Source organism: Bradyrhizobium sp. SRS-191 (assembly GCF_024586915.1).
Classification (GTDB): Bacteria; Pseudomonadota; Alphaproteobacteria; order Rhizobiales; family Xanthobacteraceae; genus Bradyrhizobium.
In genome coordinates, this window is the sequence record NZ_JANBVS010000002.1 from 455096 (window position 1) to 568998 (window position 113903).

The 113903-nt window shown below is 65.4% G+C and carries 105 protein-coding genes and 2 tRNA genes; 65 read left to right on the plus strand and 42 right to left on the minus strand.

The window, feature by feature from the left end; translation table 11 throughout:
• The first annotated feature begins 1281 nt into the window (after positions 1 to 1281).
• Positions 1282 to 1548: a hypothetical protein gene (locus NLR35_RS05880; protein ID WP_257165607.1), complete on the plus strand. Its 267-nt coding sequence runs from the start codon at positions 1282 to 1284 to the stop codon at positions 1546 to 1548.
• A 181-nt stretch (positions 1549 to 1729) separates the two neighbouring features.
• Positions 1730 to 2083: a hypothetical protein gene (locus tag NLR35_RS05885; protein WP_257165608.1), complete on the plus strand. Its 354-nt coding sequence runs from the start codon at positions 1730 to 1732 to the stop codon at positions 2081 to 2083.
• A gap of 140 nt (positions 2084 to 2223) precedes the next feature.
• Here NLR35_RS05885 and NLR35_RS05890 read toward each other — a convergent pair.
• A tRNA-Ser gene (locus NLR35_RS05890) sits at positions 2224 to 2316 on the minus strand.
• A gap of 702 nt (positions 2317 to 3018) precedes the next feature.
• On the opposite strand from NLR35_RS05890, the gene NLR35_RS05895 reads away from it, so the two are divergent.
• Together NLR35_RS05895 and NLR35_RS05900 are read left to right on the plus strand one after the other, a co-directional pair.
• Positions 3019 to 4569, plus strand: coding sequence for a porin (locus NLR35_RS05895; RefSeq protein ID WP_257165609.1), 1551 nt, complete (start codon positions 3019 to 3021; stop codon positions 4567 to 4569).
• A gap of 731 nt (positions 4570 to 5300) precedes the next feature.
• Positions 5301 to 6395, plus strand: coding sequence for a S9 family peptidase (locus NLR35_RS05900; protein ID WP_257165610.1), 1095 nt, complete (start codon positions 5301 to 5303; stop codon positions 6393 to 6395).
• Positions 6396 to 6452: 57 nt separating this feature from the next.
• Here NLR35_RS05900 and NLR35_RS05905 read toward each other — a convergent pair whose 3' ends face one another.
• On the minus strand, positions 6453 to 6935 hold the full coding sequence (locus tag NLR35_RS05905) for a MarR family winged helix-turn-helix transcriptional regulator (protein WP_257165611.1): 483 nt from the start codon (positions 6933 to 6935) through the stop codon (positions 6453 to 6455).
• Between the two features lie 439 nt (positions 6936 to 7374).
• On the opposite strand from NLR35_RS05905, the gene NLR35_RS05910 reads away from it, so the two are divergent.
• Positions 7375 to 8925: a porin gene (locus NLR35_RS05910; RefSeq protein ID WP_257165612.1), complete on the plus strand. Its 1551-nt coding sequence runs from the start codon at positions 7375 to 7377 to the stop codon at positions 8923 to 8925.
• A gap of 558 nt (positions 8926 to 9483) precedes the next feature.
• Positions 9484 to 11031, plus strand: coding sequence for a porin (locus NLR35_RS05915; protein ID WP_257165613.1), 1548 nt, complete (start codon positions 9484 to 9486; stop codon positions 11029 to 11031).
• A gap of 142 nt (positions 11032 to 11173) precedes the next feature.
• On the opposite strand, the gene NLR35_RS05920 is transcribed toward NLR35_RS05915, so the two are convergent.
• Entirely contained in the window at positions 11174 to 13447 is a 2274-nt protein-coding gene (locus NLR35_RS05920; RefSeq protein ID WP_257165783.1) for a lytic transglycosylase domain-containing protein, read from the minus strand.
• Between the two features lie 403 nt (positions 13448 to 13850).
• Here NLR35_RS05920 and dapA point away from each other — a divergent pair, with 403 nt between their 5' ends.
• The 4 genes from dapA (at position 13851) to NLR35_RS05940 (ending at position 16317) form a co-directional block, all read left to right on the plus strand.
• Complete coding sequence (dapA, locus tag NLR35_RS05925; RefSeq protein WP_006612722.1) at positions 13851 to 14741, plus strand: 4-hydroxy-tetrahydrodipicolinate synthase; 891 nt, start codon at positions 13851 to 13853, stop codon at positions 14739 to 14741.
• 39 nt (positions 14742 to 14780) lie between these two features.
• Positions 14781 to 15197 carry a large conductance mechanosensitive channel protein MscL gene (gene mscL, locus NLR35_RS05930; protein ID WP_006612723.1) on the plus strand — a complete coding sequence of 139 codons (417 nt, stop codon included), beginning with the start codon at positions 14781 to 14783 and terminating at the stop codon, positions 15195 to 15197.
• Position 15198: 1 nt separating this feature from the next.
• The gene (gene smpB / locus NLR35_RS05935; RefSeq protein WP_006612724.1) at positions 15199 to 15672 is read left to right on the plus strand and encodes an SsrA-binding protein SmpB; all 474 of its coding nucleotides are present in this window, start codon (positions 15199 to 15201) and stop codon (positions 15670 to 15672) included.
• Between the two features lie 63 nt (positions 15673 to 15735).
• Entirely contained in the window at positions 15736 to 16317 is a 582-nt protein-coding gene (locus tag NLR35_RS05940) for a peroxiredoxin (RefSeq protein WP_257165614.1), read from the plus strand.
• A 245-nt stretch (positions 16318 to 16562) separates the two neighbouring features.
• Here the strand turns inward: NLR35_RS05940 and NLR35_RS05945 are convergent, their stop codons facing one another.
• The gene (locus NLR35_RS05945) at positions 16563 to 17267 is read right to left on the minus strand and encodes a uracil-DNA glycosylase (RefSeq protein WP_257165615.1); all 705 of its coding nucleotides are present in this window, start codon (positions 17265 to 17267) and stop codon (positions 16563 to 16565) included.
• Positions 17248 to 17904, minus strand: a complete 657-nt coding sequence (locus tag NLR35_RS05950) for an NYN domain-containing protein (RefSeq protein WP_257165616.1) — start codon at positions 17902 to 17904, stop codon at positions 17248 to 17250. The genes NLR35_RS05945 and NLR35_RS05950 overlap by 20 nt, the downstream gene beginning before the upstream one ends.
• A 361-nt stretch (positions 17905 to 18265) precedes the next feature.
• On the opposite strand from NLR35_RS05950, the gene rpoZ reads away from it, so the two are divergent.
• The 12 genes from rpoZ (at position 18266) to NLR35_RS06010 (ending at position 29506) form a co-directional block, all read left to right on the plus strand.
• Entirely contained in the window at positions 18266 to 18658 is a 393-nt protein-coding gene (gene rpoZ / locus NLR35_RS05955) for a DNA-directed RNA polymerase subunit omega (protein ID WP_006612728.1), read from the plus strand.
• A gap of 165 nt (positions 18659 to 18823) precedes the next feature.
• The gene (locus tag NLR35_RS05960) at positions 18824 to 21130 is read left to right on the plus strand and encodes a bifunctional (p)ppGpp synthetase/guanosine-3',5'-bis(diphosphate) 3'-pyrophosphohydrolase (protein WP_257165617.1); all 2307 of its coding nucleotides are present in this window, start codon (positions 18824 to 18826) and stop codon (positions 21128 to 21130) included.
• An 82-nt stretch (positions 21131 to 21212) separates the two neighbouring features.
• On the plus strand, positions 21213 to 21974 hold the full coding sequence (locus tag NLR35_RS05965) for a pyridoxine 5'-phosphate synthase (protein WP_006612730.1): 762 nt from the start codon (positions 21213 to 21215) through the stop codon (positions 21972 to 21974).
• A 12-nt stretch (positions 21975 to 21986) separates the two neighbouring features.
• A complete protein-coding gene (acpS, locus tag NLR35_RS05970) occupies positions 21987 to 22406 on the plus strand; it encodes a holo-ACP synthase (protein WP_257165618.1) in 420 nt (139 codons plus the stop codon).
• Between the two features lie 299 nt (positions 22407 to 22705).
• Complete coding sequence (lepB, locus tag NLR35_RS05975) at positions 22706 to 23467, plus strand: signal peptidase I (RefSeq protein ID WP_257165619.1); 762 nt, start codon at positions 22706 to 22708, stop codon at positions 23465 to 23467.
• Positions 23464 to 24558, plus strand: coding sequence for a ribonuclease III (rnc, locus tag NLR35_RS05980; protein ID WP_257165620.1), 1095 nt, complete (start codon positions 23464 to 23466; stop codon positions 24556 to 24558). The genes lepB and rnc overlap by 4 nt, the downstream gene beginning before the upstream one ends.
• On the plus strand, positions 24548 to 25474 hold the full coding sequence (gene era, locus NLR35_RS05985; protein WP_257165621.1) for a GTPase Era: 927 nt from the start codon (positions 24548 to 24550) through the stop codon (positions 25472 to 25474). Before rnc ends, era begins: the two co-directional genes overlap by 11 nt.
• A gap of 2 nt (positions 25475 to 25476) precedes the next feature.
• Complete coding sequence (locus NLR35_RS05990; protein WP_257165622.1) at positions 25477 to 25857, plus strand: hypothetical protein; 381 nt, start codon at positions 25477 to 25479, stop codon at positions 25855 to 25857.
• A 141-nt stretch (positions 25858 to 25998) separates the two neighbouring features.
• Complete coding sequence (gene recO / locus NLR35_RS05995; RefSeq protein ID WP_257165623.1) at positions 25999 to 26751, plus strand: DNA repair protein RecO; 753 nt, start codon at positions 25999 to 26001, stop codon at positions 26749 to 26751.
• Positions 26752 to 26902: 151 nt separating this feature from the next.
• Positions 26903 to 27949: a DUF2278 family protein gene (locus tag NLR35_RS06000; protein WP_257165624.1), complete on the plus strand. Its 1047-nt coding sequence runs from the start codon at positions 26903 to 26905 to the stop codon at positions 27947 to 27949.
• 152 nt (positions 27950 to 28101) lie between these two features.
• Positions 28102 to 29088: a glutathione S-transferase family protein gene (locus NLR35_RS06005; RefSeq protein ID WP_257165625.1), complete on the plus strand. Its 987-nt coding sequence runs from the start codon at positions 28102 to 28104 to the stop codon at positions 29086 to 29088.
• 7 nt (positions 29089 to 29095) lie between these two features.
• Positions 29096 to 29506: an ACT domain-containing protein gene (locus NLR35_RS06010; protein ID WP_257165784.1), complete on the plus strand. Its 411-nt coding sequence runs from the start codon at positions 29096 to 29098 to the stop codon at positions 29504 to 29506.
• A gap of 94 nt (positions 29507 to 29600) precedes the next feature.
• Here NLR35_RS06010 and NLR35_RS06015 read toward each other — a convergent pair whose 3' ends face one another.
• Positions 29601 to 30653, minus strand: coding sequence for a LysR family transcriptional regulator (locus NLR35_RS06015; RefSeq protein WP_257165626.1), 1053 nt, complete (start codon positions 30651 to 30653; stop codon positions 29601 to 29603).
• A gap of 152 nt (positions 30654 to 30805) precedes the next feature.
• On the opposite strand from NLR35_RS06015, the gene NLR35_RS06020 reads away from it, so the two are divergent.
• The 3 genes from NLR35_RS06020 (at position 30806) to NLR35_RS06030 (ending at position 34813) form a co-directional block, all read left to right on the plus strand.
• Positions 30806 to 32467, plus strand: coding sequence for an acetolactate synthase large subunit (locus NLR35_RS06020; protein ID WP_257165627.1), 1662 nt, complete (start codon positions 30806 to 30808; stop codon positions 32465 to 32467).
• 1 nt (position 32468) lies between these two features.
• Positions 32469 to 34070, plus strand: coding sequence for an FAD-binding protein (locus NLR35_RS06025; protein ID WP_257165628.1), 1602 nt, complete (start codon positions 32469 to 32471; stop codon positions 34068 to 34070).
• Positions 34071 to 34189: 119 nt separating this feature from the next.
• Positions 34190 to 34813 carry a glutathione S-transferase family protein gene (locus NLR35_RS06030; protein WP_257165629.1) on the plus strand — a complete coding sequence of 208 codons (624 nt, stop codon included), beginning with the start codon at positions 34190 to 34192 and terminating at the stop codon, positions 34811 to 34813.
• Positions 34814 to 34918: 105 nt separating this feature from the next.
• Here the strand turns inward: NLR35_RS06030 and NLR35_RS06035 are convergent, their stop codons facing one another.
• From NLR35_RS06035 to NLR35_RS06055, 5 genes are all read right to left on the minus strand, one after another.
• Complete coding sequence (locus NLR35_RS06035) at positions 34919 to 35707, minus strand: IclR family transcriptional regulator (protein WP_257165630.1); 789 nt, start codon at positions 35705 to 35707, stop codon at positions 34919 to 34921.
• 32 nt (positions 35708 to 35739) lie between these two features.
• Positions 35740 to 36501 carry an SDR family NAD(P)-dependent oxidoreductase gene (locus NLR35_RS06040; protein ID WP_257165631.1) on the minus strand — a complete coding sequence of 254 codons (762 nt, stop codon included), beginning with the start codon at positions 36499 to 36501 and terminating at the stop codon, positions 35740 to 35742.
• Positions 36498 to 38231: an FAD-dependent oxidoreductase gene (locus tag NLR35_RS06045; protein WP_257165632.1), complete on the minus strand. Its 1734-nt coding sequence runs from the start codon at positions 38229 to 38231 to the stop codon at positions 36498 to 36500. The genes NLR35_RS06040 and NLR35_RS06045 overlap by 4 nt, the downstream gene beginning before the upstream one ends.
• An 11-nt stretch (positions 38232 to 38242) precedes the next feature.
• A complete protein-coding gene (locus NLR35_RS06050) occupies positions 38243 to 39454 on the minus strand; it encodes an ABC transporter substrate-binding protein (protein WP_257165633.1) in 1212 nt (403 codons plus the stop codon).
• A 284-nt stretch (positions 39455 to 39738) separates the two neighbouring features.
• Entirely contained in the window at positions 39739 to 39957 is a 219-nt protein-coding gene (locus tag NLR35_RS06055; RefSeq protein WP_257165634.1) for a hypothetical protein, read from the minus strand.
• 683 nt (positions 39958 to 40640) lie between these two features.
• Between NLR35_RS06055 and NLR35_RS06060 the strand changes: the two genes are divergently transcribed.
• The gene (locus NLR35_RS06060; RefSeq protein WP_257165635.1) at positions 40641 to 40829 is read left to right on the plus strand and encodes a hypothetical protein; all 189 of its coding nucleotides are present in this window, start codon (positions 40641 to 40643) and stop codon (positions 40827 to 40829) included.
• On the opposite strand, the gene NLR35_RS06065 is transcribed toward NLR35_RS06060, so the two are convergent.
• Positions 40819 to 41649, minus strand: coding sequence for an alpha/beta fold hydrolase (locus tag NLR35_RS06065; protein ID WP_257165636.1), 831 nt, complete (start codon positions 41647 to 41649; stop codon positions 40819 to 40821). The two genes, NLR35_RS06060 and NLR35_RS06065, sit on opposite strands and share 11 nt — an antisense overlap.
• Positions 41650 to 42043: 394 nt before the next feature.
• Between NLR35_RS06065 and parC the strand changes: the two genes are divergently transcribed.
• Both parC and NLR35_RS06075 read left to right on the plus strand, forming a co-directional pair.
• Positions 42044 to 44296 (plus strand): DNA topoisomerase IV subunit A, encoded by a 2253-nt coding sequence (gene parC / locus NLR35_RS06070; protein WP_257165637.1) that lies wholly within the window; start codon positions 42044 to 42046, stop codon positions 44294 to 44296.
• A gap of 266 nt (positions 44297 to 44562) precedes the next feature.
• The gene (locus tag NLR35_RS06075; RefSeq protein ID WP_257165785.1) at positions 44563 to 45543 is read left to right on the plus strand and encodes a cation diffusion facilitator family transporter; all 981 of its coding nucleotides are present in this window, start codon (positions 44563 to 44565) and stop codon (positions 45541 to 45543) included.
• Between the two features lie 12 nt (positions 45544 to 45555).
• On the opposite strand, the gene chrA is transcribed toward NLR35_RS06075, so the two are convergent.
• The gene (gene chrA / locus NLR35_RS06080; RefSeq protein WP_257165638.1) at positions 45556 to 46947 is read right to left on the minus strand and encodes a chromate efflux transporter; all 1392 of its coding nucleotides are present in this window, start codon (positions 46945 to 46947) and stop codon (positions 45556 to 45558) included.
• Positions 46944 to 47762, minus strand: a complete 819-nt coding sequence (locus NLR35_RS06085) for a sulfurtransferase/chromate resistance protein (RefSeq protein WP_257165639.1) — start codon at positions 47760 to 47762, stop codon at positions 46944 to 46946. The genes chrA and NLR35_RS06085 overlap by 4 nt, the downstream gene beginning before the upstream one ends.
• Before the next feature lie 199 nt (positions 47763 to 47961).
• Between NLR35_RS06085 and dmeF the strand changes: the two genes are divergently transcribed.
• The 4 genes from dmeF (at position 47962) to NLR35_RS06105 (ending at position 51209) form a co-directional block, all read left to right on the plus strand.
• Positions 47962 to 48942, plus strand: a complete 981-nt coding sequence (dmeF, locus tag NLR35_RS06090) for a CDF family Co(II)/Ni(II) efflux transporter DmeF (protein ID WP_257165640.1) — start codon at positions 47962 to 47964, stop codon at positions 48940 to 48942.
• 36 nt (positions 48943 to 48978) lie between these two features.
• Entirely contained in the window at positions 48979 to 49383 is a 405-nt protein-coding gene (arsC, locus tag NLR35_RS06095; RefSeq protein ID WP_257165641.1) for an arsenate reductase (glutaredoxin), read from the plus strand.
• Between the two features lie 41 nt (positions 49384 to 49424).
• Positions 49425 to 50678, plus strand: coding sequence for an adenylate/guanylate cyclase domain-containing protein (locus tag NLR35_RS06100; RefSeq protein WP_257165642.1), 1254 nt, complete (start codon positions 49425 to 49427; stop codon positions 50676 to 50678).
• A 96-nt stretch (positions 50679 to 50774) separates the two neighbouring features.
• Positions 50775 to 51209, plus strand: a complete 435-nt coding sequence (locus NLR35_RS06105; protein ID WP_257165643.1) for a universal stress protein — start codon at positions 50775 to 50777, stop codon at positions 51207 to 51209.
• Here the strand turns inward: NLR35_RS06105 and NLR35_RS06110 are convergent.
• The gene (locus tag NLR35_RS06110) at positions 51206 to 52432 is read right to left on the minus strand and encodes an MFS transporter (RefSeq protein WP_257165644.1); all 1227 of its coding nucleotides are present in this window, start codon (positions 52430 to 52432) and stop codon (positions 51206 to 51208) included. The genes NLR35_RS06105 and NLR35_RS06110 overlap by 4 nt on opposite strands.
• A 90-nt stretch (positions 52433 to 52522) precedes the next feature.
• Entirely contained in the window at positions 52523 to 53314 is a 792-nt protein-coding gene (locus tag NLR35_RS06115) for a class I SAM-dependent methyltransferase (RefSeq protein WP_257165645.1), read from the minus strand.
• Between the two features lie 191 nt (positions 53315 to 53505).
• On the opposite strand from NLR35_RS06115, the gene NLR35_RS06120 reads away from it, so the two are divergent.
• Entirely contained in the window at positions 53506 to 54885 is a 1380-nt protein-coding gene (locus tag NLR35_RS06120; RefSeq protein ID WP_257165646.1) for an Nramp family divalent metal transporter, read from the plus strand.
• A gap of 82 nt (positions 54886 to 54967) precedes the next feature.
• Here the strand turns inward: NLR35_RS06120 and NLR35_RS06125 are convergent, their stop codons facing one another.
• From NLR35_RS06125 to hemB, 3 genes are all read right to left on the minus strand, one after another.
• Positions 54968 to 55744: an arginyltransferase gene (locus NLR35_RS06125; RefSeq protein WP_006612764.1), complete on the minus strand. Its 777-nt coding sequence runs from the start codon at positions 55742 to 55744 to the stop codon at positions 54968 to 54970.
• Between the two features lie 100 nt (positions 55745 to 55844).
• Positions 55845 to 56393, minus strand: a complete 549-nt coding sequence (locus NLR35_RS06130; protein ID WP_257165647.1) for an RDD family protein — start codon at positions 56391 to 56393, stop codon at positions 55845 to 55847.
• Positions 56394 to 56575: 182 nt separating this feature from the next.
• Positions 56576 to 57637, minus strand: coding sequence for a porphobilinogen synthase (hemB, locus tag NLR35_RS06135; protein WP_257165648.1), 1062 nt, complete (start codon positions 57635 to 57637; stop codon positions 56576 to 56578).
• Positions 57638 to 57880: 243 nt separating this feature from the next.
• On the opposite strand from hemB, the gene NLR35_RS06140 reads away from it, so the two are divergent.
• The 13 genes from NLR35_RS06140 to NLR35_RS06200 all read left to right on the plus strand — a co-directional run bounded on the left by NLR35_RS06140 (position 57881) and on the right by NLR35_RS06200 (position 68895).
• A complete protein-coding gene (locus tag NLR35_RS06140; RefSeq protein WP_257165649.1) occupies positions 57881 to 58348 on the plus strand; it encodes a DUF6163 family protein in 468 nt (155 codons plus the stop codon).
• 360 nt (positions 58349 to 58708) lie between these two features.
• The gene (gene ldtR, locus NLR35_RS06145) at positions 58709 to 59221 is read left to right on the plus strand and encodes a transcriptional regulator LdtR (protein ID WP_006612768.1); all 513 of its coding nucleotides are present in this window, start codon (positions 58709 to 58711) and stop codon (positions 59219 to 59221) included.
• 202 nt (positions 59222 to 59423) lie between these two features.
• A complete protein-coding gene (locus NLR35_RS06150; RefSeq protein WP_257165650.1) occupies positions 59424 to 59648 on the plus strand; it encodes a hypothetical protein in 225 nt (74 codons plus the stop codon).
• Positions 59649 to 59666: 18 nt separating this feature from the next.
• On the plus strand, positions 59667 to 59888 hold the full coding sequence (locus NLR35_RS06155; RefSeq protein WP_257165651.1) for a hypothetical protein: 222 nt from the start codon (positions 59667 to 59669) through the stop codon (positions 59886 to 59888).
• A gap of 114 nt (positions 59889 to 60002) precedes the next feature.
• Positions 60003 to 60446: a hypothetical protein gene (locus tag NLR35_RS06160; protein WP_374940791.1), complete on the plus strand. Its 444-nt coding sequence runs from the start codon at positions 60003 to 60005 to the stop codon at positions 60444 to 60446.
• A gap of 192 nt (positions 60447 to 60638) precedes the next feature.
• Positions 60639 to 61943, plus strand: a complete 1305-nt coding sequence (glyA, locus tag NLR35_RS06165; protein ID WP_257165653.1) for a serine hydroxymethyltransferase — start codon at positions 60639 to 60641, stop codon at positions 61941 to 61943.
• Positions 61944 to 61956: 13 nt separating this feature from the next.
• Positions 61957 to 62442, plus strand: a complete 486-nt coding sequence (nrdR, locus tag NLR35_RS06170; RefSeq protein ID WP_257165654.1) for a transcriptional regulator NrdR — start codon at positions 61957 to 61959, stop codon at positions 62440 to 62442.
• Positions 62439 to 63590 (plus strand): bifunctional diaminohydroxyphosphoribosylaminopyrimidine deaminase/5-amino-6-(5-phosphoribosylamino)uracil reductase RibD, encoded by a 1152-nt coding sequence (ribD, locus tag NLR35_RS06175; protein WP_257165655.1) that lies wholly within the window; start codon positions 62439 to 62441, stop codon positions 63588 to 63590. The genes nrdR and ribD overlap by 4 nt, the downstream gene beginning before the upstream one ends.
• Positions 63590 to 64198, plus strand: a complete 609-nt coding sequence (locus NLR35_RS06180; RefSeq protein WP_257165656.1) for a riboflavin synthase — start codon at positions 63590 to 63592, stop codon at positions 64196 to 64198. The genes ribD and NLR35_RS06180 overlap by 1 nt, the downstream gene beginning before the upstream one ends.
• A 185-nt stretch (positions 64199 to 64383) precedes the next feature.
• Positions 64384 to 64875, plus strand: coding sequence for a 6,7-dimethyl-8-ribityllumazine synthase (gene ribH / locus NLR35_RS06185; RefSeq protein WP_257165657.1), 492 nt, complete (start codon positions 64384 to 64386; stop codon positions 64873 to 64875).
• Between the two features lies 1 nt (position 64876).
• Positions 64877 to 65389, plus strand: coding sequence for a transcription antitermination factor NusB (gene nusB, locus NLR35_RS06190; protein WP_257165658.1), 513 nt, complete (start codon positions 64877 to 64879; stop codon positions 65387 to 65389).
• A gap of 188 nt (positions 65390 to 65577) precedes the next feature.
• Entirely contained in the window at positions 65578 to 66570 is a 993-nt protein-coding gene (gene thiL, locus NLR35_RS06195; protein WP_257165659.1) for a thiamine-phosphate kinase, read from the plus strand.
• Between the two features lie 204 nt (positions 66571 to 66774).
• Positions 66775 to 68895, plus strand: a complete 2121-nt coding sequence (locus NLR35_RS06200; protein ID WP_257165660.1) for a sodium-translocating pyrophosphatase — start codon at positions 66775 to 66777, stop codon at positions 68893 to 68895.
• A 73-nt stretch (positions 68896 to 68968) separates the two neighbouring features.
• Here the strand turns inward: NLR35_RS06200 and NLR35_RS06205 are convergent, their stop codons facing one another.
• The 3 genes from NLR35_RS06205 to NLR35_RS06215 form a co-directional block, all read right to left on the minus strand.
• Positions 68969 to 70051, minus strand: a complete 1083-nt coding sequence (locus tag NLR35_RS06205) for a DUF2336 domain-containing protein (protein WP_257165661.1) — start codon at positions 70049 to 70051, stop codon at positions 68969 to 68971.
• A gap of 217 nt (positions 70052 to 70268) precedes the next feature.
• Positions 70269 to 71276 carry a tripartite tricarboxylate transporter substrate binding protein gene (locus NLR35_RS06210; protein WP_257165662.1) on the minus strand — a complete coding sequence of 336 codons (1008 nt, stop codon included), beginning with the start codon at positions 71274 to 71276 and terminating at the stop codon, positions 70269 to 70271.
• A gap of 157 nt (positions 71277 to 71433) precedes the next feature.
• Positions 71434 to 71895: an outer membrane protein assembly factor BamE gene (locus NLR35_RS06215; RefSeq protein WP_006612783.1), complete on the minus strand. Its 462-nt coding sequence runs from the start codon at positions 71893 to 71895 to the stop codon at positions 71434 to 71436.
• Between the two features lie 130 nt (positions 71896 to 72025).
• On the opposite strand from NLR35_RS06215, the gene NLR35_RS06220 reads away from it, so the two are divergent.
• The 10 genes from NLR35_RS06220 to NLR35_RS06265 all read left to right on the plus strand — a co-directional run bounded on the left by NLR35_RS06220 (position 72026) and on the right by NLR35_RS06265 (position 79900).
• Positions 72026 to 72562: a ubiquinol-cytochrome C chaperone family protein gene (locus NLR35_RS06220; RefSeq protein ID WP_257165663.1), complete on the plus strand. Its 537-nt coding sequence runs from the start codon at positions 72026 to 72028 to the stop codon at positions 72560 to 72562.
• 5 nt (positions 72563 to 72567) lie between these two features.
• Entirely contained in the window at positions 72568 to 73203 is a 636-nt protein-coding gene (locus NLR35_RS06225; RefSeq protein WP_257165664.1) for a DUF177 domain-containing protein, read from the plus strand.
• Between the two features lie 315 nt (positions 73204 to 73518).
• The gene (gene plsX / locus NLR35_RS06230; protein ID WP_257165665.1) at positions 73519 to 74580 is read left to right on the plus strand and encodes a phosphate acyltransferase PlsX; all 1062 of its coding nucleotides are present in this window, start codon (positions 73519 to 73521) and stop codon (positions 74578 to 74580) included.
• Entirely contained in the window at positions 74577 to 75551 is a 975-nt protein-coding gene (locus tag NLR35_RS06235) for a beta-ketoacyl-ACP synthase III (protein WP_257165666.1), read from the plus strand. Before plsX ends, NLR35_RS06235 begins: the two co-directional genes overlap by 4 nt.
• Positions 75552 to 75686: 135 nt before the next feature.
• Positions 75687 to 76046, plus strand: a complete 360-nt coding sequence (locus tag NLR35_RS06240; RefSeq protein WP_257165667.1) for an integration host factor subunit alpha — start codon at positions 75687 to 75689, stop codon at positions 76044 to 76046.
• 110 nt (positions 76047 to 76156) lie between these two features.
• Positions 76157 to 76720 (plus strand): MerR family transcriptional regulator, encoded by a 564-nt coding sequence (locus NLR35_RS06245; protein WP_257165668.1) that lies wholly within the window; start codon positions 76157 to 76159, stop codon positions 76718 to 76720.
• 110 nt (positions 76721 to 76830) lie between these two features.
• A tRNA-Pro gene (locus tag NLR35_RS06250) sits at positions 76831 to 76908 on the plus strand.
• Positions 76909 to 77539: 631 nt separating this feature from the next.
• A complete protein-coding gene (locus NLR35_RS06255) occupies positions 77540 to 78415 on the plus strand; it encodes a class I SAM-dependent methyltransferase (RefSeq protein WP_257165669.1) in 876 nt (291 codons plus the stop codon).
• Positions 78416 to 78503: 88 nt separating this feature from the next.
• Positions 78504 to 78923, plus strand: a complete 420-nt coding sequence (locus NLR35_RS06260; protein ID WP_257165670.1) for a hypothetical protein — start codon at positions 78504 to 78506, stop codon at positions 78921 to 78923.
• Between the two features lie 95 nt (positions 78924 to 79018).
• Positions 79019 to 79900 (plus strand): GyrI-like domain-containing protein, encoded by an 882-nt coding sequence (locus NLR35_RS06265; RefSeq protein WP_257165671.1) that lies wholly within the window; start codon positions 79019 to 79021, stop codon positions 79898 to 79900.
• A gap of 518 nt (positions 79901 to 80418) precedes the next feature.
• Here the strand turns inward: NLR35_RS06265 and NLR35_RS06270 are convergent.
• From NLR35_RS06270 to NLR35_RS06310, 9 genes are all read right to left on the minus strand, one after another.
• Positions 80419 to 81978, minus strand: a complete 1560-nt coding sequence (locus tag NLR35_RS06270) for an oleate hydratase (RefSeq protein ID WP_257165672.1) — start codon at positions 81976 to 81978, stop codon at positions 80419 to 80421.
• 118 nt (positions 81979 to 82096) lie between these two features.
• Positions 82097 to 82906, minus strand: coding sequence for a hypothetical protein (locus NLR35_RS06275; protein ID WP_257165673.1), 810 nt, complete (start codon positions 82904 to 82906; stop codon positions 82097 to 82099).
• A gap of 32 nt (positions 82907 to 82938) precedes the next feature.
• Positions 82939 to 84498, minus strand: a complete 1560-nt coding sequence (locus NLR35_RS06280; protein WP_257165674.1) for an oleate hydratase — start codon at positions 84496 to 84498, stop codon at positions 82939 to 82941.
• A gap of 528 nt (positions 84499 to 85026) precedes the next feature.
• Entirely contained in the window at positions 85027 to 86502 is a 1476-nt protein-coding gene (locus NLR35_RS06285) for an ABC transporter ATP-binding protein (protein ID WP_257165786.1), read from the minus strand.
• A gap of 50 nt (positions 86503 to 86552) precedes the next feature.
• On the minus strand, positions 86553 to 87236 hold the full coding sequence (locus NLR35_RS06290; protein WP_257165675.1) for a cysteine hydrolase family protein: 684 nt from the start codon (positions 87234 to 87236) through the stop codon (positions 86553 to 86555).
• A 17-nt stretch (positions 87237 to 87253) separates the two neighbouring features.
• Positions 87254 to 88180 (minus strand): ABC transporter permease, encoded by a 927-nt coding sequence (locus tag NLR35_RS06295; protein ID WP_257165676.1) that lies wholly within the window; start codon positions 88178 to 88180, stop codon positions 87254 to 87256.
• A 3-nt stretch (positions 88181 to 88183) separates the two neighbouring features.
• Positions 88184 to 89293 carry an ABC transporter permease gene (locus tag NLR35_RS06300; protein WP_257165677.1) on the minus strand — a complete coding sequence of 370 codons (1110 nt, stop codon included), beginning with the start codon at positions 89291 to 89293 and terminating at the stop codon, positions 88184 to 88186.
• A complete protein-coding gene (locus NLR35_RS06305) occupies positions 89290 to 90399 on the minus strand; it encodes a BMP family ABC transporter substrate-binding protein (protein WP_257165678.1) in 1110 nt (369 codons plus the stop codon). The genes NLR35_RS06300 and NLR35_RS06305 overlap by 4 nt, the downstream gene beginning before the upstream one ends.
• Positions 90400 to 90932: 533 nt before the next feature.
• Positions 90933 to 91088, minus strand: a complete 156-nt coding sequence (locus tag NLR35_RS06310; RefSeq protein WP_257165679.1) for a hypothetical protein — start codon at positions 91086 to 91088, stop codon at positions 90933 to 90935.
• Between the two features lie 220 nt (positions 91089 to 91308).
• On the opposite strand from NLR35_RS06310, the gene NLR35_RS06315 reads away from it, so the two are divergent.
• Both NLR35_RS06315 and NLR35_RS06320 read left to right on the plus strand, forming a co-directional pair.
• The gene (locus NLR35_RS06315; RefSeq protein ID WP_257165680.1) at positions 91309 to 92277 is read left to right on the plus strand and encodes an SDR family oxidoreductase; all 969 of its coding nucleotides are present in this window, start codon (positions 91309 to 91311) and stop codon (positions 92275 to 92277) included.
• Between the two features lie 124 nt (positions 92278 to 92401).
• Complete coding sequence (locus NLR35_RS06320) at positions 92402 to 92824, plus strand: endonuclease domain-containing protein (protein ID WP_257165681.1); 423 nt, start codon at positions 92402 to 92404, stop codon at positions 92822 to 92824.
• A 58-nt stretch (positions 92825 to 92882) separates the two neighbouring features.
• On the opposite strand, the gene NLR35_RS06325 is transcribed toward NLR35_RS06320, so the two are convergent.
• From NLR35_RS06325 to NLR35_RS06335, 3 genes are all read right to left on the minus strand, one after another.
• On the minus strand, positions 92883 to 93359 hold the full coding sequence (locus NLR35_RS06325) for a GcrA family cell cycle regulator (RefSeq protein ID WP_257165682.1): 477 nt from the start codon (positions 93357 to 93359) through the stop codon (positions 92883 to 92885).
• A gap of 83 nt (positions 93360 to 93442) precedes the next feature.
• Positions 93443 to 93640, minus strand: a complete 198-nt coding sequence (locus tag NLR35_RS06330) for a hypothetical protein (protein ID WP_006614936.1) — start codon at positions 93638 to 93640, stop codon at positions 93443 to 93445.
• Between the two features lie 1068 nt (positions 93641 to 94708).
• The gene (locus NLR35_RS06335; RefSeq protein WP_257165683.1) at positions 94709 to 95650 is read right to left on the minus strand and encodes an acetamidase/formamidase family protein; all 942 of its coding nucleotides are present in this window, start codon (positions 95648 to 95650) and stop codon (positions 94709 to 94711) included.
• Between the two features lie 130 nt (positions 95651 to 95780).
• Between NLR35_RS06335 and NLR35_RS06340 the strand changes: the two genes are divergently transcribed.
• Positions 95781 to 96569: a YdcF family protein gene (locus NLR35_RS06340; protein ID WP_257165684.1), complete on the plus strand. Its 789-nt coding sequence runs from the start codon at positions 95781 to 95783 to the stop codon at positions 96567 to 96569.
• Here NLR35_RS06340 and NLR35_RS06345 read toward each other — a convergent pair.
• Positions 96566 to 98410 (minus strand): tetratricopeptide repeat protein, encoded by a 1845-nt coding sequence (locus NLR35_RS06345; RefSeq protein ID WP_257165685.1) that lies wholly within the window; start codon positions 98408 to 98410, stop codon positions 96566 to 96568. The two genes, NLR35_RS06340 and NLR35_RS06345, sit on opposite strands and share 4 nt — an antisense overlap.
• A 202-nt stretch (positions 98411 to 98612) precedes the next feature.
• Between NLR35_RS06345 and NLR35_RS06350 the strand changes: the two genes are divergently transcribed.
• Positions 98613 to 99398 (plus strand): DUF169 domain-containing protein, encoded by a 786-nt coding sequence (locus NLR35_RS06350; protein ID WP_257165686.1) that lies wholly within the window; start codon positions 98613 to 98615, stop codon positions 99396 to 99398.
• A gap of 55 nt (positions 99399 to 99453) precedes the next feature.
• The gene (locus NLR35_RS06355) at positions 99454 to 100632 is read left to right on the plus strand and encodes a trans-acting enoyl reductase family protein (RefSeq protein WP_257165687.1); all 1179 of its coding nucleotides are present in this window, start codon (positions 99454 to 99456) and stop codon (positions 100630 to 100632) included.
• On the opposite strand, the gene NLR35_RS06360 is transcribed toward NLR35_RS06355, so the two are convergent.
• The 3 genes from NLR35_RS06360 to NLR35_RS06370 form a co-directional block, all read right to left on the minus strand.
• Positions 100629 to 101900, minus strand: a complete 1272-nt coding sequence (locus tag NLR35_RS06360; RefSeq protein ID WP_257165688.1) for an O-antigen ligase — start codon at positions 101898 to 101900, stop codon at positions 100629 to 100631. The two genes, NLR35_RS06355 and NLR35_RS06360, sit on opposite strands and share 4 nt — an antisense overlap.
• A gap of 87 nt (positions 101901 to 101987) precedes the next feature.
• Entirely contained in the window at positions 101988 to 103517 is a 1530-nt protein-coding gene (locus tag NLR35_RS06365; protein ID WP_257165689.1) for an undecaprenyl-phosphate glucose phosphotransferase, read from the minus strand.
• Positions 103518 to 103670: 153 nt separating this feature from the next.
• On the minus strand, positions 103671 to 104804 hold the full coding sequence (locus NLR35_RS06370) for a glycosyltransferase family 4 protein (protein WP_257165690.1): 1134 nt from the start codon (positions 104802 to 104804) through the stop codon (positions 103671 to 103673).
• Positions 104805 to 105155: 351 nt separating this feature from the next.
• Here NLR35_RS06370 and NLR35_RS06375 point away from each other — a divergent pair, with 351 nt between their 5' ends.
• The gene (locus NLR35_RS06375) at positions 105156 to 107468 is read left to right on the plus strand and encodes an exopolysaccharide transport family protein (RefSeq protein WP_257165691.1); all 2313 of its coding nucleotides are present in this window, start codon (positions 105156 to 105158) and stop codon (positions 107466 to 107468) included.
• On the opposite strand, the gene NLR35_RS06380 is transcribed toward NLR35_RS06375, so the two are convergent.
• A complete protein-coding gene (locus NLR35_RS06380; protein WP_257165692.1) occupies positions 107465 to 108685 on the minus strand; it encodes a GNAT family N-acetyltransferase in 1221 nt (406 codons plus the stop codon). The two genes, NLR35_RS06375 and NLR35_RS06380, sit on opposite strands and share 4 nt — an antisense overlap.
• Positions 108686 to 108989: 304 nt before the next feature.
• Between NLR35_RS06380 and NLR35_RS06385 the strand changes: the two genes are divergently transcribed.
• The gene (locus NLR35_RS06385; protein ID WP_257165693.1) at positions 108990 to 110051 is read left to right on the plus strand and encodes a polysaccharide deacetylase family protein; all 1062 of its coding nucleotides are present in this window, start codon (positions 108990 to 108992) and stop codon (positions 110049 to 110051) included.
• A gap of 13 nt (positions 110052 to 110064) precedes the next feature.
• Here NLR35_RS06385 and NLR35_RS06390 read toward each other — a convergent pair whose 3' ends face one another.
• Positions 110065 to 110283 carry a DUF2842 domain-containing protein gene (locus NLR35_RS06390; RefSeq protein ID WP_257165694.1) on the minus strand — a complete coding sequence of 73 codons (219 nt, stop codon included), beginning with the start codon at positions 110281 to 110283 and terminating at the stop codon, positions 110065 to 110067.
• Positions 110284 to 110385: 102 nt separating this feature from the next.
• Here NLR35_RS06390 and NLR35_RS06395 point away from each other — a divergent pair, with 102 nt between their 5' ends.
• A complete protein-coding gene (locus NLR35_RS06395; protein WP_257165695.1) occupies positions 110386 to 111474 on the plus strand; it encodes a COX15/CtaA family protein in 1089 nt (362 codons plus the stop codon).
• Positions 111475 to 112418: 944 nt separating this feature from the next.
• Here the strand turns inward: NLR35_RS06395 and NLR35_RS06400 are convergent.
• Both NLR35_RS06400 and NLR35_RS06405 read right to left on the minus strand, forming a co-directional pair.
• Complete coding sequence (locus NLR35_RS06400) at positions 112419 to 112856, minus strand: hypothetical protein (protein ID WP_257165696.1); 438 nt, start codon at positions 112854 to 112856, stop codon at positions 112419 to 112421.
• A 103-nt stretch (positions 112857 to 112959) separates the two neighbouring features.
• A complete protein-coding gene (locus NLR35_RS06405) occupies positions 112960 to 113298 on the minus strand; it encodes a hypothetical protein (RefSeq protein ID WP_257165697.1) in 339 nt (112 codons plus the stop codon).
• 316 nt (positions 113299 to 113614) lie between these two features.
• On the opposite strand from NLR35_RS06405, the gene NLR35_RS06410 reads away from it, so the two are divergent.
• On the plus strand, positions 113615 to 113809 hold the full coding sequence (locus NLR35_RS06410) for a hypothetical protein (RefSeq protein WP_257165698.1): 195 nt from the start codon (positions 113615 to 113617) through the stop codon (positions 113807 to 113809).
• Positions 113810 to 113903 lie beyond the last annotated feature (94 nt).

Genomic DNA, 113903 nt, shown 5'->3' on the forward strand with positions numbered 1-113903 from the left:
CGCGCGTTTCGTCAGCCGTACACGCGCGCGCGTGTCAACACTTCCTTAAGCCGGAAGCTGTTTTTTTTCACTCGTTGGTGTATCGATATGGAGTGCATCTCGATTCCCGAGTGCACGCATCGACTAAGCCAACTCACATCGGAGGGCAACATGGCCAAGAAAGCGAAGAAGGCGAAGAAGGCAGTGAAGAAGGTCGCGAAGACCGCGGCGAAGAAGACTGCCAAGAAGACCAAGAAGGTCGCCAAGAAGAAGTAACTCTCGCAGTCCGCTGCGAGATGAGTCCGGCAGCTTGAAGCCGGCACGTCGTTGGAACGAAGGGACGCGCAGCTCGTTCAGAGCCGGCGGATAATCTTAGGCTCCAGTCGACGATAGAGGGTGTCGGCGAGACATCAGGTCAACGGTCGGATCGAACTAAGGCAGCTTCGCTGCTGCGGGACGGTCCGGTAGAAGAAACAGGATTTCTTCGTTCGGTGCAGATCGCGCTTTCGGTCTGCAATCTCACGAGCGGCTAACAGCCAGAGTGAGATCTGATCCTGACGTGTTCGCCGACGCCCTCGATCCCCGGCACCGCGCCGATGGCGGCGGGCCTGACGTCCTTTCCATTGTTCAATCTCGATTGCTCATTCAGTCCGGCGCCCGCGCGGCGGCCTCTGCTGTCTGCTGGCTCTTACATACCGGCGCAGGCGACGGCCTGAGATCACGCGGGACTGATGGCTCTGCCGCGATGCCGGAGCATCGCCTGAACGCGAAGGCAGCGTTCGCCCACGAGAGGCTCGACAGGCGTGATCCGCGGAGCCTGGTCCCCGAAGGACTTGCTGAAGCTTCATGCTTGGACGGATCGCGGCAGGGACGTGCCTCCTGCGCGCTGCGGCCCTCGGCGATTGCCGTTGATCGCCACCCACACCGCGGCGCTCTCTCGCTCGATCTCGACCCATAACCTCGGACGACGGGGCGATCGCATCGCGGGCGTCCGTGCCCTCGGTTGCAGCCGCCGAACGATCGCGTTTTGCGGATGGTTAGAGGTTTGCCAAACAGAACGGTAAACCACTGTTTGCCGCTTTGGAGAATCGCATGTGAATCAATCGCTTGCGGACAGGCCCGGACAATCGCGGGTTTCGTGTTCAAGCTTCTTTCAGCAAGATGTTTAAACTGCCCTTCAAACTTGATCCGTCATCCTTCGCGCATAAGCCGTCAAACGGCATGGGGACTAACCAGGCGTTGAACAGTTGGACGGGGGCCGCGCTCCAGGGGAGCCGCCTCCTTGAATGAAGGAGAGCGACGATGTTTCAGGGACAACTCAATTTCGTTGATGTGACCACCGCCGAGCAGGGCGCCAATGGCGACGTGCTGTTCGAGCTCGGCATGCTCTATGCGAGCGGCCGCGACGGCGTGGTCGATCTGATCGCCGCGCATAAGTGGTTCAACCTCGCCGCGCTCAAGGGCCGCGTCGATGCGGTCGCGATGCGTCGCGAGGTCGCCGAGCAGATGTCGGAATCCGAGATCGCGGCTGCGCAGCGTGAGGCGCGCGCCTGGATGACCGCGCGCTGATCATGGTGTGCCGGGGCTCTCCGGCCTCGCGCCTCGTCACGAGGTGAACGCGAGGTCGGCCGCCGGCGGCAGTCGCCGCCTGACACGTCCGTCGCCTCGCGGTGACCTCGGGCAAGCCTCGTCGGACGCCCACAAATCTCCTATCTGTCGTCCCATGCGACGATCGAAGCGGGATGAGGGCATGAGGCAGGCGCAGCGACAGGCGAAACGGCAAGAGCTGATCGACTGCCATGACTGCGGGAACGGCGTGTCGTTCAGCGCGGTGGCGTGTCCGCATTGCGGCTCGACGGAGCCGGCCGGGCCTGCCGTGCAGAGCCGGCGCGAGTTGCAGCGATTGCGGATCGAGGCGAGCAACGACCGGCGGCTCGTCGTGGTGACCGCGCTTTGCGCGAGTCTCGGCATTCTCTACGGTGCGGTGATGGGAGCAGGGGGCACGGCCTCGTTATGGGCCGCGTTGTTCTATGGCTTCATCGGCGCGGTGATCGGCGTGCCCGCCGCGTTCGTGATCAACATCAGCCGCAGCCTGTTCGATTAGGCCCCCGCTCCGGCACATAAGGTGAAATATCCGAGCGGCTCCCGACAACCGGCCTTCAGCCGCGGCTCGGAGGACCCCGGCGGCCTGTCGCGTGTCTTAGCATGGAGAGGAGTGAGTGTGGCTCGGCTTGGCAGAGTGCCTGGCGGAGAGGGAGGGATTCGAACCCTCGATACAGCTTGAGACCGTATGACGCTTTAGCAAAGCGTTGCCTTCAGCCACTCGGCCACCTCTCCGGCTGGGGTCGGTATGCCCCACGACGCGCTGAGCCGCAAGCGGCAGATTGCGCCCCGATCTGAAATCCTCACAGGAGCGCGTGCTCCGCTCCCTCTCTTCCGGTCCGGGTTGGACGGTGCGCCTCCTGGACACCTAATCCTGTTTGGGAGCGTGGCTCCTGCTCAGGGTGCGGGTTTTTGCATTTAACCTCATAAGTTGCCGAAATGCGGGTCTGAGGCAAATCCGCAACAGCTCCGCGGCGCGGCTGCGATTCCTGCCAGCAAGGGCCGAGATTCGAGGCCTGGGACGCCCGAGTTGCGCCCGCTTCTTGCCGGGCGAGTGTGTCCGGGCATAAGCACCCAAGATTGCGTTGTTACAAAACATGAGAAGAAACAGGAACTTAAGCAAGCCCGCAGAACCACGGTTTCGTGCCTTTTGTGCAACACCGCTCCAAAAAGGCGCCCGCCGGCCGCCGCAATGATGGTTCCTTTGTTGCGTGTGCAAAGTCCTTCGGTAATTCTCCCAGCACGACGAAGGGGGGCATCCCGACGTCGTCCCGTTTAGGTCGTTCGCTCAAGTCCCTCGCGTTCATGCGGGTGTGTCCGATAGCGCGAAGCGGCTGAGCGACGGGTCGAAGGGGGACAAGGGCCAAACCTCGAGGGTGTCTCACACCCAGCGGACGCGGAACCTTCCCTGACTGAGCAACTTGGAGGTTTAACACTATGAACACGATCAAGAGCCTCGTCCTGGGCTCGGCGGCAGTTCTCGTCGCCATGTCTGGGGCCCAGGCAGCTGACCTTCCGATCAAGGCCAAGGCGGTCGAGTACGTGAAGGTCTGCTCGCTGTACGGCGCCGGCTTCTACTACATCCCGGGCACCGACACCTGCATCAAGCTGGGCGGCTATCTCCGTGCGGAGACCTCGTTCGCCAGCAACGGGCAGTACAACAACGCTGTGACGGCTCCCTCGGGCCTCAACAACCGCTACAGCAACTACTTCTACACCCGCGCGCGTCAGGACCTGAACATCGACACGCGCACCGCGACCGAGTACGGCGTGGTCCGCACCTTCGCTGACCTGACCTTCACCTGGACCTCCGGCAACTTCGCCGGCACGGGCAACGGCGGCACCTTCTACAGCACCGGCGCTGCCAACACCGCTGGCCTGACCTCGGTCAACGGCCTGAGCAACGACGGCATCGCCGGCGGTTCGCTCGGTGTGTACTACGCCTTCATCCAGTTCGCCGGCTTCACCATGGGTAAGGCCGTGTCGCAGTTCGATACGCCCTGGACCAACTACCCGGGCAACAACTTCGACGGTCTGTGGGGCGGCGGCGGCACCGTCACCGGTGTCAACCAGTTCACCTACACCGCTGACTTCGGCTCCGGCATCACGGCTGCGATCTCGGCTCAGGAGCAGGCGGCGTACTACCAGACCAACATCTGGAACACCTCGGGTGCTCTGCAGTCGGCTTCCAGCGTCCTCGGTGGCGCCTACGGCACCAACTCGATCGGCGGCACGGTTGCTCCTGATATCGTCGGCATGGTTCGCGTCGACCAGGCTTGGGGTCTGTTCCAGGCGTCGTTCGCGGCGCATGACAACCACGCCGGTTACTACGGCGTTGCCGAGACCTCCGGTCATCCGTCGGACAAGTGGGGCTGGGCTGGTCAGCTGGCTCTGTCGATCAAGAACATCCCGACCGGACCTGGCGACACCCTCAGCATCCAGGGCGTCTACACCAACGGTGCGACGCGCTACAACGCGCAGAGCCTCGTTCCGACCACCTACCAGATCTTCGGCAGCGCGAACAACGGCGCCTATCAGAGCGTTGCTTTCGCTGGCGTGTCTGACTCGGTGTACGGCGTCGGCACGGCTCAGGAGCTGACCACCTCCTACGGTTTCCGTGGTGCCTTCACGCACAACTGGAACCCGGCCTGGAACACCGCGGTCTACGGTTCGTGGGCTGCCCTGCGCTACAACGGCAACGCCAAGGCCTTGATCTGCGGCGGCGCTGGCGTGGCTGGTCTCGGCATCACTGCCGCGAACTGCAACCCGGACTTCAACATCTCCACGCTGGGCCTGATCACCCGCTGGACCCCGGTCAAGAACCTGACCTTCTCGGCTGACGTGGCCTGGACCAACCTGGACCAGAAGTACACGGGCAACGCCACGCTGGCTGCTGCCAGCGGTTCGTCGGCCAAGCCGGCTGCCGTGTATCAGCTCAAGGACCAGAACTCGGTCTCGATGCTGCTCCGCGCTCAGCGCAACTTCTGATCCTGATCACCTGATCTCGATCACGGCCCCCGGCAGGCAACTGCCGGGGGTTTTTGTTTGACTAACGCGACCGTCGCGGCATGCACCCGCGCTTCCTCGCGTCGGTTGAGGCCCCAGGGGCCGCTCTGCTGCGCGTCATGGCTGCGCGGGTCAGGAGACAGGGCTTTCACGAAGCGTCATCATCGCCTGCCTCCGTTGCCGGTCACGCGGCCGCCGTGTCGTTTGAGCTGGCGATCTCATAAGATGCGCCACGATGCGATGATCCGACGAGGTGAGACAGGGCGCATTCGCATGTCGTCCCCACCCAGATGCCATTGTTTTTCAAGGCCTTCTCAGAATGTTGGAGATTTCGTAGAAAAGGTGTTGAAAATAGATGAGTTGATAAGATAATTTTTCAGCGCTGCCGATGAAGTCGGACTCTTGATTGTCCGACTGATCCGATCGGATTGATCTGAAGTTAGACCTCCGAAGCCTCCGGCGATGCCCCGCTGGAGGTTTCTTCGTTTTGGCGCATCGCTGATGCGGGTCCGCCAGCTCGCGGCCGAAAGACGCGGGTCCGCCGAAAGGACCATAGGTCCGGCGGCGCGGAACGTCCTGCTGCGACTCTGCAGCACTTCCATTGGTCGAAAAACTTACTCCCCCCGGCTTGACCGGGCATTTCTGCGTCGTCACAGTCTGACAAAGAGATGACGGGTCCTGACACCGTTACGCGAGTGAGGAATCGGTCCAAGATGAGTTTGGAAAGCTCTCTGGGAGTGTTGCGTCCCTGGTCGGAGCAGGACGATCAGGCGGAGGCGATCAGGAGGATGCTCGAAGCACGGCCGGAAGGCTGCGCAGAGCTGGCTGAAATCCTGGCGACCGCCCGGCGGATCGATCCGAGCGACGAGGAGTCCTGGTATCGCGAGTGGATGCAGTGCGCCGACGCGCTAGGCGCTGCCGCCCGTGATGCCGTGCGAAATGGCCGGCCCGAACTGGCCATCCGCAAATGGTCGGGAGCCGTCCATTGCTATGAGGCCGCGGCCTGTCCCTTCAGCGGCTCGCAGCCGCGTCAGGCGGTCGTCCTGTCCCGTATGCGCGACTGTGCCCGCGAATTCCTGCGTTGTGCCGATCCGCAAGGGGAGGTCGTCACGATTCCCTGGCGTGCCGACTATCAGCTCGAAGGCTATTTCCTGCCGGCCCGTGGTGAGCGCGGCAGGGCGCCCACCGTCATATGCATCGGCGAACCCGGTCGTCGGAAGGAGCCCTCGCTGTTCAAGCTCGCGGCTCATGCGGAGCGGCACGGCTTGGCGCTGCTCGTCGTCGACCTCCTGGGAAATGGTCCGGACTGTCGTTTTGAAGAGATCGTCGGCCGCCGCGACCTCGAATCGGCGATCGCAAGCGTGACGGACTACGTGACGGGACGCGACGATGTGGACGAGGACCGGATTGCGATCCTTGCCGATGACTGGAGCTCCTCCTTCGTCGCGCGTGGCATCGCGCTCGACCCGCGTTATGCGGCGGCGGTCTGCGATGCCGGGCTGTGGGACATCCATGAACGCGTCTTCCTGTCGCGTCGTCTGGCCGCGCGGGAGCGGGGCAGGCCGCCGATCGCAAGCGATGGTCTGGCTGCTCGGCAGATCATGTGCCCGCTGCTGGTGAATGTGCCGGAGCGCGGCTGGCTGCGGGCCGACATCGCGACCCGGCTCGTCGCGCAGATCAAGCGCGAGCATCCCGACATCACTCTGAAGATCGTCTCGGGCGCGTGCGCAGACTCGCGCGACGCGGATGTTTTCGTGTTCGACTGGATCGCGAATCGCCTGGCGAGAGCCGCACGGCCTTCCGGCTAGCTTCGTGCTTGCCGGCTCTGTGGCGCGGGAGTCGACCGGCCGTGCCGTCTATCGGCGTCAGAGGCCTACCGACAGCCTGGTGCTGGCCTTTTCGAACCGGTCCTTGAGGCCGGAGAGCTTGTCGGTAAAGGTCGCGAGCTCGCGCGTGTCGAACTCCTCGAAGATGAAGGCGAAGACCTGCGCCTGTTGAGTCTCAAGCTCGGCGAACTGCTCCGAGGTCTTGGCCGTCAAGGACATCAGCACGACGCGGGCGTCGTTGGGCGCCGGCTTGCGCTCCATGAAGCCCTTCTTCTCGAGCAGCTTCGACTGGGTCGTGACGAAGGAGGGGTCGACGTGGAGCCGCTTGGCGGCCGCATTAACGGCGACGCCTTCGCCCCGGTCCAGCTCCGAGATCGCCATCAGGATCATCCATTGCGGACCGCTGATTCCGATTCTCTTGGCCCAGAAATAGCGCAGCTCCTCCAGATGGACGTTGATCGTCGAGATCTCCCTGGCGAAGCGAATGATGGCGTCGCGATTCTTCGGCAGATCTACAGTCATCTGCGGCTGCGCGTCCGTTTCCACAGGTGCGGCAGAGGTATTCTTCAAGGGCGCCATTGCTCAGCAGTTCCAATCCGAGGCGAGACCCTAAAGAAAAAAAATCCGCAACAAAATCACTTATCTAGGAGGTAGTCCGCAGACCCCCTCGCGCCGCACAATCGCCTGCCTTGGTGTTGCCCTGAGGACACATTTCGGCTTCATTCAATTACCTGACTGCATAAACTATTTTGCTTACCGAATGAGCGAAGGCATAGTTCCTGACGACGGTGGGGGGTTACTCGATCGTCCCGTTACAGGTGGTTCGCTTAAGTCCCTCGCGTGACGCGGGTGTGTCCGAGAGCGCGAAGCGGCTGAAGCGGTTTTTCGGGAGCGGAGGAAGCGGATCGTCCTGGGGGATCTTGATCCGGTTCTTTCTCAAAAGAGCAACTTGGAGGTTTAAATGAAGACGGTTAAGAGCCTTGTCCTCGGCTCGGCGGCAGTGCTGCTCGCCATGTCCGCGGCTCAGGCGGCCGACCTTCCGATCAAGGCCAAAGCGGTCGAATATGTGAAGGTTTGCTCCCTGTATGGTGCGGGCTTCTACTACATCCCCGGCACCGACACCTGCATCAAGCTGGGCGGCTATCTCCGTGCGGAGACGGCGGTCATGGCGAACGGTTCGTTCAACAACGCGGTCACGGCTCCGTCGGGCCTGAACAACCGCTACAGCCCGTACTTCTACACCCGCGCGCGTCAGGATCTGAACATCGACACGCGCACCGCGACCGAGTACGGCGTGGTCCGCACCTTCGCTGACCTGACCTTCACCTGGACGTCGGGCAACTATCAGGGCACCGGCAACGGCGGCACCTTCTACAGCACCGGCGCCGCCAACACCGCTGGCCTGACCGCGGTCAACGGCCTGAGCAACGACGGCATCGCCGGCGGTTCGCTCGGTGTGTACTACGCCTTCATCCAGTTCGCCGGCTTCACCATGGGTAAGGCCGTGTCGCAGTTCGATACGCCCTGGACCAACTATCCGGGCAACAACTTCGACGGTCTGTGGGGCGGCGGCGGCACCGTCACCGGTGTCAACCAGTTCAGCTACACCGCTGACTTCGGCTCCGGCATCACGGCGACGATCTCGGCTCAGGAGCAGGCGGCGTACTACCAGACCAACATCTGGAACACCTCGGGTGCTCTGCAGTCGGCGGCTGGCGTGTTCGGTGGCTCCTACGGCACCAACTCGATCGGCGGCACGGTTGCTCCGGATATCGTCGGCATGGTCCGCGTCGACCAGGCTTGGGGTCTGTTCCAGGCGTCGTTCGCGGCGCATGACAACCACGCCGGCTACTATGGCGTTGCCGAGACCTCCGGTCATCCGTCGGACAAGTGGGGCTGGGCTGGTCAGCTGGCTCTGTCGATCAAGAACATCCCGACCGGACCTGGCGACACGATCAACATCCAGGGCGTCTACACCAACGGTGCAACGCGCTACAACGCGCAGAGCCTCGTTCCGACCACCTACCAGATGTTCGGCAGCTCGGGTAACGGCGCTTATCAGAGCGTCGGCTTCGCCGGCGTGTCCGACTCGGTGTACGGCGTCGGCACCGCTCAGGAGCTGACCACCTCCTACGGTTTCCGTGGTGGCTTCACCCACAACTGGAACCCGGCCTGGAACACCGCGATCTACGGTTCGTGGGCTGCTCTGCGCTACAACGGCAACGCCAAGGCCTTGATCTGCGGCGGCGCTGGCGTGGCTGGTCTCGGCATCACTGCCGCGAACTGCAACCCGGACTTCAACATCTCCTCGCTGGGTTTGATCACCCGCTGGACCCCGGTCAAGAACCTGACCTTCTCGGCTGACGTGGCCTGGACCAACCTGGACCAGAAGTTCACGGGCAACGCCGTTCTCCCGGCCGCCAGCGGCGCGACCGCGAAGCCGGCTGCCGTGTACGAGCTGAAGGACCAGAACTCGGTCTCGCTGCTCCTGCGCGCTCAGCGCAACTTCTGATCCTGATCGTCTGATCTCGATCGAAGCCCCCGGCAGGCAACTGCCGGGGGTTTTTCTTTGACGTGTGCGGCAGGATCCGCAGCATGTCCCGAGGGGGAGCTAACCCTGCGAAGGCTCGCGCTCGGTTGAGCCGATCGCCGCGCAAGCTCGATCGTGCAGATCACCAGACCGGGTGAAACGTCAGGCGGGCCAAGAGGCGTCAGGCGGTCCATTGCGGCGACCCGCCGTGTCCGTGATGCGCCGGCCAAATCTGTCCTCTTTGCGGCTTTCGCTGAATTCTGGTCACGTCGACGGCGCCGGCGCGGCGGCGGCCGGCAATTCGGGCGTGCGGATGTCGTGCTTTTGGCGCCGGCTGGCCGTGCCCGGACTTCGCCACAGCTGCGTTTCGCGGCGTCACGAGAATGGTCCGATAAAACACCAAATTCGCCGCGCGATCGTTCCGACTGCAACGCTATGCGCGGGCACGGTGTGAGCCGGCTGGAAATGCGCTGACTCGTCGAGCAGGGGCGATGGACCCTGCTTCGCGACCGGTACGACGTGAGCAATTTGGAGGTTAGTATGAAGACTGTGAGGGGCCTTGTTCTGGGCTCAGCGGCGACGTGGCTCGCCATGAGTGGGGCTCAAGCGGCCGACCTTCCGATCAAGGCCAAGCCGGTCGAGTATGTGAGGGTCTGCTCGATGTACGGCGCGGGATTCTTCTATATCCCGGGCACGGACACCTGCATCAAGCTGGGTGGCTATCTGCGCGCCGAGGTCGGATTCGGCACCAATACGATCTTCCAGAACGCCGTGAACGGGGTCGCGGGCGCGCGGAATCGCTACAGCAACTACTACACGACGCGCTCGCGCGCCGACCTGAACATCGACACCCGGACTTCGACCGAATACGGCGTGGTTCGGACGTTCTTCGATGCGGTGTTCCAGTGGACGTCCGGCACCTATGCGGGGGCTGGAAACGGCGGCACCTTCTATAACACCGGCGCGGCCAACACCGCGGGGCTGACCAACGTGAACGCCTTGTCCAATGACGGCATCGGCGGCGGTACGCTCGGCGTGTTCTACGCCTTCATCCAGTTTGCCGGCTTCACGATGGGTAAGGCGGTGTCGCAGTTCGACGCCCCCTGGAGCAACTATCCCGGCAACAATTTCGACGGTCTCACCGGCGGCGGCGGTTCGATCACCGGCGTCAATCAGCTGACCTACACCGCTGACTTCGGCTCCGGCATCACCGCCGCGATCTCCGCGCAGGAAGCGGCACTGTACGGACAGTCGAACATGTACAATACGTCGCTGCAGACCGCGGCGGGCGTGATCGGCGGCGCCTATGGTGCCAACTCGTTCGGCGGCCAGGTGGCGCCTGATATCGTCGGCATGGTGCGCGTCGATCAGGCCTGGGGTCTGTTCCAGGCGTCGTTCGCCGCTCATGACAATCATGCCGGCTTCTTCGGGCCCGGTCTGGAGACCAACGGCCACCCCGCCGACAAGTGGGGCTATGCCGGTCAGCTCGCGCTCTCGATCAAGAACATCCCGACAGGCGTGGGCGATACGCTGAACGTGCAGGGCGTCTACACCAACGGCGCCAGCCGGTACAACTTCCAGAGCTTGGCGCCGATCAACTATGCGATGTACGGCGGCAGCAACATGGCCGGGGCGTTTCAGAGCCTCGGCTTTGCCGGCGTCACCGATTCGGTCTTCGCCAACGGCACCCAGCAGCAGCTGACCACGACCTACGGCTTCCGCGGCGCCTTCACCCACAATTGGGATCCGGCGTGGAACACGGCGGTCTACGGCTCCTGGAGCGCCGTCCGCTACAATGCGACGGCCAAGGGATTGATCTGCAACGGTGCGGGCATGGTCGCTCTCGGCATCGTCGGCGCGAACTGCAACCCGGACTTCAACGTCTCCACCCTGGGTGTGATCACGCGCTGGACGCCGGTCAAGAATCTGACCTTCTCGGCCGACGTCGCATGGACCCGGCTGGACCAGAAGTTTGCCGGCGTTGCGAATGCGCCGGCGGCGGCAGCCATCGCCAAGCCGGCGACGACCTATCAGCTGAAGGACCAGGATTCGGTCTCGCTGCTGCTCCGCGCTCAGCGCAACTGGTAACGACGAAGAGTGGCGAATGGCGAATTGGGAGTAGCGAATAGCCGTTGACGGACCATCGTGATGTCCGTTTCGCTATTCGCTATTCGCTATTCGCTATTCGCTATTCGCTATTCGCTATTCGCTATTCGCTATTCGCTATTCGCTACTCGATCACCGCGCCGCGGCGCAGGTCGGCCTCGATCTGCAGCCGCGAGCCGCCGCCGAAGCGGGCGCGATAGACCTGCAGATTCTCCATCACCCGCTGCACGTAGTTGCGGGTCTCCGCGAACGGGATCAGCTCCACCCAGTCGACGGCGTCGACCTTGGGATCGCGCGGATCACCATAGCGCTCAATCCATTTTCTCACGCTGCCGCGGCCGGCATTGTAGGCCGCAAACGTCATGATGTACGAGCCGCGATAGTCCTCGAGCAGGCCGCCGAGCTCGGCGGCGCCGAGCTGGGCATTGTAGACGGGATCGGTCTTCATCCGGTTCAGGTCAAAGCTGACACCGGCGCGCTTGCAGACATAGCGGCCCGCATCGGGGGTCACCTGCATCAAGCCGTAGGCTTGCGCCGGCGACACCACCGCCTGGTTGAAGGCGCTCTCCTGGCGCGCGATCGAGAAGATCACGCTCTGCTCGACCTCCGGGCCGATCGAGCGGAAAGCAGGGATGCCGTTGACCGGATAGGCGTAATGATCGAACGGCAGCCCGCGATTGAGGGCAGCCTTGCCGACCAGCAGCGTCGCCCGCGCGTCGCTGTTACGGGCGGCGATTTCAGCCAGGCCCAGCAGCACGTCCGGATCGCCATTGTCGCCCATGTCCGAGAAGATCGGGATGGCGACCTCGCCCTCGTCGAGGTCGTAGAGCAGCTGCACCGCGCGGACCACTTCCAGCCGCTCGACACCGCGGCCGCGCCCGGCCGGCGCGGCATTGAGGCCGAGCTGCGGCAGGCCGAGCTTGGCGCGCGCCAGCTGACCATAATAGCTCGTCGACTGCTCGGCCGCCGACGTGTAGGCCGCACGCGCCTCCTGCATCCGGCCCATCGCCTCGGCGGCGCGGCCCTGCCAATAACCGGCGCGCGCCAGCGTGGTCGGATTGACACTGCCGACGCCGATGCGCGCGAAATGCTGGGCGGCCGTCGCCGGGTCCTTGAGGAAGCGCAGCGCGATCCAGCCGGCGGTGAACTCCTGCTCGGTCTTGTAGATGTCGCGGTTCGGCAGCGCCGCGTCGCGGGCGATCAGATAGGCGCTGCGATACTCGCCGGTGTCGATCATCTTGCGCGCCAGCAGGCGGCGCTCGATCCACCATTCGTCGAGATTGTGCAGCCGGCCCGGATCCTTCGGCGCGCTCAGCATCAGCTGCGCCGCCTCGGTGAAGTTCTCGTCGCGCCTCAGTAACTGAATCCGGCTGAAGATGTAGCCGGCGTCGCCATGCAGTTCGCGCGGCACGGCGTCGAGCAGCGCCTGGCTGTTGGAGGCCTTGCGGTAGGTCGCGATCCGCGCCTTGGCCAGCGCGACGTGACCCGAGCCGAGCCGGCGCGCGGCGCGCAGCGCGGCCTCATGTTCGCTGCCATACAGCAGCGTGTCCATGCGCGCCTTGTGGTCGCCGCCGGAGAGCAGGGCGCCGAACTGGTCGAGGATGATGTTCTCGGTGTCCTCGGACATCGTGTCGCCGCGCCAGGCATCGCGCACCAGGCGCTCGGCATTGGCGCGATCGCCGCGATTGAGCATGACGCGGGCGAGCGCGAACTTGCCCTTGGCCGACAGCGGCGATTCGTTCTCGAACCAGGACCACACGACGGAATCGTCGCGCTTGTCGTCCCACAGCGCCGCTTCCAGCCGGCGGCGCAGGAAGGTCTGCGACGGCCAGCTCGGATTGGCGGCGATGAAGGCGCGGTAGCGCTCGACGGTGGCGTTGTTGTTGTCGCTGCGCAGGATCACCCACTCGGCGAGCTTGCGCGCGACCGGATCGGAGATCGCCTGCTCGACCTGGGTGGCGTCATCCGGCTTGCGCTTGCGGACCAGCTCGATCACGTTTTCGAGCGCATCCTTGTCGGATTGCGAGGTCGAAGACGTCGCCGCGACCGCCGCAGGCATGATCGGCTTGCGGGAAGCGGGCGGGGCGGCGTGCTGGCGCGGCGGCAGGCTCATCGTCGCAGTCGGCGTGATGTCCCGGGGAGCACCGCGCAGCGGCTCGCCAGCCGCCTTGGCGCCACTCCTCACGTCGGCCTTCATGTCCGCCTTCATATCCGCCTTGGCCTCGGCGCGGGCGTCCTGCTTGCTGCGGGACTCGGCTTCTTTGGGGCCGGCTGCCGGGGTCGTGCTGCGCGCGATCGGCCGCGCTTTCGGCAGCGGAACCTTGTCTTTTGCGAGGGCGATGTCGACCAGAGCCCAGCCGACCGTCAGGCTGGCGGCCAGGGACACCGAGAGAGACATCGACAGGGCGGTCGATCGCAATGCGGTGGCGCGGGCAAAAAAGGGCACGGCGTTCCTTTGCGGCGGATGACTTCGATCCCTGACGACCTTGGTCTATCGAAAAGGTGAACAAATACTAAATGTACAGGGATGAGTTGCAACCTGCGCCAACACCGCGGCGAAATCACGACCGAAGGGCGGCGCTGCGGCTCTGCAACGCAGATGGAACTGCCGGTTCCGCCCGAGGTGGGCCGCGACGGTACCTCATGCCGCTGCCGGCAAGGCCTGGAGCCGGGACCGATTCGGGCGGTGCGCGTGCCTGTTGAGAAGGCAGCCGAGATCAGGGCAGGCCTTCCGCCGGATGTCCAGACCCGGTATGAAGTGCGCTTCGCTCTGGGGCAACAAGCGTTTGGGAGGGAGTTTCATGGCGGCCAAGACGAATTTCCGAGGCTCTTTCACGGCCCTCGTGACCCCCTTCAAGAACGGCTCCGTGGACGAGGCGGCGTTCCGCAGCCTCGTGAACTGGCAGATCGACGAGGGCACCAATGGTCTCGTGCCGGTGGGCACGACCGGCGAAAGCCCGACCTTGAGCCATGACGAGCACAAGCGCGTGGTCGAGTGGTGCATCGCCGAGGCCAAGGGCAAGGTCCCGGTGGTGGCCGGCGCCGGCTCCAATTCCACCAAGGAGGCCGTCGAGCTCGCCCAGCACGCCGAGAAGGCGGGCGCGGATGCGGTGCTCGTGGTGACGCCGTACTACAACAAGCCGACGCAGGAAGGCCTGTATCAGCACTTCAAGGCGATCAACGACGCGATCGGCATTCCGATCATCATCTACAACATCCCGCCGCGTTCGGTGATCGACATGTCCGTCGATACGATGAAGCGGCTGTACGACTTGAAGAACATCGCCGGTGTGAAGGACGCCACGGCCAGCATGGTGCGGGTGTCGCAGCAGCGCGCGGTGCTGGGCGAGGATTTCAACCAGCTGTCGGGCGAGGATGCCACCATCATCGGTTACATGGCCCATGGCGGCCACGGCTGCATCTCCGTCACCTCGAACGTCGCGCCGCGGCTGTGTGCCGAGTTCCACAAGGCTTGGCAGAAGGGTGATGTCGCGACCGCGCTGAAGATCCACGACAAGCTGATGCCGTTGCACACCAATCTGTTCATCGAGTCCAATCCGGCGCCGGTGAAGTATGCGCTGTCGCTGCTCGGCAAGATCGAGGAGAAGCTGCGGCTGCCGATGGTGCCGGTCTCGGAGCCGACGCGGGTTGCCGTCCGCGATGCCATGGTTCACGCCGGTCTGATCAACTGATTTGAGCCGCTTCTTTCACGTCTGAGGGGGAGTGCAGACATGCTGAAGGAATTTCGCGAATTCGCCATGAAGGGCAACGTCGTCGATCTCGCGGTCGGCGTCATCATCGGCGCGGCCTTCGGCGCCATCGTCAATTCGCTGGTCGGCGACGTCATCATGCCGATCATCGGCGCCATCACCGGCGGCCTCGACTTCTCGAACTATTTCATTCCGCTCTCCAAAGCGGTCAACGCAACCAACCTGGCCGACGCCAAGAAGCAGGGCGCGGTTCTGGCCTATGGCAGCTTCCTGACGCTGACGCTGAACTTCTTCATCGTGGCCTTCGTGCTGTTCATGATCATCCGCGGCATGAACAAGCTGAAACGCAAGCAAGAGGCGGCGCCCGCGGCCCCGGCCAAGCCCACCGCCGAGGTCGAGCTTCTGACCGAAATCAGGGATCTCCTGAAGAAAGCCTGACGTGGCGAATAACAACGAGCCGAAGATCACCGTCGCCGCCGAGAACCGCAAGGCGCGGTTCAACTACGCGATCGAGGACACCATCGAGGCCGGCATCGCGCTGACCGGCACCGAGGTGAAGTCGGTGCGCAGCGGCAAGTCGACGATCGCGGAATCCTATGCGGATTCGCGCGACGGCGAGATCTGGCTGATCAACGCCAACATTCCCGAATATCTGCAGGCCAACCGCTTCAACCACGAGCCGAAGCGGCCGCGCAAGCTGCTGCTGCATCGCAAGCAGATCAACAAGCTGATGGGCGCGGTCGACCGCGAGGGCATGACGCTCATCCCGCTCAAGCTCTATTTCAACGAGCGCGGCCGTGCCAAGCTGCTGCTCGCCATCGCCAAGGGCAAGAAGCTGCACGACAAGCGCGAGAGCGAGAAGAAGCGCGATTGGGGCCGCGAGAAGGGCCGGCTGCTGCGGGCGCGCGGGTAACGAGGCCTTAACTCGTCGCCCGCCCTCTGCTCGGCGGAACGCCCAGGCCAGGGAAGCAATCCGATGCCTCAGAAGAACCTGCTGAACGTTGATTGGAGCCTCATTCCGGCGCCGACCGATGATGGCGCAGCCGATCATCTCATCGGGATGACGCTTCCGCCGGTGAGCCTGCGCGCGACCGACGATACGCTGGTGACGCTGTCGGATCTCCCGGGCCGGACCGTGGTGTTCGCTTATCCGCGCACCGGCGAGCCCGGCAAGGTGTCTCTCGTCGAGGATTGGGACATGATCCCGGGCGCGCGCGGCTGCACGCCGCAGACCTGCAGCTTCCGCGACCTGTTCGGCGAACTCAGGGCCGCCGGTGCCGCTCACGTGTTCGGCCTGTCGACGCAGAGCAATGCCTATCAGACCGAAATGGCCTCGCGCCTGCATCTGCCGTTTCCGGTGCTGTCCGACGAGAAGCTCGAGCTGACGCAGGCGCTGCGGCTGCCGACGATGGAGATCGCCGGATTGACCCTGATCAAGCGGCTGGCGCTGATCATCGACGAGGCACGCATCACCCAGGTGTTCTATCCGGTGTTCCCGCCGGACCGGAACGCGGGCGATGTGCTGGCGTGGCTGAAGGACAATCGCGTCGTGGCCTGAGATGCGGTGCGCATGAATGCGCCCTCTCCCCTTGCGGGAGAGGGCATGTAGGACAGCGCGGCAAGCTCGGTTGGGTGAGGGGCATCTCTCCACAAGCATCGGTCGCGGAAAGATACCCCTCACCCAACCGCGTGCGCAGATGGGCCGGAGATGCCCTCTCCCGCAAGGGGAGAGGGCGCATTCATGGCCACCGGTTTTTTCGCCAGAGCGCCGCGGTGAATTCAACGGTCGCGGCGAAGCGCGACCTAATCCAGCTCCGCCTTCACGCGCGCGAACACCGCGTGGAACATCTCGGTGGTGAGCACGCCGGTGTTCGTGTTGTAGCGCGAGCAGTGATAGCTGTCGTACAGCCTGATGCCGCCGGCCTGATGCACGGCGCCATGGGCGAACGGGGCGGCGACGGCGCGCAGGCCGAGCAGCTTCAGCATCGTGTCATGCGAGATGCGGCCGAGCGCGACGATGCTGCGCAGGCGGGGCATCGCGGCGATGCTGGCGCCGAGGAAGCTGCGGCACTGGTTGATCTCGGCCGGCAGCGGCTTGTTCTGCGGCGGCACGCAACGCACCGCATTGCTGATGCGGCAGTCGACCAGGGTCAACCCGTCGTCCGGGCGCGCCTCGAAGCGCCCCTTGGCAAAGCCGTAATGCAGCAGCGTCCCATAGAGCAACTCGCCGGCGTAATCGCCGGTGAAGGGGCGGCCGGTGCGATTGGCGCCCTGCAGTCCCGGCGCCAGGCCGACGATCAGGAGGCGCGCGTTCTGATCCCCGAATGACGGAACGGGCGCGTTGAACCATGATGGTTCGCGCGCCCGCTGCGTGTTGCGGAAATCAACCAGACGAGGACACAGCGGACAGTCGCGATCGGGATCGGTCGGATGCGCTGCTGAGGGAGGTGAGGCCGAATCGGTCTTCCGGGCGCCGCGCGCGACCGTTCTAGTCCTCGAAGTCGTCATCGGGCGACGTGGACGTGGTGGTGGGCGTGGGAGTCCGAGCGGCCGGCGCGGTCGAGCGCTGCAGGAATTGCGGCGAATGGTGCCGCGGCTCGCGCGGGGCAGGGCGTTCGGACGGATCGCGGCCGAGCTTCGACTGCAGCTCGACCAGGTCGGTGAAGACGTCGGCCTGGCGGCGCAGCTCATCGGCGATCATCGGCGGCTGGCTCGAGATCGTCGAGATCACGGTGACGCGAACGCCGCGGCGCTGCATCGCTTCGACCAGCGAGCGGAAGTCGCCGTCGCCGGAGAACAGCACCATCTGGTCGATGTGCTCGGCGAGCTCCATGGCGTCGACGGCGAGCTCGATATCCATGTTGCCCTTGACCTTGCGGCGGCCGCTGGCGTCGATGAATTCCTTGGTCGCCTTGGTGACGACGGTGTAGCCGTTGTAGTCGAGCCAGTCGATCAGGGGGCGAATCGACGAGTACTCCTGATCCTCGATGATCGCCGTGTAGTAGAACGCACGCAGCAGCGTGCCGCGGCTCTGAAATTCCTTGAGCAGGCGCTTGTAGTCGATGTCGAAGCCGAGAGTCTTGGCTGTCGCGTATAGGTTGGCGCCGTCAATGAAGAGCGCAATTTTGTTGGTCGAAGATGACATTCAGTGTCTCGCGTTAAGTTAGCTTCTGTTTCTTGGCGCGACTCGAGGCCGGTCGCGCATTCCATTTCAAGATACTGCCAAGGATACAGCCAAGGCTTGCGCGGTTGATCTGGTGTGACGATACCGCAAATAGGAGTGATCGGGGCAACAAAGGCGCACTTGTGACGACGTAATGAAGCGTTTTCTTGTCCAAGGCCCGAATTCTGCGGATCCTTTGGGCATCGCCAGCCAAGGTTGCCGACCCGGTACTCCTTGCCCCTTACCAAGGCCTGACACCAGTTTGGCCTTGCGAAAGCCGGTCAGTCTCTATAACTAGCCGAGCATAATCAGCATATTAAGCACACAAAGGACCGGAGCGACAATGGCGCGCGTCACTGTGGAAGATTGTATCGATAAGGTCGACAACCGGTTCGACCTGGTCCTCCTGGCCGCGCATCGCGCGCGCATGATCTCGTCGGGATCACAACTTACAATTGACAGAGATAATGACAAGAATCCCGTTGTGGCACTCCGGGAGATTGCGGATTCGACCATCTCTCCCGAGGACCTGAAGGAAGAACTGGTGCATTCGCTGCAGAAGTTCGTCGAGGTCGACGAGCCGGAGCCGGACACGGTGCCGCTGATCGGCTCGGCCGGTGCCAGCGTCGATGCCGACGACACCGAGGTCGCGGTCGAGCGCATGACCGAGGAAGAACTGCTGAAGGGCCTCGAGGGCCTCGCTCCGCCGGAGGAGCAGCCGGAAGAGGACGAGTGATCGTATCACCGTCCGCTTCGTCCCGGATTAACTTGTGAGAATGTGAAGGCCCGGACACCGTCCGGGCCTTTGCATTTGAGCGCCGTTTCGTGATTACCATAGCGTTGCGGCGGTCGCCTGCGGCCGGTGGATTCGGTCCCAAAGATAAAGGTTTAGTCATTTTCCATGGTGGTTCCGGGCCACACTCCTCAGCAGATGCAGGCAGCGGCCGATCAGGCCGCGGTGGCGCCTCCGCCGCCGGCTGAACGGCCGCGCCCGCAGAAGCCGCGCTCGCGCATGATGCGCCAGTATGACCTCGTCGAGCGGGTCCGCTCCTACAATCCGGATACTAACGAGGACCTCCTCAACCGCGCGTATGTGTACGCGATGAAGGCGCACGGCTCGCAGACCCGCGCCTCCGGCGATCCGTATTTCACCCATCCGCTCGAGGTCGCGGCCATTTTGACCGACCTGAAGCTGGATGATGCGACCATCGTCGCGGCGCTGCTGCACGACACGATCGAGGACACCGAGGCGACTCGCGCCGAGATCGACCGCTTCTTCGGGCCGGAGATCGGTGCGCTCGTCGAGGGGCTCACCAAGCTGAAGCGCCTCGAGCTCGTCTCGCGCGAGGCCAAGCAGGCGGAGAACCTGCGCAAGCTGTTGCTGGCGATTGCCGATGATGTCCGTGTGCTGCTGGTCAAGCTCGCCGATCGGTTGCATAACATGCGCACGCTCGAATTCGTGCCGGAGGCCTCGCGCCGCCGCATCGCCGAGGAGACGCTCGACATCTATGCGCCCCTTGCCGGGCGCATGGGCATGCAGGAGATGCGCGAGGAGCTCGAGGATCTCTCGTTCCGCACCCTTGATCCGCAGGCCTACAGCGTGGTCATGCAGCGGCTCGATGCGCTGGCGGATCGCAATCGCAACCTGATCGGCGAGATCGAGAGCCAGCTGGCGCGCAAGTTTCGCGATCACGGCCTGACGGCGCGCGTGTTCGGCCGCCGCAAGCGGCCGTTCTCGATCTGGACCAAGATGGAGCGCAAATCCATCGGCTTCGAGCAGCTATCCGATATCTTCGGCTTCCGGGTGATCATGCCCGATCTCGAATCCTGCTACCGGGCGCTCGGCATCGTGCATACGACCTGGCCGGTCGTGCCGGGTCGCTTCAAGGACTACATCTCGACGCCCAAGCAGAACGACTACCGCTCGATACACACAACTGTGATCGGCCCCGGCAAGCAGCGCGTCGAACTGCAGATCCGCACCGAGGACATGGACCAGATCGCCGAGCTCGGCATCGCCGCCCACGCCTTCTACAAGGACGACATCGGCTCGCCCACGGAGCTCTTGAAGCGCGAATCGAACGCATTCGCCTGGCTGCGTCACACCATCGGCATCCTCTCGGAGAGCGCCAATCCGGAGGAATTTCTCGAACACACCAAGCTCGAGCTGTTTCACGATCAGGTGTTCTGCTTCACGCCGAAGGGAAAGCTGATCGCGCTGCCCCGCCACGCAAATGTGATCGACTTCGCCTATGCCGTGCACACCGACGTCGGCAACAGCGCGGTGGGCTGCAAGATCAACGGCAAGTTCGCGGCGCTCTCCTCGGAGCTGCAGAACGGCGACGAGGTCGAGGTGCTGACCTCGGACGCGCAGTCGGCGCCGCCGTCGGCCTGGGAGACGCTCGCGATCACCGGCAAGGCGCGGGCCGCGATTCGCCGGGCCACCCGCACCGCCGTGCGCGATCAATATGCCGGGCTCGGCCGGCGCATCGTCGAACGTCTGTTCGAGCGCACCAAGCTCGAATATGCCGACGACAAGCTGAAGGGCGCGTTGCCGCGTCTGGCCCGCGCCTCGATCGAGGACGTGATGGCCGCGGTCGGCCGCGGCGAGATCAAGGCCTCCGACGTCGCTCGCGCGATGTATCCGGACTACAAGGAAGAGCGCGTCGTGCGCTACGGTGCGAAGAAGATGGCTGCGCCGGCGGGCGCGGCGAAGGCGGCAACGTCGCCGGCCGCCGAGCCGCACCGCGGCCCGTTCGCGATTCCGATCAGCGGTCTCAATTCCGGTCTGCCGGTGAAGTTCGCGCCCAATGGCGGTGCGGTGCCGGGCGACCGCATCGTCGGCATCGTCACGCCGGGCGAGGGGATCACGATCTACCCGATCCAGTCGCCGGCGCTGAAGGATTTCGAGGAGGAGCCGGAGCGCTGGCTCGACGTGCGCTGGGACGTCGACGAGACCACGCCGCAGCGCTTTCCCGCGCGCATCCGCGTCGAGAACGTCAACGAGCCCGGCAGCCTCGCCCAGGTCGCGACCGTCATCGCCGAGCATGACGGCAACATCGACAACATCAGCATGAGCCGGCGCTCGCCTGATTTCACCGAGCTGACGATCGATCTCGAGGTCTACGACCTCAAGCATCTCTCGGCGATCATCAACCAGCTGCGCGCCAAGACCATCGTGGCGCGGGTCGACCGGGTGAATGGCTAATCTGCGGGTTTGACGGCAGCGTTTCCCCCGGCGATGCGTTAAACCAGCAATCTCCGTTTCGAGAACTCTGCGAGCCCCGCCGATGTCCCATCCCCCGAAGCTGCGCCTCGGCGTCAATGTCGACCACATCGCCACCTTGCGGAATGCGAGGGGCGGCCGCTTGCCGGATCCGGTGCGGGCGGCGCTGTTGGCGATCGAGGCCGGCGCGGACGGCATCACCGCGCATCTGCGCGAGGATCGCCGGCACATCCGCGATGACGACATGGCCAGACTGAAGGCCGAGATCTCCAAGCCGCTGAACTTCGAGATGGCGGCCACCGAGGAGATGGTACGCATCGCGCTCGCGACGCGGCCGCATGCCTGCTGCCTGGTGCCGGAGCGGCGCGAGGAATTGACCACCGAAGGCGGCCTCGACGTCGTCGGTCAGCACAACGCGCTGGCGCCTGCGATCGCGAGGCTCAGCGAGGCCGGCATCCGGGTCTCGCTGTTCATCGCCGCCGATCCGGCGCAGATCGAGATGGCGGCGCGGCTGCGCGCGCCTGTCATCGAGATCCATACCGGCGGCTGGTGCGACGCCATCACCGACGGCCATCACGACAAGGCGGAAGCCGAGTGGCAGCGCATCGTGGCCGGCGCCCGGCAGGCCTATGCTGCCGGGCTCGAGGTCCATGCCGGCCACGGTCTCGATTATGCGACCGCCGAGCAGATCGCGACCTTGCCGGAAATTCGCGAGCTCAACATCGGCTACTTCATGATGGGCGAGGCGCTGTTCGTGGGCCTTGCCGAGACGGTGCGGAGCATGCGCGCGGCGATGGATCGGGGCCGCGCCCGGGCCGGCGTGTAGGAGCACGCCGGCATGATCATCGGCATCGGCTCCGACCTGATCGACATCCGCCGCGTCGGCGAGGTGATCGAGCGCCATGGCGAGCGCTTCCTGAACCGGATCTTCACTCCGGCCGAGCGCGCCAAGGCCGAGCGGCGCGCCAAGAACGAGAAGATGGTGATCGCCACCTACGCCAAGCGTTTCGCCGCCAAGGAGGCCTGCTCCAAGGCGCTGGGAACGGGCATCCGGCAGGGCGTCTGGTGGCGTGACATGGGGGTGGTCAATCTGCCGGGTGGCCGGCCCACGATGCAACTCACGGGAGGTGCCGCCGAAAGGCTGAAGGCGCTGGTCCCCGAGGGGCACGAGGCCCGGATCGACCTGTCGATCACCGACGACTGGCCGCTCGCTCAGGCCTTCGTCATCATCTCGGCGGTGCGAAGCGAGCCGGCCTGACCCCCGTTCGCCATCGGGCGCTAAAACAAAAAAACAATCAATTCCAGAGGGTTATGCAGTTTTGATGCGGCCCTTGATTGCGCCGCTCCGCGCAGTCGTCTAAAAGCCGAAAGCGAACGAGCCGGCATCACCGGGCGGATTCTGGGTCAAACCGGAGTTGGCCTTAACCACCAGAATCAGGACAGACTCCTTTAAACCGCGGAACAGTACGTTGTTCGCGGACGGAGGGGTGTTATGCAACGGCTGGCGAATCCTCGGACCATTCGCCAGAGACTTCGCCAAGGGACAGTGAAAGAGCGATGAGCGTGACCTCCGGAACCAAGACTGAGAGCGGCCTCGGTGAAACCGTTCGTGTCGTCGTTCATGCCCTCCTGATCGCGCTGGTGATCCGCACCTTCCTGTTCCAGCCCTTCAACATCCCCTCGGGCTCGATGAAGGCGACGCTGCTGGTCGGCGACTATCTGTTCGTCTCGAAATATTCGTACGGCTACAGCCATTTCTCGATCCCGCAGTCGCCCAACATCTTCTCGGGGCGCATCTTCGGCTCGGAGCCGCGGCGCGGCGACATCGTGGTGTTCCGGCTGCCGAAGGACACCGAGATCGACTACATCAAGCGCGTGATCGGCCTGCCGGGCGACCGCATCCAGATGCGTGACGGCCTGCTTTACATCAACGACACGCCGGTCCAGCGCGAACGGCTGTCCGACTTCGTCGGCGAGGACCCCTGCGGCACGGCCGACTCGATCGCCCGCGTGAAGCGCTGGAAGGAGACGCTGCCGAACGGCGTCAGCTACGAGAGCTTGGATTGCTTCGACCACGGGCCTTACGATAATACGGACGTGTACACCGTGCCGCCCGGCAACTTCTTCATGATGGGCGACAACCGGGACAACTCGACTGACAGCCGGGTGCAGACGGCGGTCGGCTACGTGCCGTTCGAAAACATCATCGGCCGCGCTCAGATGATCTTCTTCTCGATTCGAGAGAACGAGCATGCCTGGGCGTTTTGGCGCTGGCCGATGTCCATCCGTTGGGAACGTCTGTTCAAAATCGTGCGATGATCGACGACTCACACGATATCCGGACCACGCAGGCCGCCGCGGCGAGCCCGCAAGCCGGTGCGAGCGCCCTCGAAGCCGCGCCGAAGGCGGCGTCGCGCCCGAAGCCTGCCGAGGTGAAGGCGGAGTCCAAGCCCGAGATTAAGACCGAGACCAAGCCCGAAGCCAAAGCAGACGCCAAGCTCGAAGCCAAGATCGACATCAAGATCGAGGCGAAGCCGGACCCCAAGCCGAGCGGTGTCGACGCCAGCGGGACGGTCGTGGAGCAGGGACCGGAGATCGCCGCGCCCGACGCCGGCGCCGATTCCCATGAGAAGCCGGGCAAGGCCAAGGGCAGCCGTCGCACCAAGAGCGCCGGCAGCGGCGTCACGAAGAGCGCCAAGGCCGCTGAGAAGGCGGCCAATGCCGCCATCGAGGCCCGCATCGGCCATCGCTTTGCCGATCCGTCGCTGCTCAGCACCGCCTTCACCCATGTCTCGGCACTGAAATCCTCCAAGAAGCGCGGCGACAGCTATCAGCGCCTCGAATTCCTCGGCGACCACGTGCTCGGCCTGATCGTCTCCGACATGCTGTATCGGTCGTTTCCGAGTGCCGACGAGGGCGAATTGTCGAAGCGCCTGGCCGACCTCGTGCGCAAGGAGAGCTGCGCCGACGTCGCCAAGTCACTCGGCCTGCTCGACGACATCAAGCTCGGCGCGGTCGGCGCCGGTGCCGGCGCGCGGCTGCGCAAATCGGTGCTGGGCGATGTCTGCGAAGCGGTGATCGGCGCGATCTTCCTCGATGGCGGCTACACCGCCGCCGCAGGCTTCGTCGAGCGCAACTGGACCGAGCGCATGCACAAGCCGCGGCGTCCGCTGCGCGATCCCAAAACCGTGTTGCAGGAATGGGCGCAGGGCAAGGGCCTGCCGACGCCTGTCTATCGCGAGGTCGAGCGCACCGGTCCGCATCACGATCCGCAATTCCGCGTCGCAGTCGATCTGCCCGGCCTGGAGCCGGCCGAAGGTGTCGGCGGCTCCAAGCGCGCGGCAGAGAAGGTGGCAGCATCGGTCATGATCGAACGCGAAGGCGTCAGCGGCGGCAGCAATGACGGCTGAACAACAGGCCGGGCAGGCGGCCGCGACCCGCTGCGGTTTCGTCGCGCTGATCGGCGCGCCCAATGTCGGCAAGTCGACCCTCGTCAATGCGCTGGTCGGCTCCAAGGTCACCATCGTCTCGCGCAAGGTGCAGACGACGCGCGCCCTGATCCGCGGCATCGTGATCGAAGGCCAATCGCAGATCATCCTGGTCGACACGCCCGGCATCTTCTCGCCGAAGCGAAGGCTCGACCGCGCGATGGTCACGACCGCCTGGAGCGGCGCGCATGACGCCGATCTCGTCTGCGTGCTGCTCGACGCCAAGAAGGGCATCGACGACGAGGCGCAGGCGATCATCGACAAGGCGGCTTCGGTCGCTCACGAGAAGATCCTGGTCGTCAACAAGGTCGACCTGGTGCCGCGCGAAAAGCTGCTGGCGCTGGTCGCGGCCGCCAACGAGAAGCTGTCCTTCGCGCGCACCTTCATGATCTCGGCCATCTCCGGCGACGGCGTCGACGATCTCAGGCGTGCGCTGGCCGAGATGGTGCCGCCGGGCCCCTTCCACTATCCCGAAGACCAGATGTCCGACGCGCCGATGCGTCACCTCGCGGCCGAGATCACCCGCGAGAAGATCTACTCGCATCTGCATCAGGAGCTGCCGTACCAGTCCACGGTCGAGACCGATAGCTGGACCGAGCGCAAGGACGGTTCGATCCGGATCGAGCAGACGATTTTCGTGGAGCGCGACAGCCAGCGCAAGATCGTGCTCGGCAAGGGTGGCGCGACGATCAAGTCGATCGGCGCCCAGTCGCGCAAGGAAATCGCCGAGATCACCGGCGTTCCGGTGCACCTGTTCCTGTTCGTGAAGGTGCGTGAGAACTGGGGCGACGATCCCGACCGCTACCGGGAAATGGGGCTCGAGTTCCCCAGGGAATGACGATGAGCGTGCCGCGCAACGTGTTGTGGTTCGAAGTGCTGCTCTACATCTCCTTGATGCTGGATGCGCTGTCGGTTGCCGTCTCGGACCGCACGCCGACCTTCGAGATGACCGAATCCATGATCGCGCAGCAGACGATCTTCAGCGGGGTCATGATCCTGCTGCTGTTCTATTTCGTCTATCTGGCGGCGCAGCGGCGCAAGAACTGGCCGCGCTGGGTGCTGCTCGGCGCGCTGGTCCTGTCCGACATCGGGCTGATCGAGGTCATCAGCCAGAAGGGCATGACGCTCGACGCCGGCATCGAGGTCATCTCCTGCGCGCTGACCACGATCGGTCTGTACTACTCATTCACCGGCGACGCGCGCGGCTGGTTCGACGCGTGATGGTTGGCGGGTAGGCGCTTAGGGTGGGCGAAGCGCAGCGTGCCCACCGCGACATTCGCGTTGCTGCTGACGGTGGGCACGCTGCGCTTTGCCCACCCTACGTTCGGTTGCTGTTGCGCGAGCCATGGAGACCGTCTGCCGATGGAATGGACCGATGACGGCATCGTGCTCGGCATCCGGCGTCACGGCGAATCCTCCGCCGTGGTCGAGCTGCTGACGCGCGAGCATGGCCGGCATCTCGGCCTCGTCCGCGGGGCCAGTGGCAAGCGGATGCGGCCGGTGTTGCAGCCGGGCAATACGGTGCGTGCGATCTGGCGGGCGCGGCTCGACGAGCATCTCGGCATGTATGCGATTGACGGGCTGACGTTGCGCGCGGCCGATTTGATGTCGGCCTCGCATGGGGCTTACGGGGTCACGCATCTGGCGTCGCTGGCGCGGCTGTTGCCCGAACGCGATCCGCACGACGACATGTATTTCAGGCTCGAACATGCGCTCGATGATTTCGCCGACGCCGGCGTCGCCGCCGCCCATATCGTGCGCTTCGAGCTCGCAATCCTCACCGAACTCGGTTTCGGCCTTGATCTCGAATCCTGTGCCGCGACAGGCGAGACCACCGATCTGATCTATGTCTCGCCGAAATCCGGTGGCGCGGTGTCACGCGCCGCCGGTGCGCCCTGGGCCGACCGGCTGTTGCCGTTGCCGCAATTCCTGCGCGAGAGCGACGAGGACCATGGCTGGTCCGACCAGGATCTCCTCGACGGTTTCCGCCTGACCGGCCTGTTCCTGCTGCGCCACGTCCTGGAGCCGCGCGGGCAGAGCCACTCCGATGCGCGCGAGGGCTTCATCAACGCGATGACGCGCGCCCGGGCCCGCCTGGCACGTCCGGCCGAGTGAGCCGCCGCATCGCGGAAAGCACGCAGCACGCGTGATGTCTTTCACAGTCTCGTCTGGAGAGTGGTTGTAATCTGGAGCGCCGGGACAGACATCCCGGCCGGCGTCCACGCGCCGTGATCGCAACCGCCCACGGGCACACGGGGAGGCGACCATGCCTTTGAAGGACTATTCGCTTTTGAAGGGAAGGCCCATCGGCAACCGTCTCGCGACGGGGAGCAGCCCGCACTATCAGGTGCAGGTGTCAGCTGATGGCGAGCTTTATCGCATCGCGATCAACGTCCGTTCTCAGGACGGCAGCGAAGTCGAATTCCTGGTCCGCTCGCGTTTCGAGCACCCGATCGTCGACGGCCTGAAGGATTTTTCGGAAGGGCTGCATCCGCTGCCGAGCAAGCCCGGCGGCGTGGCGCTCGACTTCATCCGCGGCAACCTGATGCAGCCCTGGGAGCTGAAGCCGCTGCCGCTGTCGGCGGCCGGTCCGGACAACGATCTCAACGAGAAGATCGACTCTTACGTGCAGCGCGCGATGTCGGACGAGAATGCGTTCATCTACGCCTTCGGCATCGCATGGGGCCCGGAGGACAAGGCCGATCGTTATTTCGGTTTCAAGCCCGGCCGCGGCATCCATGACATCCACTTCAACCAGGGCAATCCGCCCGGCAAATTCGCCGGGGACAACGGGCCATGGCAGGATGGCGGGCTGATCTTCGAGTTTCCCGATCAGCAGCAATGGGTCGCGATCTTCCTGAAATTCCAGACCCAGGCCTGGCATTCCGACGATGCCAGCGGCGGGGTCATTCTGCCTGTTGATCCCGATCATCCGGAAGCGCCGCATACGCCGCCCGACCGCGACCACATTCCGCCGCTCGACGTGCCCGACGGGCTGGTGCGCATCATCGCGGCCTATGTCAACGATGTGCGCACGCCGGAGCACGAGACGGTGACGCTGCTCAACACCGCCGATGTCGATATCGATCTCGACGGCTGGCAGATCAAGGACAAGCAGAAGAACGCGATGCGGCTGACCGGCACGATCGCGCGGGGCGCGACCATGGTGGTTCCGATCGTCGCGCCGGTGGCCCTGTCCAACAAGGGCGGCATCATCACGCTGTTGAACGCGGCGGGCGTCAAGGTACACGGCGTGTCCTATACGCGAGAGCAAGCCGCCCAGCCGGGCCGCACCATTCCGTTCCAGTCCTGAGCCGCGTCTCGCCACCCGTGTCCTGCTGACAGGACACGGGTCGGCGCACTGGCGCCCAGGCTGGCCGGCGTGTACTCCTCTGATGCAGTTCGCCGATCCGCGAGGGAGCTCAGTGCGGCTTCCAGCGCGGCGCCGATGCCGGGGAGAGCGGAATGGGACTTCTGGTCGACGGCCAATGGCATGACGTCTGGTACGACACGGCAGCGTCCGGCGGCCGCTTCATCCGCAAGGACTCGGCATTCCGCAGCTTCGTGACATCGGATGGCAGTCCAGGGCCGACCGGCAGCGGCGGCTTCAAGGCGGAGGCCGGGCGCTATCATCTCTATGTCAGCCTCGCCTGTCCCTGGGCCCACCGCACCCTGATCATGCGCGCGCTGAAGGGGCTCGAAGGGATGATCTCGGTATCCGTCGTGCACTGGCTGATGCGGGAGCAGGGATGGACCTTTGCCGGGGGGCCGGGCGTCGTCGCCGATGAGATCAATCATGCCGAGGTCCTGCACCAGGTCTACACTGCGGCCGATCCGCATCATTCCGGCCGCGTCACCGTGCCGGTGCTGTGGGACAAGGCGCAGCGGACAATCGTGAACAATGAGTCCTCCGAGATCATCCGGATGCTGAATTCGGCCTTCGACGGTGTCGGAGCCAGGCCCGGCGACTACTATCCGGAAGCCTTGCGCGCCGAGATCGACGCGGTCAATGCGCGCATCTACGACACGCTCAACAACGGCGTCTACAAATGCGGCTTCGCCACCACGCAAGCCGCCTATGAGGAGGCGATCGCGCCGCTGTTCGCGACGCTGGATTGGCTCGAGGAGCGGCTGGCGACGCGCCGATTCCTGCTTGGTGACGCCATGACCGAGGCCGATATCCGGCTGTTCACGACGCTGATCCGCTTCGATGCCGTCTATGTCGGCCACTTCAAGTGCAACATCCGCCGCATCGCCGATTATCCGTATCTCGCGGCCTACACGCGTGACCTCTATCAGTGGCCCGGGATCGCCGCGACGGTGAATTTCCAGCACATCAAGGGGCACTACTACGAGAGCCACCTCACCATCAACCCGACTGGCATCGTCCCGGTCGGTCCGCTGCTGGACTTTGCCGCGCCGCATGGTCGTGAACGCCTGGCGAAGTCCTGACTGCGCCATGGCAGCGGAGCGCAACCTCGACGCGTTGCTGCGCAGGATGAGTCCCGAGTTGCAGGACGGGGTCTTCGTGTTTTGCAGCCTCGCTCCCGCCGACGAGCCTCCCCTCGCGCTGACGCCGCTGATGCTGTTTCGCGAGCGTGAAGGCATCACGCTGATCGTCCGGCGTGAAGAGGCCGAGCAGGCCGGGCTGATCCATCAGTTCGCCGCCCGCCTGATCACGCTCTCGGTGCATTCCGCGCTCGACGCGGTCGGCTTCCTCGCTGCCGTGACCACGGCGCTGGCGGCCGCCGGCATCAGCGTCAATGCGGTCTCGGCCTTTCACCACGATCATTTGTTCGTACCGGAAGGGCAGGGAGAGCAGGCGATCCGGCTTTTGCGGGAGATGTCTCGCGGTGCGGGCGGCGACTGACCGCGCAACGCCGGCGATGGAGTCAGGTCTTCCCTCTAAAGCGCGATGAGCTCAGGCATGATCTTTTCGGAGAACCGCTGCGCACTTCTCCGGATCATGCTTTCGTGTGATGACGCGACGGGTTGCGCCGGGCTGCGCTCGGCTTCTTGCGCGGGGCAGGCCCTGATCGGCGCGCGTTGCGCGCATTGCGAGGAGCGGGCGGCCGGCGTGGTCCGGTCAGCGTTCGCGCAGCCTGCGCGCGCACCAGATCCATCAGCATCATCGCCGCGGGCGACAGGGTCCGCCCCTTCAGGCGCAGAATCCCGAACTGCGCCAGCAGCAGGTCTGACGCGCGGGGCTCTCTCAGTTCGGCGATGTTGAGCCGGACCAACTGGCCGGAGGCGAGCTCCTGGGTGAGAACCGCATCTCCAGCGACGAGAATGACGTCCGAGCGTAGCGCCATCTGCACCAGCAGGCCGGCATTCTCGGATTCCAGCGCGACGTCGAAGCCGCGCCCCGCCGGCGAAGCGATCAGCTCATCCAGCCGGCGGCTGAATTCCGGCGGCAGCGCGACGGAAGCGAAGTGCTGGCCGGCGAGATCGCGGGCCGAGAGTTCTCGCCGGCCGGCCAAGGGATGGCTTGGCCGGCAGTAGAAATGTCCGGGCAGGCTTCCGAGCGGCTCGATCTCCAGGCTGTCATCGGCGCGGATCTCGGTGGTGTGCGCCAGGAAGAAATCGAGCTTGCCTTGTTGCAGCACGTCCATGAGGGCGCGCCAATTGTCCTGCACCACCGTGATGCGCACCGACGGATGGTCCGAATACAGCTGCGCGATCGGGTCCGGCAGCAGCGTCAGGCCGGTGAACGCGCCGACGCCCACCGCCACCTGGCCGGCGTCTCCCGAGCGCAGCAGCCGCATCTCGCGGTCGAGATCGTCGGCGCCCGACAGCAGCGCGCGCGCCCGTGCCACCAGCCGCTCGCCGACCGCGGTGATCTCGACCGAGCGCGAGCTGCGGTCGAACAGCCGCATCCCCGCGCCGTCCTCCAGGGTCTGCAAGCTGCGGCTCAGCGCGGACTGCGTGACGTGCGCGCGCTTGGCGGCCCGGGCGAAATGCCGCTCCTCCGCCAGGTAGACCAGCTGCTGCAACTGCCGCAGGGTGGGCGTGTGCATCGATGATCCCAGCTCATTGATCCCGCCATAACAATTCATTGGATTTCTGAGCCGGTCAATCCCACAATGGCAGAAACAAATTGCGGGGAACGCCGGAGCGAAGCCGATCAGCCCGCTCTCGAGACAAGGCGTCGCCCTATAAGAGGCTTTTCATGCCCAATGGCGCACAAGCTCTGATACGGACCCTCGTCAATTCCGGCATTCGGGTCTGCTTCACCAATCCCGGCACCTCTGAGATGCATTTCGTCGCGGCGCTGGATTCGGTGCCGGAGATGCGCGCGGTGCTGTGCCTGTTCGAAGGCGTCGCGACAGGGGCGGCGGATGGCTACGCCCGCATGACCGGCATGCCCGCGGCGACGCTGCTGCATCTCGGCTGCGGCCTCGGCAACGGCCTCGCCAACCTGCACAATGCGCGCAAAGGCAAGGTTCCGGTCGTCAACATCGTCGGCGATCACGCCACCTATCACGTTCCCTATGACGCGCAGCTGCAGTCCGACATCGAGACCGTCGCGCGCAACGTCTCGCCGAATTTCGTCTGGACCTCGCAGGTCACCTCCGAGCTCTGCCGCGACGCCGTGGCGGCGGTGAAGGCGGCGTGCTCCTGGCCGGGCCAGGTCGCGACCTTGATCCTGCCCGCGGACGTGTCCTGGGGCGAAGGCGGCGTTCCCGAGCCGGCGCCGGTGGTCGAGCCGCCCGCGGTCGCCGACGATGCGACCGTGCAGGCGGTCGCCGACGCGATCAAAGCGGGCGGCCGCAGCGCCATCCTGCTCGGTGGAACGGCGCTGCATGAAGAGTCGCTGCTGCCTGCCGCGCGCATTGCCGCGACCTGCGGCGTGCAGGTGTTCGCCGAGACGTTTCCAACCCGCATGCAGCGCGGCGCCGGGCTGCCGCAGGTGGAGCGCATCGCCTATCTCGCCGAGATGGCGCAGCTCCAGCTCAAGGAGATCGACACGCTGATCCTGGTCGACGCCAAGGCCCCGGTGTCATTCTTCGCCTATCCCGGCAAGCGGAGCTACCTGCCGCATGACGGCTGCAAGGTGCTGACCTTGTCGACGCCCGCGCAATGCGCACCGGGCAGTCTGGTCAAGCTTGCGGCCATGCTGGACGCCGACAGCGCCACGCCGGTGTTGTCAAAACCCTCCCGGCCTGGACGCCCGCGCGGCAAGAAGCTCACCGCGGAGAAGGTCTGCAAGGCCGTCGGTCATCTGCTGCCGGAGAACGCCATCATCGTCGACGAGGCGATCAGCTCGGGCCTGATGCTGCCGAAGTTCACCGCCGGCTCGCCGCGGCATGACCTGATCACCTTGACCGGCGGAGCCATCGGGCAGGGGCTGCCGAATGCAATCGGCGCCGCGATCGCCTGTCCGGACCGGCCCGTCATTGCGCTGATCGGCGACGGCAGCTCGATGTACACGATCCAGTCGCTGTGGACGATCGCACGCGAGCGGCTCAACGTCACCGCCATCATCTTCAACAACGCGTCCTATTCGGTCCTGAATGTCGAACTGGAGCGCGTCGGCGCCGAGGAGATCGGGCCGAAGGCGAAGGCCCAGCTCGACCTGCATGGTCCGGTGCTGAAGCTCGCGCAGATCGCCGACGGCATGGGCGTGCGCGCGACCCGCGTCAGCACGCCGGACGAATTCACCTGCGCGCTGAAGGGCGCGCTGGAACGGCCGGGGCCGCATCTGATCGAGGCGATGGTGCCGCCGGCGCTGAGCGGCCTCAAGCTGAAGCTGCTGCCGCATCTCCTGGGGTCGCTCGATCGCATGCCGCTGCCGATGGCGCGCATGCTCAAGCGCAAGCTGGCGCCCTGAGATGAGCGCGATGCTGCAATCCGATGTCGTCATCGCCGGCGGCGGCCTCGCCGGCATCGTCACCGCGCTCGAGGCGCTGCGCGCCGGCAAGTCGGTCGTGATCGTCGATCGCGACACGCCGGAACGCTTCGGCGGCTTGGCGCTGTGGGCGTTCGGCGGCATGGCGCTGGTCGGCACGCCGTTGCAGGCGCGCATGAGAATTCCGGATACACCGGAGATCGCGCTGCGCGACTGGATCAGGTTCGGTGAGCTCGACGCAAGCGAGCACTGGCCGCTGCAATGGGCGCGCTACTACGTCGAGCATTCGCGCAGCGAGGTCTACGACTGGCTCTCGTCGCATGGCGTGACCTTCATGCCCGCGGTGAACTGGGTCGAGCGCGGCCTCGATGGCGACGGCAATGCTCTGCCGCGCTATCACATCGTCTGGGGTACCTCGCAGCGGCTCACGCGGGTGATGATCGGCGCGATGCGCGCGGCTGACAGCGGCGGCCGGCTGACGGTGCTGCACCGTCATCGCGTCGTCAGCCTGGATCGCGCAGGCGGCGCCGTGTCGGGCGTGGTGGCCGTCAATGAGGAGACCAGCGCCGATGTCCGTATCGCCGCGCCGCTGACGGTGCTCGCGATGGGCGGCATCAATGGCAGCCACGCGGAAGCCCGCGCGAACTGGGTGAAGGGACGGCCGCTCCCCGCATCCATGCTCAACGGCGCGCATCCGTTCGCCGACGGCAAGCTGCATCATCATGCGGCCGAGACGCTCGGGGCCGAGATCACCCACGCGGGCGAGATGTGGAACTACGCCGCGGGTATCCCGCATCCATTTCCGCATTTCGAGGGCCATGGCTTGTCGCTGGTGCCGTGCAAATCAGCGCTGTGGCTCAACCATCGCGGCGAGCGCATCGGGCCGCAGCCGCTGGTCACAGGGTTCGACACCCACGATCTCTGCCAGCGCGTCGCCGCGCAGGAGAAGCCGTATACGTGGCATCTTCTGAACTGGCGCATCGCTGCCAAGGAGTTTGCCATCTCCGGCGCCGAGCACAACCCCCGCATCCGCGAGCGGCAGATGCCGATGTTCCTCAAGGAGACGCTGCTCGGCAATCATCGCCTGGTGAGGCAGATGCAGCGCGAGAGCCGGCATTTCCTCGTCGAGGAGACGCTGGCCGGCCTCGCGGCAAAAATGAACGCGCTCACAGGCACTGACGACGTCAAGCCCGAGGTGCTGCAAGCGACGGCCGATGCCTTCGATGCCAACTTCGCAAACGGAGACAAGCTCCACAATGATGATCAGATCCGCCGCATCCTGCACGCGCGGCAGTGGGGACCGGACAAGCTCCGCACCTGCAAACCGGCGCCGCTGCAGATGAGCGGGGCAGGGCCTTACATCGCCATCCACATGCAGCTCATCACCCGCAAGAGCCTCGGCGGTCTCAAGACCGATCTGCAGAGCCGGGTGCTGGATGCCGCGGGCACGCCGATCAGCGGCCTCTACGCCGTCGGCGAAGCCGCCGGCTTCGGCGGCGGCGGCGCCTCCGGCAAGCGCTCGCTGGAAGGCACGTTCCTGCCAGGCTGCATCCTGACCGCACGGGCGGCGGTAAAAGCGATGTGATCTCCAAGGCAGCGAAAGCGACGGGACATTCGCGGAACCGCTGCAAATTTTCCCGCGCGCGGCTGTCGATCCGCTCCCCGCGCGTTCGTCTTCAAGGCATCAGCCATGGAGACCCCCTGATGAAGATCTACTGGATCAAGGCCCAGGCCCCGCGCCGCGTGCTGGCGCTGGTCAAGCATCTCGGCGTGCCCGCCGAGTTCATCGACATCACGCGTGGCCTGAAGACCCCTGAGTTCGCCGCGCTCAATCCCAACATGAAGGCGCCGGTGCTGGTCGACGGCGACACCGTGCTGTGGGAGTCCACCGCGATCATGGCGCATCTGTGCATCCGTGAGAGCTGCGATATGTGGCCGGCGCGCGATCCGCGGGAGCAGGTCGAGGTGCTGCGCTGGCTGGCCTGGACCGACAGCCATTGGAACCCGGCCGTCGCACCGTTCTATTTCGAGCACATCGTGCGCAAGAACTTCAGCCTCGGGACGCCGAACCGCGCCGCGCTGGTCGACAAGGTCCCGCCGCTGAAGACCTACGCGTCCGTGCTCGATGCCCATCTGCGCTCGCACAGCCACATCGCGTGCGATCGACTGACGATCGCAGACTTCGCGGCCGCTTCGATGGCCACCGACTGGCGGGAGGCGGAGATGCCGCTAGAGTCGTTTCCGAACATCGTGCGCTGGCTCGACGGCCTGATGCGGCTACCGGCCTGGGCCGAGCCGTGGCCGGAGCAGCAGTCGGCCGCCGCGTAGAGCATGATCCGGAAAAAGTGGAAACCGGTTTTCCGAAAAGATCATGCTCAAACAAAGAGATAAGATTATGATGCGCTTCCGTAGAAGCGCATCATAATCTGGGCTTTACGGCTGCACCGTGCCGTGGCCGAGCTGCTTGGAGATCTCGGCCGCGCAGGCGCGCAGCCGGTTGGCGAGCGGCGATTGCCAGCCGGCATCGAAGGTGCCGGCGGGTCCCATCGCGGTGATGACCAGCGCGACATGGCCTGCGTGATCGAACACGGGTGCTGCGAAGGCATTGACGCCGGGCAGGGGATCGCCGACGGCGCGGGCCAGGCCCTGCGCGCGCACCTCGGCCAGCATCTCCGTGACCTTGGGACTCTTCGGCGCGCGCTTCGGATTGTAGCCGACGCCGAGACGATCGAGCCCGGCGTCGAGCGCGGCCTTGATTGTCTTCGGCGGCAGGAACGCGGCGAAGGCGCGCCCCGTCGCGGTCTCCAGGATCGCCATGATCGAGCCGACGCGCATCACGATGTGCACGGCATGGCTCGGCTCCTCCAGCCGCACCACCGTCGGGCCATTGGTGCCCCACACCGCGAGCGACACCGCGTGGTCGATCGCGCCGGCGAGCGCCGCGATCTTCGGCGTCGCGATCCGCACAGCCGACAGCCGCCGCAGGCTGATCAGGCCGAGCTCGAGCGCCAGCGGGCCGATCTCGTAGCGGCCGGTGGTCGCGTCCTGCTCGATCAGGCCGATGCGCGAGAAGCTGACGAGATAGGGATGCGCCTTGGCCGGCGGCAGCCCGGCCTCGCGCGCGAGGTCGCGCAGCATCATCGGCTCGCCGCTGCGCGCCAGGGCCTGCAGCAACGCGCCGCCGACCTCGATCGACTGGATGCCGCGGCTCTCTCGTCCCATGCCGTGATGTGTCCCCTGGTCCGGCGCCGTGCCTACACCGCCAGGAAGCCGCCGTCGACCGGCAAGGTCACGCCATTGACGTAGGACGCCATGTCCGAGACCAGGAACGCCACCGGGCCTACGAGCTCCTCCGGCTGGCCGACGCGGCCGAGCGGCGTGCGGCTCATGAAGCCGGCGAGCCGCTGTGGATCGTTGCGGGTGGATTCCGTCATCGCGGTCGCGATCACGCCGGGCGCGATGGCGTTGACGCGGATGCCGTCGGCCGCGAGCTCGCGCGCCAGCGCCTGGGTCAGCGACTTCACGCCCCCCTTGGACGGCGAATAGCCGAGCGTGTTACTGATGCCGATGAAGGACGCCACCGAGGCAATGTTGACGATCGTGCCGCGCGTCTCGCGCAGGGCGGCGAGAAACGCGTAGGTGACGTTGAACACCCCGTTGAGATTGACGTCGATCACGCGCTGCCAGTTCTGCGCTGCGCGGGGGGAGTCGATGTTTTCCCGAATGATGATGCCGGCATTGTTGACGAGAATGGAGACGGCGCCGACCTCGGCGCGGAGCTGTGCCGCCAGTGCCGCGCAGCCCGGGGCATCGGTGACGTCGAGCGTGTAGGCCCAGGCCTTGCGGCCGTGGCCGCGGATCTCGGCGGTGGTGCGCTCGGCGCCATCAATGTCGATGTCAGTGATGACGACATCGGCGCCGCGGCCCGCGAGCCCGAGCGCAATCGCGCGGCCATTGCCGTTCGCCGCGCCGGTGACCAGCGCCAGCTTCCCTGCCAACATCTGATGGTCGCTCATGCGGCGCTCCTCTTGGCGGCACGTTCGGCGAGATGCCGGCCGGCAATGTAGCCGAAGGTCAGCGCCGGTCCCAGCGTGATGCCGGCGCCGGGATAGTTGCCGCCCATGATACTCGCCATGTCGTTGCCGGCGGCATACAGCCCCTCGATCGGCTGGCCCTGCGCGTCGAGCGCGCGGGCATGTTCGTCGGTGCGGATGCCGGCATAGGTGCCGAGATCACCGATCACCATCTTGATCGCGTAGAACGGCCCGTCCTTGATCGGCGCCACGCACGGGTTCGGCCCATGCAGCGCATCGCCCTGGTAGCGATTATAGGCGCGCGAGCCCTTGCCGAAGCTCGGGTCCTGGCCGAGCGCCGCGTCGGCGTTGAACGCGGCCACCGTGGCTTCAAGCGACATCGCATCGATCCCGGTCACGCGGGCGAGCTCGGCCAGCGTCGCGCCGCGCTTCAGATAGCCCGTGCTGAGATGATGCCCGAGCGGCATCGGGAACGGCGGCACGCAGCCGAGGCCATAGCGACGCAAGGAGCGGTGATCGGTGACCAGCCAAGCCGCGATCTCGCGCCCCGGCTTGGCCGTCTTGACCATGGCCTGCACGAAGTCGTGGTAGGAGTTGCCCTCGTTGGCAAAGCGCACGCCATCGGCGGTCACTGCGATCACGCCCGGCTTGGCGCGGTCGATGAAGTGCGGCATCACGCCCTTGCTGCCGTCCTCACGCGTGGTGACGGAGACCGGCACCCACGCCGCCGCATGCGGCAGGCCATCCTCGACACGGCCGCCGACGGCTTCCGCCAGCCGCAGGCCGTCGCCGGTGTTGCCTTTGGGGCCTGGCGAAACATGCTCCTGGCCGGTCGGCGCATGCGGAAACATCGCCCGGCGACGTTCGACATCATGCGGAAAGCCGCCGCAGGCGAGCACCACGCCGAGCCGCGCATTGACTCGGACACGCTTGCCGTGCCGCGTGACGACCGCGCCGCGCACGGCCTCGCCGTCGCGGATCAGCTCGGCCACGGGTGACGACAGCCACAAGGGAATGCCGAGGTCGAACGCGGACTTCGCGAGCCGTCCCGCCAGCGCATTGCCGTTGGTGAGCGTCATGCCGCGGCCATGGCGCAGCACGTCGCGCGCATGCTTCGACAGCCGCTTGGCGACATAGAACGCCGAGGCCAGCGACTTGGTCGCGCGCATGAAGTGGATGATCTCCTTGCCGGAGCCGAGCATCATGCCGAACACGGTGAGCTCGGGCAGGGGCTGTCCGAGATCCTTGATGTGGTCACCGAGCTCGCGGCCGTCGAACGGCCGCGTCACCATCGAGCGGCCGCCTTGCGTGCCGCCCGGCGCCTCTGCGTGATAGTCCGGAAAGGTCAGCGGCATGTCGAACTTCAGCGCGGTCTTCCCGGTGAAGAAGTCGACCGCCTCCGGCCCCCTGGTCAGAAACGCGTCGACGCGCGCGGCGTCGAAAGCGTTGCCGGCCTCGTGGCGCATGTAGGTGCGCGCCAGCTCCGGCGGCTCGTCGATGCCCCAGGCCTTCGCAAGCGACGTGCCGGGAATCCACAGCCAGCCGCCGGAGCGCGCCGTGGTGCCGCCGAATCGCGGCTCCTTCTCGGTGACGACGACCTTCAGCCCGGCATGGGCGGCGGTGACCGCCGCCGACAGCCCGGCACAGCCGGAGCCGACCACCAGCACGTCGCAATCATAGGTGTCGCCGTTGTTGGGACCAGCTCCGCTCATGCCTCGCGCTCCTACTTCTTCAACAGCGGGCACTTGGATTCGGAGACCGGCCGGAACGCATCCTCGCCCTTCACGGTCTTGACGATCTCCAGATAGTCCCACGGCTCCTTCGACTCCGACGGCTTCTTGACGCGGGCGAGATACATGTCGCGGATCACGCGGCCGTCCTCGCGCAACTTGCCGCCGTGGACGAAGGTGTCCTCGATCGGCAGCTCGCGCATCTTCGCCATGACAGCCTTGGGTTCATCGGTGCCGGCCGCCTTGATGGCCTTGAGATAATGCAGCACCGAGCCATAGACGCCGGTCTGGATCATCGTCGGCATCACCTTGGTGCGGGCGTAGAACTTCTTCGACCAGGCGCGGGTGGCCTCGTCCATGTTCCAGTACGACGCCGTGGTCATGTAGGTGCCCTGCGCGGCGTCGAGCCCGATCGCGTGCACGTCGGTGTCGAACATCAAGAGGCCGACCAGCTTCTGGCCGCCCTTGACGAGGCCGAACTCGCCGGACTGCTTGATCGCGTTGTCGGTGTCCTGGCCGGCATTGGCGAAGGCGACGACATCGGCCTTCGAGCTCTGCGCCTGCAAGGCGAACGACGAGAAGTCCGCGGTGTTGGTCGGATGCCTGACGCCGCCCAGGATCGTGCCGCCGAGCTCCTTGATGAAGCGCGTCGCGTCCTTCTCCAGCTGCTGGCCGAACGCGTAGTCCGCCGTGATGAAGTACCAGGACTTGCCGCCCTGGCCGATCACCGCCGAGGTCGTCACCTTCGACAGGGCGTAGGTGTCGTAGGTGAAGTGCACGGTGTTGGGGCTGCACAGCTCGTCGGTCAGCGAGCTCGCGCCGGGGCCGGACAGCAGCGCGATCTTGTTGCGCTCGCGCACCATGTTGTGCACGGCGATGGCAATGCCGGAATTGGGGATGTCGACCACCGCGTCGACCTTGCCGTTGTCGAACCAGTCACGCACCACCGTGGTGCCGACGTCGGTCTTCATCTGGTGATCGGCGCTGATGATCTCGATCGGCTTGCCGAGCACGGTGGGACCGAACTCCTCGAGCGCCATCTTGGCGGCTTCGACGGACCCTGGGCCGCTGTTGTCGCGTCCCCAACTGGAGAGGTCGGTCAGCACGCCGATGCGGACTACGTCGTCCGAGACCTGGGCCGATGCGGTGGTCGCGATGAATGATGTCGTTGCCAGAAACGCGCAGGCGAGCAGCTGCCGTCGCATGAGGATCCTCCCGGTTCGTCCGCTCTGTCGGCGGTCATGCCAGGAAGTTAGGCAATGGCAAATAGATTTGTCAATGACGAATGAACGAGGTGCGGCGCACAAGGGGACGGTAGCGACTCATCGGAGTAGGTGTCGGATGCTGCTCGGCGCTGTCGACGCAGCGGGCGCGTCGCCGTCGCCTCTCGGGGGTGGACAAAGACTGCAAGACAAGTTCGGGATTCCGGGTTCAAGGCCTGCGGCCTTGCCCCGGAATGACGGCGTGGGGCGCGGTAAGCGAGTCGGTCCTACACCCGCGGCATGAGCTGCAATTCAAGCAGTGCCAGCCGTTGCATCACCGTCGGGTCCCGCTCGCCGGTCTTGGCGGTGCGGAGCACCGACTCGGCGAGCCAGGTGACGTGCGTCGAGCTCACAGGCTCCGGCAGGGCGGCAACCGCGCCGTCGAGCGCCTGGGTCATCAATGCGATCACGTCCGGCGAAAAGGCAGCGTCTGAAAAGTCCTTCATAACAGGCTGTCCGCAGCAGGAGATTCGACTGACAATCACGCATTACGCTGCGAGGCTCGACAATTTCAGCTAAACTAACGCGCCTCGCCGCAGCCCGGTTCCGTCCGGCCGCTGCTTCGGATGCGCAGAAACGCGGATCTCCCATGCGCAAACTGCCCGTCGAGCCAATCTGCCGCAGGGGCCTCTGCTTGTGTCGTCGGGCAAATCAGGACGATCTTTCCGCGCATCCCGCCTCACATCGGAGGGCGTTGCGCGCGATCGTCACGACACGCGAGGCGGGGAGCGGTGGCCTGTCGGATCGCAGCGTGCTGTTTGCGCGTGGACGAACGAGTCCGGCAGGACGATGAAATCGCAGCGTCCTGGCGCCCCGATGCTGGCGTCAAGTTCGCGAGGGATGCCCATGGGGAGTCCTTGGGGCATCGCGCGGGCGATGGTGGCTACAAGCCCGGACACCAGGGAGACTGCGTATAAGTCGGAAGCCCATCGCGCAGGGAGGGCCGGGTCGTCCGGCTGACCCGTGGTACCTGCCGCCTGCATTTCTTTCGCAGGCGGGCCACGGACCTCAGTCGAGGTCCGGCCTTCCCTGCGCCCTCCTGTTCGAGAGGGTGATCTAATTTGATAGCTCGGGCGCTGACCGCGTCGCGAGAAGTTTTGACCATGTCTCCAGCAAACGGATTGAAGCGATGGTGGACGGCAGCAGCCCCGGGTTCGTCATGGCCGGGCTTGTCCCGGCCATCCACGTCGCACCGCGTACGCCGAACGACGTGGATGCCCGGGACAAGCCCGGGCATGACGAGCAAGAGGTGGTGGTCTCCCGCCTCATCAGCACCGAATGCTGTTTCAGCGACACCGAGCTTGCAGCTACCCCTTGATGAACGCCAGCAGGTCGGCGTTGATCACGTCGGCATGTGTCGTGGCCATGCCATGCGGGAAGCCCGGATAGGTCTTGAGCGTCCCATGCTTCAACAGCTTGATGCCGATGCGCGCGGAATCGTCGATCGGCACGATCTGGTCATCCTCGCCATGCATCAGCAGCACCGGCACGTCGATTGCCTTCAGATCCTCGGTGAAGTCGGTCTCCGAGAACGCCTTGATGCAGTCATAGTGCGCCTTGGCGCCGCCCATCATGCCCTGGCGCCACCAGTTGCGGATCACGCCTTCGGAGATCTTGGCGCCGTCGCGGTTGAAGCCGTAGAACGGGCCGGTCGGGATATCCAGGAAGAACTGCGCGCGGTTGGCGGCGAGCGCCGTGCGGAAGCCGTCGAACACCTCGATCGGCAATCCGCCCGGATTGCTCTCGGTCTTCAACATGATCGGTGGCACCGCGCCGAGCAGCGCTGCCTTGGCGACGCGGCCCTTGCCGTGCTTCGCCACGTAGCGCGCGACCTCGCCGCCGCCGGTGGAATGGCCGACGTGAACGGCGTCCTTCAGGTCGAGCTTGGCGGCGAGTGCCGCGACGTCGGCCGCATAGGTGTCCATCTCGTTGCCGTTCTCGGTCTGGCTCGAGCGGCCATGGCCGCGGCGGTCATGCGCGATGACGCGAAAGCCCTTGTCGAGGAAGAACAGCATCTGCGCGTCCCAGTCGTCGGACGACAGCGGCCAGCCGTGATGGAAGACGATGGGCCGCCCCGAGCCCCAATCCTTGTAGAAGATCTGCGTGCCGTCCGATGTCGTCACGAATCCTGAGCTCATGGGTGTGCCTTTCTGATGGGAAGAGAGCGGCTGCGGTCAAGGCGCAGCCCGCCTGCTGTCCGCGTCACCAGACGATGTCGGGGATGCGACGCCCGCGCAGCATAACGGTAGCCGGTGACATTCTCAGCAATACTCAGGTCGATGCGACATTGTTGCGCTCCACGAGACTGCGCGCCGGCTGCTCAATCGATGAGCTGACCGCCGCAATGGGCGGTGAACTGAGACTGCTCACTTTCGCAGCCCCCGCCCGGTTCCGCGGCAGATCCCCGCGAATCGCGCCGCGGAACCGTTCGAGCCCATCGTTGCGCCGCGGCCCGCGATCGCATAAAGCCTGTTCCCAAATCGTTCACGTTGGCTCAAGCTCATGGGCTAACCCACTGAAAGCTCGACGCTTATGGGAAAAACACTGATTCCGCCGGAGCCGGCGGAGATTCACGAGGTCGCGCTGCGCGAGGCGCTGGAAGAGCGCTATCTGGCCTACGCGCTCTCCACCATCATGCACCGCGCGCTGCCCGACGCCCGCGACGGCCTCAAACCCGTGCACCGGCGCATCCTCTACGGGATGCGGCTGCTGCGGCTCGATCCCGGCACGGCGTTCAAGAAGTCGGCCAAGATCGTCGGCGACGTGATGGGTTCGTTCCATCCGCATGGCGACCAGGCGATCTACGACGCGATGGTGCGTCTCGCCCAGGATTTCTCCTCGCGTTATCCGCTGGTCGACGGCCAGGGCAATTTCGGCAATATCGACGGCGATAACCCGGCTGCCTACCGCTACACCGAAGCGCGCATGACCGATGTCGCGCGGCTGCTGCTCGAAGGCATCGACGAGGACGGCGTCGAGTTCCGGCCGAACTATGACGGCCAGTCGAAGGAGCCGGTGGTGCTGCCCGGCGGCTTCCCGAACCTGCTCGCCAACGGTGCGCAGGGCATCGCGGTGGGCATGGCAACCTCGATCCCGCCGCACAACGCCGCCGAGCTGTGCGACGCCGCGCTGCATCTGATCGAGAAGCCCGATGCGAAGTCGCGCGCGCTGCTGCGCTGGGTGAAGGGCCCGGACTTTCCGACCGGCGGCACCGTGATCGACTCCAAGGAGCAGATCATCGAGGCCTACACCACCGGCCGCGGCGCGTTCCGCGTCCGCGCCAAGTGGAAGCAGGAGGAGGGTAACCGCGGCACCTGGATCGTGGTCATCACCGAGATCCCGTATCTCGTGCAGAAGTCGCGTCTGGTCGAGAAGATCGCCGAACTGCTCAACGAGAAGAAGCTGCCGCTGGTCGGCGACGTCCGCGACGAATCCGCCGAGGACGTGCGGCTCGTGATCGAGCCGAAGTCGAAGAACGTCGATCCCGCGCTGATGATGGAATCGCTGTTCCGGCTCACGGATCTCGAGAGCAAGATTCCGCTGAACCTCAACGTGCTGATCAAGGGCAAGATTCCGAAGGTGGTCGGGCTGGCCGAGTGCCTGCGCGAATGGCTCGACCATCTGCGCGACGTACTGCTGCGGCGCTCGAACTACCGCAAGAAGCAGATCGAGAACCGGCTGGAGATTCTCGGCGGCTATCTGATCGCCTATCTCAACATCGACGAGGTGATCCGGATCATCCGCACCGAGGACGAGCCGAAGCCGGTTCTGATGAAGACCTTCAAGCTCACCGAGGTGCAGGCCGAGGCGATCCTCAACATGCGCCTGCGTTCTTTGCGCAAGCTCGAGGAGATGGAGATCCGCACCGAGGACAAGAACCTGCGCGGCGAGCTCAAGGGCATCAACGAGCTGCTCGCCTCCGAGCCGTTGCAGTGGGCCAAGGTCGGCGATCAGGTCAAGACCGTGCGCGACCTGTTCGGGCCGAAGACGCCGCTCGGCAAGCGCCGCACGAATTTTGCCGACGCGCCGGAGCATGATCTGGCTGCGATCGAAGAGGCCTTCATCGAGCGCGAGCCGGTCACGGTGGTGGTCTCCGAGAAGGGCTGGGTGCGCACGCTGAAAGGTCACGTCGCCGATCTGTCGAACCTGCAGTTCAAGACCGACGACCAGCTCGGCCAATCCTTCTTCGCCGAGAACACCTCCAAGGTATTGCTGTTCGCGACCAACGGCAAGTTCTACTCGCTCGATGTCGGCAAGCTGCCCGGCGGCCGCGGCCATGGCGAGCCGATCCGCATGTTCATCGATCTCGACCAGGACGCCTCGATCGTCTCGATGTTCGTCACCAAGGGGGAGCGCAAGTTCCTGGTGGCCGCGTCCGACGGCCAGGGTTTTGTCGTCAAGGAAGAGGATTGCGTCAGCAACACCCGCAAGGGCAAGCAGGTGCTGAACGTCACGGCGCCGGCCGAGGCGCGCGCGATCACCACCGTCACGGGCGATCAGGTCGCGGTCATCGGCACCAACCACAAGATGGTGGTGTTCGGCCTCGACCAGGTGCCGGAGATGGCGCGCGGCCGCGGCGTCCGTCTGCAGAAATACACCAGCGCGCAGCTGTCCGACGTCACCACGTTCGAGCAGAAGCAGGGCCTGGCCTGGAAGGATTCCGCGGGACGCGACCAGGGCCTGAGCTGGAAGGACCTCGCCGACTACCGCGGCAACCGCGCCGACGCCGGCCGCATCGCGCAGGGCCTGCCGAAGTCGAACAAGTTCAACCGGCCGATCGAGTGAGGCGGGCAGGCGTGAGATGAGCGAAGCTTCGACATCGTACGCCTGTTCGGCAAGCCATCGGCTGGTGCAACACATGAGGTCGTCGTCCCGGGCAAGCCCCGCGCGCACAGCGCGGGGGGCGCCGACCCGGGACCCATAACCACAGGACGCGGGATGGGGCAGGCTGGAACGACGCGCGCACCAACCGATTGCCGCCGGTGGTCATGGGTCCCGGCGTTCGCCGAGACGACATCGAGAGCAATCATCAGCAGCGAATGTTAGGTCGCATGGCGCAGTCGCATTCCCATCACGACGACCATGACCACGACGACCATGATCATCATGGCCATGCTCACTCCTCGTCACATTCTCACTCCCACGCCGGCCACAGCCACGCCCCCACCAGCTTCGGCGCGGCGTTCGCAATCGGCGTCTCGCTCAACACAATCTTCGTCATCGCCGAGCTCGTGTTCGGCTATGCCGCGAACTCGCTGGCGCTGATCTCCGACGCCATTCACAATCTCTCCGACGTGATGTCGCTGCTGCTGGCCTGGGGTGCGCTGTGGCTCTCCGGCCGCCGGCCGACCGACCGCCACACCTACGGCTATCGCCGCGCCTCCATTCTCGCCGCGCTGATCAATGCCGGCCTGCTGCTGCTCGTGGTCGGCGGCATCGGCGTCGAGGCGTTCGACCGCCTGCGCAATCTGGGCGAGGTGGCCGGCGTCACCGTGCTGTGGGTCGCAGCGCTCGGCATCGTCATCAACGGCGCAACCGCGCTGCTGTTCATGCGCGGCCGCGACACCGACCTCAACATCCGCGGCGCCTATCTGCACATGGCGGCCGATGCAGCCGTTTCGTTCGGCGTCGTCGTCGCGGCTGTCATCACGATCTGGACCGGCTGGCTGTGGGTCGATCCGATCGTCAGCATCGTCATCGCCCTCGTCGTTCTGCTCAGCGGCTGGGATCTCGCCCGCGACAGCGTCAATCTCGCGCTCGACGCCGTGCCGCGCGACATCGCGTTGCCGGCGGTGCGCGACTATCTCGCTTCGCTCGACGGCGTCAGCGAGGTCCACGACCTCCACGTCTGGGCGATGAGCACCAACGAGACCGCGTTGACCGCGCATCTCGTGTGCCCCGGCGGCACCGACGACGCCTTCCTGCACCGGGCGTGCGCCGAGCTGTCGCGCCGCTTCAACATCCAGCATCCGACCCTGCAGATCGAGGTCGACGGCAAGCCATGCAAACTCGCGCCAGCCGACGTGGTGTGAGGAGACGATGCGTCAGCTCCATCCCGCCAGCCTGATCAGCACACCGGCGGCGCAGGCGGCGGCGAGCACCGTGAGCATGCCGAGCTTGAAACGGAGGATGGCGAGCGCCGCGGCCAGCGACAGCAGCAGCGCGGCGCCGTCGACGCTGGACAGCACCGGCGCATCAAAGTCGAGCCCGAAGCCGCTGACCGGTACGGTCTGGCGGAACAACGTATGCAGCGCGAACCAGATCGAGAGGTTGAGGATCACGCCGACCACGGCCGCAGTGATCGCGCCGAGCGCGCCTGCCAGCCCCTTGTTGCCGCGCAGGCGCTCGATATACGGCGCGCCGACGAAGATCCACAGGAAGCATGGCGCGAACGTCACCCAGGTCGCGAGCAGGCCGCCCAGCGTGCCCGCGATCAGCGGCGAGAACGACCCGGGATCGCGCGACGCGGCGACGAAGCCGACGAATTGCAGCACCATGATCAAGGGGCCCGGCGTGGTCTCGGCCATGCCGAGCCCGTCCAGCATCTCCGCAGGCTTCAGCCAGTGATAGTGCTCGACCGCCTGCTGCCCGACATAGGCGAGCACCGCATAGGCGCCGCCGAACGTCACCATGGCCATCTTGCTGAAGAACAGCGCGATCTGGCTGAACGTGCTGCCGCTGCCCGTGGTCGTGACGATCGCGGCGACCGGAACCAGCCACAGCGCGAGCCAGACCAGCGCGGTGACCAATGTGCGGCGCGCATTCGGCTTGGCATGCTCCGGCATGATCTCACCGAGCGCGCTGTCGCCATCGCCGTTGCCGCTGGAGCCATGACCCGCGGCGGCGAATTCCGGCCGGCCGGCGCGCGCGCCGAGATAGCCGATCAGGCCGGCGGCGACGATGATCAGCGGGAAGGGCACAGCGAAGAAGAAGATCGCGATGAAGGCCGCTGCCGCCAGCCCGATCATGACGTTGTTGCGCAATGCGCGGCTGCCGACGCGCACCACGGCCTGGATCACGATCGCGAGTACCGCCGCCTTCAGGCCGAAGAACAGCGCCTCGACGAACCAGACATGGCCGAACGCGACGTAGATCCAGCTCAACGCCATGATCGCGACGATGCCGGGCAGGATGAACAGGCCGCCGGCCATCAGGCCGCCGGCGGTCCGGTGCATCAGCCAGCCGATATAGGTCGCGAGCTGCTGCGCCTCCGGGCCGGGCAACAGCATGCAGTAGTTCAGCGCATGCAGGAATCGGCTCTCCGACACCCACCGCTTCTCGTCGACGATGATCCGGTGCATCACCGCGATCTGTCCGGCCGGGCCGCCGAACGACAGCGACGCCACGCGCAGCCAGACCTTGAATGCCTCGGCGAAGCTGACGCCATGGCCGGCGTCAGCCTCAGAGGGGGCAGTCGATGAGACCAGCTCGGTCATGGCTTCACCTTGTTGGTCGGCCAGTTGTGCGATTCGCTCGTGGCATCCCGGCACCAGCGATAGAACGCATCATAGAGGCCAAGGCCAGCCTCGAGTTGGGTGAGATCGTCATCGTACATGCGGGACAGGCCGAGCGACGCGGCGAGCAGGCCCGGCGCCTCCTGGCTGAGATCGAGCCGGGCGGTATCTGCCGCGCGCACGATGGTAGCGAGCCGCTGCAGGGCAGGGGTCGTCAGCCCGAATTCTTCGACCATCACGTCGAAGGTGCAGAGCTCACCGCGATGACTCCAGAAGGTGTTCTCGACATCGAACGGCGCGGCCTGGAAGCGTTCGGCGACCGCCATGACCTCGGATGGCGCGACGTACAGAAACACGGCCTGCGGGTCGACGAAGCGACGGATCAGCCAGGGACAGGCGATGCGGTCGATCTTCGGGCGGGCGCGCGTCACCCAGACGGTTCGCCCGTCGGCATCGCGCGGCGGCAGCCTGGCGACCGGAACGAGCGGCAAGCCCGCCGCCGTCCAGGCCTCGAAACCACCCTCGAGATTTTCGGCCGAGGCCTTGGCAACCCGCAGCCAGGCCGCCGCACCATGGGACAGCTTGGCGCCACGCTGGCAGATGACGATCACCGATCGGCCGGCGAATTCAGTGCTCCACTGCGCGGCCTGCAGCGCGGGGCGCCGGACCGCGCCGGGAATGAGCCGGGGATCGGCGGCGAAATCCTCGTCGGTACGAACGTCGATCAGGACCGGGCCCTGCGGGGTTCCGATCAGACGGCTGAGCTTGTCTGGAGATATCGATGCGAAGGATGACATGATGCGTCCTCGTGCGAGAATGACGGGACGCGATACTTGGGCATGTCGCCTCGTGGGGAGATCGCGATGTCCCCATATGGAACATTACAGCGGAACCGGTTTGCGCTGTCAATCGTGGTGCAGGGCGGCTACGTCCCCTTGTGGTAACGTGGGGACCGCGCCCCGCGGGGCGTGCCGAGACCGATGAGGAGAATGGCCGATGCCATCACAAGCCGATCATTGGGCGCATGATCACATCTTCCTCGGCGCCCAGCACGAGCGAAACGAGCGTCGCACCTGGTTCGTGGTCGGCCTGACGCTGGTGATGATGGTCGGCGAGATCGCGGCCGGCTCGCTGTTCGGCTCGATGGCGCTGCTCGCCGATGGCTGGCACATGGGCACGCATGCGGCGGCGCTCGGGATTGCAGGGCTCGCTTATCTCTTTGCCCGCCGGCACGCCCGCAATCCCTCCTTCAGCTTCGGCACCGGCAAGTTCGGCGAGCTCGCGGCGTTCTCCAGCGCGCTTATCCTGCTGATCATCGCCGTCCAGGTCGCCTATGAGAGCGCGGTCCGGTTGTTCAACCCCGAGCCGATCGCCTATGGCGAGGCGATCGCGGTGGCCGTTCTCGGTCTGCTCGTCAATCTCGTCAGCGCGTGGCTGCTGGCCGGCGAGCACCAGCACCACCATCATGGTCACCACGATCACGAGGGTCATCATCACGACGATCACGGCGACCACGATGATCACCATCACGACCACCATCATCATGGTCACCACGACAACAATCTGCGTGCGGCCTATCTGCACGTGCTGGCGGACGCGGCGACCTCGCTGCTGGCGATCGGCGCACTCCTGATCGGCATGTATCTGGGCTGGAGCTGGGCCGATGCGGCCGTGGGTCTGATCGGCAGCGTCGTGATCGCAAGCTGGGCCTATGGGCTGATCCGCGATGCCGGCGCGGTGCTGCTCGATGTCAATGGCGACCGGCGCCTGGAGGCAACGATCAGGGCGCGGCTGGAGGCGGGCGGCGACCGCGTCACCGACCTGCATCTGTGGCAGGTCGGGCCCGGCCATCGCGCCGTCGTCGTTTCGATCGTCTCTCATTCCCCTCTGGCGCCTGCCATGTACAAGCAACGCCTGAGGGACCTGCACGGCCTGAGCCACGTCACCGTCGAGGTGGAGCACGGCCTGCACGCCTGAGACCTGGTTATTGATTGAAGTTGGGGATCTGTTTGAATGACTGTCACGATCTTTCACAATCCTGCCTGCGGCACGTCGCGCAACACGCTGGCGATGATCCGTGCCTCGGGAGAGGAGCCGGATGTGATCGAATATCTGAAGACACCGCCGAGCCGCGAGCAACTGATCGCGCTGATCAACGCGATGGGGATCAAGGTGCGCGACGTGCTGCGCGAGAAGGGCACGCCCTTCGCCGAACTCGGTCTCGGCGATCCCAAATGGACCGACGACCAGCTGATCGAGGCGATGCTCGCGCATCCGATCCTGATCAACCGGCCGATCGTGGTGACGGGCAAGGGGGCGCGGCTGTGCCGCCCGTCCGAGCTCGTGCTCGACCTGCTCGACCATCCCGTCGCCTCGTTCACCAAGGAGGATGGCGAGGTGGTCAGCCGGCCTGCCTGACGCTTTGCCGCACGTGTTGCGAGAAACTGGTGAGTTGAACCATGGATACGGCGACCCGTCTCGAAGTGATCAATTGGCTCACGGCGCAGGGACTGACCGGCGTGCCGGAAAACGAAATCCTGCGCGGCTTCTGCGAGCGTTGCTGCGCGGCCGGCCTCGAACTGTCGCGCAGCCTCGCGATCATCGATACGCTGCATCCGATTTTCGAAGGACGTGGCTTCCGCTGGAACGACTGTGACACGAACGAACCCGACAGTTTCGAATATGGCTCCAGCAATGAGGGGGAGGCGGCGCAGAACTGGCGTCGCTCCGTTTTCCATCACATGCTGCAGACCGGTGACGATGAGTTCCGCATCGACCTGATGAACTCGGCGCATCTCGATTTTCCTGTCATCGAGGAGCTCTCGGCCCAGGGCCATCGTCACTACCTCGCCTTCGTGCACCGCTTCGGCGAAGCCGGCACGCTCGGGCAGATGGACTGCTTCTATTCGAACTGGCTGACGCGCCGCCATGACGGTTTTACCGAGGATCAGATCAGCGCCTTGCGCGACCTGCTCCCGCTGCTGGCATTCACGATCAAATCGGCGCAGCAGGTCGACATCGTGCGCACGCTCGGCCGGGTCTATCTCGGCCGCGATGCCTCGGAGCAGGTGCTGCGCGGCCGGATCTCCCGTGGTGTCACCGAGCGCATCAACGCCGTGCTGTGGTTCTCCGACCTGCGCAGCTCCACCGCGATCTCCGAAAGCATCTCGCCGGACGAGATCATCCCGCTGCTGAACGACTATGCCGAGGCCTCCATCGACGCGATCTATGAAGCCGGCGGCGACGTGCTGAAGCTGATCGGCGACGGCGTGCTGGCGATCTTCACCGGCGACATGGCCACGGCCCGGCAGGCGGCGCTGCGCGCCGAGCATCGCTTCCGCCTCAACATCAACGAGCTCAATGCGCGGCGAAATGGGGAGGGCAGGCCCGTGACCACGGCCTATGTCGGGCTGCATGTCGGCGAGGTGTTCTATGGCAACATCGGCAGCGAGGACCGGCTCGATTTCACCGTGGTGGGACCTGCGGTCAACGAGGTCAGCCGCATCGCCTCGATGTGCCGCTCGGTCGATCGCGAGCTCTTGGCCTCATCGGAATTCTGCGCCGGGCTCGACGACGAGGGGCGCCGCTATCTCGTGTCGACCGGCCGCTACGCGCTGCGCGGCATTGGCCGCGCGCAGGATCTCTACACGCTCGATCCGGAGATCGCGGCGAGCCAGCCTGCGACGCGCGCCTACGAGAACTACCTGACGTAGGAATGACCTGGCGGACGAGATGTCGCACCCTTGACCCACGTCAATGCTCGGGAGAGCCTGATCTGCCCAGCATCATCTGCCGGGGAGATGACGCTCATGTACTCACATATTCTGCTGCCGACCGATGGTTCCGACCTGTCCAAGGCCGCCATCAAGCACGGCGTCGCGCTGGCCAAGGCGACCGGCGCCAGGGTCACCGCGCTGGTGGTGTCGACGCCGCTGCATTCCCTCGTTGTCGATCCGCACGCCGCGACCAAGGCGCTCGCGCAATACAAGTCGCTGGTGGCCGACCAGACCGCGAAATATCTCGATCATGTCAAGGATGATGCGGAGCAGGCGGGGGTCAGCTGCGCCACGCTGTGCGTCGAGCACGACAAGCCGTATGAGGCGATCGTCGAGACCGCGCGCAAACAAGACTGCGATCTCGTGCTGATGGCCTCGCATGGGCTGCGCGGCGTCTCCGCGATTCTCGGCAGCGAGACCTTGAAGGTGTTGACGCATTCGACGGTGCCGATCCTGGTCTATCGCTAGGCCGGCTGCGGCGCCGGCTGCTGCGCGATCGTGACGGCGGGGGAGCTGACGATGACGAGCGCCTGCAGGCCGAAGATGGCTGCGGCGAGATAGAGGCAGGCGTCGGCGCCGTAGCGGCCGCCGACAATGGCGCCGAGCAGCGAGCCGAGCGGGCGGGCACCGTAGCTCAGGATGTTGATGGCCGAGACGCGCCCGAGCAGTCCGGCCGGCGTCACGGATTGCCGCAAGGTGGTGGTCGAGATCACCCAGAGGATCGGGCCGGCGCCGAGCAGGAAGAAGCTCAGCGCTACCAGGAGCGGAGATGGGACGAGTGTCGTGACCGCCATCACCAGTGCCGCGACGAAGCCGGTGACGGGACCGAGCCCGATGACGGTGCCGAACGGCACGCGCCGCATGATGCGTGTCGCCAGAAGCGCACCGCATACCATGCCGGCGCCGAACATCGACAACACCGTGCCCACGCCGCCTGCCGACAGGCCGAGCCGGTGCACCGCATAGGGTACGAACACCGCGAGCAGCAGGAAATGCGCGGTATTGAAGATGAATTGCGTCACGAACACCGGTCGCAGCAGCGGATGATGCAGGACGAAGGCGGCCCCCTCGCGGATATCGGCGAACGGATGCCGGCGTGGCGCGGGCGCGCGGGCAGGCTCGGCGATCCCGGCGAGGCACAGCGCAGCGCTCAGCGACAGCGCCGCCGCGACACCGAAGGCTGGCGCGCCGCCGATCCATCCGACCAGCATGCCGCCGACAGCGGGCCCGGCGGCGAAGGCGACGGTGCGGGCCAGCTCGATCCGCGCATTGGCAGTGGCCAACTGCGTCGGGGAGACGAGGCTCGGCACCAGAGCCGGCGCGGCGACGCTGAACACGACGGTGCCGCACACCGCGGCGAAGCCCAGCGTGGCGAGCAGCGGCAAGGTCAGAGAACCGGTCGCGAGAGCCACGAGGATCGCAAGCAGCGCCAATGCGCGCAGCGCTTCGGCGGCTGCCATCAATCGCCGCCGCGGCATGCGGTCGGCGAGCAGGCCGGCCGGAATGGCGAACAGCACGAACGGCGCGGTCAGCGCCGTCTGCAGCAAGCCGGTCTCGCCCTCTCCGACGCCGAGCGCAAGCACGGCGACGATCGGTGCGGCGGCGAGCGCAATCTGCTCGGCCGATTGCGCCGTGAGGTTGGACCAGGCGAGACGGTGGAAGGCGGCGGGCAGGGCAGAGGACGGCAGCATGTCGGGCGACCCAATGTGATGATGCTGCCATCATCAGCTGCGGGGCGCGCCGCGCCCACCCGCTTTCCGTTCACCGCGACCGCGCGCCGCTCAGCCCGCGCCCGACGCTTCGGCAAGGCCCCACTGCTCGGGCAATGTGCGGAACGCCAGATGCGTGCCGGCATTCAGCGGCGCGGTCTTGAAGCCGAACTTGTGCCAGGCCAGCGCCAGCGCATGCTTGGTGTAGATCGAGATGTGGCCGTTGCGCGGGCCGATGTACCACCAGGACATGCCCTGGCTGTCGAAATCGTCCGGCTGGGTCAGTGTCGAATAGAACACCGCGCCGGGCTCGGCGACGCAGGCCGCCATCGCGCCGATCGCCGCCAGTGGATCGGGCACGTGCTCGAGCGTCTCGAAGCAGGTCACGAGATCGTACTTGCCTTCAGGAACCCTCGCGTGCTCCGGCACCATCGGGTCGTAGGTGAGAGCTTCGGCGAAGCCATGGGCGCGCAGGCTGGTGCAGAACACGTCATTGCCGCCGCCGAAGTCGAGCACGCGCATGCCGCCCTTATGCGGCGCCCAGAAGCGGGCTACGGCGGCCGCATTGTCGGTCGGGCGCTTGATCCGATACTCTGGATCCACGGCCTCATAGCCGTCGTTGTAGATGTGGGTCCTGAACTGCTCGATGCTCCAGTCGTCGAATGCGTCCGTGAACAGGAAGCCGCAGTCGGCGCAGCGGCGGTAATAGATCGGTACGCCGGACAGTGCGGCCTGGTGCACCTGCGCGCTCTGGCATGGACGGTTCATGTCGACCACGCCGTAGAGTTTGGCGGGACCGTCACAGATCTTGCAAGGCATGGGCGCGTTCGACACGGGCCGGAGACCAAGTTGGGCAGACAGCATGTTGAATTCCGTCAGTGGGGCAAGGAAGGCCGATGCTGCCGCTGCGCCAGATCAGCCCCGAATCGGCACGAGCGTCCTGTTCCGATGATGGAGCGGTATGGGAATATTTCCAGCGTCCGCACTGCAAGGGTGGCGTTGGCTGCTCTTGCAAATAAGTTGCATTAAAGGTCGGTTTCGTTCAGGATGATACAATGGACGCAAAATCGACTGATCTTTCGCAGCTGCATGCCATGGTTCCGCCGAGCGACCGCCGGATGAGCGGGTGGCGCAACGAGCGTGGCGAGCCGTCGCTGGGCGACATGTTCGGCTCGGTGCGAACCTCCGCCAAGGGATCCCTGTGGCGAAAGCTGATCGCGTTTCTCGGCCCCGGCTATCTGGTCGCCGTGGGCTACATGGACCCCGGCAATTGGGCGACCTCGCTCGCCGGCGGAGCCAAGTTCGGCTACGTGCTCCTCTCCGTCGCGCTGCTCTCCAATCTGATGGCCATCGTGCTGCAGTCGCTGTGCACGCGGCTCGGTGTCGCCACGGGACGTGACCTGGCGCAGGCCTGCCGCGACTCGACCCCGCGCTGGGTCTCGGTGCCGTTGTGGCTGTCGGCCGAGATCGCGATTACCGCGACCGATCTCGCCGAGGTCATCGGCACGGCGATCGGTCTCAGCCTGTTGTTCGGACTGCCGCTGTCGATCGGCGTCTGCGTCACCGCGCTCGACGTCTTCCTGATCCTGGCTTTGCAGGCGTTCGGCTTCCGCTGGATCGAAGCCTTCGTGGTCGCGCTGCTCGGCGTGATCGCGCTGTGCTTTGCGATTCAGATCGCGATGGCGCAGCCGGACTGGGCTCAGGTGATCAAGGGCTTCGTGCCGAGCGGCCAGCTCATCGCCAATCCCGAAATGCTCTATCTGGCGCTCGGCATTCTCGGCGCCACCGTGATGCCGCACAACCTGTATCTCCATTCCGGGCTGGTGCAGACCCGCGGCTATGGCGACAGTCCGGAGGAGAAGCGCGAGGCGATCACGCTCTCGACCCTCGATTCCACCATCGCGCTGTGCCTGGCGCTGACCATCAACGCCTCCATCCTGATCCTGGCCGCGGCGACCTTCCACAAGACCGGCCAGCATGACGTCGCCGAGCTCGACCAGGCGCATTCCTTCCTGGCGCCGCTGTTGGGATCGACGCTGGCCCCGACATTGTTTGCGATCGCGCTGCTGTGCTGCGGCCTGAACTCGACGATCACCGCGACGCTATCCGGGCAGATCGTGATGGAAGGTTTCCTGCAGTGGCGGATCGCGCCATGGCTGCGCCGCCTGATCACCCGCATGATCGCCATCGTGCCGGCTGTCGTCGTGACGATCTGGGCCGGCGAGAAGGCGACCGGGCAGCTCCTGATCCTCAGTCAGGTCGTGCTCAGCCTGCAGCTCCCGTTCGCGGTGGTGCCGCTGGTACTGATCACCGCGAGCCGGGCCAAGATGGGGCAGTTCGTGGCGCCGCGCTGGTTGACGGCGCTGGCCGGACTCATCGCCGTCGTGATCATCGCGCTCAATGCCAAGCTGGTGTGGGACCTGGCGACGGGATGAGAACAGGCGAGTGGCTAATAGGGAGTGGCGAACAGGAATCAAGAACTCTATTCGCTACTCCCCATTCGCTATTCGCCCTCTGTCACTCCTGCGGCTCGGGTGCCGTCTCGCCCTCGGCGTCGACGCGCAGCCAGCCGGCCGCCGCCAGCCGCTGTTGCGGCAGATAGCGGCTCTTGTAGTCCATCTTCTTCGAGCCCTCGATCCAATAGCCCAGATACACGTAAGGCAACCCCTGGCGCCGCGCCCGCGCGATGTGGTCGAGGATCATGAAGGTGCCGAGGGAGCGCGTAGTCTCCGAGGGGTCGAAGAATGAATATACCATCGACAGTCCGTCGCTGAGCACGTCCGTCAGGGCGACGGCGATCAGCTCGCCGCCGCGTGCGTTAGGACCATTGCTCAGGTTGCGCTTGCGATACTCGATGATTCGCGTCTCGACGTGGCTGTCCTCCACCATCATCGCGTAGTCCAGCACCGTCATGTCGGCCATGCCGCCGTGGCGGTGACGCTGGTCGAGATAGCCGCGGAAGATCGAATATTGCTCCGAGGTTGGCACTGCGCTGCGCTGCTCGCCGACGAGGTCGGAGTTGCGCGCCAGCACCTTGCGGAAGTTGCGCGAGGGGCGGAATTCGTTGGCGATCACACGCACCGAGACGCAGGCCCGGCACTGGTCGCAGGCGGGACGGTAGGCGATCGACTGGCTGCGGCGGAAGCCGCCATGGGTGAGGAGGTCGTTGAGATCGGTCGCCTTGTCACCGACCAGATGCGTGAACACCTTGCGCTCCTGCCGCCCGGGCAGATACGGGCAAGGCGAGGGGGCGGTCAGGTAGAATTGCGGGGTGTCACGCGAATGCTGGGTCAAGGAACGTCGTGAGCCTCCGAGAAACGTGAAACGGCGATCGTGAACAGAATTGCGCTCCGGAGGCGGCCGGTCAATCGCTTTTGATGCGTCACCTCGGGTCTCACCACGTGCGAGCGGGTTCGCCGAGCTGCGCCCTGACCGACGTGTTGATCACGACGGTGCCGAGCACGTAGTCGTGCAGCAGCCGGCGGCGTCCGTTGAAGAGCCCGATCAGCAGAACGAACGGCGACAGCACCGAGACCGAGATCCAGAAGCAGACCGCATGCACGGCACCGAGCACAAAATAGCCGGGCGCGCCGTACCAGGTCCGCAACTCCAGATCCATCATCCGCATGCCGATCGTGGCCGAGTTCGGGCCGCCGATGGTGGCGCCGTAATAGACAATGGCCCAGATCACCGAGGCAGGCGACACCAGCCAGAACAGCGCCCAGCCGAGGCCGAGCGTGACCACGCCGAACAGCGCGATGAAGATCACGGCCAGGATCACCGGCACCGACAGCACCAGGAGATCGATCAGGAACGCAATCATCCGCCGCGTCAGCACGCCGCGAAACAGCTCCGGCTGCTGAGTGGGATCATAGGCATGTGGCCGTACGCCGGGTCCGCCGCTGGACCAGCCGCCGCCATTGCCCGAGCCCATAGATGCCATCGATATACCCTCCCGAACTGGCAAACAGGACATGGGAACAGCGCGGGCGCTTGCAAGAGGCGATCCTTGCACGCGCGCGGCAAAATTCCGGCGATTTCACGAATTCACGCGGTCGGACGCAGCCACCCGCAGGGTCCGGGCGTTGTCAGCGCCAAAGGCCAGCGTAGCGACATGCAGGCGGCTCACCCCTGGCGGCGAAGGCGCTCGGCGGCTTGCGGCGCGAAATAGGTGAGCACGCCATCCGCGCCGGCGCGCTTGAAGGCGAGCAGGCTCTCCATCATCGCCCGGTCGCCGTCGATCCAGCCGTTATTGGCGGCGGCCGCGATCATCGCGTATTCGCCGGACACCTGATAGGCGAAGGTCGGCATGCTGAAGGTGTCCTTCACGCGCCTGACCACGTCGAGATAGGGCATGCCCGGCTTGACCATCACCATGTCGGCGCCCTCGGCAATGTCGAGCTCGACCTCGCGCAGCGCTTCGTCGGTGTTGGCGCTGTCCATCTGATAGGTGCGCTTGTCGCCGCTCAGCGTCTTGGCCGAGCCGATCGCATCGCGGAACGGGCCGTAGAAGGCGGAGGCATATTTGGCCGCGTAGGCCATGATCTGCACGTCGAGGAAGCCCGACTGGTCGAGCGCCTGGCGGATGGCGCCGACGCGGCCGTCCATCATGTCCGAGGGCGCGATGATGTCGCAGCCGGCTTCGGCCTGGACCAGCGCCTGGCGGACCAGCACCGCGACGGTCTCGTCGTTGAGGATGCGGCCGTCCTTGATCAGCCCGTCATGCCCGTGACTGGTGAACGGATCCAGCGCCACGTCGCAGAGCACGCCGATATCCGGGAATTCCTTCTTGATCGCGCGTACCGCCTGGCAGACCAGATTGTCCGGGTTGCAGGCCTCGGAGCCGTGTTCGTCGCGCAGCGACGGCTCGGTATAGGGGAACAGGGCGATGCAGGGGATGTCGAGCTTGGCGGCGCGCTCGGCGTCGCGGACGATCTCGTCGACGCTGAGCCGCTCCACGCCGGGCATGGACGCGACCGTGCTGCGGGTCCGGTCGCCTTGCACGACGAACAGCGGCCAGATCAGATCGTCCGTCGTCAGCACGTTCTCCCGGACCAGACGGCGCGCCCATTCCGCCTTGCGGTTGCGGCGCGGGCGGATGGTGAGATCGAGCACCGGCGGGGTTCCCGTGGCGGGGTTACGCGCGACGTCGCGCACATCGATCGGGCGCCCGAATTTGATCGCCATGGGGTGCTGGCTCCTTGAGATGGCCGGCGAGCCGGAAATTTTGATTTGTTGGTATTCCAACAATCTGTAGCACTTTGCCCGTCGTCCGTCACTTGACCTGACGCAAGCGGCCCGGGTTGATTTCCGCTCCGGTTGGTTTCACGGTGCGGCCCGGCCAACAACCCCGGCCCAGAATCGCCATCCTCCTGGTCTTGAGAGCCTAGATGTTCCCGACGATGACGTGCCAGACCCGCGCGAGCTGCCATGCCTGAGATTCCCTCGGCGCGGGATCTGGCGCGCGACAACGCCGCGATGTCGATTGCCGCCATGTCCTCCGACCGGCGGGAGGGGGACGACAATGTCTGGACGCGCCGGCTGGTGCTGTTCCTGCGCGTCATGGCGATGCTGTCGATCGCCAAGGGGCTTTATCATTGGGCCCAGGTCACCGGTTTCATCGGCGGCGAGGATGACGCGTTCGAGAACCAGGCGATGGCCTGGCAGGCTGCCACGGTCTATTTCGCCGTGATCGAGCTCGTGGCCGCCGTGGGCCTGTGGCTGGCGACGCCGTGGGGCGCGGTGGTGTGGCTGACCACGGTCGTGTCGATGGCGGTGATCGAGCTGATGTTCCCGGGCATCTATGGCGGCAACCTCGCGGTGGTCGCCGGCGAGGCGGTCATGCTGGCCGCCTACCTCGTGTTGGCCTGGATGTCGGCGCGAGAGCGGCCACCGTAGGTGGTGCCGAAAATTCGTTGCACGCCGTCAATCTTTTCCACGCGATGCAAGTAATGTTTCGAACACCTTAAGAGCGGTTGCCACAGCTGTTACAGAGACCTTAGCAGCGCTACCCAAGCGTGTTTTGGAATGCGACAGGTGGGTGAAACGAAGCGCGAACATCGTGCCTCCACCGTCAACGGACTCTTGCGAAACCCTCTGTAATTACTGAATTAAAAGACGATTCACTCTCCGCGATTCATTCTCTCTTTATGCTCTTATTTAAGGCGATCTTCAAAGCACGCCCCTTAAGTTCGCTCTATCAGACGGGACAAAAGTTTCGTCGAATAAGTCGACAAAAACGACGACAGGGGAAGTGTCATGATGAAAGCCGTTGCGACGGCCGTGGAGACTGCTGCGCCGGGCCAGGGCGGCACCGTCCAGTCGCTCTATCTGGAAGCCCTGACTCTGGTGGAGCGGCTGCACCGCCGTCTGCTCGACGTCATCAAGGACGAGTTCGACCGCCGTGGTCGTTCCGACATCAACTCGGTCCAGGCGCTGCTGCTCTATAATATCGGCGACAAGGAGCTGACCGCGGGCGAGCTGCGCACGCGCGGTTACTATCTCGGCTCCAACGTCTCCTACAACCTGAAGAAGCTGGTCGAGCTCGGCTTCCTCGATCACCAGCGCTCGCGCGTCGATCGCCGCTCGGTCCGTATCCGCCTGACGCCGCAGGGCCAGGAGATCCGCCGCATCGTCGATGCGCTGTACCAGAAGCACGTCAAGACCGTGGAGCAGGTCGGCGGCATTTCGAGCGAGGAGTTCTCCACGCTGAACAAGTCGCTGCATCGCCTCGAGCGGTTCTGGACCGACCAGATCCTGTATCGGCTTTGATCGCGCTCACATCCTCTCAGCTGAACCGGCCTCCGCTTGCGGAGATGTAAGACCGGACGGCCAAATGGTTTCATCTCGCGCCGGCTCCACTGGGGCCGGCGCTTTTCTTTTGTTCGCGCTTGTCTTCGCTGTTGCGAGAAACTTTTGATGCGAACTGGAACCAATCTCGTCTTCAAGGCTTATCTCGGCCGGAGGTCGGACCATGCTGCACGATCGCGGAATGCAGGTCATGAACGTGGAGTTGGTGGCCGACGCCTACGCGATCGCCGCCAACTATCTGCGTTTGTCGGGGGCCCTGCCGGAGACGATCACGCCGGATGAACGGCTGGTCGACGTCATCGTGCAGCTGATCCACCGCGGAGAATTCAACAAGCTCAGGCTGGCAAACAAGGCGATCTCGATGTTCGAGATGGCCTACGCGGCCTGACCATCAAGAGGGGATGATATGGAAGCTGCCATCGATCGCATCATGCATACGTATGACCTGCTGGCCAACCGCACCGCTGCCGCCAGCGCGGAGGCGCGTCAGAAGGTCAGCGCCTACATTCAGACCCTCTTCGAAGCCGGCGAGCGCGATCCGCATCGTCTCACGGTCTGCGGCCTCACTTATCTGCGCCAGCTCGACGGCCGCGTCGATCCAGTGAAGGCGGGTTACACCGGCCTCTGATATCGTCCGCGCAAGTTGCTCGCCGCGCGCTTGCCTCATGATACCGACAACCTGTATGAGACCGTCTGGTTTCATTCAGGTTGTTTTGTTTTTGGGCGGGGCGAGATGTTCTGGATGTCGCGCGCGATCGTCGTGCCGCTCTTGATGATGGCGACCTGCTCCCAGAACGAGACGCCGGCGACAGACGCCGCAACGCCCGTTGCCGCGGCTGCGCCGGTCATGGTGGCCAACCCGACCAAGATCGGGGAGTGCGCGGAGAGGACCATCGCATCCATTTCGACGCGCATGAACGACAGGCTGCCGTCCAAGCAGCCCAAGCCCGGCAAGGACGGCGGCAGCTTCGTGGCGTACACTAACAAGGATACGCAAGTGTTGTACGACTGGAGCGCGGCGCTCGCGCGCTCCAAGGTCGGCGATCGCGTCCGGATGTGCCTCGTCTCGATTCCAAAGGATTGTCCGCCGGGCGACGAGCGCGGCCGCGTCTACGAGTCCACCAATCTGAGGACCAACGAGGCCTGGACCATGCCGGACGATCCTCATACCTGCGGCGGAGCCTAGCGCCCGGACGGGGTCTTTTGTCCGCTGTGCATCCACCATATCTGGCACAAAAGCGCAGGACGACCCGCAACGGCTTGGCTGTCCCTTGGCCTGCCGCTGCCCGTATGGTAAGGGCAGGGGTCTTTTCCGACCGCCTTCACTGAACCGACCGCAGACCGCTTAAGGTCTTGCGGACGTGGAGATATTCCGCCGATGACCGCTTCCAGCGCCAAGCCCGCCTCGTCCGTCGATTCCTTCTTTTCCGCCCCCCTGGCCGAGGCCGATCCCGAGATCGCCGCCGCCATCAAGGGTGAGCTCGGTCGGCAACGGCACGAAATCGAGCTGATCGCCTCGGAAAACATCGTCAGCCGGGCGGTCCTGGAGGCACAGGGCTCGGTGATGACCAACAAATATGCCGAGGGTTATCCGGGCGCGCGCTATTATGGCGGCTGCGAATGGGTCGATGTCGCCGAGAACCTCGCGATCGACCGCGCCAAGAAACTGTTCGGCGCCAATTTCGCCAACGTCCAGCCGAACTCCGGCAGCCAGATGAACCAGGCAGTGTTCCTGGCGCTGCTGCAGCCCGGCGACACCTTCATGGGCCTAGACCTCGCCGCCGGTGGCCATCTGACCCACGGCTCGCCGGTCAACATGTCCGGCAAGTGGTTCAAGGCCGCGCACTACACCGTCCGCCGTGACGACCACCTGATCGACATGGATGCGGTGGCCAAGCAGGCCGAGGAAGTGAAGCCGAAGCTGATCATCGCCGGCGGCAGCGCCTATTCGCGCCCGTGGGACTTCAAGCGCTTCCGCGAGATTGCCGACAGCGTCGGGGCCTATCTGCTGGTCGACATGGCGCACTTCGCCGGCCTCGTCGCCGGTGGCGCGCATGCCTCGCCGGTGCCGTATGCCCACATCACCACGACCACGACCCACAAGTCGCTGCGCGGCCCGCGCGGCGGCCTGATGCTGTGGAATGACGAGCAGTTCACCAAGAAGATGAACTCGGCGATCTTCCCGGGCCTGCAGGGCGGCCCGCTGATGCACGTCATCGCCGCCAAGGCGGTGGCGTTCGCCGAGGCGCTGCGGCCGGAGTTCAAGGTCTACGCGAAGAACATCGTCGAGAATGCGAAGGCGCTGGCGGAATCGCTGCGCGCGCAGGGTTTCGACATCGTCTCCGGCGGCACCGACAACCACCTCATGCTGGTCGACCTCCGGCCGAAGGGGCTGAAGGGCAACGTCTCCGAGAAGGCGCTGGTCCGCGCCGGCATCACCTGCAACAAGAACGGAATCCCGTTCGACCCCGAGAAGCCGTTCGTCACCTCGGGCCTGCGCCTCGGCACGCCCGCCGCGACCACCCGCGGCTTCGGCGTCGCGGAATTCCAGCAGGTCGGCAGCCTGATCGCCGAGGTGCTGAACGCGATCGCGCAGTCTTCGGAAGGTAGCGCGCCGCTGGTGGAAGCCGCGGTGAAGGAGAAGGTGAAGGCGCTGACCGACCGGTTCCCGATCTATCAGTAAGGCTTAAGGCGACATGCGCTGCCCGAGCTGCAACAGCCTCGATACGCAGGTGAAGGACTCCCGCCCCACCGAGGATTCCTCGGTGATCCGGCGGCGGCGGGTCTGCGTCACCTGCAATTTCCGCTTCACGACCTTCGAGCGGGTGCAGCTGCGCGAACTGACCGTCATCAAGCGCAACGGCCGCCGCGTTCCGTTCGACCGCGACAAGCTGATGCGCTCGGTGCAGATCTCGCTGCGCAAGCGCTCGGTCGATCCAGAGCGCGTCGAGAAGATGGTGTCGGCGATCGTGCGCGAGCTCGAGAGCGGCGGCGAATCGGAGGTGTCGTCGGAGGCGATCGGCGAGATCGTGATGGAGCATCTGCGCGATCTCGACGACGTCGCCTATGTCCGCTTCGCCTCGGTCTATCGCAATTTCCGCGAGGCCAAGGACTTTGAGGCGGTGCTTGGCGAGCTGTCCTCGGAGGACGAGGCTCCGCGGCTGGCGCCGGTCCGCAAATGATCTTCCGGGTCCTGGTCGATCAGGTCGGCGAGAAGCTGCGTGCGCAGAAGGATGCCGATCGCCGCTACATGCAGCTGGCCTTGTCGCTCGGTCGGCGCGGGCAGGGCCGCACCTGGCCGAACCCCGCCGTCGGCGCCGTCGTGGTCAAGGATGGCGTGATCGTCGGCCGCGGCTGGACGCAGCCGGGCGGCCGGCCGCATGCCGAGCCCGAGGCGCTCCGGCGCGCCGGCGAGGCGGCCAAGGGCGCCACGCTCTATGTGACGCTGGAGCCGTGCTCCCATTTCGGCAAGTCGCCGCCTTGCGCCGATGCGGTGATCGCCGCCGGCATCAGCCGCGTCGTCTCGGCCATCGAGGATCCCAATCCCGAGGTGTCCGGGCAGGGCCATGCGAAGCTCCGCAGGGCCGGCATCCAGGTCGAAGTCGGCCTGTGCTCGGCGGACGCCAAGCGCGACCACGCCGGGTTCTTCCGCCGCATTCGCGAGGGCCGGCCGCACGTCGTTCTGAAGCTCGCCGTGTCGGCCGACGACAGGATCGCCGCGGCCGGCAACAAGCCGGTCGCCATCACCGGCGAGGCGGCACGGACGCGCGTACATCTGTTGCGTGCCCAGAGCGACGCCATCCTGATCGGCGTGCGCACTGCGATCGCCGATGATCCGCTCCTGACCTGCCGGTTGCCGGGCATGGAGACCCGTTCGCCGGTCCGTGTCGTGCTCGATCCGATGCTGCGACTCCCGATGACCAGCCGTTTGGTGCAATCGGCGCGAACCACCCCGCTCTGGATGGTTGCGTCCGCGCTTGCGGAGCCCGCGGCGGCGACCAAGCTCGGGGCTGCCGGTGCCCAGGTGATCCGGGTGCCGCCGCAGGCCGAGCCCTCCGCGCTGGAGCCGCCGGCGGTGGTCAAGGCCCTCGCCGAGAAAGGCATCACCCGGCTGATGATCGAAGGCGGCAGCCGCGTCGCATCGTCTTTCATGCAGAGCGGCCTGGTCGATGAAATCTGGCTCCTGCGCGGTCCCGGCGAGATCGGCGCCGACGGCATCGCTGCGCTGGACGCATTGCCGCTGACCGCAATCACGCAGTCGCCGGACTATCGCGTCCGTGCTAGCGAGACGCTCGATCCTGACACCCTTACGATTTACGAGCGCGCGTAATGTTCACCGGCATCGTCACCGACATCGGCGAGATCGTCAGCCTGACGCCGCGGACTGAGGGCAAGCTGCACCGGCTGCGCATCGCCTGTGCCTACGACCAGGCCACGATCGCCGATGGCGCATCGATCGCCAACAACGGCGTCTGCCTCACGGTTGTGCAGTCGGGTGTCGCCGACGGGAAGGCTTGGTTCGAGGTCGACGCCGCCGCGGAGACGCTGGCTCTGACCACAGCCAAGCACTGGCGCGTCGGTACCAAGCTCAACCTGGAGCGGGCGCTGAAGATCGGCGACGAGCTCGGCGGCCACATCGTCTCCGGCCATGTCGACGGCATCGCCACCATCGTCAGCCGCGAGAACCTGCCGGATATGGCGCGGTTCGTCTTCAAGACGAGCCGCGAGCTGGCACGCTTCATCGCCACCAAGGGCTCGATCACCCTCGACGGCGTCTCGTTGACGGTCAACACCGTGGACGAGCTGACCTTCTCAGTCCTCATCATCCCGCATACTCTGAGCGTCACCACGCTGTCGTCCTGGCAGACCGGCAGCGAGGTCAATATCGAGGTCGACCTGATGGCGCGCTACGCGGCGCGCCTCACGGAAATGAAGTAGCCTCGAAAGCGAGGCTTTCTGTCTTGGCTTTGCCGGCGCTCGCGCCTACAAGGCCAGCCCTCATGGCGAGGCGGCGCTGATGCGCCGGCTCGCGGCATGAGTTGATTTCATCTTGCCCTTCGCGACGCGGCCGAGTGGCCGCTCCCTTGTGGGGTGAGGCAGCTGAAGACAATGGAAACCGAACCATGGCAGACGCACGGCGCGCGCCGCTGAAAGACCAGACCGATATCACCGGCGCCCGGGCGCTGATCGTCGAGGCGCGCTTCTATGACGATATCCAGGACGCGATGCTGGAGGGCGCCACCGCCGAGCTGAAGGCGGCCGGCGTCAGCTACGACGTCCTCACCGTCACCGGCTCGCTGGAAATCCCGGCCACGATCGCGATCGCGCTCGATGCAGCCGTCAAGACCGGCAAGCCGTATGATCTCGCGATCGCGCTCGGCTGCGTGATCCGCGGCGACACCATTCATTTCGAGATCGTCTCGCAGGAATCCTCCCGGGCGCTGATGGACCTCTCGGTCGCGCGCGGCCTGCCGCTCGGCAATGGCATTCTGACGGTCAACAATGAGGACCAGGCCTGGGCGCGCGCCCGCGTTTCCGAGATGAACAAGGGCGGCGATGCCGCCCGCGCCGCGCTCGCGGTGCTGCGCATCAAACGCCGTCTGGCGCGAGGCTGAGATGGCCGAGAACAGCAACAGACCGTTCAAGGGCCCGATCCGCGCCAACAACGACCGCAAGGCCAACCGTCGCGGCGCCGCGCGCCTCGCCGCCGTCCAGGCGCTGTACCAGATGGACATCGCCGGCGCCGGCATCAACGACGTCCTCGCCGAATTCGAGAGCCATTGGCTCGGCAACGAGGTCGAGGGTGAGCAGTATCTGCCGGCCGAGGCCGCGTTCTTCCGCGACATCGTCTCCGGTGTGGTGCGCGACCAGACCAAGATCGATCCGGTGCTGGACACCGCGCTGGAGCGCGGCTGGCCGCTGCAGCGGATCGAGGCCATCCTGCGCGCCGTTCTGCGCGCCGGCGCCTATGAGCTGGAGCGGCGCAAGGACGTGCCGGCCAAGGTCGTCGTGTCCGAATATGTCGACATCGCCCACGCCTTCGTCGAGCGCGACGAGACCGGCATGGTCAACGCCGTGCTGGAGCAGCTCGCCCGGCAGTATCGCGGCGACGAGCTGGGGCCGAAATAGGTGATGCGCCGGACCGCAGCAGGGTCGTTGCGAACCGGCGCGGTGCCAGCCTGCTTGCTCAACTGTCATCACCCGCGAAAGCGGGTGATCCAGTATTCCAGAGACGTTCGAGGAATACGGAGGGGCCGCGGCGTACTGGATCGCCCGGTGGAGCCGGGCGATGACAGCGGAGTGCGGGGAGGGCGCCCATGACCCAAGCGCCCTCCGGCGAGGACTCCCTCATCGCCCGCTACTTCAAGCCCCTGGCGACCGATCCCGGCGCTTTCGGCCTCGTTGACGACGCCGCCACCATCCAGGCCGGCGCTGACGACCTCGTTGTCAACACCGACGCCATCGTCGAAGGCGTCCATTATCTCCCCGACGACCCGCCCGACACCATCGCGCGCAAGGCGCTGCGGGTGAACCTGTCCGATCTCGCCGCCAAGGGCGCGATCCCCGCCGGCTTCCTGCTGACGCTCGCTTTGCGGCAGAAGGACGAGGACTGGCTCGCCGCCTTCGCCCGCGGCCTCGGCGAGGACGCGACAAGCTTCGGCTGCTCGCTGCTCGGCGGCGACACCGTGTCGACGCCGGGGCCCGTGATGATCTCGGTCACCGCGTGGGGCCGGGTGCCCCGGGGCCGCATGGTGCACCGCTTCGGTGCCCGGCCGGGCGACAGGGTCATGGTCACCGGCGCGATCGGCGATGCCGCGCTCGGCTTGAGCATCCTGACGAGCAAAGCGGAAGCAGACTTGCTGGCTGATGATGCCGCCGCACGGGACATGCTGATCGGCCGCTACCGTGTGCCGCAGCCGCGCAATGCGCTGGCCATGGCCGTCCGGGATTACGCGACGGCGTCGATGGACGTCTCCGACGGTCTTGCCGGCGACCTGACCAAGCTTTGTGCTGCCTCTTCCGTGAGCGCCGACATCGTCCTGTCACACGTTCCGATCTCATCAGCAGCAAGCAAGCTCGTTGCTGCGGGAGCGATCCAGCTGGAAACTCTGATCTCCGGCGGCGACGACTACGAGATTCTCTGCACTGTTCCCGCAGCGCAATGCGACGCATTCCGCACTGCAGCTGACGCAGCAGGCATTGCTGTTGCCGACGTCGGCGCCATCGTCGCAGGATCGCATGCGCCGCGATTCCTTGACGGGCAGGGCCGTCCAATCAGCTTGAAACGGTTGTCCTACAGCCACTTCTGACACCCATTCGCAGCCGCACAATGCGACCAAAGAAGCGTCTGAATTTGGAGCGGTTCAGGTGTCGCGGCGTTGCGTCATCATGGCGATTTTGGCAAGGTTCATGATGTTCGAGGCGGCTCCGCCCGGAGCGGCCTGACAAGGGGGCGTGCGTCGCACCATCGCGGCGTGACGTAGTTAGAAAAAGCAAAGAGCCGAGGAAACTAAATGTCAGCTTTATGGGTGATCGTGCTCTGCGGAGCGCTGTCGATCGTCTATGCGATCTGGGCCACACAATCGGTGCTCAGCGCGGACGCCGGCAATGCGCGGATGCAGGAAATCGCGGCGGCCGTGCGTGAAGGCGCGCAGGCCTATCTTCGCCGCCAATATACGACGATCGGAATCGTCGGCGTCGTGATCTTCGTGCTCCTTGCGTATTTCCTCGGCATGCTCGTCGCGGTCGGCTTTGCGATCGGCGCGATCCTCTCCGGCGCGGCCGGCTTCATCGGCATGAACGTCTCTGTGCGCGCCAACGTGCGCACCGCGCAGGCCGCGACCACCTCGCTCGCGGGCGGCCTCGAGCTCGCCTTCAAGGCGGGCGCGATCACCGGACTGCTGGTCGCCGGTCTCGCGCTGCTCGGCGTCACCATCTACTTCGGCATCCTCACCGGCTTCATGAAGCTCGCGCCCGACAGCCGCACCGTCATCGACGCGCTGGTCGCGCTCGGTTTCGGCGCCTCGCTGATCTCGATCTTCGCCCGCCTCGGCGGCGGCATCTTCACCAAGGGCGCCGACGTCGGCGGTGACCTCGTCGGCAAGGTCGAAGCCGGCATCCCCGAGGACGATCCGCGCAACCCCGCGACCATCGCCGACAACGTCGGCGACAATGTCGGTGACTGCGCCGGCATGGCCGCCGACCTGTTCGAGACCTACGCCGTGACCGCGGTCGCCACCATGGTGCTGGCTGCGATCTTCTTCGCCAAGTCGTCGCTGCTGACCAACATGATGACCTTGCCGCTCGCCATCGGCGGCATCTGCATCATCACCTCGATCGCCGGCACCTTCTTCGTCAAGCTCGGCGCCAGCCAGTCGATCATGGGCGCGCTCTACAAGGGCCTGATCGCGACCGGCGTGCTGTCGCTCGCCGGCGTTGCGCTGGCGATCGGGTGGCTGATCGGCTTCGGCAAGCTCGACGGCGTCGACTACACCGGCACTGCGTTGTTCGTCTGCGGCGTTGTCGGCCTCATCGTCACCGGCCTGATTATCTGGATCACCGAATACTACACCGGCACCGACTTCCGCCCGGTCAAGTCGATCGCTTCGGCCTCGGTCACCGGCCACGGCACCAACGTGATCCAGGGCCTCGCCATCTCGATGGAGTCGACCGCGCTGCCGGCCATCGTGATCATCGCCGGCATCCTGGTCACCTACAGCCTCGCCGGCCTGTTCGGCATTGCGATCGCGACCACGACGATGCTGGCGCTGGCCGGCATGATCGTCGCGCTCGACGCCTTCGGCCCGGTCACCGACAACGCCGGCGGCATTGCCGAAATGGCCGGTCTGCCCAAGGAGGTCCGCAAGTCCACCGACGCGCTCGACGCCGTCGGCAACACCACCAAGGCGGTCACCAAGGGCTACGCGATCGGCTCCGCCGGTCTCGGCGCACTGGTGCTGTTCGCGGCCTATAACCAGGACCTGCAGTTCTTCATCGCCGACTCCGCCAAGCATCCGTACTTCGCGGGGATCAAGCCGGACTTCTCGCTGAACAATCCCTACGTCGTGGTCGGCCTGCTGTTCGGCGGCCTGCTGCCGTATCTGTTCGGCGCGATGGGCATGACCGCGGTCGGTCGCGCCGCGGGCGCGATCGTCGAGGAGGTGCGGCGTCAGTTCCGCGAGAAGCCGGGCATCATGCAGGGCACCGACAAGCCGGATTACGGCAAAGCGGTCGACCTGCTGACCAAGGCGGCGATCAAGGAGATGATCATCCCCTCGCTGCTGCCGGTGCTGTCGCCGATCGTTGTCTACTTCCTGATCTACGCGATCGCGGGCGGTGGCGCGGCCGGCAAGTCGGCGGCGTTCTCGGCCGTCGGCGCCATGCTGCTCGGCGTCATCGTCACCGGCCTGTTCGTCGCCATCTCGATGACCTCGGGCGGCGGCGCCTGGGACAACGCCAAGAAGTACATCGAGGACGGCCATTTCGGCGGCAAGGGCTCCGATGCGCACAAGGCGGCGGTGACGGGTGACACCGTCGGCGACCCCTACAAGGACACGGCGGGCCCCGCGGTGAACCCGATGATCAAGATCACCAACATCGTGGCCCTGCTGCTGCTGGCGATCCTGGCGCACTGAAAGTAGAACTGTCGCGACAAAAAAGACCCCGCGGTGCGAGCCGCGGGGTTTTTCGTTCGTCTTGGGAGTCTTGCTACTCCGCCGCGCGCTGCTGCGTCCGGTAGCTCTGGAGGGTGCTCTGCGCCATGCGCGGCTGCATCTGTGTGAAGTTCGCCAGATGCTGATCGAGCTGCGGGCGGGCGCTGCCGCTGGCGCTGGCCTGCATGAACAGCAGCGTCGTGGTGGTGACCCAGGAGAGGTCGAGCGCCTTGGCCAGCACCAGGAGCTGATCCGGCTGCTTGCGCACGAAGGAGCGCTCGACGACGTCGAGCGGCAGCTTGCACATCAGGGCCAGCGCCAGGGTGACCTTGTCGAAGCTGCCTTCCTTGGCAAAGCCGTGCAGCTGGGCTTCGTGGAGCTGGCCGGTCGCGTGCAGCATCTCGACATAGCCCTTCGCGTCGGCGAAATCCGCCGAGCGCATGCGCGCCGCCGCCTGAAGCCGATCGGACGCCTGCGCAACGGCGAGCTCGACGATCTCCTTGCGCGAGGCATCGGCCGACGCGAGCTGACCGCGCACGGCGTCCGAAGCTTCCACGAACAGCCGGACCAGCACCTCGCGCGGACTGTCAGGACGGCTCCACAGCTTCATCGCGAGGCCGGGATCGCCGGACGCCTTGGTGACGAGACCTGAAAATCCGTGCTCGGAAAAGCGTGCGCCGTCATTGTTGGCGGTGTTTGCGACGACGGCCTGATCGCCGCGATCGACCAGTACGTCGGTGATGGCCTCGGTCAGGGTCTTGCGGCCGGAGATCGCCAGGAGATGCTCCTGGCTACGCGCCTGCGCGGTGGCGACCAGCGTATGCTCGTCGAGCCGGTCGCTCTGGCGCAGGACGGGACCCGCAACCGCGATCGTCTCGTCACTGGCCAGCAGCTTGATCAGGCGCGGCGGCGCATCCGGCAGCACTGCGAGACGGCTGCCGAGCTGCGCCCGGGCCGCGACGGCGACGTTGTCGAGCAGCTTGAACAGCACGTGATCGAACAGGTCGACATGCTCTTCGTTGAACTTGCCGGAGCCGACGACGAACAGGTCGGTGACACGATCCAGGATTTCCGACTGTCGCGAGACGTAACGGCTGGCGAGGATGTCTTCGAGCTGATGCAGGACTTTGTTGGGCAAGGCGCGGCTCATGCGATGGTCGACGCCGCTGCCTGCCCTTCGGACGGTGATCAGGGGGAGGTCCTCTCGGAGGGCTTCGCCCCGGCATCCGCTGACGGTATCTTGCAACCAGATCAAAGACACGCGGCAGTCATCTATCGCACCATTCGGCTTAAGGTGCCGTTACACCGGACGCCGAAGGCCGGTACTCCGGTGTCGCCCGGACGGCTGGCGCCATTCACTGCACATCCATCTGCAGCCCTTCCTTCTGGATGATGGCGGCGAATTTGGTGGTCTCGGCCTGGACGAAATCGCCGAACTGCTGCGGCGTGCCGTAATCGGCCCGGGCGCCCATCGCGGCGATGTTCTTTCGGATGTCCTCGCGCTCCAGCAGCGCCTTGACCTGCAAATTGAGGGCATTGACGATCTCGGGCGGGCAGGCCTTGGGCAGGAACACGCCGAACCAGGACGACACGTCGAACTTGGCAAGCTCCGGCGCGCTCTCGCGCATGGTCGGCATGTCCGGCGCATTGGCGCTGCGCTCGGGGGTCGTCACGCACAGGCCGGTCAGCTTGCCGTCCTGGATCTGCGGCAGCGACGGAAACAGGTTGTCGAACAGGATCTGGATGTCACCGGCGAGCGCGGCCTGCAACGCCGGGCCGGCGCCGCGGAACGGGATGTGCGTCATCTTCAGGCCCGTGAGCTGCAGGAACCAGGCGCCGGTGAGGTGCGGGCTCTGGCCGACGCCGGATGAGCCGTAATTCAGCTTGTCGGGATTGGCCTTCAGGTAGGCGATCAGCTCGGGGATCGATTTGATCCCGGTCGACGGATGCGCCGAGACGATGTTCGGGATGCGGATCATGTTCGACACCGCCTGCAGCTGATCCGGCTTGTAGGCGAGGTTGCGGAAGATCGAATAGGCGATCGCGTTGGGGCCGGGATTGCCGATCAGGATGGTATAGCCGTCGCCCTTGGTGTTGCGCGCCACTTCGGCGGTGCCGATCGTGCCGCCACCGCCGGACCGGTTCTCGACCACGGCGGATTGTCCCCACGCCGTCTGCAGATGTGCGGCCAATAGCCGGCCCATCACGTCGGTGCTGCCGCCTGGCGCTGCCGGCACGATCAGCTTCACCGTTTCGGTCGGACGCCAGTCGGCGAAGCTCGTGCGCGGCAGAATGGCGGCGGTGGACAGCGCCGCGGCGCCGGATAGCAGCTTGCGGCGCGACAGCGCGATGCGATGAGCCAATGATTCCTCCCAGCTTTTGTTGGGTGGGAGGGTAGGGACGATTGCGCCGCCAGAGCAAGCACGGGAAACGCACGCAAGCTGCGCCAATCAGCGCAGCTGACATCGTTCCTGCCGTGACCCGGAATCAATATTCCGGACGACGGCCATCAGCTGCGGATCAGTTGAAGCTGAGCAGCTTGAACAGCGGCGTCAGGTAGCTGAGCTCCTGGCCCGAGGTCGGCGTGGTGCGGCTGACGAAGTCGAAGATCTTGCCGTCCTTCATGCCGTAATTGGCAAGCCGCCGGACCTGGCGGTTCTTGTCGAAATAGATCGCGACGACGCGCTGGTCCACGACCTTCTGGTTCATGAAGGCCACCGTGCGCTCGGCGCGCTGGGAGATGTAATAGAACACCTCGCCGTCGAGCGTCGCGACCGTGGAGGGAGTCCCCATCACGATCAGCACCTGGTCCTGGCTGGCGCCGATCGGGATCTGCTCCAGCGCGCCGGGCGGCATGATGTAGCCCTTCTGGAACTGCTCGCCGGTGCAGGCGGCCAGCGCGAGGCAGGTCAGCGCGATGGCGCCGGCGGTGCGCAGACGGGTGCTGAGGCCATGGTTGAGCAGGCGGGCGGTCATTCGCATTGTGTGGGTCATCTTCTTCAGATCGGATCCCGTCCCCTTGCGTCGGGCAGGGCGTTGACGTACCGGGCAAAGCAGCGGATTGCAACATGCCCCCGCACCGGGTCACGGAAACTCAAGCCGCGGAACCTTCATGCTCTGGCCATTCAACCATCTCAGGAAGTTGCGACCGTCCCCGCGCGGGACCATCGAGCCGATCTATGGCATGATCGTGGCGCAAACCAGAGAACCGTTGTTTTATAGACACTTAAATGTCCCTGACACGGTCGAGGGACGGTTCGATCTGTTGATTCTGCACCTCTGGCTGGTGCTGCGCCGGCTGCGCGGGGTGGGGGCGGAGTTGTCGCAGGCGTTGTTCGACCGGTTCTGCGACGACATGGACGACAATCTGCGCGAGATGGGGGTGGGCGATCTCACGGTGCCCAAGCGGATGCAGAAATTCGGCGAGGCGTTCTACGGCCGCACCGCGGCCTATGACCTCGCCTGGTCGGAGAGCGAGGCCCAACTGGCGGACGCGCTGCGGAAGAATATCTTGAACGGAGAGCATCCGGACAGCGCGGCCGGACTTGCCGCCTATGCGGGACGGGTGGCCGCGCAACTTGCCGCCATCGACGACAACAAGCTGCTCGGCGCGACCTGGAGCTTCCCGCGCCCGGTGCAGCAGGACTGAGCGACATGAGCAGAGACAGAGAACACTCCCGCGAGACGCCGCGCGAGCCCGGCAAGGACCAACCGAGAGATCCTTGGCGAGCGGCGCCGGTGATCGTGGCGCAGATCCCCGAGGCCGGGCTGCATCGCGAGATCGAGGCGGATGCGGCCGCGCGCGCCGCGCTGGCCGAGATCGGCGAGCTGCGCGAGGTGCTCTCCGCCCATGCCTCCTTCGACGTGGTGGAGAAGCGCGACGGCAAGGTGCATGTCGAGGGCCGGGTGCGCGCCCGGATCGGCCAGACCTGCGTCCTCACCCTCGATCCGATCGAAACCGAGATCGATGAGCCGATCGATCAAATGTTCGCCCCGCCGGAGCAGATTCCGGAGCTGGCCGACTTCGTCGAGGACGATCCGAACAGCGAGGTCGACACCGCAGATCCGCCGGAGCCGATCATCAACGGCCAGATCGATCTCGGCCGTCTCGCCGCCGACGCGCTGTTCCTGGCCATCGATCCCTATCCGCGCAAGCCGGGCGCCGTGTTCGAGCAGCCGGCGGAGGCGGCCTCCGCGGAGGACCACCCCTTTGCCGCGCTGAAGTCGCTCAAAGCCGGTGCGGACGCGCCACCGCGTAACGGCCGGCCGAAGAAGCCCACCAAGGATTGAGACGTTACTCCCGACAATGGGATGCCGGCTGATCTTGGTCGGAAAGCTTCGAAAATGAGCGCAAGTGACTGTTCTTGAACGTCAATCTGCGCTTTTCCGGAAGTGCCGGGACGGCAACGGTTGCAAAATGGCATCGGGCCGGGAGGTTGTTTCGACACGGAGAGACGCTATTGTCGCGGCCGTGTCGGGGGCGACCAAGCCGCTCAGCCGGCCCTGGGACTGCCCCTTTGGCAGTGCAGGGCCTCTCACGACCACAACAAGACGGCCAAGCACGACACGGCCGAGACGAGATCAGGATCAGGTTTCCGGGACGTCATGCCTCAAAAGGTTCGAATCGCGCTGGACGCCATGGGCGGGGATTTCGGCGCGTCCGTCGTCATTCCCGGTGCCGCGATCGCGCTCAGCCGCCATCCCGATGCGGAATTCCTGCTGTTCGGCGACAGCGGCAAAATCGCTGCCCAGCTCGACCAGCACCCAAGGTTGAAGGCGGTCTCGCGCGTCATCCACACCGATGTTGCCGTCGGCAACGACGAAAAGCCGAGCCAGGCGCTGCGGCGCGGCCGCAAGACCTCGTCGATGTGGCTCGCCATCGAAGCCGTGAAGAAGGGGGAGGCTGACGTCGCGGTGTCCGCCGGCAACACCGGCGCGCTGGTCGCAATGGCCCGTTTCTGCCTGCGCACGCTGGATGGCATCGACCGGCCGGCGCTGGCCGCGATCTGGCCCACCACGCGCGGCGAATCGGTGGTGCTCGATCTCGGCGCCACCATCGGCGGCGATGCGCATCATCTCGTAGCGCTGTCGGTGATGGGCAGCGCGCTGGCGAGCGTGCTGTTCGACAAGCCCAAGCCGACCGTCGGACTCCTCAACATCGGCGTCGAGGAGATGAAGGGCCACGAGGAGATTCGCGAGGCGGCCGAGCAGCTGCGCGCGATGAACCTGCCTCAGCTCGATTATATCGGCTTCGTCGAGGGCGACGGCATCGGCAAGGGCGCCGCTGACGTGGTCGTGACCGAAGGCTTCAGCGGCAATATCGCGCTGAAGGCAGCCGAGGGCACGGCGCGCCAGGTCACTGAATTCCTGCGCGGCGCGATCCAGGCGAGCGTCATGGCCCGGATCGGCTACCTGTTTGCCCGCGGCGCCTTCGCGGCGCTGCGCGCCCGGCTCGACCCACGCCGGTCCAACGGCAGCGTGGTGCTCGGGCTCAAGGGCATTGTGGTCAAGAGCCATGGCGGAACCGATGCCGAGGGCTTTGCCTCCGCCGTCAGGGTTGGCTATGAGATGGCCCGCTGCGATCTCCTGACCAAGATCACTCAAACACTCAATCGCGACGGCGGCGCATTGGCGTCCGAACCGGTCGCCCAGGAGGCTGTCTCGTGACAATTCGTTCGGTCGTGCTCGGCTGTGGCTCCTATCTTCCGCAGCGGGTCGTGACCAATGCCGAGCTGGCAAGCCGCATCGAGACATCTGACGATTGGATCGTCCAGCGTACCGGCATCCGGGAGCGCCATGTTGCGGCTGACGGCGAGTTCACCTCTCACCTTGCGATCAATGCCGCCCGTGCGGCGCTTGCGGCAGCCGACGTCGATCCGCAGTCGATCGATCTGATCGTGTTGGGCACGTCGACGCCTGACAATACCTTCCCGGCGACCGCAGTCGCCGTCCAGAACGGGCTCGGCATCCATCATGGTGCGGCGTTCGACCTGCAGGCGGTGTGCTCCGGCTTCGTCTTTGCGCTCGCGACCGCCGACAATTTTCTGCGCAGCGGCTCGTTCAAGCGCGCGCTGGTGATCGGCGCCGAAACTTTCTCGCGCATCCTCGACTGGAATGACCGCACCACCTGCGTGCTGTTCGGCGACGGCGCCGGCGCCCTGGTGCTGGATGCCCAGAAGCAGGACGGGACCTCCGCCGATCGCGGCGTGCTGACCACGCATCTGCGCTCCGACGGCCGGCACAAGTCCAAGCTCTATGTCGACGGCGGCCCGTCCTCGACCCAGACCGTCGGTCATCTCCGCATGGAGGGCCGCGAGGTGTTCAAGCACGCGGTCGGCATGATCACCGACGTGATCGTCGACGCTTTCGAGGCGACCGGCCAGTCGGCCGAGACCATCGACTGGTTCGTGCCCCACCAGGCCAACAAGCGAATCATCGACGCCTCCGCCCACAAGCTGCACATCGCGCCGGAAAAGGTGGTGCTGACGGTCGATCGGCACGGCAATACCTCGGCCGCGTCGATCCCGCTGGCGCTCGATGTCGCCGTCAAGGACGGCCGGATCAAGAAGGGCGACGTGGTTCTGTTGGAGGCGATGGGCGGCGGATTTACCTGGGGCTCGGCGCTGGTGCGCTGGTGAGCCATTCCGTCCCACGAGATTTAGCTGGGGCGATTGACGCTTAGCCCTGCAGTTCCGTTCACGCTGCTGTTGACCATCGCCGCTTAACCTCTTAATTTCCGGAGCGAATTATTCGCCGTGAGTTTGGGGCAGGCGATGGCGGGAACCGGAAAAACAGTTACACGGGTTGATCTGTGCGAGGCAGTCTACCAGAAGGTGGGCCTGTCGCGGACGGAGTCGTCCGCCTTCGTCGAGCTGGTCTTGAAGGAGATCACCGACTGCCTCGAACGTGGCGAGACGGTCAAGCTGTCGTCGTTCGGCTCGTTCATGGTGCGCAAGAAGGGTCAGCGCATCGGACGTAACCCGAAGACCGGCACGGAAGTGCCGATCTCGCCGCGGCGGGTGATGGTGTTCAAGCCGTCCGCGATCCTCAAGCAGCGCATCAACGGCCAGCAGTCCAACGGCAAGATGAACGGCGACGCGGCTGCCTCCGAGTTCAGCGCCGAGACCGAGTAGCCTCGGGTCCGGCCCAGAGCGAGCCCGGCCCGCCGGGCCGGCCCAAAAGTGTCATTGTCAGCGTAGCCTAGCGTCACATCTTGTCAGCACGATCGAAGGGGAACGGGCATTTGGACAAGGCGCCGGATGCGTTTCGGACGATCAGCGAGGTCGCGCAGGAGCTCGACATTCCGCAGCACGTGCTGCGGTTTTGGGAGACGCGGTTCGCCCAGATCAAGCCGATGAAGCGAAGCGGGGGCCGGCGCTATTACCGGCCCGACGACGTCGATCTGCTCAAGGGCATCCGCCGTCTGCTCTACAGCGAAGGCTACACGATCAAAGGCGTGCAGCGGATCCTGAAGGAGCACGGCGTCAAGTCCGTGCAGGGGCTGGCCGACAGCTCCGCCGCAGTCTCCTTTGGCGCGCTCGAGGAAACCCTCGGCCAGGCCATGATGGAAGAGGAGCCGATCGGCGAGGCCGAGGTCGAATCGGAGGATGAAGAGGAGGAGGCCTCCGAGGAGGAAGGCATCGATTTCCGCTTCGTCGACACCGAGGACGACATCCTCGACACCTTCCGTGTCGGCCCACCCACCCGCGCCGGCATGAAACCGGAGGAGCGCGACAAGCTCGAAGGCGTGCTCAAGGAGCTGCTGGACTGCCGCGCGCTGCTGGATCGGGCGATGAAAGAGGTCTGACGCGCCGGGTGAGAGGGGGGACTATAACCCTCCGCCCATCCCTCCGCCCCCACGAAACCCGCCCGCCCGACCTTGCATCCCATCCCAATCGCGGCTACAGGATCGGCCATCGGAGCGTGGCGCAGCCCGGTTAGCGCACTAGTCTGGGGGACTAGGGGTCGTGGGTTCGAATCCCGCCGCTCCGACCATTTTACATCGCTGTGATAGCGACCCGGATCGCCCGGATCGGGTGCAAGCTTGGCGCAGACAGATGTTGCGGTCGCCGGCACCGTTTCCCTTTGGAACCAGCCCATATCCGCGCTATTGTCCCTCATCCCCGGCTGAGGCTCTGCCCGTAGGCGCTGGGGGCTGAGAGACCGATTGCGCTCCCGCCTGCATGGTCAGGGAGCGCGCCGCAATGCGGAAGCACGTCTATTTTCCATTGAAGATCGATCGGATACGTTTCTGGGCCGAAAAAGCTATGAGCCGTTCCCGACCGAGGCGACGCCGAGCGACGCCGGGGGCGACAATGGGGGCGGCGGCACCCCTCCGGCTTGAGCATGGTCGATGATGGATCCTCTGTTCACCCGTGCCCAACGCGTGATCGACGAAAGCATCACGACCCGGCGGGAGCGCAGGCTCCATGCCGCGGTCGGAGGTCCTGCCTCATCGGCAGAACCATGACCGTGAGAACACGCGTGAGCGCGACGTGACCCCGTGAGCGCGTCGCGCCGGCTTTTCAACCCGCCGGTCGCCGCCTAAACTCCTGGCTTGGGGCTCCCGGTGCCCGTTCGGCGCCGGAGCTCGCTTTTGTTTTTGGATAATGCTCCGAGTTCCCGCATGGATGCCGCCGTCGTCGACACCTCCTTTGGTCATTTCGAGAACGCCGAGCAGATCGCCTTCTGGAACGGAGCGGGCGGGGCGCGCTGGCTGGCGCGGCGCTCGGAGATCGACGCGATGCTGGCGCCAGTGCAGGAGGCGCTGCTGGAGCGGGCCGCGATCCAGCCGGGCGAACAAGTGCTCGACATCGGCTGTGGTTGCGGCGCGACCCTGATCGCGGCGGCGGAGAAGGTCGGCCCCGGCGGCAGCGTGCTCGGGCTCGACGTTTCCGCGTCGATGCTGACATCAGCGCATGAGCTCGCGCCGGCCGAGGCGCCGGTCAGCTTCGTGCAGGGCGATGCCATGGTGCATCACTTCAAGGCCGCGAGCGCTGACCTCGTGATCTCGCGACTCGGCGTGATGTACTTCGCCGATCCGGTCCGCGCCGTGCTCAACATCCGCAATGCGCTGCGCTCGGAAGGCCGCGTCGCGTTCGCCTGCTGGGGCGAACTGCGTGACAATCCCTGGGCGCTCGAGCCGTTGCAGGCGGCCTATGACCACGTGCCCAAGCTGCCGGGCTTGCGGCCGCATGCGCCGGACGATTTCGCCTTCGGCGCCGCCGACTGGGCGGAGAAGGTGATGACCGATGCAGGCTTGCGCCGGGTCCGGCTGGAGCGTTGCGATGTCGCGCTCGATCTTGGCGCCGGCAGCGGCCTCGATGCCGCCGTGCAGACGGCGCTCGCGGTCGGCCCTGCCGGCCGCGCCGTCGCCGGTCAGCCGGCCGAGCCGCTGCAAGCTGCGACAGCGGCCGTGAGGAAGGCGCTCGCGCGCTACGCCAAGGGGCAGGGCGTCATGGTGCCCGCCTCGTTCTGGATCGTGACCGCCGTCGATCCGTAGTTCGCCGCGACGGATTCGTCGCGCGGCGGCATTCCGGACCGGCGCGGGCCGACCAGCACGTCTTCCGACAAAGAGAGAGCGTTTCACGATGCGCAAGATGACGAGCCTGCTCTCAACCATTGTCCTGGTGATCGCTTGTCCCGGGGTCTCGAGCGCCGACGTTCAAATCAACATGCAAGCGGGATCGCAGTGTTGGTCTTACCAAGGGCTGGATACGCGCTTCTACGGCAACTTTGCCGGCGGGCAGGCTCTGACCGTCGCGGTCGTGGAGCAGCAGTTGAACGAGAAGGGCGGGATGGAGGCCGTTGCTCATAACGGCGAGCAGGTCTGGGTGAACGGGCCCGATGGCTTTCTCAAGAGCGGCTACCGTGAGGAGCGCGACCGGATCGTCTACACCGACAAGCCCGGCCGCTACATTTTCAATTTGTATGAGCACGGAACGGGGGGCGCCTATCCTGTCTTCGTGAAGATCTGCGCGAGCAAGAAAGATCAGACCAATAAGAAGTGACACGATCCTTTTGTGCCGCCTGACCGAACCGCAAGATCGGTCGAGCGCATCCGCTGCGGGCGCGCTTAGTTGCGGCTGCCACGGAGCAGGGAACGATGACAGCGGCGCTGCGAAACTACCACGCCCGGATGCAACGGGTGATGGATCATATCGACCGGCATCTGGACGATGATCTGGATCTGGACGCCCTGAGCAGCATCGCGGCCTATTCGAAGTATCATTTCCACCGGCAGTTCACGGCGACCTTCGGTCTCTCGGTGTATCGCTACATCCAGCTCGCCCGCATGAAGCGCGCATCCTACCAGCTGGCCTATAGCGATGCTCAGAGCGTCACCGATGTGGCAATGGACGCCGGCTATGATGCGCCGGACGCTTTTGCCCGTGCCTTTCGACAGAGGTTCGGGCAGTCACCGTCATCGTTCCGGAAGTCTCCCGATTGGGAGCCGTGGCTTGCGGCCTTCGGGCCTCTCGACGACGCGAGGAGCAAGCTGATGCGGACGACCTTTACCCCTGACGACGTGACGATTCGCGATGTGCCGACCACGCCGGTCGCGATCATGGAGCATCGTGGCGATCCGGCGACGCTCGGCGCCACCATCCAGCGCTTCATCGCCTGGCGAAGGGCCGCGGGTCTCCATCCCCAGACGAACCCGACCTTCACGGTCTGGCGCTCCGAGCGCCGTCCGGAGTCGCCGGCCGACTATAGCGTGGACCTGTGCGTCGGGACCGATCAGCCGATCGCCGACCACGGCGAGCAGATCAAGGCCGGCGAGATTCCAGCCGGCCGCTGTGCCGTGCTCCGCGTGGTCGGCAATACGCACAATCTGGAGCCCGCCGCGATCTATCTCTACCGCGATTGGCTCCCCGCCAGCGGCGAGGAGGCGCGGGACTTCCCGATCTACTGCCAGCGGCTGAGGTTGTTCCCGGAGGTGCCGGAGCATGAAACGGTGGCGGATCTCTTTCTGCCATTGAAATAGGTCGGCGATGGCGACCTGTCGAAGGCGCGGCAGGTCGCCTTCTTCGAAGTCCCAAGCTGCACGGAACGCAGCTTGTTTTGAGAGGTTCTAGTTCCCGGTCGGAACCGCAACGCCAGCATCCGCGTTGTCCCCCGCAATGGCCGGGGTGTGGCGATACACCCTGACATTGAACCTTTGCGCGTACGCGCCAACCAACCTGTATTCGGCTCGATGCGGAGCCGGGTTTCAGGAAATTTCAGACTGACGTCGGGGTTTACCTCGATGTGCTGTTCATTGTCGTCGTAGGAGGCGCGTATGGTCCTCAGGACTTTGAAGCTTTCGCTGTCGGTTTTTGCCGCTGCAACGTCGGTGTTGTCGCTGTTTGCCGTGAGCTGGGTCGGTCTTGCGCTGCTGGGCTATTGATCAATTCACCTCATGATGCATAGAGATCGATTGCATCTCGCCTGACGGAAAAACGCCCGGATCGATGACGATCCGGGCGTTTTCGTTTCGACAGAGGCCAAGCCGGCAGCTCGATGTCAGGCAAGCGCCTTCTCCACGGTCTCGATCAGCACACGCAACGATTTGTCGTGACGCGTAATCGGCGGAATGGCCCGGGTAATGTCGAGCAGCTGATAGACCGCCATCTGCGCCGCGCGCACCGAATATTCCACCGTGAACACGACATCATCGGGGATCTCGACGAACTGGCTGATGAAGGCGAGGTTCCTGGAGGTCGCCGGCACCGGCAGCGGCCGGTCGCTCTTATGGCGCGGCATGAACATGCTGGTGATGTAGGGCAGGCGGCAGGGCACGCAGCTCGCATTGTCGAACACCGCGAGCTCGAAGTTGAGATGGCCGCACAGCTCCTTCAAGATTTCGGCGCCGCTGCAATCCGCCATCGCCTTCGGCACGAAATTGCCGATGCGATCGGGGTGCAGCGCATAGCCCCAGAACACCTGCACATCCCGGGGCTGACCGACGAAATGCGGCTGGTGATACAGCACGATCGACATGAGCCAGTTGGACTCGGTGAAGGTGACGAGGCCGCCGGTGCCGGCCTTGTTGCCGCTGAAGGCTTCCATCGCGTCGAAGAAGCGCGGATTCCGGCAGGTGACGGTGAAGGACTCCCAGCAGGATTCCGGAATCGAGGAGTTGAACGCGTCGGGATTGCCGAACTCCGGACGACCCTGCGCGATCTTCTCCCACAACGCCCAGCCCTTGCTCTCGCGCTTGGTCAGCCGTGGCGGCGGCGCGTATTGCGAGCCGAGGCTGGTGGCGTCGGTCATCGAGCCGTTCTGGAAGAACACGAGATCGTCGGCCGCGACAGTTAGCGCCTCGGTCTTGCCATTGCGATCCAGCGTCAGCTGCGTCACCACATGCTTGCCGGCCTCGGTCGTGATCGCCATGTCCGTGACGTCGACACCGCCCTCGAAGTTCACGCCATGGCCTTCCAGCCATTTCATCAGCGGCACGACGATCGCATCGTACTGATTGAACACGGTGCGCTTGACGCCGGCGAGCGTCTCGATGCGCGGAAACTCGTTCATGAAGCGATGCAGATAGCGCTTGAACTCGACCGCGCTGTGCCAGGGCTGGAACGCGAAGGTCGTCTGCCACATGAACCAGAACTTCGTGGTGAAGAACGGCGGTGACAGCCAGTCGGTGATGCGGGAGTTGCCGAGCTTCTCCTCGGAGGCTTCCGTCAGCCTGACGAGCTCGAGCCGGTCCTGCATCGAGAAGCCCATCGTCGAGACGTCGACCTTGTGGCGGTTGCGATCGACCAGGCGCGCCTGCGAATGCGCGACATGGTCCTTGTTAAAGGCGAGCGTCTCGTCGCGCACCGTGCGGTTCGGATCGCTGCCGCCTGGGATGGTCGAGAGCAGATCCCACGTGCATTCGTAGTGATCGGTGGTCAGCATGCGGCCGCCGCGCAGCGAGAACGAACCGTCGGGCAATTGCGTGCCGTCGAGACTGCCGCCGAACGGGAGGTTCTTCTCAAAGATGCTGATGTTGCTGCCCGCGACGCCGCCGTCGCGGATCAGAAATGCCGCTCCAGCAAGGGCGCCGATGCCACTGCCGATGAAGTACGCTTTCATGATGTCACCTGGATCGTCTGTTACGATCCGGGGCTTAGCGGCTGACAGCAGTGGCGGAACTGATCCAGGTCAACTCGCCTGGGGCGCAGCGATCACGATCTCGCGCGGCGCGCAGACCTCAGCGCACATTGTCGCGACGCCATTTTTCCAGATCCTTCTGGGCCTCGGCGGGCCATTTCGCATCCGCCGGCACGATCAGGAGTGGCTTGTCGTTGTAGCGCATCGCCACCGCGACCCGCTTGGTCGCGGCATCCATCACCACCAGCGCCGCGGTGGTGCTGCAGTTATGCAATTGGCAGGCTTCGCCGATGAAGATCTTGCCGTCGTAGCGGACCTTCCCCAGCCCGCTCAGGGTCCATTGGAGATCAGGATATCGGGCGCTCGACACTGCCGCCTTGAGCGCCTTGGCCAGCTCGGCGTATCCCAGGAGCTCCTCCGTATTGTAGATGGCACCGCGGCCCAGCGCGTCCCATCCCTTGGCGGCGGTCTGGAATTTCAAGTCCTCGACCGGACCGAATCCGTTCGCCGTCCATGTCCAACGGTGCCCGCGGAGTGTCGACCTGGGCGCCGTCTCGAACACGATCCGATCGGGCTCGATCGTCTGTTTCACGATCGCGCAGTTATTGAGCGGCCCGTCCAGGCGAACGGGCTGGTTCGCCGTGAACCGGAGCACGAAGGGCGATTCGTCGCACGCGTTGCCGCCGTCGCTGCTCGAGCCGATCACGAAATCGGTGGCACCGATCCGGCCGTTGTTGTCGAGATCGATGATGTGCTTCGTCAGGAGCAGCTTGCCGTCGACGAACAGCTGGTCGTCATCGTCGGGCGGGACTTCCTTGATCTCGATGGTGTGACCGAACAGCTCGGTCTTGACAGGTTTTGCGAATGCAATTCCGGGAACCAGGCAGAGAACAATCAGCAGGGCACGCATGTCCAATCGGGCCTTCACTGTGAGACAGTGGTTCAAGCGAATGATTTCACCGCTGCCTGCAATAGCACCTTCAACGATTTGTCGTAAGGCGTCACCGGCGGAATGGCGCGGTCGATGTTCATGAGCTGATAGACCGCGTGCATGGCCCCGCGCACCGAATATTCGATGGTGAACACGGCATCCTCCGGCAGCTCGACGAACTGGCCGAGGAAAGCGAGGTTTTGCGAGGTCGGCGGCACCGGCAATGGCCGGTCGCCCGGGTTGCGCGGCATGAACTCGCTCATGATGTAGGGCATCCAGCACGGCACGCAGGTGGCGTCGTCGAACACCGTGAGCGGGAAGCGCAGGTGCCCGCACAGCTCCTTCAGGATCTCCGCGCCGCTGCATTCGGACATCGGCTTGGGCACGAAATTGCCGACGCGATCGGGATAGAGACCATAGCCCCAGAAGATCTGGATGGCTTCGGGCTGGTCCGGAAAATACGGCTGGGCGTACAGCACGATCGAGAGAAGCCAGTTCGAATCCTTGAAGGACACGAGGGCGCCGGTGCCGGCGACGTTGCCGCTGAAGGCCTGCATCGTATCGAAGAAGCGCGCGTTCCGGCAGGTCACCGTGAACGACTCGAAGCTCGACTCCGGGATGTTCGAATTGAAGATCGCGGGATTGCCGAATTCGGGCCGGCCGGCGGCGAGCTTCTCCCACAGCGCCCAGCCATGGCTGTCGTGCTTGGTGAGCTGCTTCGGTGGGCTGTCATGGCTGCCGAGGCTGGTCGCATCGGTCATCGAGCCGGCCGTGTAGAACACGAGGTCGTCGGCGGCGAGATCGATGCTGCGGCTCGCGCCGTTCTGCTCGAGGTCGAGGCGCGTGGCGCGATGCCTGCCGTTCTCCGTCGAGAGCGCGATGTCGGTCACATCGGCACCGCCGACGAAGTTAACGCCGCGGTCCTCGAGCCAGCGCATCAGCGGCTTCACGATCGAGTCGTTCTGATTGTAGACCGTGCGCTTGACGCCGCCGAGCGTATTCATCGTCGGGAATTCGTTCATGAAGCGGCGCATGTAGCGCCTGAACTCGACCGCGCTGTGCCAGGGCTGGAAGGCGAACGCCGTCTGCCACATCAGCCAGAAATTCGTGGTGAAGAACGGCGGCGACAGCCAGTCCGAGATCAGCGAATTGCCGAGCTTGTCCTCGGAGGTCTCGGTCAGCCTGGTCATCTCGATGCGGTCCTGCATCGAGAAGCCCATCGTGGAGACGTCGACCTTGTGCCGGTTGCGGTCGACGAGGCGCGCCTGCGCATGCGTGACATGCAGCTTGTTGAACATCTCGGTTTCGCTGAGGATGTTCTCGGACGGCTGGGAGGCGCTCGGGATCGTCGACAGCAGATCCCAGGTGCATTCATATTGCGTGGTGGTGAGCATCCGCCCGCCGCGCATCGAGTACGAGCCGTCCGGCAACCGGGCGCCATCCAGACTGCCGCCATAGGGCAGGCGCTTCTCGAAGATGGTGATGTTCTGCCCGGGCACGCCGCCGTCCCGGACCATGAATGCTGCGCCTGAGAGCGAACCGATGCCGCCGCCGATGAAATAGGCCTTCATGATGCCGACCTGCGATTTAAAGGTTTGAAACAAAATAGGAAAAATGCCGGCAGGCGCGGCGAATCACTGGCCGTAACAAAGCCTGCCAAGCGTCATGTTACCGCAGCGGGATAAATTAGTCGTCAACAGCTTGAGGTCGTTTGTCCGGGTGCGGCGCAATGTCCCGGGGCGCGCGGTCTCTCCATCGTCATTGCGAGCGCAGCGAAGCAATCCAGAGTGGTGTGCGGGACTCTGGATCGCTTCGCTACGCTCGCGATGACGGGGAGGAGTGCGGTAGGGTGGGCAAAGGCGCGCCCGCGATGTTGTTGATAGGACCTTCTCCATCGCGCGCCGTGCCCACCGCGGTCCCTCGGTCGACAATGGTGGGCACGGCGCCGCAGCAGCGTCGCGCGTCGATGCAGCGGAGCAGGGCGCCTTTGCCCACCCTATGCACTGCGCTCGCAATGACGAGGCAGCTCATATCGAGCTACGTCATTAGCAACCTGAAACGATTAGTACATCGATTTTCGCGAGGTACGGACCCCGTCCTCAATGCCCCGCCATGTGCCGTCCGATCTCCGTCAGGTCGGCCTCGCCGGCGCGGGTCTCGTAGACCAGCTGGCCGTGGAACATCACGACCAGCCGGTCGGACAACTCCAGCAATTCGTCGAGATCCTCGCTGACCAGCAGCACGGCGGCGCCGCGGTTGCGGGCGGCCATGATCTCGGCGTGGATTTGGGCGACGGCCGCGAAGTCGAGGCCGAAGCAGGGATTGGCGGCGATCAGCACCTCGACGTCATGGCCGAGCTCGCGGGCCAGCACCGCGCGCTGCACGTTGCCGCCTGACAGCGCCGAGATCGGCGTATCCGGCGTGCGCGTCTTGATCTTGTAGCGGTTGATCTTGCTGGTGGCGTCCTTGCGGAACGCCGATTTGTTGAGCCACCAGCCGCCGCTTGCGAACGGCGCGCGATCGAACTCGCGGAGCGCTATGTTGTCGGCGACGCTCATGCCGCCGACGCAGGCGTTCTTCAACGGCTCCTCGGGCAGCAGCGACATCTTGTGCCGGCGCATCTCCTCGCGGCTCGCAGAGTAGGGCGCGCCGGAGACCCGGACAGCGCCGCTCTCGGCCTCGCGCTGGCCAGCGAGCACCTCGACCAGCTGGCGCTGGCCGTTGCCGGAGACGCCGGCGATGCCGACGATCTCGCCGGCGCGGACGGTCAGCGACAGATCCTGCACGGCGAGGCCGCCGGCATCGTCGCGCGCGACCAGTTTCTCGACCTCAAGCCTGATCTTGCCGGCTTCGCCGGTGCGGGACGGCTGCACCGTGAGCTGCTCGGCGCCGATCATCATCCGCGCCATGTCGTCGGGCGTCAGCTCGCTGACCTTGCCGCGCCCGGCGAGCTTGCCGCGGCGGAGGATGGTCACCTCGTCGGCGAACGCCATCACCTCGCGGAATTTATGGGTGATCATCAGAATGGTCAGCTCGCCGGCCTCGACCATCTTGCGCAGCATGCCCAGCACCTCGTCGGCCTCGGCGGGCGTCAGCACCGAGGTCGGCTCGTCCAGGATCAGGAAGCGGCGCTTGAGATAGAGCTGCTTGAGGATCTCGCATTTCTGCCGCTCGCCGGCGGAGATGTCGGAGACTTTTGCGTCGAGCGGCACGCGGAACGGCATGCGCGACAGGAACGCCTCCAGCTCCTGTTTCTCCTTCGCCCAGTTGACCACCGCCGGCACGTCGTCGCGCGCCAGCACCAGGTTCTCGGCCACCGTCATCGCCGGAACCAGGGTGAAGTGCTGATAGACCATGCCGAGGCCGAATGCGTGCGCGTCCTTCGGATTGCTGATGGCGCGCTCGCGCTCGGCGATCAGCACGTCGCCCTCGGTCGGGCGGTAGTAGCCCATGATGCATTTGACCAGCGTGGACTTGCCGGCGCCGTTCTCGCCGAGCAGCGCGTGAAACGAGCCGGGCCTCACCTTCAGCTCGACATTGTCGAGCGCGGTGAACGCGCCGAAGCGCATCGTCATCGCGATGGCCTCGACGCCGAATGCGCCCGCGGGCGTCGGATCCTCGCCGATCACGACAGCGCCTCGATCAGCGCCGAGGAGGTTGCGACGGCGCCAAAGACGCCACCTTGCATCTTGATCATCTTCAGCGCGTGGTCGTGGTTGCCCTTGTCGGTGGCGCCGCAGCAGTCCGACAGCAGCACGCATTCGAAGCCGCGGTCGTTGCCCTCGCGCATCGTGGTGTGGACGCAGACGTCGGTGGTGATGCCGGTGAGCACGATGTTCTGGATGCCCTTGAGGCGCAGGATCAGCTCGAGGTCGGTGGCGCAGAACGAGCCCTTGCCGGGCTTGTCGATGACGATCTCGCCGGGCAGCGGCGCCAGCTCGGAGATGATCTCCCAGCCCGGCTCGCCGCGCACCAGGATGCGGCCGCACGGGCCGGGATCGCCGATGCCGGCGCCGATCTGCTGCGAGCGCCAGCGCTTGTTGGCGGGAAGGTCGGAGAGGTCGGTGCGATGGCCCTCGCGGGTGTGGATGATCAGGAAGCCCTGCGCGCGCATCACCGCGAGCAGCTTCTTGATCGGCTCGATCGGGGCGCGGGTCAGCGAGAGGTCATAACCCATCTTGTCGACATAGCCGCCGACGCCGCAGAAATCGGTCTGCATGTCGATCACGATCAGCGCCGTGTTCTCTGGGCGGAGATCGCCGTTGTACGGCCACGCATAGGGCTCGGACCGGATGGTGCGCTGGGTCATGTGCAATCTCCCGGAGATCAGCGGGTAATGGACAGCTCGGCCGGCGCGCCGCTGAGGGTGCGCTTCGGCGAGCAGGTGATGATCATGATGAGCAGCGTCAGGATGTACGGCGCGGCGTTGAACAGATGATAGCCGGAGGTGACGCCGACCGATTGCAGCGCCGGGCCGAGCGCGGCGGCGCCGCCGAAGGCGAGCGAGGCCCACAGGCACAGCATCGGGTCCCAGCGCGCGAAGATGACGAGCGCGACGGCGGTGATGCCCTGGCCGGAGGACAGGCCCTCGTTCCAGCTGCCGGGATAGAACAGCGACAAAAACGAGCCGCCGATGCCGGCGAGGAAGCCGCCGGCCATGGTCGCGCGCAGCCGGATCGCCAGCACCGAATGGCCCATCGCGCGCGCCGCGTCGGCGCTCTCGCCGGCGGTGCGGATGAGGAGGCCCCAGCGCGTGGTCTTGAACGCCCAGAACAGGATCGGCGCGAGCGCTACTCCGATCAGGAACAGCACGTTGATGCGCAGCGCGGCGCGGACCTGCGGCACGTCGCTCCACCAGCCGAAATCGATCGCCGGCAAGCGCGCCGCCGTGGGCTCGATCAGCGGCTTGCCGAGGAAGAAGGCGAGCCCGGTGCCGAACAGCATCAGGGAGATTCCGACCGCGACGTCGTTGACGCGCGGCAGCGAGCAGATGCCGGCGTGCAATGCGCCTAGCAGCGCACCGGTGAGCCCGGCCGCCAACACGCCCAGCCACGGCGAGCCCGAGAGATAGGAGATGCCATAGGCGCTCATCGCGCCCATCACCAGCGTGCCCTCGAGGCCGAGATTGATGCGGCCGGAGCGCTCGGTGATGCATTCCCCTAAGCTGACGAACAGAAAGGGTGTGGAGACGCGGATGGCGCCGCCGAGCACCGCGAGCGGCACGGTCCAGAGTCCGATGTTGCCGTCAGCCATGTCTCACGACTTTCCCTTGAGCAAGCCGATGCGCCCGTAGAGCGCGTCGCTCGCCAGCACCGAGATGAAGATGATGCCCTGCAGCACCAGCACCGAGGCATCGGGCAGGCCGAGCCGGCGCTGCAGCAGGCCGCCGGAGGCATTGATGCCGCCGAGCAGGATCGCCACCGGAATGATCGCCAGCGGATTCTGCCGCGCCAGGAACGCCACCAGGATGCCGGTGAAGCCGTAGCCGACCGCGAGATTGGCGTTGGTGCGGCCCTGCACGGCGGCGACTTCGACCATGCCGGCGAGGCCGGCGCAGGCGCCCGCCAGAAAGCACACGGTGAGGATCAATTTGCCGACAGAGAGACCGACGATCTTGGCCGCGCGGATGTTGCCGCCGGCAACGCGCGCGGCGAAGCCGAACGTCGTATGATAGATCAGCACATAGGATGCGACCGCCAGGATCAGCCCGAACACCAGGCCCCAATGCACGTCGGTTCCGGGGATGCTGCCGATCATGTTGGCGGCGCCGATCTCGCGCGTCGACGGCTTGTTGAGGCTCGCCGGATCGCGCATCACGCCCTCGACGAGATGGTTGAGGATCGCGAGCGCGATATAGACGAGCAGCAGGCTTGAGATGGTCTCGTTGACGCCGCGATACTGCCTGAGGCCACCCGACAGCAGGATCCACAATCCGCCGCCGGTCATGCCGGCGATCACCATCGCGACCTGGACCACCAGCGGCGGCATGCCCTGCAGCGCCAGTGCGGCCGACGTCGCCGCGAGCGCGCCGATCAGCAGCGCGCCTTCGCCGCCGATGATCACCATGCCCAACTGCGCGGGCAGGGCGGTGCACAGCGCCGTCAGGATCAAGGGCGCCGCGCGGCTCAGCGTGTTCTGCCACGAGAACCAGGTGCCGAACGCGCCGTAATACATGTACCAATAGAGATCGAGCGGGTTCTTGCCGAACAGCGCGACGAAGATGCCGAACACGACGAGCGCGGCGACCAGCGCCGCGCCCGGAATCAAAATGTATTCAATGCTCGCGCCATGGCGTTGCAGAAAGCCTGCATCAGCGGCCGGCGCGATGGCGGCCGCATCAACCGGATCGGCCGCCTCCGTGGTCACGACGTCGCTCCGATCACGCCCTCGACCAGATAGTCCATCTTCTCCAGCTCCGGATCCTTCTGGCCGCGCTCGGTGCCGGCGGTGATCACGGTGTTGCCCTTGTTGTCCTTCAGCGGGCCCTTGAAGATGGTGTAGCCGTCGCCGAGGAATTTGGCCTTGATCTCGTCGGCATGCTTGCGCGCCTGCTCCGACACGGCCTCGCCGTAGGGCGAGATCTTGACCACTTCCTCCTTGAGGCCGCCGCGATAGAAGTTCGGGATGCTCTCGCCGGCCGCGAGCATCTTGACGAACTTCGGATACAGCGCCTCCCAGTTCCACTCGGCGCCGGTGAGATACGCCTTCGGCGCAAGCGGCGACTGGTTGACGTGATAGCCGGTGACGAAGGCGCCGCGGCGCGCGGCGTTCTCGACCATCGTCTTCGGACCGTCGACATGGCAGGTCAGCACGTCCACGCCCTGGTCGATCAGGCTGTTCGTCGCCTCGGCTTCCTTGACCGGCATCGACCAGTCGCCGGTGAAGATCACCTGCGTGGTGGCCTTGGGATTGGCGAGTTGCGCGCCGAGCGTGAAGGCGTTGATGTTGCGCAGCACCTGCGGGATCGGCTTGGCCGCGACGAAGCCGAGCTTGCCGCTCTTGGAGGTGTAGCCCGCGACGATGCCGGCGATGTACTGCGCCTCGTCGATATAGCCGAAATAGGAGCCGGCGTTCTTCGGATCCTTCTCGCTCCACAAGCCGCCGCAGTGCTCGAAGCGCAGCTTCGGATACTTCGCCGCCATCTTGATCATGTGCGGGTTGTAGTAGCCGAACGAGGTTGGGAACAGCAGCGTGGCGCCGTCGAGATTGATCATCGACTCGATCGTCTTCTCGACCGCGTCGGTCTCCGGCACCTTCTCCTCTTCGATGACCTTCAGCCCGGGCAGCTTCTTCAGCGCCGCGGCACCTTGCGCATGCGCCTGGTTGTAACCGTAGTCGTCCCGCGAGCCGACATAGATGAAGCCGATCGTCGTATCGCCAGCGAAGGCCGGCCGCAGGCCCGCGGCTGCGCCGAGCGTCAGCGCCGCGCCACCCTGCAACAGATGCCGTCGTGAAATCCTGCCAAAGTCCATTGGTGTGCTCCCTCGGCGAGCCCCGAAGCCCGCGCTTGTCATCGAGGCATCGCCGGCACGGCGGAGCCTCGTGAGGGAGCTCTTCAAGCTTTGTGCCAGGGCCTGCGGTGCCAACGGAAGAGGTAAGCCACTGAAATACCTACGACTTGCGGCTGACTGCGTTATGGGCAGTGAAGCGCGTCGGCGAGATTGAGCTTATTTTTTCATCAATCGACTTCAATTGTATGCAACGAGTTCAGCGTATCGAGACCCTCAGACCGTCACCCGGCATGTTCGCGCACTGAGGTTTTGAGAACTTGTTTCGAGGCGCCAAGCTCTCCCCCAGGCGGTCGGCTCTCCCCACGTCATTGCGAGCCACCCGGTCCGCGCGAAGCACGGCCGGATGACAGGCTCCGCGAAGCAATCCACGGGCTCTGGGCGGAACTCTGGATTGCTTCGCTGCGCTCGCAATGACCGAGGAAAGAGCGGCGCACACGACGCTGCGGCCACGCTTGGCGCGGCCTGTCATGTCAGGATGATGCGCCTCGGACCAGTCAGATCCCGAGCAGCCACACGGCGACGATGGTGCCGATCACGGCAATTCCTGAGATCGTCCAGCCTGTGACATAGGCGCCGTTATCGGCGACGACCTGGTCGACCATCGTGTCGCGCCAGCTCTCGTCCTGCCAGTGCCCCTGTTGGTACGCCATGCGAACCTCCTCGAGCCTGCCTCCCCATGGAATATGTCGGGGACGATCGCGCGCGGTTCAACCGGTGGATGAATCTTTTCGGTGGTGCGCCGCAACGCCGAGCCGCGACATCTGCTCTGGTCTTGTCCGGCCAACGCCCTAAGCTCAGTACGCGTTCCGCGAAGAGAACGAGCAAGTCGCCGGCGCCAGTCGCGCCGGCCGCAGGGAAGGACAGACCTCGATGAAGGATTTTGCCGGCAGGACCGCCGTGATCACCGGAGGCGGCACGGGCATGGGCCGCGAGCTCGCCCGCCAGCTCGTTGCCGAGGGCTGCAACGTCGCGATGTGCGACGTCTCGACCGAGGCGATGGCCGAGACCAAGCGGCTCTGCGAGTCCGACGGGTTGCCGCAGGGCCTGCGCGTCACCACCCACGTCGCCGACGTCTCGATCGAGGCGCAGCTGCAGCGCTTCCGCGACGAGCTCGCCGAGCAGCAGGAGACCGACAAGATCCATCTCTTGTTCAACAATGCCGGCATCGGCGGCGGCGGCAGCCTGTTCAGCAACAGCCGCGAGCAATGGGAGCGCACCTTCAACATCTGCTGGGGCGGCGTCTATCTCGGCGTCCGCACCTTCCTGCCGATGCTGCTGAAGGCCGACGAAGCGCACATCGTCAACACCTCGAGCGTCAACGGCTTCTGGGCCTCGGTCGGCATGGGCGTCTCGCACACCGCCTACAGCGCCGCGAAATTCGCCGTGAAGGGTTTTACCGAAGCGCTGATCAACGACCTCCGCCTCAACGCGCCGCACATCAAATGCTCGGTCGTGATGCCCGGCCATATCGGCACCTCGATCGTGTCTAACTCGCGCAAGGTCCAGAGCGGCGGCGCCTCCGACGAGCTCAGCGACACCGAGATCGCCCAGGCCCGCCAGCGCATGAAGGGCATGGGGATCGATGTCTCGGCGATGAGCGATCAGGACATCCAGAACGCCGCCCGCGAACGCGCCCGCAGCTTTCTCGAGGACGCGCCGACCACGGCCGCGCAGGCCGCGAAGATCATCCTCGGCGGCGTGAAGGCCGAGCAGTGGCGCATCCTGGTGGGCGAGGACGCCAAGCTGCTGGATATGCGCGTGCGGCAATCCCCGGAGCAGGCCTATGAGCCGGAGTTCTATCAGCGCTTCGCGCAGGAGGCGGGGTGGAAGCTGGGGTAGGGGGGCTGCTGTTAGTTGGAACGCGAGCTCTGGCCGCGGAGACGGTGTGCTCCCCTCCCCCTTGCGGGGAGGGGTCGGGGGTGGGGGTCTCCGAGTCCCGCTGCTTATGATGAGATTAGATCTCATGGACGATAGCAGACGATCATTTGCTCACCGCATGCGCGCCGAGCCCACCGAAGCCGAACGCATCCTCTGGCAGCATCTTCGCCACGATCTCAAGCTTGCCGGCTCTCACTTCCGTCGTCAGGCGCAGATCGGACCCTTCATCGTCGACTTCGTCAGCCGCAAAGGCAAGTTAGTGATCGAAGTCGATGGCGGTCAGCACGATTGGCAGCAAGAAGAAGACGCTGCCCGCACGCGACAGATCGAAGCGCTGGGCTATCGCGTTCTTCGCTTTTGGAACAATGATGTGCTGGGAAATATCGAGGGTGTGCTTCATGAAATTCAGCGCCTGGGGACCCCCACCCCCGACCCCTCCCCGCAAGGGGGAGGGGAGACGAGACTGCCGCGCCGTCCCCGCAGAACGCGGCGACCGAGCAAAGCGTAACGCTGCGAAGCGTCGAGGCGGATAGGGCTGTAGGATCTTTGCTACGTCGCCTCCTTCACTACCTCGACGACGCCACCCGATACGCCATCCGCGTATGGCTCGGGCAGTACGGCAAGCCCTCGATCGGCTTCGAGCCGCAGAAGCAGAAATCATCTGCGCCCGGCGTCGAGATTGGCCAGCGGCAGCGTTCCTTGGAGAGTTCGAACAGCGAGCAGCCGTTCTCGACAGGGCCGGCCGGCGGCTCTTCGATCATGATCGGCGGCGGATCGTTGGGCACCGCGCGCAGGATGCGGCGGCGCAGTTTCGGCACGGGGCGGCGGGCGCCGTCGCGGGCGTTGTCCCGGACCATGCGCCTGGTGTCGCCGCCATTGTCGCGCGTCAGCGCGAGGCGGGAGATCTTGCCGATCACGGCATTGCGGCTGACGCCGAGCTCGGCGGCAATCTCTCGGCAGGTCAGCCCGGCCTCAAAGTGCTGCTTCAGGGCCTGGAGCCGTTCCTCGGTCCAGGTGGGTTGTGTCTGTCGTTCGGCGGGCATTGTGTCGCTTCCAAGTTTGATCCGTCCTGGATCGTCCTGGCCGACGGCTGCACCCGAAACTGTCTCCGCTTGACGTGTCCCTGTTACGCCCGTCCGTTGTCGCGAATCGACAGCAGCCCGTCCTTGATGGCGAGCCGGATGCCTTCTTCGATCAACGTTCTGCAGACACCCGGAACGCTGGTGCCGTGGGTGCCCTGTTTCACGAGCTTTTCGAGATAGCCAATGGTTGCCAGGGCCAGGGTTACGGGGATGCGGTCAGTTTCGGCTTTTTCCGTCGCCATGCCTAAAAGCTAGTCCGTAACCGGTGTACAGAAAAGTAACTTTTTAGACTCTATTAGGAATCCAATAGGTTGTACAGCCACTTGGGGATAAGTGGTTAAGGCATTGAATTTTAAAGAAATGTGACGAATCCGGCGGGGCGCGGCGGTGACTCTCCGCGCGCTCGGCGAGTCCCGGTCCGGAATGGTACGGGCAACAGGCCGACGGGAGGATTCGCGGGGCCACGTCTGGCGGGTTGCAACCTCGGTCGGCGGACCGCTTAGGCCTCCTGAACCCGCTCTCGGTTCCCGCGGCGCACTTGCTCGACGGCGCCTCTCATCCAGCCGCGTCGCCCAAAGCCAGCCTGCTTCGCCAATTCAGAAAATAACACTTTCGCTTTTCCGAAAATCATGCTCTACTGCCGGCATCCCGCCTCACTCGGAAGGGGCGTAGCGCGCGATCGTCACGACACGCGAGGCGGGGATGCGATGGCCGCGATGGAGCCGCAGCGTGTTCTCAACGGATGCGCGGACGAACGGCGAGGCCGCGGACGTGAAAGCGTGTGGTCCTGGCGCCCCGAAGCTGGCGCCAAGTTGGCGGGATGACCCCCGCCGACGACGGTGGCTATCAAGCCGGACACCGGGGAGAGCGCGCCATAAGCGTGAAGACCGTCGCGCAGGGAAGGCCGGGTCGTCTCGGCTGCACCTGTGGTACCTGCCGCCTGCATTTTTTCTCGCAGGCGGGCCGCAGGCGTCAGCCGACGCCTGGCCTTCCCTGCGCCCTCCGATGGATGAGGGTGAGACGCTGCAGCATGACTCGGGCAGATTCTGCCGCGGGGCAGCGGACGTATGCGCGTGTGCCGATGAGTTTGCTCCGTTCGCGCCTCATTCTCCGCTGTCGTCCCGGGCAAGCCGCGACGCCGCGTCAGCGGCGGTGTGGCGCCGACCCGGGACCCATAACCCCAGGGAGTAGTTGGCTTGCGCAAGTCCGGCCACCTCGTGTCACCACGTCGGCCGGTGGTTATGGGTCCCGGGTCAAGCCCGGGACGACAACTGTGCTCATGGCGCCGGCATGCGCTCCTGACGCAAAGCTCACCCGTGCACGACGGCCTTCGCGATCATGCAGTGAATGCCCTTCGAGCCGTTGACGGTCTGCGTCACCCTGAGATCCGCCGCGAGGCTGCACAGCGTATACGCGTCCTCGCGCGACAGATTGCGCTTCTCGCCGAGCAGCACGATCATGTCGCGCAGCGCCTTGACCACGCACTGGTCGAGGTCCGGGTCCATCGCCATCGTCATGTAATGCGTGGGCGTTTCGGCGCGCGGATAATCGAATTTGAGATCCTTGCGCACGGTGAGGCGGAAGCGGCCCTGGAGGGCGGTCTCGATCGCGGTGACGCAGACCTCGCCGTCGCCCTGCACGCCGTGGCCGTCGCCGCAGGAGAACAGCGCGCCCGGCACGAACACCGGCAGATAAAGTTTCGCGCCGGCGCCCAGCTCCTTGTTGTCGAGATTGCCGCCCATCGCGCGCGGGATCAGCGAGGTGATACGGCCCCAGGCCGGCGGCGGCGCCGTGCCCATCACGCCGAAGAACGGCGCCAGCGGCAGCTCGAGCCCCCACGGCATCTTGCCGATCATGCGCTCGCGATCGAGCGGGATGTTCATCAGCCGGCTCTCGTGAAAATCGTCGGGCAGGGTGCCAGCCAACGGGCGGATGAAATTGTAGCCCCAGTCCTGGCGCAGCTGCACGTCGAGAATGTCGACCTCCAGCACGTCGCCGACCTCGGCGCCGCGCACCGCCACCGGGCCGGTCAGGATGTGGCCCGGCACCATGCGCTCGCTGCGGGCGTGCACGTCGAACAGCTCCGGCGGCACATGGAATTTGCTGGTATCCGGCACCACGTCGGGTCCGCCGCTGATCGAATCGATCGTGACCTCGTCACCGCTGTCGACCGTCAGCACCGGCTTCAGCCGGGATTCGAAGAAGCCCCAATGGCAGGTCTCGGGGCTGGCGTGCAGATGATGATGAGCCATGATCCTCTCATTCGTGCCGGTTCGGCCGGAAGCATAGCCCATCACATCGCGTTCGCAGAGAGATGGCAACGCATGGCGGCTGTCGTGTATGAGGGCAGCCGTGGCATCTCACCTCGCGCCGGAGCCTGGAATGTTCTTTGTGCTGTCGAAGACGCTCGGCCTGCTGGCGCTGCCGACCAATTTCATGATCGCGCTCGGCCTTCTCGGCGCGCTCCTGATGCTGACGCGGTTTGCCGTGGCGGGACGCAGGCTCGTGGTCACGGCGATGCTGCTGCTGGCGATCGTCGGACTGACGCCGCTCGGCAGCCTGATGCTCCATCCCCTCGAGAGCCGCTTCCCGAAGTGGGACCCGGCCAAGGGCGCGCCGGACGGCATCATCGTGCTTGGCGGTCCCGTCGATTCCGATCTCTCCGTGATGTACGGCATGCCGGTGACGGTCGCGGGCGCCGACCGGGTGATCCAGGCCGCGGTGCTGGCGCGGCGCTATCCGAACGCGCGAATCCTGTTCACGGGCGGCAGCGCCAACCTGATCGCGACCGAGGCCAAGGAGGCCGATGTCGGTGCGGAGATCCTGGAGAGCCTGGGCGTGCCCAAGGAGCGGCTGCTGCTCGAGCGGCAATCGCGCAACACCTACGAGAACGCGATCTTCTCGAAGGCGATGATCGCGCCAAAGCCGGGCGAGCGCTGGCTGTTGGTGACGTCGGCCTACCACATGCCGCGTTCGGTCGGACTGTTCCGGAAGGCGGGCTTCCCGGTCGAACCCTATCCGGTGGATTGGCGCGTTGGCCGTGTGCTCGATGTCGACGGCATCTCGCTGCTCGGCCTGCGCCGCGCCGACATTGCCGTGCGCGAATGGGTCGGCCTCGTGGCCTACCGCCTGCGCGGCCGCACCGACGATCTGTTTCCCGGCCCGACTTAAGGCGTCGGTTTGAAGGCCGCCGCCTTCGCCGCCAGCTCGCCCCGCACGCGCGCGACCACCGGCTCGAAGCGACAGCCGGCATCCTGCCGGAACAGCCGCGCGCTCGGATACCACGGGCTATCCTCTCGGTCGCGCAGCCAGCGCCAGTCGGCGACGTGAGGCAGCATGATCCAGGTCGGCCGCCCCAACGTCGCGGCGAGATGCGCAGTGCTGGTGCAAACGGTCACGACCACGTCGAGGCAGGACATGAGCGCCGCCGTCTCGGCGAAGTCGGTCAGTTCGGCAGTGAAGTCGCGGATGCCGCTCTGCTGCGCGAGCAGCGCCTTGTCCGCGAGCCGCAGCTCTTTCTGCAGGCTGATGAAGTCCGCCTCGACATCGAGCAGCGGCAGCAGGGTCGACAGCGGCATCGAGCGGTTGCCGTCATTGGCCTGGTGCGGGTTGCCGGACCAGACGAGGCCGACGCGCAGCCGGTCGTGCGGTCCGAGCCGCTGCTCCCAGGCCGCGATGCGATCGGCCGGCGGAGGCGGCAGATAGCTGGCGGGCGGAATGGTGGCGAGCGTCGTGCCGAAAGCGAGCGGCAGGCTCATGATCGGGCAATGCCTATCGAAGGCCGGCCGCTGCAGGTCCGGCGTGAAGGCGAGGCACTGCGAGACGCCGTCGATGCCGGCCATCAGCCGCCGCAGCGGCTCGCGCACCACCAGGATCACCTTGGCGCCGCGCGCCGCGACCAGGGGCAGATAGCGCGCGAACTGGATGTTGTCGCCGAAGCCCTCGTCCTCCTCGATCAGGATGGTCTTGCCGGCGATGTCCTCCTTCCCGAGCCATTTAGGCTGAGCGAAGCGCGGATAGTCCGGCGAGAAATCCGGCATCCTCCAGCGCGCCTCGCGGTGTGCCCAGCCGGCTTCGTAGTCGCCGCATTGCAGCTCGACATGGGCGAGCTGCCACTCAGCCTTGGCGTTGTCGGGGTCGATCGCGAGGATCTCGCGGTAGACCGCGGCAGCCGCCTCGAAGCGCGGCAGCTGCAGCAGCGCAAAGCCCTTGTTGTGCAGCACGTCGACGAAGCCCGGCCGCAGCGCCAAGGCCTTGTCGAACCAGACCAGCGCCTCTTCGTTGCGGCGCAGGCGGACGAGGGCATCGCCGAGATTGTTGCAGACGAGCGGATCCGTCGGCGCAAGCGCTTGCGCGCGCTGGCAATCGGCCAGATAGTCGTCGTAACGCTTCATCTCGCGGGCGCAGCGGGCGCGCATCTGCAGCGATTGGAGGTCGTCAGGCTGCTGTGTCAGGCAGACCGTGAAAGCCTGAATGGCTTCCTCATAACGCTGCTGCCCATGCAGCAGCAGGCCGCTCTGGAACGCGGCCTCCCGGTGAACGGGATTGATGGCCAGCGCATGCTGATAGCTCAGCAGTGCTTCCGCGCCGCGATCCTGCGCCAGCAGAACCGCGCCCATGTGCTTCCACAATTCGGCATCGTCGGGCTTGAGCTGGATCGCCTTGTCGAACACGGCGAGCGCATCGTTGAGCCGGCCCATCTGTTTCAGCGTGAAGCCGAGGCTGGTGAGATAGTCGATCTTCGGATTTTGCCGGATCGCCCGCGAGAACCATGCCACGGCGTGGTCGTGCTGCCCCGTCTGCAGTGCGATGATGCCCATCAGCGCCAGGCTGTCGGCGTGGTTCGGGTCGGCCGCCAACGCCTGCTCGCAGCACATCTGCGCGTCGAGCGGGCGGCCGCCGCCGAGATGGAGCATGGCGGCCTCGTACAATGCCGCCGGCGACAGCGGCGGCGCCTTGCCGGGGCCGGGCGTTGCGCTCCTGGCGCCTTTGTTCCGGTCGCTGCGGCTCATCGCTGGATCCTGTCTCGGGATCGAAAATTCATAAGTGATTCCCGTGATATCGAGAAGGATCATGGTAGGGCGGGTGAGCATGGGCGGCGGAGGGGCTGGCCTCCCGCGTCGCGAGCGTCTAACAAGCGCCCCGAAGTCGAACCAGGCCTTTGCAATGACACGCACCGCGGGCTCAGACCGCGCGGCAGGGAGGGAGCGCCATATGCAACAGCCGAACGCCTCCGAACGGCTCGATCTGGCGGCGATGGTCGCCGATCTCAACGCCCTGTTGCGGCTGAAGACGACGGTGATCGGCATCAAGATGTTCGCCCGCGTCGCGGACATGGAGGCGGTCGAGAAGATCCGCCGTCCCACGGCCGTGCACACCACCGACCAGATCGTCAGCATGGCCGCGCGGCTCGGCTGGACCGTCGGCATCACCGGCGACGATCTCGTCGGCGCGCAGTGCCGCGCCGTGATCGGGCTCGGCCCGCAGGACGAGACCTGGTTGAAGGGCGAGGGCTATGTCGGCGTCTGGCACGGCACCGCCGAGGATGCCCGCAAGCGCCAGGAGGCGCTCGACGTCGTGCCGGTCGGCCGCTATCAGGCGATGGTTGTCAGCCCGCTGGCGAGCGGCCGGCTCGATCCGCCGGACATCTGCCTCGTCTATGCGACGCCGGGACAGATGATCATCCTGATCAACGGCCTCCAATATGTCGGCTACAAGAAGTTCGAATGGGGCGTTGTCGGCGAGACCGCCTGCGCCGATTCCTGGGGCCGTGCGCTGAAGACCGGCGAGCCGAGTTTGTCGCTGCCATGCTTTGCCGAGCGCCGCTATGGCGGCGTTCCGGACGAGGAGATGCTGATGGCGTTGAAGCCGTCCGATCTCGCCAAGGCGATCGCCGGCATGAAGCAGCTCGCCAAGAACGGCCTGCGCTATCCCATCGCGCCCTACGGCATCCAGAACGACGTCCGCGCCGGGATGGGCGTGTCGTATGGGAAGAAATGAAACCAAATCCGCCGTCACGGCTGAACTGATCCGCATCGACTTCCAGGAAACGAGAATGACGTCATCCAAATTCGACCTCGTCGTCTACGGCGCAACCGGCTTCACGGGGAAGCTCGTCGCCGAATATCTCGCCACGCAGTATCGCGGCGACACCTCGCTGCGCTGGGCGATGGCCGGCCGCAGCCTGGACAAGCTCGCCGCCGTTCGCGACGAGATCGGCGCGCCGGCCGATACACCGCTGATCGCAGCCGATGCGTCCGATCCGGAGTCGCTGAAGGCGATGGTGGCGCAGACCAGGCTGGTACTCACGACCGTCGGTCCGTATCAGCTCTACGGCAACGAGCTCGTCGCCCTCTGCGCCGAAACCGGTACCGACTATGTCGATCTCTGCGGCGAGCCGGTGTGGATGCGGCAGATGATCGACAGGCATCAGGCTGCCGCCGAAAAGAGCGGGGCGCGCATCGTATTCTCCTGCGGCTTCGATTCCGTCCCGTTCGAGCTCGGCGTCTACTTCGTGCAGCAGCAGGCCAAGAAGGCGCTCGGCGCGCCTGCCGCCCGCGTCAAGGGCCGCGTCCGCGGCATGAGCGGCACGCTGTCGGGCGGCACGGCCGCGAGCGCCAAGGCAACGTTCGATGCGGTCGCCAAGGATCTCAGCCTCGTGTCGATCCTGAAGGATTTCTTCGCGCTGACGCCGGGCTTCAAGGGCCCGAAGCAGCCGGCCGGCAACAAGCCTCTCTATGAGGAGGACCTGCAGTCCTGGACGGCGCCGTTCATGATGGCGCTGATCAACACCCGCAACGTCCACCGCTCCAACATGCTGATGGGTTTCCCGTACGGCCAGGACTTCGTCTACGACGAGATGGTGCTGACCGGACAGGGCGAGAAGGGCGAGGCCAACGCCAAGAAGGTGATGGCGGCGAACGCCGAGAAGACCGGTCCGAACGCGCCGAAGCCGGGCGAGGGCCCCTCCAAGGAGGAGCGCGACAACGGCTACTACAACCTGCTCTTTGTCGCGATCGGCCCCGACGGCCGCCAGGTCCGCGCCACCGTCAAGGGCGACCGCGATCCCGGCTACGGCTCGACCTCGAAGATGATCTCCGAATGCGCCGTCGGCCTGCTGCGCGACGGTGCCAGCGTGAAGGGCGGCTTCTGGACCCCAGGCGCGGCGCTCCAGGACAGCCTGATCAAGCGGCTGGTCGACAATGCCGGGCTGACGTTCACGGTGGAGGATTAAGATGTGGCGTGCGGGCCGGTCGACAATGATCGGCTCGTCTCGGCCTGATGCGCGCGGGTGGCGGCGATCATGCCCCACATCGTGCCAAGCATCAGGAAGAAGTGCCGCCAGTGGTCGGTGTCGATGATGAAGCTTTCGCCGACGGTGCCGAGGAAGGCGGAAAAGACTGCGATGTATGTGCGCTGCCACGGCACGCGCACGAACAGATAGCGGAAGCCGAGAAGGACGGTCGTGAAGACGAGCGCGGGATAGCAGATGCCGGACAGCCAGCCGCCCGACATGAAGGCGTTCAGATAGGAGTTGTGGGTGTCCTCGGGGAAGTAGTTGTGGAACTGCAGCGGTCCGATCCCGAACGGCAGATCGAGCGCCATGTCCGCGCCGAGGATGTGGCGGCCGAACCGGCCGAAACGGCCCTCGTCGTAGCTCTGGTCGAAGCTCGCCCGCTGCTTGAACATGTCGGCGATGGAGTCGATCGAGAGCAGGACGCCGATCAGGAGGATGCCCGCCACGGCGGCCGCGAGCGTCATGACGATGATGCGGGAGCGTTCGCTCCGCGTCTGGCTGGTCAGCACCATCAGCACCAGCATGAAGGCGGCGGTGAGCACGAGGCCGCCCCAGGCCGCGCGGGAGAAGGCGAGCAGGATGGCGAGCGCCATGATGCTGAGCGCGAAGCTCGCGCGCAGGGTTGCGGCGAGGCGGGCGGTGACGACGTTCTGCAGCGCGAGCAGCGCCGGCAGGATCAGGAATGCGCCGAGCACGTTCGGGTCCTTGAACGTGCCGCGCGCGCGGCCATACAGCGTGAGGAGATCATAGCCGCCGGGTACGAGATGAAAATATCCGGCGACGCCCGCGAGGCCGGCAATCGCGCCGCCCATGACGAGGCCGCGCCGGAGCATGTCGAGCCGCGCAGCGGTGTCTTCCGCGGTCACCATGGCCAGCAGCATGGCGGTGACCGCCATGTACCAGGAGGTCGCGATCCAGCTCGCGATCTTGGAATCGCCCAGCAGCGGAACGGCGCTGATCGTGTAGCCGAGATTGACCAGGAAGAGGAGCAGAAGGAGGGGCAGAAAGACGGCGCGCAGCCTGATCCCCGTCGCGATGAAAACCGCGGCGGATGCGAGCGTGGCGAGCTCGTACGGGCTGGGTTCGATGAAGACGATGGCGCCGGACGCACCGATCATCCAGACCAGCGCGCGCTGAAGGGCCGTCACGCCTGGAGGGGCGATCGGCCTCGACGCGAACTCTCCGGCAGCCGCCGTGTACGCCATCACCAACTCACACTCATACGCAACATCAGGCGGGACCGGCCGTACAAACACACGAAGCGGATATGCGTCCGCTCCGGATCCCGGAAATCAGTAAGCGTTCTCGTTCTTGGTCATCAGCGCCAGCGGCGTCTTCAACAGGATGTAGAGATCGAACAGCACGGACCAGTTCTCGATGTAATAGAGGTCGAACTCGACGCGCTTCTGGATCTTCTCCTGGTTGTCGATCTCGCCGCGCCAGCCATTGATCTGCGCCCAGCCGGTGATCCCCGGCTTGACGCGGTGGCGGGCGAAGTAGCCGTCGACGGCCTCGTCGAACATCCGGTTCTGCAGCTTGCCCTGCACCGCATGCGGCCGGGGGCCGACGAGGGAGAGGTTGCCCTTGAACACCACGTTGAACAGCTGAGGCAGCTCGTCGAGGCTGGTCTTGCGGATGAAGCGGCCGACGCGGGTCACGCGCGGATCGTTCTTGGTGACGACCTTGGACGCCGTCGGATCGGCCTGATGATGGTACAACGAGCGGAACTTGAAGACGTCGATGCGCTCGTTGTTGAAGCCGAACCGCTTCTGCCGGAACAGCACCGGTCCCGGGCTGTCGAGCTTGATCGCGAGCGTAACCAGCGCCATCACCGGCAGCGCGAACAGCAGGATGAGGCCGCCGACCAGCCGGTCGAACAGCAGTTTCATCACGAGGTCCCAATCCGTGATCGGCGCCTCGAAGACATCGAGCGTCGGAACGGCCCCGAGATAGGAATAGGAGCGGGGGCGGAAGCGGAGCTTGTTGGTATGGGCCGAGAGGCGGATGTCGACCGGCAGCACCCACAGCTTCTTCAGCATGTCGAGGATGCGCGTCTCCGCCGAGATCGGCAACGCGAACAGCACGAGATCGACGCGGGTGCGGCGGGCGAACTCGACGATGTCGTCGACCTTGCCGAGCTTGGGCGCGCCGGCGCAGGTATCGAGCGCACGGGAGTCGTTGCGGTCATCGAACACGCCAAGAATTTCGATCTCGGAATCATCCTGCGCCTTCAGCGCGCGCACCAGGTCTTCGCCGCTTTGGTCGGCGCCGACGATGATGGTGCGCCGATCGAGCCGACCTTGCCGGGCCCAACTACGGATCATGTTGCGCAGCACGACGCGGCTCGCGACCAGCGCGCCCAGCCCGATGAAGAAGAACGCCGCCAGCCACAGCCGGGAGACTTCGCTGCCGATCTTGGCGAAGAAGGACAGGCCGATGAACAGCAGGAACACGAAGCAGTAGGAGGAGATCATCCGGGTCATCTGCCGCACCTGGGCGCGGAAGACCTGGATTTGGTAGATGTCGGCGGCTTGGAAGCAGACCACCGCGCTCACGGCCAGGCCAAGAATGGCAACGAGATACTCCCAATGGAAGCCGCTGAGCGGAACGACGTAGCCGAAGTAAACGAGGCTGCCGACGATGCTCAGCAGCATGAAGTCCGTGATGCGCACGACTCCGGCGAGAACGATTGGAGAGTAGGCGCGGTGAACCTTCTGATTGGCCACAGCGAGGGCGGCCGGCGACAGGCGGCGGCGCCGTTCAATGGCCGGCTGTCCGGCCGCGGCAGTCGATGCGGCCGTGGCGGCGGCAGCATCCAACATCGAGCGAGCGTTGATCGGTTCCACAGTCGTACAAGCCCGGATTATGTTTGTTAGTATTTTTGGTCATGTAAGCGCTGAAAGCGCCGGGGGGAATTCCCCACCGGCGGGATTAATTGGTAAATCGGAAGAAACGGTTAGCGATGGTAAATGACGTCAGGTCTTGGTAAATGCTTCGCGGTAGCTGTCGAGCACGCCCTCGACCATCGCCTTCTGCGAAAAATGCTGGAAGACCCGTTCGCGCAGCGCCTTGGCGCGCAGCTGCGCAGTGGCGGGATCGTCGAGCGTGGCTGCGATGGCATCCGCCATGGCGACGGCGTTGCCCGGCATGAACAGCGCCTCGCTGTGCGGCCCGAATATCTCCGGGATGCCACCAATCCTCGCCGCGATCATCGGAACGCCGGCAGCGCCGGCTTCGATCACCACATAGGGCATGGAGTCGCCGCGTGAGGGCACGACGAGCAGGCGGCCCTTGGAAAATCCGTCACGGGCTTTCACATGTCCGATGAAGCGCACCGCAGCCGTCAAACCCAGACGCTCGACCTGGGCTTTCAGCCGGGGCAGCTCTTCGCCATCGCCGCCCAGCGTGAGCGTCAGCGCCCGGCCGCGACCGCGCAGTTGGGCCACGGCATCGATCAGAAGATCGGCGCCCTTGATGTGTCGGAACTCGCCGACATAAGCGAGATCGGTCTGATCCGCGGCCGCCGTGACGGGATCGAATTCGCCGGCGGTGACGCCGTTGAAGACGCAGTGAACGAGGCCCTGGGGGTGGCCGATCATGCGCTCATAGGTGTCGCGGGCGAACACGCTCTCGAACAGGAAAAGGTCGGTGCGGTTCATCAGCGCCCGTTCGAGCCGTCCGTAGAGTGCGCCCTTCAGCGTGTTGCGCGGATAGTGCAGGGAGCCGCCGTGAGGCGTATAGATGCGGATTGTGCCGGGCCGATGCGGAAGCAGGCGGACGAACGCGCCGGCTTTGGCGCCATGACCGTGCAGCACGTCCGGATCGATGTTGCGCGCCAGCCGAGAAAACCGGCTCAGGGCCACGACGTCCGTTGGCCAGGGCTCGCGATGAATGGCGATGCGATGAACGCCGAGCCTCAGGCGCGGCGCGATCTGCGCCAGCGCGGCATCCGCGCGCTCCCCGCCGGTCAGGCTGTCCGCGACGATGCCGACATCGTGCCCACGATCGACCTGACCGTTCGCAAGGTCGAGAATGTGACGGAAGATGCCGCCGACCGGAGCCCGGACGGCATGAAGGATCTTCAACGGCTTGTCAGGAGATGGGACCATGTCGCGCTCGTCAGCGCCGTCGGCTGTGACCTGCCAGGCGCCGCTGCGGGAGCTGATCTGACGACTGGCGGATAGAGGAAGCACGGGCGCCTCTCGTCTCATTCCTGTTATAACCTCCACTCGATAGATGATTGATGATTAACAAAGTCTCACCCGCCGCACTTCGATCCTTCGCTCGGTGCGAAATTGTGACGATCTGGCGCAAGCCGAGCTCAACTCCAAAGTCAGGATCTCCCATGTTTGCTGCAAGGATCGCTGGATGGTTTTTCGGTTAACCCGTCAGCAACCTTAATGGAGTGTAATTGTACCACGTATGGTGGCGGCGTGGCGTAGATCCCGCGGGAGTGGATGATGCAGTTGGCGTTCTGGCGTGCCGGCAGGAAGAAGAAGGGGGCTGATGAGGCTTCCATTCCGCCTGTTAGAAGCTCGTCGTCTTCGGCCGAGCCCGTCGCGTCCGGCGATCTCGACATCCGGCTGATCGGTCGCGCTTTGGCGCGAAAACGCGGTTTCATTCTGCTGCCGACGCTGCTTGCATTGGGCCTTGCGGTCACGGCGGTCAACATGATCACGCCGCGCTACAAGTCCGAAGCGCGCATCCTGATCGACGGCCGCGAGAACGTGTTTCTGCGTCCGAACAGCGAGCGTGTCGAAGAACGCCAGGCGCTCGACGCCGAGGCCGTGACGAGCCAGGTGCAACTGGTGCTGTCGCGCGACTTGGCTCGCGACATCATCAGGAAGAACAAGCTCAACGAGCTGCCGGAGTTCGATTCCGTCTTGCGCGGCATCTCGCCGCTGAAGTCGATTGCCGCGATGCTCGGGCTGGTCAGGGATCCCTTGGCCATGACGCCGGACGAGCGTGTCATGGACGCCTATTATGAGCGGCTGACCGTTTACGCCGTAGACAAGTCGCGCGTTCTCGTCGTCGAATTCCAGTCGCAGGACCCGGATCTCGCTGCCCAGGTCGCCAACTCCATTGCCGACGGCTACCTCGTCGTTCAGCAGAATGCGCGCCAGGCTCAGGCGAGGTCGGCAAGCCAGTGGCTGGCCGGGGAGATTCAGAGCCTGCGCAAGAAGGTCGAAGAGGCTGAGTCCCGGGTCGAGGAGTTCCGTGCCAAGTCGAATTCGTTCATGGGCACCAACAACACCTCGCTCTCCAACCAGCAGATGGGCGAGACCAGCACCCAGCTCAACAATGCACGGGCATTGAAGTCGGACGCCGAGACCAAGGCGCGACTGATCCGCGAGATGCTGCAGAGCGGCCAGCCGATCGAAGCCTCCGAGGTCCTCAACTCCGAGCTGATGCGGCGACTGTCCGAGCAGCGCGTGAATCTGCGCGCGCAGCTGGCCGAGCAGTCGTCGACGCTGCTCGACAACCATCCCCGCATCAAGGAGCTGAAGGCCCAGCTGGCCGACCTCGACCGGCAGATCCGCGACGAGGCCGGCAAGATCTCGCGCTCGCTCGACAGCGACGCGCGCATCGCCGAGGGGCGGGTGCAGATGCTGACCCAGAATCTGGAGCAGGCCAAGAAGCAGGCCTCTTCCACCAATGGCGAGGACGTCAAGCTGCGGGCGCTGGAGCGTGAGGCGAAGGCGCAGCGCGACCTGCTCGAGTCGTATCTTGCCAAATATCGCGAAGCCAATACCCGCGAGTCGCTCGACACGCCGCCGGCGGAAGGGCGGATCATTTCGCGGGCCGTGGTGTCGAACACGCCGGCCTATCCGAAGAAGCTGCCGATCGTGTTGATCGCGACGCTGGCCACGCTGATGCTCACCTCGGGCGTCGTCATCACCGGAGAGCTGCTGCGCCTCACCGCGCCGCGCGCGGCCTCGGTCGCGCCGGGCGTCGCCGAAGCTGCGCCAGCAGCGCGGATCGAGCCGGTGATGGCTGCGCCGACGCCGGCGGCCGCGGCCGCCCCGGCTGTCCCCGAACCCGTTGCAATGGTCTCTCCTGTCGCCGCCCAGATCGTTCCCCCGACACCGGGGCCCGTCGCTCTGCCACCTGCCGGCGCTTCGCCGCCGGCTGCCCCAGCCGCAGAGCCGGCCAAGCCAGCGCCGCCGCCGTTGGGCGAGCTGGACCAGCTCGCTGCCAGCCTGCTCGCCGCGGGAGAGGGCGCCCGCAAGATCACCGTGCTCGGTACGGCGGGCAGCGAGGCGGTCACTGCGACTGCCTTGTCGATCGCCCGCAGCATGGCCCGCGACGCCCGGGTGGTGCTCGTCGATCTCGCCGGGCGTCCGCAACTGCTCGCCAGCCTCTCGGTCGATCCGGCCGCGCCCGGGCTGATCGAGCTCATGCTGGGCGAGGCGACGTTCGCGTCCATCATCACCAAGGACCAGGCCTCGCGGCTGCATCTCGTCAATGCCGGCCGTCCCGGTGCCGATCGCAACCAGCTGCAGTCGCCGCGGCTCGCGCTTGCGATCGACGCGCTGCTGCGGGTCTATGACCACGTGCTGCTCGACGCCGGCAACGCCTCCGACCTGCCGGCCGAGTTGCTGACGACGGCAGCGCGCGCCATCGTCGTGCCCGATCCCGCCATGCCTGCCGAAGCGCGCGGCCAGATGAGCGAGCAGCTGCGCGAGGTCGGCTTCGGCGCCGTCGCCATGCTGAAGGCGCCGGTCGGCAGTGCCAACCACAACCAGCCGGGCCCGCGCGGCGTCGCCGCCTAATCCTCGTCCTTCGCGGCGCCCGTCCGCGGCTGCAGCGCGCCGCGGAGACGCTGCGCGAGGCGGAACAGGGCGGGGCTGTGCTTGACGGCGTGCTTCGCCCGCCCGACCGCAGCCATGGCGCTCGCGGCGACCCGGCCACGTGCGGTGAGTGGGATGAAGCTGTCGAAGATCGGCTCGTCGTCCTTGCAGAACACCCGCTTGTAGTCGTCCAAGCCGATGCCGAGATCGAGCGCGCGAAAATCCCGTTGCGCATAGTGATCGATGATGGAGCGCATCAGGATCAGCCCGGGGCTCCAGCGCGCATTCTCCGACAGCGTGTAGGTGTTGAACATCATCGAGAAGCGCGCCCCGTCCGCGACGCCGGCGAACAGCGCGATGATCTCGGCGTCGCAACGCAATGCATGAATCTCGATGGCGCGACGACCGCAGCCGAGCCTGGCCATGCAGGCGTGCCGCACGAAGGCTTCGACGCCCGGCTCGGCGAACACGTTCGGCAGCTTCTGCTCGGCCATGCGGATCGGCTTGGTGCGGAAGAACCAGTCCAGCATCTCGCCGACCTCGGCGTCGCTGTCGGCGATCATGTAGCGATAGCCGGGCAGCGCCTGCAGCTTCTTCTCCTTGCTCTTCAGCCGCTTGCGAAACGAGTTCGACAGCAGCGCCGTCGGTGCGGCGCCCGGCGGCATCAGCAGCACCGGGCAGTCGTTCACCGATGGCTGGTGCGGCCACTGCGCCAGGGGATTGGCGAGGTCGCGCCAGCGCATCGGCTGCTGCGACAGCGCAAGCACGTCGACACCGCCGTGATCGCGCAAACCCGCGAGCACAACGTCGAGATCGCCGGCGTCCGCGCGCGCGGCGAAGTCGCGGTCCATCAGCGGCATGTTGAAGGTCGTGTGCTTGCCGCCCATGAAGGAGGCGACGCGGACGCCGAAGGCGTTGCGCAGCGCCAGCGGCAGCAGCATCAGGGGACGCTGCTCGGCATCGCGCCCGACGACGATGAACGGCAACGCATGCTCGCTCGCGCCGACGGCGCGTTGCCAGGCGCCGAGCAGATCGATGCGCTGATAGGGCGTCGAGACATGCTCGGGAGATTCGAGCGCGCGCCAGACCGGATCTGCGGCGGCGAGGTCGGAGATGATGTCGACGTCAGCGATTTCCGACATCAGCTTTTGCACGGGCGCCTGCGCCGTCCGGCTCTCGATCACGGCGGCCATGGTCATCGCGCTGCTCGCGTTGTCGTGGAGGATGTCTTGGAGTGGAGGATGTCTTGGAATTTTGTTGCTTGGCGTCGAGGGACCCTCGCAAAGAAGTCTCAACAAAAGGTAATGGCAATGATCTCGTCCCAAATCGGGAAAGGCTGACGAAAAGACCTGTTCAAACCGGCATCTGCCACCCGATCTTAAGAGGAAATGTTCTTAAAGATCATGCGACCTCGACGATGACGCGATCGCGCCATGGTCTGTCAGCATCAGGTGGGCGCGGTCGGTTTGGTTTCAAGTGGGCTTTGCGGAAGGGACCCGGGATTTGTCGGCGGACAACAGGTGGCTGCGCAGTGCCCGGCTCGAACTGGCTCATTTCAGCGGCCGCGCGTTGCTGGCCTCGCGCGCGACGCGGGGCGCCGGCGCCATCCTTCGGTTCGAGCGCGTGCGCCCGCGCCGCAAGGGCGCATTTCAGCCGCTGAAGCATGCCGAGATCACGCCTGCATTTCTCGACAAGGTGATCCGCGCGCTCAAGCGCTGGGGCTATGACATCGTCTCGCTCGACGAGGCCTGTGAGCGCTCGGTGCGGCTACCCGAAAGCCGCCGGTTCGCCTGCCTGACCTTCGATGGCGGGGCGAAGGACCTGATCACGCATGCCTATCCCGTGCTGGCCAGCCACGGCGTGCCGTTCACGGCCTATGTGCCCACAGCGTTTCCTGACGGGCTCGGTGAGGCCTGGTGGCTGGCGCTCGAGGCCGTCATCGCGCGGGAAGCCCGCATCAATCTCGTCATCGATCATCGCGAGCAGCGCTTCTCCGTGTTCAAGCCGGCCGAGAAGGCCGAGCTGTTCGCCTATCTCTTCGCCTGGCTGCGCAGATTGCCACCCGCGGAGCTGTCGGTTGCGATCCGCGATCTGTGTTCGCGCCACTCGGTCGATATCGTCGCGTTGAGCCGCGAGGCGTCGATCGACTGGGCCGACATCGCGCTGCTCGCTGCTGATCCCAACGTCACGATCGGCAGTGCCACCGTGCATTATCCTGTGCTGGCGCATCTCAAGGACGTCGATGCCCAGCGCGAGATCGCGATGGGCAAGGCGGTGCTGGAGACAGCGCTGCGGCGCCCGGTCCGGCACATGGCGTATCCGTTCGGCGACGCCCAGTCCTTCCGCCGCAGCGACGCCGTGCTGGCGGAGCAGGCTGGCTTCGTCAGCGCCGCCACCACGATCGGCGGCGTGGTACAGAGCGAGGGCCGGACCGACCTCCACATGCTGCCGCGCATCGCCTGGGACGGCCGCTCGCGCTCGCTCCGGGCGCTGAAGGTTCTGATGGTCGGCGTGACCCTGCCGCGACAAAAATTCGCGCCGCGACCCGGGCTCGACCTCGGCTGATCAGATCGGCCGCTCAGCTTTCCTGCGCCGGATCTGGGCGCAGCATCCAGCTAACGATCGGCATGGCCAGCAGCACCCAGCCCATGCCGACGACGACGTAATACACCGCCTGCATCCAGCCGGAATTGGCGATCAGGGGGAATTGCGCCAGCACCATGCCCATCATCGACCAGGCGAAGGCGAGCAGCAGCAGGGCTATGGCGCCGATCAGTTTGCGGGTGCGGATCGTCATGACGGGAATGTCAGCCTGGGTTGGGACCGGCGCGGCTTGCGCGCGAATTCACTGGGATTATAAGGGCCTGACAGCTTAGGTTCAATCGAGCGTTCAACCTCCATGACCACGGTTCCCCACACCCGAGACACCGCCGCGATCCGCGTCTGGCTCACCATCGTCGCCGGTCTGATCGCCCTGATGGTGCTGGTCGGCGGCGCCACCCGGCTGACCGAATCCGGGTTGTCGATCGTCGAGTGGAAGCCGGTCACCGGCACCCTGCCGCCGCTCTCGGAGCAGGCCTGGAGCGACGCCTTCGAAGCCTACAAGCAGATTCCGCAATATCGGCAGATGAACGCCGGCATGACCTTGCACGAGTTCAAGACCATCTTCTGGTGGGAGTGGGGCCACCGGCTGCTCGGCCGCGTCATCGGCATGGTCTATCTGCTGCCGTTCCTGTGGTTCCTGTGGCGCGGCGCCGTCTCCGGCCCGCTCGGCCGCCGGCTGTGGCTGATCTTCGGCCTCGGCGCGCTGCAGGGCGCGGTCGGCTGGTGGATGGTGGCCTCGGGCCTCACCGAGCGCACCGAGGTGGCGCCGGTCCGGCTGGCGACGCATCTGTCGCTGGCGCTGCTGATCTTCGCGTCGATCGTCTGGACCTTGCGCCGGCTCGAGCCGCGCGACGAGGCCGAGGTGCCGGCGCGGCTGCGGCTGACGGCATGGGTGCTGGTCGGTGTCACCTTCGTGCAGCTCTATCTCGGCGCGCTGGTCGCGGGCCTGCGCGCCGGCCTCGTCTACAACACCTGGCCCGACATCGACGGCGGGCTGATCCCGAAGGCGGCCAGCCTGTGGGTCCATTCGCCGTGGTGGATCAACCTGTTCGAGAACGATCTGACAGTGCAGTTCATGCACCGCATGACGGCCTACACGCTGCTGGTGCTGGCGGCGTGGCATGCGTTCGACGTGATGCGCACGGGTGCCGGCCGCTCGGCCGTGCGCGGTGCGCACCGGCTGCTGGCGGCGATCCTGGTGCAGGCCGTGCTGGGCATCGCGACGCTGCTGATGGTGGTGCCGATCTCGCTGGCGCTGTTGCATCAGGGCACGGCCATCATCGTGCTGACCTTTGCCGTGCTGCAGGCGGAGCGACTGTCGCCGCGGCGGGTGGCGAGCGTTGCCGTGCCGCAGACGGCGGTGGTCGCGGAGCGGGCGGGGTAGGGGCTCGGTCTCTCCTTCGTCATTGCGAGGAGCCGAAGGCGACGAAGCAATCCAGAGTCCCGCCCACGACTCTGGATTGCTTCGTCGCTTCGCTCGTCGGTGCGCTTCGTCGCCTGTCATCGTGCTGCGCTTGAACCACACAATCCGCTGTCATCGCCCGGCCTTGACCGGGCGATCCAGTATCCCAGAGACGGTTGTGAGTCCTCGATGGGCCGCGGCGTACTGGATCCCCCGCCTGCGCGGGGATGACGACCGATGGTGAGGAGACCTCATCGTCCACATCGAAGACACGCCTCTTCATCCTCGCGCGCGTTCACGCCGAGTCATGCCGATCGTTTCACCCTCGAAAACGCGAGGGCGCAGGGAAGGCCGGATGCCTGGCCGGCACCCATGGCCCGCGTGCAAAGAAAAAAGCACGCGGCGGTCACCACAGGTACGGCCTGGAAACACCCGGCCTTCCCTGCGCGATGGTTTTAACGCTTATACGCGATCTCCCCGGGGACCGGCTGTCTTGCCCCCGTCACCTCGCGCGATGCGTGAGCACCAACACGAGACTTGGCGCCAGCCTCGGGGCGCCAGGACCACGCGATTTCGCCGTCCGTCACAAGCCGCTCGTCCGCGCCAGCATACGCCCGCGCACGGCCCGCCACGTCCACCGCGGTCCCATCCCACGCAACTGGACGATCCGGAAGCGCCCCTCGGCTGGATAGGAATAAACGCAGAATATGCTGATTTGCCGAAGTTGGCAAGCCCGTTCGTTCTCGCGACTGTTCAGTGGCCGACGACGATCTCGGGGGCGAGCGCAGGATCGTCAAGACCCCTGCCTCCCACGCGTTGGCAGATGGTGTGGACGCTCGATCCAGCTGGCTACGTCGTTACAGCGAAGGACGACCCTGCGAACCTTAGGGAGGGCCGGTCTTGAAAGCTCGCACGATCGATCAGGATCAGAGCTTTGGCAACGAGTCGATCGCCTCTTGATGAGAGGTCGCGGCGTCGATCCGGCTGATGACTTCCATGGCCAGCGTCTGGTCGGAGTCGTATCGAAAGCGGCTTTTGACCGCCTCGGCCAATTTTTGTTTGTAGTCGGACAGGGAGAGCTCTCGCTCGTTCGTTAAGACCGGAATGGCAAATATCGATCCTAGCAGGCGGAGCCCGAACCCTCTCACGCCCCCAAGCGGGCGGGTTTGTGTCCAGTCGGCAACATCGAAGCTTCGCCCTTGAGAATCAAGCAGCTGCCATTCGCGTGCGCGAGTTCGTTGAAGTGTGCTTTCGAACATCGACCGCGGGTGAGCACAAAGTTCGGTGGGAGTGTTCGCCAGGTAGATATAACCCTGGCGCCACAGCAGTGCAGGATATGAAATCGGCGGCAGGTCTGTAGCCATTTGCGGCATGCCTAACCTTCTGAGAGCGTCGCATCACTCCTCCGCAGCGCGACTTGCGATAGAGCCACCCAGCCAGCCCGGAAGTCGCAGTCCGTGCAAACCCTCAGCAATACCCCGTCACACCACAAGCATAAGGCAGGCGGAACATGTAGTTCGTATAGCCTTCGCCGCCGTAATACGGGCCCTGGTAGTCGTAGGAGAACGCGCGGCCGTAGTAGCCGGGGAGTTCCTGGCGGCCGAGCAGCAGCGGGGTCGAGGGCATCATCGGCGAGATCAGCGAGTCCTGGTCCTTGACGACGACGACCACGGGCGGCGCGGCCTTCACGGCGCGGCGGGCCTTGGTGTGGACGACCTTGTCGTGGATGCCGGGCAGGTCGGCGGCGAGAACGACGCCGTTTGCCGCGGTGGCCGCCAGCAGCATCATGATCACTAGGGTACGCATTCTGCTCTCCTGCCTTGTCACATCGGTCGCGGGCCGGATGTCGAGACCGGCGCCAGCGCGGCGGCGTCAGGCACCGCGCGATTCCATGGACGGCAGGATGGGCCGTTTATGGTTAACGAAAACTTTCTCGCAGGGCCGCGTCGGCTGCAATCGCCCGTAGAAGGACGGGCTTTTTCAGCTTCCGTTAAGATCTGCTGGTGCAAGTTTACGGCCGTCGGCGATTTTGAAGGTCGGCGGAACGAAGGGCCGGCGGCCCGCGTTCGGGACAGAATCTCTGCTGCATTTCATCAGAGTCTCAGACCAGAAGGTTTCGAGCATGTCGGTGATTCCGTTTTGCGCGTCGGCGCGCCACCATCTGCAATCACGGACAGGCTCATTCCAGACCGATCTCGCTGCCTATGACGAGGACGCGGCTTGTTTGCGGGCTCTGGCGGTGAGCCGGCTGATTGCGGTGACGGCACTGCCGCTGGCCGGCCAGACGCATGCGCGGATGCTGCACCCGATGACGTGACACGATGAGTTAACGAGGGCGCGGTTCGAGAAGCCGGCAACGGCCCGACCGTGGGACGAAGGAGAGCGCGGAAGCCCAGGGGGGCCGGCCGCGC

Bases quoted from the DNA above. Each gene is read 5' to 3' on its own strand.
- plsX (WP_257165665.1), top strand. From the start codon at position 73,519: ATGCCTCAAAAGGTTCGAATCGCGCTGGACGCCATGGGCGGGGATTTC.
- NLR35_RS06360 (WP_257165688.1), bottom strand. From the start codon at position 101,900: ATGGCGTACACGGCGGCTGCCGGAGAGTTCGCGTCGAGGCCGATCGCC.
- NLR35_RS06180 (WP_257165656.1), top strand. From the start codon at position 63,590: ATGTTCACCGGCATCGTCACCGACATCGGCGAGATCGTCAGCCTGACG.
- rnc (WP_257165620.1), top strand. From the start codon at position 23,464: ATGATCGACGACTCACACGATATCCGGACCACGCAGGCCGCCGCGGCG.
- NLR35_RS06410 (WP_257165698.1), top strand. From the start codon at position 113,615: ATGTCGGTGATTCCGTTTTGCGCGTCGGCGCGCCACCATCTGCAATCA.
- dmeF (WP_257165640.1), top strand. From the start codon at position 47,962: ATGCCATCACAAGCCGATCATTGGGCGCATGATCACATCTTCCTCGGC.
- NLR35_RS06160 (WP_374940791.1), top strand. From the start codon at position 60,003: ATGTCGCGCGCGATCGTCGTGCCGCTCTTGATGATGGCGACCTGCTCC.
- NLR35_RS06025 (WP_257165628.1), top strand. From the start codon at position 32,469: ATGAGCGCGATGCTGCAATCCGATGTCGTCATCGCCGGCGGCGGCCTC.
- NLR35_RS06150 (WP_257165650.1), top strand. From the start codon at position 59,424: ATGCTGCACGATCGCGGAATGCAGGTCATGAACGTGGAGTTGGTGGCC.
- NLR35_RS05945 (WP_257165615.1), bottom strand. From the start codon at position 17,267: ATGACGACTTCGAGGACTAGAACGGTCGCGCGCGGCGCCCGGAAGACC.
- NLR35_RS05915 (WP_257165613.1), top strand. From the start codon at position 9,484: ATGAAGACTGTGAGGGGCCTTGTTCTGGGCTCAGCGGCGACGTGGCTC.
- arsC (WP_257165641.1), top strand. From the start codon at position 48,979: ATGACTGTCACGATCTTTCACAATCCTGCCTGCGGCACGTCGCGCAAC.
- NLR35_RS06285 (WP_257165786.1), bottom strand. From the start codon at position 86,502: ATGACGATGCGCTTCGGCGCGTTCACCGCGCTCGACAATGTCGAGCTG.
- NLR35_RS06290 (WP_257165675.1), bottom strand. From the start codon at position 87,236: ATGACCCAGCGCACCATCCGGTCCGAGCCCTATGCGTGGCCGTACAAC.
- NLR35_RS06305 (WP_257165678.1), bottom strand. From the start codon at position 90,399: ATGGACTTTGGCAGGATTTCACGACGGCATCTGTTGCAGGGTGGCGCG.
- NLR35_RS05880 (WP_257165607.1), top strand. From the start codon at position 1,282: ATGTTTCAGGGACAACTCAATTTCGTTGATGTGACCACCGCCGAGCAG.
- NLR35_RS06065 (WP_257165636.1), bottom strand. From the start codon at position 41,649: ATGAGCTCAGGATTCGTGACGACATCGGACGGCACGCAGATCTTCTAC.
- NLR35_RS06325 (WP_257165682.1), bottom strand. From the start codon at position 93,359: ATGCCCGCCGAACGACAGACACAACCCACCTGGACCGAGGAACGGCTC.
- NLR35_RS06215 (WP_006612783.1), bottom strand. From the start codon at position 71,895: ATGCGAATGACCGCCCGCCTGCTCAACCATGGCCTCAGCACCCGTCTG.
- parC (WP_257165637.1), top strand. From the start codon at position 42,044: ATGGGAAAAACACTGATTCCGCCGGAGCCGGCGGAGATTCACGAGGTC.
- NLR35_RS05920 (WP_257165783.1), bottom strand. From the start codon at position 13,447: ATGTCTCTCTCGGTGTCCCTGGCCGCCAGCCTGACGGTCGGCTGGGCT.
- NLR35_RS05900 (WP_257165610.1), top strand. From the start codon at position 5,301: ATGAGTTTGGAAAGCTCTCTGGGAGTGTTGCGTCCCTGGTCGGAGCAG.
- NLR35_RS05905 (WP_257165611.1), bottom strand. From the start codon at position 6,935: ATGACTGTAGATCTGCCGAAGAATCGCGACGCCATCATTCGCTTCGCC.
- NLR35_RS06030 (WP_257165629.1), top strand. From the start codon at position 34,190: ATGAAGATCTACTGGATCAAGGCCCAGGCCCCGCGCCGCGTGCTGGCG.
- NLR35_RS05960 (WP_257165617.1), top strand. From the start codon at position 18,824: ATGGTGGTTCCGGGCCACACTCCTCAGCAGATGCAGGCAGCGGCCGAT.
- NLR35_RS06110 (WP_257165644.1), bottom strand. From the start codon at position 52,432: ATGCTGCCGTCCTCTGCCCTGCCCGCCGCCTTCCACCGTCTCGCCTGG.
- rpoZ (WP_006612728.1), top strand. From the start codon at position 18,266: ATGGCGCGCGTCACTGTGGAAGATTGTATCGATAAGGTCGACAACCGG.
- era (WP_257165621.1), top strand. From the start codon at position 24,548: ATGACGGCTGAACAACAGGCCGGGCAGGCGGCCGCGACCCGCTGCGGT.
- NLR35_RS06365 (WP_257165689.1), bottom strand. From the start codon at position 103,517: ATGTTGGATGCTGCCGCCGCCACGGCCGCATCGACTGCCGCGGCCGGA.
- nrdR (WP_257165654.1), top strand. From the start codon at position 61,957: ATGCGCTGCCCGAGCTGCAACAGCCTCGATACGCAGGTGAAGGACTCC.
- NLR35_RS06140 (WP_257165649.1), top strand. From the start codon at position 57,881: ATGCCTGAGATTCCCTCGGCGCGGGATCTGGCGCGCGACAACGCCGCG.
- NLR35_RS06100 (WP_257165642.1), top strand. From the start codon at position 49,425: ATGGATACGGCGACCCGTCTCGAAGTGATCAATTGGCTCACGGCGCAG.
- chrA (WP_257165638.1), bottom strand. From the start codon at position 46,947: ATGACCGAGCTGGTCTCATCGACTGCCCCCTCTGAGGCTGACGCCGGC.
- NLR35_RS06390 (WP_257165694.1), bottom strand. From the start codon at position 110,283: ATGACGATCCGCACCCGCAAACTGATCGGCGCCATAGCCCTGCTGCTG.
- NLR35_RS06240 (WP_257165667.1), top strand. From the start codon at position 75,687: ATGGCGGGAACCGGAAAAACAGTTACACGGGTTGATCTGTGCGAGGCA.
- NLR35_RS06050 (WP_257165633.1), bottom strand. From the start codon at position 39,454: ATGCGACGGCAGCTGCTCGCCTGCGCGTTTCTGGCAACGACATCATTC.
- NLR35_RS06265 (WP_257165671.1), top strand. From the start codon at position 79,019: ATGACAGCGGCGCTGCGAAACTACCACGCCCGGATGCAACGGGTGATG.
- NLR35_RS06275 (WP_257165673.1), bottom strand. From the start codon at position 82,906: ATGCGTGCCCTGCTGATTGTTCTCTGCCTGGTTCCCGGAATTGCATTC.
- NLR35_RS05895 (WP_257165609.1), top strand. From the start codon at position 3,019: ATGAACACGATCAAGAGCCTCGTCCTGGGCTCGGCGGCAGTTCTCGTC.
- NLR35_RS05965 (WP_006612730.1), top strand. From the start codon at position 21,213: ATGTCCCATCCCCCGAAGCTGCGCCTCGGCGTCAATGTCGACCACATC.
- NLR35_RS05910 (WP_257165612.1), top strand. From the start codon at position 7,375: ATGAAGACGGTTAAGAGCCTTGTCCTCGGCTCGGCGGCAGTGCTGCTC.
- NLR35_RS06000 (WP_257165624.1), top strand. From the start codon at position 26,903: ATGCCTTTGAAGGACTATTCGCTTTTGAAGGGAAGGCCCATCGGCAAC.
- NLR35_RS06220 (WP_257165663.1), top strand. From the start codon at position 72,026: ATGCTCTGGCCATTCAACCATCTCAGGAAGTTGCGACCGTCCCCGCGC.
- acpS (WP_257165618.1), top strand. From the start codon at position 21,987: ATGATCATCGGCATCGGCTCCGACCTGATCGACATCCGCCGCGTCGGC.
- NLR35_RS05885 (WP_257165608.1), top strand. From the start codon at position 1,730: ATGAGGCAGGCGCAGCGACAGGCGAAACGGCAAGAGCTGATCGACTGC.
- NLR35_RS06015 (WP_257165626.1), bottom strand. From the start codon at position 30,653: ATGCACACGCCCACCCTGCGGCAGTTGCAGCAGCTGGTCTACCTGGCG.
- thiL (WP_257165659.1), top strand. From the start codon at position 65,578: ATGACCCAAGCGCCCTCCGGCGAGGACTCCCTCATCGCCCGCTACTTC.
- mscL (WP_006612723.1), top strand. From the start codon at position 14,781: ATGCTGAAGGAATTTCGCGAATTCGCCATGAAGGGCAACGTCGTCGAT.
- NLR35_RS05990 (WP_257165622.1), top strand. From the start codon at position 25,477: ATGAGCGTGCCGCGCAACGTGTTGTGGTTCGAAGTGCTGCTCTACATC.
- NLR35_RS05950 (WP_257165616.1), bottom strand. From the start codon at position 17,904: ATGTCATCTTCGACCAACAAAATTGCGCTCTTCATTGACGGCGCCAAC.
- recO (WP_257165623.1), top strand. From the start codon at position 25,999: ATGGAATGGACCGATGACGGCATCGTGCTCGGCATCCGGCGTCACGGC.
- NLR35_RS06020 (WP_257165627.1), top strand. From the start codon at position 30,806: ATGCCCAATGGCGCACAAGCTCTGATACGGACCCTCGTCAATTCCGGC.
- NLR35_RS06105 (WP_257165643.1), top strand. From the start codon at position 50,775: ATGTACTCACATATTCTGCTGCCGACCGATGGTTCCGACCTGTCCAAG.
- NLR35_RS06330 (WP_006614936.1), bottom strand. From the start codon at position 93,640: ATGGCGACGGAAAAAGCCGAAACTGACCGCATCCCCGTAACCCTGGCC.
- NLR35_RS06225 (WP_257165664.1), top strand. From the start codon at position 72,568: ATGAGCAGAGACAGAGAACACTCCCGCGAGACGCCGCGCGAGCCCGGC.
- NLR35_RS06075 (WP_257165785.1), top strand. From the start codon at position 44,563: ATGGCGCAGTCGCATTCCCATCACGACGACCATGACCACGACGACCAT.
- NLR35_RS06400 (WP_257165696.1), bottom strand. From the start codon at position 112,856: ATGGCTACAGACCTGCCGCCGATTTCATATCCTGCACTGCTGTGGCGC.
- hemB (WP_257165648.1), bottom strand. From the start codon at position 57,637: ATGGCGATCAAATTCGGGCGCCCGATCGATGTGCGCGACGTCGCGCGT.
- NLR35_RS06295 (WP_257165676.1), bottom strand. From the start codon at position 88,180: ATGGCTGACGGCAACATCGGACTCTGGACCGTGCCGCTCGCGGTGCTC.
- NLR35_RS06035 (WP_257165630.1), bottom strand. From the start codon at position 35,707: ATGGGACGAGAGAGCCGCGGCATCCAGTCGATCGAGGTCGGCGGCGCG.
- NLR35_RS06040 (WP_257165631.1), bottom strand. From the start codon at position 36,501: ATGAGCGACCATCAGATGTTGGCAGGGAAGCTGGCGCTGGTCACCGGC.
- NLR35_RS06120 (WP_257165646.1), top strand. From the start codon at position 53,506: ATGGACGCAAAATCGACTGATCTTTCGCAGCTGCATGCCATGGTTCCG.
- NLR35_RS06200 (WP_257165660.1), top strand. From the start codon at position 66,775: ATGTCAGCTTTATGGGTGATCGTGCTCTGCGGAGCGCTGTCGATCGTC.
- NLR35_RS06055 (WP_257165634.1), bottom strand. From the start codon at position 39,957: ATGAAGGACTTTTCAGACGCTGCCTTTTCGCCGGACGTGATCGCATTG.
- NLR35_RS06155 (WP_257165651.1), top strand. From the start codon at position 59,667: ATGGAAGCTGCCATCGATCGCATCATGCATACGTATGACCTGCTGGCC.
- NLR35_RS06370 (WP_257165690.1), bottom strand. From the start codon at position 104,804: ATGGTCCCATCTCCTGACAAGCCGTTGAAGATCCTTCATGCCGTCCGG.
- NLR35_RS06085 (WP_257165639.1), bottom strand. From the start codon at position 47,762: ATGTCATCCTTCGCATCGATATCTCCAGACAAGCTCAGCCGTCTGATC.
- NLR35_RS06270 (WP_257165672.1), bottom strand. From the start codon at position 81,978: ATGAAAGCGTACTTCATCGGCAGTGGCATCGGCGCCCTTGCTGGAGCG.
- ribD (WP_257165655.1), top strand. From the start codon at position 62,439: ATGATCTTCCGGGTCCTGGTCGATCAGGTCGGCGAGAAGCTGCGTGCG.
- NLR35_RS06115 (WP_257165645.1), bottom strand. From the start codon at position 53,314: ATGCTGTCTGCCCAACTTGGTCTCCGGCCCGTGTCGAACGCGCCCATG.
- NLR35_RS06340 (WP_257165684.1), top strand. From the start codon at position 95,781: ATGTTCTTTGTGCTGTCGAAGACGCTCGGCCTGCTGGCGCTGCCGACC.
- NLR35_RS06355 (WP_257165687.1), top strand. From the start codon at position 99,454: ATGACGTCATCCAAATTCGACCTCGTCGTCTACGGCGCAACCGGCTTC.
- NLR35_RS06130 (WP_257165647.1), bottom strand. From the start codon at position 56,393: ATGGCATCTATGGGCTCGGGCAATGGCGGCGGCTGGTCCAGCGGCGGA.
- ribH (WP_257165657.1), top strand. From the start codon at position 64,384: ATGGCAGACGCACGGCGCGCGCCGCTGAAAGACCAGACCGATATCACC.
- NLR35_RS06375 (WP_257165691.1), top strand. From the start codon at position 105,156: ATGCAGTTGGCGTTCTGGCGTGCCGGCAGGAAGAAGAAGGGGGCTGAT.
- NLR35_RS06315 (WP_257165680.1), top strand. From the start codon at position 91,309: ATGAAGGATTTTGCCGGCAGGACCGCCGTGATCACCGGAGGCGGCACG.
- NLR35_RS06320 (WP_257165681.1), top strand. From the start codon at position 92,402: ATGGACGATAGCAGACGATCATTTGCTCACCGCATGCGCGCCGAGCCC.
- NLR35_RS06310 (WP_257165679.1), bottom strand. From the start codon at position 91,088: ATGGCGTACCAACAGGGGCACTGGCAGGACGAGAGCTGGCGCGACACG.
- NLR35_RS06255 (WP_257165669.1), top strand. From the start codon at position 77,540: ATGGATGCCGCCGTCGTCGACACCTCCTTTGGTCATTTCGAGAACGCC.
- NLR35_RS06350 (WP_257165686.1), top strand. From the start codon at position 98,613: ATGCAACAGCCGAACGCCTCCGAACGGCTCGATCTGGCGGCGATGGTC.
- NLR35_RS06060 (WP_257165635.1), top strand. From the start codon at position 40,641: ATGGTGGACGGCAGCAGCCCCGGGTTCGTCATGGCCGGGCTTGTCCCG.
- nusB (WP_257165658.1), top strand. From the start codon at position 64,877: ATGGCCGAGAACAGCAACAGACCGTTCAAGGGCCCGATCCGCGCCAAC.
- NLR35_RS06010 (WP_257165784.1), top strand. From the start codon at position 29,096: ATGGCAGCGGAGCGCAACCTCGACGCGTTGCTGCGCAGGATGAGTCCC.
- NLR35_RS06335 (WP_257165683.1), bottom strand. From the start codon at position 95,650: ATGGCTCATCATCATCTGCACGCCAGCCCCGAGACCTGCCATTGGGGC.
- NLR35_RS06005 (WP_257165625.1), top strand. From the start codon at position 28,102: ATGGGACTTCTGGTCGACGGCCAATGGCATGACGTCTGGTACGACACG.
- NLR35_RS06380 (WP_257165692.1), bottom strand. From the start codon at position 108,685: ATGACCATGGCCGCCGTGATCGAGAGCCGGACGGCGCAGGCGCCCGTG.
- ldtR (WP_006612768.1), top strand. From the start codon at position 58,709: ATGATGAAAGCCGTTGCGACGGCCGTGGAGACTGCTGCGCCGGGCCAG.
- NLR35_RS06395 (WP_257165695.1), top strand. From the start codon at position 110,386: ATGACCACGGTTCCCCACACCCGAGACACCGCCGCGATCCGCGTCTGG.
- lepB (WP_257165619.1), top strand. From the start codon at position 22,706: ATGAGCGTGACCTCCGGAACCAAGACTGAGAGCGGCCTCGGTGAAACC.
- NLR35_RS06345 (WP_257165685.1), bottom strand. From the start codon at position 98,410: ATGAGCCGCAGCGACCGGAACAAAGGCGCCAGGAGCGCAACGCCCGGC.
- glyA (WP_257165653.1), top strand. From the start codon at position 60,639: ATGACCGCTTCCAGCGCCAAGCCCGCCTCGTCCGTCGATTCCTTCTTT.
- NLR35_RS06260 (WP_257165670.1), top strand. From the start codon at position 78,504: ATGCGCAAGATGACGAGCCTGCTCTCAACCATTGTCCTGGTGATCGCT.
- NLR35_RS06280 (WP_257165674.1), bottom strand. From the start codon at position 84,498: ATGAAGGCCTATTTCATCGGCGGCGGCATCGGTTCGCTCTCAGGCGCA.
- dapA (WP_006612722.1), top strand. From the start codon at position 13,851: ATGGCGGCCAAGACGAATTTCCGAGGCTCTTTCACGGCCCTCGTGACC.
- NLR35_RS06405 (WP_257165697.1), bottom strand. From the start codon at position 113,298: ATGCGTACCCTAGTGATCATGATGCTGCTGGCGGCCACCGCGGCAAAC.
- NLR35_RS05940 (WP_257165614.1), top strand. From the start codon at position 15,736: ATGCCTCAGAAGAACCTGCTGAACGTTGATTGGAGCCTCATTCCGGCG.
- NLR35_RS06045 (WP_257165632.1), bottom strand. From the start codon at position 38,231: ATGAGCGGAGCTGGTCCCAACAACGGCGACACCTATGATTGCGACGTG.